This is a genomic window from Paenibacillus sp. B01, from assembly GCF_009649995.1.
In the GTDB taxonomy this organism is placed as follows: domain Bacteria; phylum Bacillota; class Bacilli; order Paenibacillales; family Paenibacillaceae; genus Paenibacillus_O; species Paenibacillus_O pasadenensis.
The window spans coordinates 1,376,265-1,491,607 of the sequence record NZ_CP045802.1 but is presented as its reverse complement, the minus strand read 5'-3'; the positions used below and the strand labels follow the sequence as shown (position 1 = coordinate 1,491,607).

General features: G+C 65.5%; 81 protein-coding genes (2 of these 81 cut by a window edge). 19 read left to right on the top strand and 62 right to left on the bottom strand.

Annotated elements, in window-relative coordinates:
• The 12 genes from GE073_RS06405 to GE073_RS06355 all read right to left on the bottom strand — a co-directional run.
• Positions 1-2,333, bottom strand: partial view of a beta-mannosidase gene (locus GE073_RS06405; RefSeq protein WP_153783080.1) — the 5' portion only. It extends 211 nt beyond the left edge of the window; 2,333 of the gene's 2,544 nt are visible here — the first part of the coding sequence; it begins with the start codon at positions 2,331-2,333; the stop codon falls past the left edge of the window.
• The gene (locus GE073_RS06400; protein WP_153783079.1) at positions 2,330-3,394 is read right to left on the bottom strand and encodes a glycosyl hydrolase; all 1,065 of its coding nucleotides are present in this window, start codon (positions 3,392-3,394) and stop codon (positions 2,330-2,332) included. Before GE073_RS06400 ends, GE073_RS06405 begins: the two co-directional genes overlap by 4 nt.
• A 58-nt stretch (positions 3,395-3,452) precedes the next feature.
• Positions 3,453-4,418 (bottom strand): carbohydrate ABC transporter permease, encoded by a 966-nt coding sequence (locus GE073_RS06395; RefSeq protein ID WP_153784686.1) that lies wholly within the window; start codon positions 4,416-4,418, stop codon positions 3,453-3,455.
• Between the two features lie 81 nt (positions 4,419-4,499).
• Complete coding sequence (locus tag GE073_RS06390; RefSeq protein ID WP_153783078.1) at positions 4,500-5,399, bottom strand: carbohydrate ABC transporter permease; 900 nt, start codon at positions 5,397-5,399, stop codon at positions 4,500-4,502.
• A complete protein-coding gene (locus GE073_RS06385; protein WP_228551328.1) occupies positions 5,396-7,978 on the bottom strand; it encodes a DUF5696 domain-containing protein in 2,583 nt (860 codons plus the stop codon). Before GE073_RS06385 ends, GE073_RS06390 begins: the two co-directional genes overlap by 4 nt.
• Before the next feature lie 12 nt (positions 7,979-7,990).
• Positions 7,991-8,611 (bottom strand): Yip1 family protein, encoded by a 621-nt coding sequence (locus tag GE073_RS06380; protein WP_028600427.1) that lies wholly within the window; start codon positions 8,609-8,611, stop codon positions 7,991-7,993.
• Positions 8,612-8,613: 2 nt separating this feature from the next.
• Entirely contained in the window at positions 8,614-10,104 is a 1,491-nt protein-coding gene (locus GE073_RS06375) for an NHL repeat-containing protein (protein ID WP_153783077.1), read from the bottom strand.
• Between the two features lie 11 nt (positions 10,105-10,115).
• Positions 10,116-10,982 (bottom strand): carbohydrate ABC transporter permease, encoded by an 867-nt coding sequence (locus GE073_RS06370; RefSeq protein WP_153783076.1) that lies wholly within the window; start codon positions 10,980-10,982, stop codon positions 10,116-10,118.
• Between the two features lie 4 nt (positions 10,983-10,986).
• Entirely contained in the window at positions 10,987-11,892 is a 906-nt protein-coding gene (locus tag GE073_RS06365) for a carbohydrate ABC transporter permease (protein WP_043111862.1), read from the bottom strand.
• A 15-nt stretch (positions 11,893-11,907) separates the two neighbouring features.
• Positions 11,908-13,065: an ABC transporter substrate-binding protein gene (locus GE073_RS25340; protein ID WP_267238424.1), complete on the bottom strand. Its 1,158-nt coding sequence runs from the start codon at positions 13,063-13,065 to the stop codon at positions 11,908-11,910.
• A 130-nt stretch (positions 13,066-13,195) separates the two neighbouring features.
• A complete protein-coding gene (locus GE073_RS25335) occupies positions 13,196-14,848 on the bottom strand; it encodes a carbohydrate-binding protein (RefSeq protein ID WP_228551326.1) in 1,653 nt (550 codons plus the stop codon).
• 64 nt (positions 14,849-14,912) lie between these two features.
• Positions 14,913-16,286: an ABC transporter substrate-binding protein gene (locus tag GE073_RS06355; protein ID WP_153783075.1), complete on the bottom strand. Its 1,374-nt coding sequence runs from the start codon at positions 16,284-16,286 to the stop codon at positions 14,913-14,915.
• A 360-nt stretch (positions 16,287-16,646) separates the two neighbouring features.
• Here GE073_RS06355 and GE073_RS06350 point away from each other — a divergent pair, with 360 nt between their 5' ends.
• The gene (locus GE073_RS06350) at positions 16,647-17,645 is read left to right on the top strand and encodes a LacI family DNA-binding transcriptional regulator (RefSeq protein WP_153783074.1); all 999 of its coding nucleotides are present in this window, start codon (positions 16,647-16,649) and stop codon (positions 17,643-17,645) included.
• Between the two features lie 168 nt (positions 17,646-17,813).
• Here the strand turns inward: GE073_RS06350 and GE073_RS06345 are convergent, their stop codons facing one another.
• The 5 genes from GE073_RS06345 to GE073_RS06325 form a co-directional block, all read right to left on the bottom strand.
• Entirely contained in the window at positions 17,814-19,394 is a 1,581-nt protein-coding gene (locus GE073_RS06345) for a response regulator transcription factor (protein WP_153783073.1), read from the bottom strand.
• An 86-nt stretch (positions 19,395-19,480) separates the two neighbouring features.
• Positions 19,481-20,641, bottom strand: a complete 1,161-nt coding sequence (locus GE073_RS06340) for a family 8 glycosyl hydrolase (RefSeq protein ID WP_153783072.1) — start codon at positions 20,639-20,641, stop codon at positions 19,481-19,483.
• A gap of 12 nt (positions 20,642-20,653) precedes the next feature.
• Positions 20,654-21,565 (bottom strand): Nif3-like dinuclear metal center hexameric protein, encoded by a 912-nt coding sequence (locus GE073_RS06335; protein ID WP_153783071.1) that lies wholly within the window; start codon positions 21,563-21,565, stop codon positions 20,654-20,656.
• Positions 21,566-21,709: 144 nt separating this feature from the next.
• Positions 21,710-23,677, bottom strand: a complete 1,968-nt coding sequence (locus GE073_RS06330) for an alpha-glucuronidase (RefSeq protein ID WP_228551325.1) — start codon at positions 23,675-23,677, stop codon at positions 21,710-21,712.
• Between the two features lie 72 nt (positions 23,678-23,749).
• Positions 23,750-25,906, bottom strand: a complete 2,157-nt coding sequence (locus GE073_RS06325) for a glycoside hydrolase family 52 protein (RefSeq protein ID WP_028600418.1) — start codon at positions 25,904-25,906, stop codon at positions 23,750-23,752.
• A 151-nt stretch (positions 25,907-26,057) separates the two neighbouring features.
• Here GE073_RS06325 and GE073_RS06320 point away from each other — a divergent pair, with 151 nt between their 5' ends.
• Genes GE073_RS06320 through GE073_RS06305 form a run of 4 tightly spaced genes read left to right on the top strand, consistent with a single transcriptional unit; the run spans position 26,058 to position 30,712 of the window.
• Complete coding sequence (locus tag GE073_RS06320; RefSeq protein WP_028600417.1) at positions 26,058-27,047, top strand: helix-turn-helix domain-containing protein; 990 nt, start codon at positions 26,058-26,060, stop codon at positions 27,045-27,047.
• 37 nt (positions 27,048-27,084) lie between these two features.
• On the top strand, positions 27,085-28,452 hold the full coding sequence (locus GE073_RS06315; RefSeq protein ID WP_052333579.1) for a spore germination protein: 1,368 nt from the start codon (positions 27,085-27,087) through the stop codon (positions 28,450-28,452).
• Complete coding sequence (locus tag GE073_RS06310; protein WP_028600416.1) at positions 28,449-29,546, top strand: GerAB/ArcD/ProY family transporter; 1,098 nt, start codon at positions 28,449-28,451, stop codon at positions 29,544-29,546. The genes GE073_RS06315 and GE073_RS06310 overlap by 4 nt, the downstream gene beginning before the upstream one ends.
• Positions 29,543-30,712 carry a Ger(x)C family spore germination protein gene (locus GE073_RS06305; RefSeq protein ID WP_101808698.1) on the top strand — a complete coding sequence of 390 codons (1,170 nt, stop codon included), beginning with the start codon at positions 29,543-29,545 and terminating at the stop codon, positions 30,710-30,712. The genes GE073_RS06310 and GE073_RS06305 overlap by 4 nt, the downstream gene beginning before the upstream one ends.
• Positions 30,713-30,733: 21 nt before the next feature.
• Here GE073_RS06305 and GE073_RS06300 read toward each other — a convergent pair whose 3' ends face one another.
• A complete protein-coding gene (locus GE073_RS06300; RefSeq protein WP_228551323.1) occupies positions 30,734-31,417 on the bottom strand; it encodes a L,D-transpeptidase family protein in 684 nt (227 codons plus the stop codon).
• A gap of 216 nt (positions 31,418-31,633) precedes the next feature.
• Here GE073_RS06300 and GE073_RS06295 point away from each other — a divergent pair, with 216 nt between their 5' ends.
• The 3 genes from GE073_RS06295 to GE073_RS06285 all read left to right on the top strand — a co-directional run bounded on the left by GE073_RS06295 (position 31,634) and on the right by GE073_RS06285 (position 36,944).
• Entirely contained in the window at positions 31,634-32,803 is a 1,170-nt protein-coding gene (locus tag GE073_RS06295; protein ID WP_153783069.1) for a MalY/PatB family protein, read from the top strand.
• 418 nt (positions 32,804-33,221) lie between these two features.
• A complete protein-coding gene (locus GE073_RS06290) occupies positions 33,222-34,667 on the top strand; it encodes an FAD-dependent oxidoreductase (RefSeq protein WP_153783068.1) in 1,446 nt (481 codons plus the stop codon).
• A gap of 498 nt (positions 34,668-35,165) precedes the next feature.
• Positions 35,166-36,944: an alpha-glycosidase gene (locus GE073_RS06285; RefSeq protein ID WP_153783067.1), complete on the top strand. Its 1,779-nt coding sequence runs from the start codon at positions 35,166-35,168 to the stop codon at positions 36,942-36,944.
• 428 nt (positions 36,945-37,372) lie between these two features.
• Here the strand turns inward: GE073_RS06285 and GE073_RS06280 are convergent, their stop codons facing one another.
• Positions 37,373-38,116, bottom strand: a complete 744-nt coding sequence (locus GE073_RS06280; RefSeq protein ID WP_153783066.1) for a DUF998 domain-containing protein — start codon at positions 38,114-38,116, stop codon at positions 37,373-37,375.
• A gap of 481 nt (positions 38,117-38,597) precedes the next feature.
• Here GE073_RS06280 and GE073_RS06275 point away from each other — a divergent pair, with 481 nt between their 5' ends.
• On the top strand, positions 38,598-39,620 hold the full coding sequence (locus tag GE073_RS06275) for a LacI family DNA-binding transcriptional regulator (RefSeq protein WP_153783065.1): 1,023 nt from the start codon (positions 38,598-38,600) through the stop codon (positions 39,618-39,620).
• 589 nt (positions 39,621-40,209) lie between these two features.
• Complete coding sequence (locus GE073_RS06270; protein ID WP_052333596.1) at positions 40,210-41,607, top strand: MATE family efflux transporter; 1,398 nt, start codon at positions 40,210-40,212, stop codon at positions 41,605-41,607.
• Between the two features lie 1,611 nt (positions 41,608-43,218).
• On the opposite strand, the gene cntE is transcribed toward GE073_RS06270, so the two are convergent.
• From cntE to GE073_RS06225, 9 genes are all read right to left on the bottom strand, one after another.
• Positions 43,219-44,598 carry a staphylopine family metallophore export MFS transporter CntE gene (cntE, locus tag GE073_RS06265; protein ID WP_228551321.1) on the bottom strand — a complete coding sequence of 460 codons (1,380 nt, stop codon included), beginning with the start codon at positions 44,596-44,598 and terminating at the stop codon, positions 43,219-43,221.
• Positions 44,595-45,392 (bottom strand): ABC transporter ATP-binding protein, encoded by a 798-nt coding sequence (locus tag GE073_RS06260; protein ID WP_153783063.1) that lies wholly within the window; start codon positions 45,390-45,392, stop codon positions 44,595-44,597. Before GE073_RS06260 ends, cntE begins: the two co-directional genes overlap by 4 nt.
• The gene (locus tag GE073_RS06255) at positions 45,376-46,209 is read right to left on the bottom strand and encodes an ABC transporter ATP-binding protein (protein WP_052333576.1); all 834 of its coding nucleotides are present in this window, start codon (positions 46,207-46,209) and stop codon (positions 45,376-45,378) included. The genes GE073_RS06260 and GE073_RS06255 overlap by 17 nt, the downstream gene beginning before the upstream one ends.
• A complete protein-coding gene (nikC, locus tag GE073_RS06250; RefSeq protein WP_084137557.1) occupies positions 46,121-47,071 on the bottom strand; it encodes a nickel transporter permease in 951 nt (316 codons plus the stop codon). The genes GE073_RS06255 and nikC overlap by 89 nt, the downstream gene beginning before the upstream one ends.
• Entirely contained in the window at positions 47,068-48,018 is a 951-nt protein-coding gene (nikB, locus tag GE073_RS06245; RefSeq protein WP_153783062.1) for a nickel ABC transporter permease, read from the bottom strand. The genes nikC and nikB overlap by 4 nt, the downstream gene beginning before the upstream one ends.
• A 1-nt stretch (position 48,019) precedes the next feature.
• Complete coding sequence (nikA, locus tag GE073_RS06240; protein ID WP_153783061.1) at positions 48,020-49,594, bottom strand: nickel ABC transporter substrate-binding protein; 1,575 nt, start codon at positions 49,592-49,594, stop codon at positions 48,020-48,022.
• Positions 49,595-49,703: 109 nt separating this feature from the next.
• Complete coding sequence (locus tag GE073_RS06235) at positions 49,704-51,407, bottom strand: hypothetical protein (protein WP_153783060.1); 1,704 nt, start codon at positions 51,405-51,407, stop codon at positions 49,704-49,706.
• A complete protein-coding gene (locus GE073_RS06230) occupies positions 51,404-52,213 on the bottom strand; it encodes an ABC transporter ATP-binding protein (RefSeq protein ID WP_052333595.1) in 810 nt (269 codons plus the stop codon). The genes GE073_RS06235 and GE073_RS06230 overlap by 4 nt, the downstream gene beginning before the upstream one ends.
• A 277-nt stretch (positions 52,214-52,490) precedes the next feature.
• On the bottom strand, positions 52,491-54,833 hold the full coding sequence (locus tag GE073_RS06225) for a peptidase G2 autoproteolytic cleavage domain-containing protein (RefSeq protein ID WP_153783059.1): 2,343 nt from the start codon (positions 54,831-54,833) through the stop codon (positions 52,491-52,493).
• A 1,144-nt stretch (positions 54,834-55,977) separates the two neighbouring features.
• On the opposite strand from GE073_RS06225, the gene GE073_RS06220 reads away from it, so the two are divergent.
• From GE073_RS06220 to GE073_RS06210, 4 genes are read left to right on the top strand one after another with little or no spacing between them, the layout of a single operon-like run.
• Positions 55,978-57,516 (top strand): spore germination protein, encoded by a 1,539-nt coding sequence (locus GE073_RS06220; protein ID WP_153783058.1) that lies wholly within the window; start codon positions 55,978-55,980, stop codon positions 57,514-57,516.
• A gap of 15 nt (positions 57,517-57,531) precedes the next feature.
• The gene (locus GE073_RS06215; protein WP_228551319.1) at positions 57,532-58,725 is read left to right on the top strand and encodes a Ger(x)C family spore germination protein; all 1,194 of its coding nucleotides are present in this window, start codon (positions 57,532-57,534) and stop codon (positions 58,723-58,725) included.
• A gap of 13 nt (positions 58,726-58,738) precedes the next feature.
• Positions 58,739-58,951, top strand: coding sequence for a hypothetical protein (locus GE073_RS24995; RefSeq protein ID WP_028600402.1), 213 nt, complete (start codon positions 58,739-58,741; stop codon positions 58,949-58,951).
• Positions 58,948-60,078 (top strand): GerAB/ArcD/ProY family transporter, encoded by a 1,131-nt coding sequence (locus GE073_RS06210; protein WP_194843289.1) that lies wholly within the window; start codon positions 58,948-58,950, stop codon positions 60,076-60,078. Before GE073_RS24995 ends, GE073_RS06210 begins: the two co-directional genes overlap by 4 nt.
• 1,001 nt (positions 60,079-61,079) lie before the next feature.
• Here GE073_RS06210 and GE073_RS06205 read toward each other — a convergent pair.
• From GE073_RS06205 to GE073_RS06175, 7 genes are all read right to left on the bottom strand, one after another.
• Positions 61,080-63,155, bottom strand: coding sequence for a beta-galactosidase (locus tag GE073_RS06205; RefSeq protein ID WP_101808687.1), 2,076 nt, complete (start codon positions 63,153-63,155; stop codon positions 61,080-61,082).
• A 188-nt stretch (positions 63,156-63,343) separates the two neighbouring features.
• A complete protein-coding gene (locus GE073_RS06200) occupies positions 63,344-64,924 on the bottom strand; it encodes a DUF3502 domain-containing protein (RefSeq protein ID WP_323744191.1) in 1,581 nt (526 codons plus the stop codon).
• A gap of 33 nt (positions 64,925-64,957) precedes the next feature.
• The gene (locus GE073_RS06195) at positions 64,958-65,824 is read right to left on the bottom strand and encodes a carbohydrate ABC transporter permease (protein WP_228551818.1); all 867 of its coding nucleotides are present in this window, start codon (positions 65,822-65,824) and stop codon (positions 64,958-64,960) included.
• Between the two features lie 84 nt (positions 65,825-65,908).
• Entirely contained in the window at positions 65,909-66,829 is a 921-nt protein-coding gene (locus GE073_RS06190) for an ABC transporter permease (protein WP_153783055.1), read from the bottom strand.
• 1,918 nt (positions 66,830-68,747) lie between these two features.
• Complete coding sequence (locus GE073_RS06185; RefSeq protein WP_153783054.1) at positions 68,748-70,007, bottom strand: IS256 family transposase; 1,260 nt, start codon at positions 70,005-70,007, stop codon at positions 68,748-68,750.
• Between the two features lie 622 nt (positions 70,008-70,629).
• Complete coding sequence (locus GE073_RS06180; RefSeq protein ID WP_228551317.1) at positions 70,630-72,204, bottom strand: response regulator; 1,575 nt, start codon at positions 72,202-72,204, stop codon at positions 70,630-70,632.
• Complete coding sequence (locus GE073_RS06175) at positions 72,201-74,039, bottom strand: sensor histidine kinase (protein WP_153783053.1); 1,839 nt, start codon at positions 74,037-74,039, stop codon at positions 72,201-72,203. Before GE073_RS06175 ends, GE073_RS06180 begins: the two co-directional genes overlap by 4 nt.
• 447 nt (positions 74,040-74,486) lie before the next feature.
• On the opposite strand from GE073_RS06175, the gene GE073_RS06170 reads away from it, so the two are divergent.
• A complete protein-coding gene (locus GE073_RS06170; protein ID WP_153784680.1) occupies positions 74,487-75,518 on the top strand; it encodes a glycosyl hydrolase 53 family protein in 1,032 nt (343 codons plus the stop codon).
• A gap of 375 nt (positions 75,519-75,893) precedes the next feature.
• Here the strand turns inward: GE073_RS06170 and GE073_RS06165 are convergent, their stop codons facing one another.
• From GE073_RS06165 to GE073_RS06140, 6 genes are all read right to left on the bottom strand, one after another.
• A complete protein-coding gene (locus GE073_RS06165; RefSeq protein ID WP_028597923.1) occupies positions 75,894-77,522 on the bottom strand; it encodes an ABC-F family ATP-binding cassette domain-containing protein in 1,629 nt (542 codons plus the stop codon).
• A 417-nt stretch (positions 77,523-77,939) separates the two neighbouring features.
• On the bottom strand, positions 77,940-78,344 hold the full coding sequence (locus GE073_RS06160) for a hypothetical protein (RefSeq protein WP_153783052.1): 405 nt from the start codon (positions 78,342-78,344) through the stop codon (positions 77,940-77,942).
• A gap of 512 nt (positions 78,345-78,856) precedes the next feature.
• Complete coding sequence (locus tag GE073_RS06155) at positions 78,857-79,675, bottom strand: SDR family NAD(P)-dependent oxidoreductase (protein WP_416362087.1); 819 nt, start codon at positions 79,673-79,675, stop codon at positions 78,857-78,859.
• The gene (locus GE073_RS26015) at positions 79,672-80,175 is read right to left on the bottom strand and encodes a Dabb family protein (RefSeq protein ID WP_416362086.1); all 504 of its coding nucleotides are present in this window, start codon (positions 80,173-80,175) and stop codon (positions 79,672-79,674) included. The genes GE073_RS06155 and GE073_RS26015 overlap by 4 nt, the downstream gene beginning before the upstream one ends.
• A gap of 271 nt (positions 80,176-80,446) precedes the next feature.
• Entirely contained in the window at positions 80,447-81,514 is a 1,068-nt protein-coding gene (locus tag GE073_RS06145) for a Gfo/Idh/MocA family protein (RefSeq protein WP_153783051.1), read from the bottom strand.
• 239 nt (positions 81,515-81,753) lie between these two features.
• Positions 81,754-82,869: an MBL fold metallo-hydrolase gene (locus GE073_RS06140; RefSeq protein WP_153783050.1), complete on the bottom strand. Its 1,116-nt coding sequence runs from the start codon at positions 82,867-82,869 to the stop codon at positions 81,754-81,756.
• Between the two features lie 326 nt (positions 82,870-83,195).
• Between GE073_RS06140 and GE073_RS06135 the strand changes: the two genes are divergently transcribed.
• The gene (locus GE073_RS06135) at positions 83,196-84,359 is read left to right on the top strand and encodes a virulence factor (RefSeq protein ID WP_153783049.1); all 1,164 of its coding nucleotides are present in this window, start codon (positions 83,196-83,198) and stop codon (positions 84,357-84,359) included.
• Positions 84,360-84,529: 170 nt separating this feature from the next.
• On the opposite strand, the gene GE073_RS06130 is transcribed toward GE073_RS06135, so the two are convergent.
• The 12 genes from GE073_RS06130 to GE073_RS06075 all read right to left on the bottom strand — a co-directional run bounded on the left by GE073_RS06130 (position 84,530) and on the right by GE073_RS06075 (position 97,387).
• On the bottom strand, positions 84,530-85,219 hold the full coding sequence (locus GE073_RS06130; RefSeq protein ID WP_153783048.1) for a transglutaminase domain-containing protein: 690 nt from the start codon (positions 85,217-85,219) through the stop codon (positions 84,530-84,532).
• Complete coding sequence (locus tag GE073_RS06125; protein ID WP_153783047.1) at positions 85,168-85,650, bottom strand: hypothetical protein; 483 nt, start codon at positions 85,648-85,650, stop codon at positions 85,168-85,170. The genes GE073_RS06130 and GE073_RS06125 overlap by 52 nt, the downstream gene beginning before the upstream one ends.
• A gap of 61 nt (positions 85,651-85,711) precedes the next feature.
• Entirely contained in the window at positions 85,712-87,205 is a 1,494-nt protein-coding gene (locus GE073_RS06120) for an MFS transporter (RefSeq protein WP_153783046.1), read from the bottom strand.
• Positions 87,206-87,263: 58 nt separating this feature from the next.
• Entirely contained in the window at positions 87,264-87,848 is a 585-nt protein-coding gene (locus GE073_RS06115; protein WP_127464574.1) for a TetR/AcrR family transcriptional regulator, read from the bottom strand.
• A 1,185-nt stretch (positions 87,849-89,033) separates the two neighbouring features.
• On the bottom strand, positions 89,034-89,858 hold the full coding sequence (locus GE073_RS06110; protein WP_101808683.1) for an RDD family protein: 825 nt from the start codon (positions 89,856-89,858) through the stop codon (positions 89,034-89,036).
• Positions 89,855-90,892 carry a stage II sporulation protein M gene (locus tag GE073_RS06105; RefSeq protein WP_084136750.1) on the bottom strand — a complete coding sequence of 346 codons (1,038 nt, stop codon included), beginning with the start codon at positions 90,890-90,892 and terminating at the stop codon, positions 89,855-89,857. The genes GE073_RS06110 and GE073_RS06105 overlap by 4 nt, the downstream gene beginning before the upstream one ends.
• Positions 90,893-90,920: 28 nt before the next feature.
• Positions 90,921-92,291, bottom strand: a complete 1,371-nt coding sequence (locus GE073_RS06100; RefSeq protein ID WP_101808682.1) for a DUF58 domain-containing protein — start codon at positions 92,289-92,291, stop codon at positions 90,921-90,923.
• A complete protein-coding gene (locus GE073_RS06095) occupies positions 92,242-93,162 on the bottom strand; it encodes an AAA family ATPase (protein WP_028597913.1) in 921 nt (306 codons plus the stop codon). The genes GE073_RS06100 and GE073_RS06095 overlap by 50 nt, the downstream gene beginning before the upstream one ends.
• The gene (locus GE073_RS06090) at positions 93,159-94,415 is read right to left on the bottom strand and encodes a DUF4350 domain-containing protein (RefSeq protein ID WP_153783045.1); all 1,257 of its coding nucleotides are present in this window, start codon (positions 94,413-94,415) and stop codon (positions 93,159-93,161) included. The genes GE073_RS06095 and GE073_RS06090 overlap by 4 nt, the downstream gene beginning before the upstream one ends.
• Positions 94,412-95,020, bottom strand: coding sequence for a DUF4129 domain-containing protein (locus GE073_RS06085; protein WP_028597911.1), 609 nt, complete (start codon positions 95,018-95,020; stop codon positions 94,412-94,414). Before GE073_RS06085 ends, GE073_RS06090 begins: the two co-directional genes overlap by 4 nt.
• Positions 95,017-96,066 (bottom strand): glycerophosphoryl diester phosphodiesterase membrane domain-containing protein, encoded by a 1,050-nt coding sequence (locus tag GE073_RS06080; RefSeq protein WP_153783044.1) that lies wholly within the window; start codon positions 96,064-96,066, stop codon positions 95,017-95,019. The genes GE073_RS06085 and GE073_RS06080 overlap by 4 nt, the downstream gene beginning before the upstream one ends.
• A gap of 211 nt (positions 96,067-96,277) precedes the next feature.
• Entirely contained in the window at positions 96,278-97,387 is a 1,110-nt protein-coding gene (locus GE073_RS06075; RefSeq protein WP_153783043.1) for a slipin family protein, read from the bottom strand.
• Between the two features lie 888 nt (positions 97,388-98,275).
• Here GE073_RS06075 and GE073_RS06070 point away from each other — a divergent pair.
• Both GE073_RS06070 and GE073_RS06065 read left to right on the top strand, forming a co-directional pair.
• Positions 98,276-99,586: a helix-turn-helix transcriptional regulator gene (locus tag GE073_RS06070; RefSeq protein WP_153783042.1), complete on the top strand. Its 1,311-nt coding sequence runs from the start codon at positions 98,276-98,278 to the stop codon at positions 99,584-99,586.
• Positions 99,552-100,433: a WYL domain-containing protein gene (locus GE073_RS06065; RefSeq protein ID WP_153783041.1), complete on the top strand. Its 882-nt coding sequence runs from the start codon at positions 99,552-99,554 to the stop codon at positions 100,431-100,433. The genes GE073_RS06070 and GE073_RS06065 overlap by 35 nt, the downstream gene beginning before the upstream one ends.
• A gap of 671 nt (positions 100,434-101,104) precedes the next feature.
• On the opposite strand, the gene GE073_RS06060 is transcribed toward GE073_RS06065, so the two are convergent.
• Together GE073_RS06060 and GE073_RS06055 are read right to left on the bottom strand one after the other, a co-directional pair.
• Complete coding sequence (locus GE073_RS06060; RefSeq protein WP_153783040.1) at positions 101,105-102,382, bottom strand: IS110 family RNA-guided transposase; 1,278 nt, start codon at positions 102,380-102,382, stop codon at positions 101,105-101,107.
• Positions 102,383-102,758: 376 nt separating this feature from the next.
• Positions 102,759-104,123, bottom strand: coding sequence for an ISNCY family transposase (locus GE073_RS06055; protein ID WP_153783039.1), 1,365 nt, complete (start codon positions 104,121-104,123; stop codon positions 102,759-102,761).
• A 235-nt stretch (positions 104,124-104,358) separates the two neighbouring features.
• Between GE073_RS06055 and GE073_RS06050 the strand changes: the two genes are divergently transcribed.
• Positions 104,359-105,543 carry an IS256 family transposase gene (locus tag GE073_RS06050; RefSeq protein ID WP_101807766.1) on the top strand — a complete coding sequence of 395 codons (1,185 nt, stop codon included), beginning with the start codon at positions 104,359-104,361 and terminating at the stop codon, positions 105,541-105,543.
• 196 nt (positions 105,544-105,739) lie between these two features.
• Here the strand turns inward: GE073_RS06050 and GE073_RS06045 are convergent, their stop codons facing one another.
• The 7 genes from GE073_RS06045 to GE073_RS06015 all read right to left on the bottom strand — a co-directional run.
• A complete protein-coding gene (locus GE073_RS06045; RefSeq protein WP_153783038.1) occupies positions 105,740-108,772 on the bottom strand; it encodes a glycoside hydrolase family 2 protein in 3,033 nt (1,010 codons plus the stop codon).
• A 193-nt stretch (positions 108,773-108,965) separates the two neighbouring features.
• Entirely contained in the window at positions 108,966-109,946 is a 981-nt protein-coding gene (locus GE073_RS06040; protein WP_153783037.1) for a glycoside hydrolase family 43 protein, read from the bottom strand.
• A 67-nt stretch (positions 109,947-110,013) separates the two neighbouring features.
• Entirely contained in the window at positions 110,014-110,895 is an 882-nt protein-coding gene (locus GE073_RS06035) for a carbohydrate ABC transporter permease (protein ID WP_028597903.1), read from the bottom strand.
• Between the two features lie 19 nt (positions 110,896-110,914).
• Positions 110,915-111,793 (bottom strand): carbohydrate ABC transporter permease, encoded by an 879-nt coding sequence (locus tag GE073_RS06030; protein WP_101808674.1) that lies wholly within the window; start codon positions 111,791-111,793, stop codon positions 110,915-110,917.
• A 113-nt stretch (positions 111,794-111,906) separates the two neighbouring features.
• Positions 111,907-113,265, bottom strand: coding sequence for an extracellular solute-binding protein (locus GE073_RS06025; protein WP_153783036.1), 1,359 nt, complete (start codon positions 113,263-113,265; stop codon positions 111,907-111,909).
• Positions 113,266-113,375: 110 nt separating this feature from the next.
• Complete coding sequence (locus tag GE073_RS06020; RefSeq protein ID WP_153783035.1) at positions 113,376-114,167, bottom strand: response regulator transcription factor; 792 nt, start codon at positions 114,165-114,167, stop codon at positions 113,376-113,378.
• Positions 114,164-115,343 carry the 3' portion of a cache domain-containing sensor histidine kinase gene (locus GE073_RS06015; RefSeq protein WP_153783034.1) on the bottom strand. Its footprint extends 575 nt past the window's final position, so only the last 1,180 of its 1,755 coding nucleotides appear in the window; the start codon falls outside the window, past its right edge — the gene reads right to left on this strand; the stop codon is at positions 114,164-114,166. The genes GE073_RS06020 and GE073_RS06015 overlap by 4 nt, the downstream gene beginning before the upstream one ends.

Sequence of the window (115,343 nt, the reverse complement as noted above, 5' to 3'; positions counted from 1 at the left end):
CTTCCGTCCTCCGCCTCGGTGACAGAGATGCGCGGCCGCTCCAGCCGCTGCTGCTTGAGCGGGACGAAATAATGCCACGCCTCCGCAAGCGGCGCCCCTCCGTCCTCTTCGAGGGCGGCGACGAGCACAGCGGAGTCCGCCGGCAGCCCGCCGAGCCAATCCTCGTCCCGAAAAGCCAGCAGGACGGAGGAGCCGGCCTCGTCCAGCCGCACCTCCATGGCCTCGCGGCGCCGCTCCGTGCCGTCGAACTCCAGCAGCCGCAGCGTCAGCCTTCCGCGGACGCCGCCGGGACGGTCGGTCACCGCATGCAGGGACCGCAGCCCTCCGCTCTCGCCGAACGAGAGGAGCGTCTCCCGGAAGCTGCGCTTCGCCTGATACTGGAGCGCTTTCCAATGGCCGAAATAATCGATGCCCGACCAGGAGGCCGCCGGCCAGCAGTCGTTCATCTGCCAGTACAGGCTGCCCATGCAATAAGGCTTGGCGCGCCGGTGGGCCTCCATCGCCTCCTTCATCGCCTCGGCCTGCAGCACCTGGCTCCGATACACGAACGACGGAAAGTCCTTGGGCTCGCTCATGTAAAGGTTCATGAAATGCCGGATCCGCTGGTTGCCGCCGCCATGCTTCTGATGCGCGAGCATCGGCCTCGACTCCAGCTCCAGCTCGCTCTCCTCCGCATAGGTTCGGATCGTCGACAGCTGCGGGAACGACTGGAAGCCGTATTCGCTCACGAACCGTCCGACGTTGCCGCGGAACGCCTCGAACGGCTCCATGCCGTGCCACACGCCCCAGTAATGGGCGTCGCCCTCGCCGGCATCGGCATGCCCGTGCTGGCCGGCGTCGCCGGACAGTCGGGCGAGCGGGGAGGACGGCCAGTACGGCACTCCCGGAGAGAATGCCTCGACCGCCCGGGGCAGCAGGACATGGAACAGCTTCTCGTAGCCGCTCCAGATCGCGCTCCGCTGCTCCGCCGAGAAGCGGCCCTTCCACCCCCAGCCTCCTTGCTCGTCGTACTGCGACCAGGCGGAGTCGATCTCGTTGTTGCCGCACCACAGCACAAGGCTGGGATGACGCCTCAGCCGCTTGAGGTTGTCCTCCGCCTCCACCGCCACGCTTGCGAGGAAGGCGTCGTCGGACGGATACATGCTGCAGGCGAACATGAAGTCCTGCCACACCATCAAGCCATGCTCGTCGCACAGGTCGTAAAACGCCGAGTCCTCGTACAGCCCGCCTCCCCATACCCGCAGCATGTTCATGCCGCATTCCGCGGCCGCCTCGACCTCGGCTCGGTACTTCTCCACCGGCACCTCGGACGGGAAGCTGTCATGCGGGATGTGGTTGGCCCCCTTGGCGAACACCGGCACGCCGTTCAGCTCCAGCACGAAGCGGCTTCCGCGCTCGTCCCGCTCCGTATTCAGACGGACCGTGCGCAGTCCCGTCACGACCGTCGCCTCGTCGATCGGCTCCCCGTCGTCCAGCCGGAGCAGCTCCGCCTTGAAGGCATAGCGTTCGGGCTTCCCGAGGCCGCGGCACCACCAGAGCCGCGGCTGCTCGAGCTCCAGCTCCACCGACAGGACGTCGGTCCCCGGCCGCAGCTCCACCTGCCGCTCCCAGCGGCGCCCGCCCTCGCTGATGCGCAGGACGGCGGCGCATGCGGCCAGCGTGCGCACCTCGACCTGCGCCGTCAGCCGGGCCGTCTGCGCCGTGATCTCGTCCTGGCGGATGAAGAAGTCGGCGATGCGGCTGCCTCTCCAGCCGGCCAGCCGCGCCTCTCGCCAGATTCCGCTCGTGACGAAGCGCGGTCCCCAGTCCCAGCCGTAGTGGTACGGCGCCTTGCGGGCGAACACGCTGATCTTGTCGTCGCCGAGGCCGCCGAGCTCCGACTGGTCGTTGGCCGCGGGCAGGGCGATGCCGAGCGCCCGGAGCTTCGGCAGGTCCTCGCGGACCGGCGAGCGGAAGACGACGCGGAGCACATTGTCCTTTTCCGCCGCGATGCCCTTGACGTCGGCGCTCCAGCGGCGGAACATGTTGTCCGCCGAGAGCACCGGCCTGCCGTTGAGGCTCACGTCCGCATACGTGTCCAGCCCGTCGAACTCCAGCTCGAGGCTCGGCAGCAGCAGCATCTCCGCCGGAACGTCGAACCTCGTCTCGTAGTCCCAGTCCAGCTTGTCGATCCACTGCAGCTCGCGCTCGTTGTCGGAGCCGAACGGATCGGCGATGACGCGGTTGCGCAGCAGGTCGGCATGCACGCAGCCGGGAACGACGGCCGGCATCCATTCGTCGCTGCCGCTCGACTTGAACATCCATTGGCGAAAACGGAGGACGGATGTCGTCATGCCCGCCCTCCCTCCGCCGCGCGGAGCTCGCCGGCGAGCGGATAGGAGGCCAGGTCGGGCAGCTGGTCGCGGGAGAGGGCGAGCGGATGGGCGTAAAAGGCCCGCAGGCGCTCCGCCTCGGTATGCTTGCCGGAGTAGGCGATACGGCCGTCCGCGCCGCCCCGCTCATAGACGTACTCCCCGTACCAGGTGCAGATCCACGCCCAGAGCGCGCCTTCGGCGGCCATCGCGTCGAGGTCCGGCAGCGCGCCATTTTCCGTCATCGCGACGATCTTGTCCTCCGCGGAGAACGACCGGGCGAGCCGGTACCGGCCCGCCTGCGACTCGTGGCTGCGCGCCGGCGGGTAGATGTCCTCGCCGATGATGTCCACCGTCTCGTCGCCCGGGTACCAGTCCGCATGCTGTCCGTTCCACACCCAGATCAGGTTGTGGAGGCCATGCAGGCCGGTCAGCCGCCGGAACATCAGGTTCCATAGGGCGATGCACGCCTCGGGACCGGACGCCCCCCACCAGAACCAGCCGCCGGACGCCTCGTGCAGCGGCCGCCACAGCACCGGCACGCCGGCCTCCTGCAGCCTCGCCAGCTGGGCCGCGATCTCGTCGATGTCCCGCAGGAGCAGCCGGTAGCCGTCGGAGTCCTCGTCGGCCAGCGCCCGCGCCAGATCGAACGTCGTCGCCTTCGTATAGAAGCCGCTGCTCCAGCTCTTGTCCGGCGGCTCGTCGATCAGATCCTGCGGCGCGTTCCAATGCCAGCAGAACGTGACGATGCCTCCGCTCCGCCACCAGTCGATGGCGAGCTCCGTGTCCTTGCCGGACGATCCGCGTTCCGTGCGGGACGGAGAATACTCCATGAAGTCGAACCCGCCGATCGCGGGATAATGCCCCGTCGTCTCGCGGATGAGGTCCAGCTCCGGCGTCGAGGCGACGCCGATCTGCTGGCCGGTCAAGCATCTGCGGCCGTACTGGTCCCTCAGGAAGGCCATGAGCCGCCTGGCGCCGTCGCCGGCGTCGCGATCGGCCATGCCCTGCCCGCCGAACCGGGAGTCGCGTAGCTGTTCCATCGTTCCTTCCTCCTTGCCAAATCTGGATTCGGCTGCCGCCGGCAAGCGCCGGGGCGGGTCAACCGATGATGCCGCTGCGCTCGACGCTCTCGACGAAATAGCGCTGCACGGCGAGATAAAGCAGCACGAGCGGAAGGATCGCGAGCAGGATGCCGGTGTCGATGATCATCGCCACATGGTTCGGATCGGCCTTGACCGCTCCCCCGCCGGCGGACGTGCCCAGCATGCCCGGGATCAGCATGTTCGCCTGCGCGGCGAGCGTGCTGATCTTGGTCGGCATCAGCTTCAGCTCGTTCATGAACAGCGAGGTGAAAAACGTGTCGTTGTACTGCCAGACGAAGCTGAACAGCACGACGGTAATGAGCGGCGGCACCGCGTTCGGCATCATGATGCTGGCGAACGTGCGCAGCCCGCCCGCGCCGTCGATGAGGGCGGCCTCCTCGATCTCCTTGGGCATGCCCTTGAAGAACTGGCGGAAGATGTAGATGAACAGCCCCGCCTTGAGTCCGATCGCCGTCGCCGAGGCGATCAGCGAGGGCCAGTACGTGTTGAGCAGGTTGAAGCCCGGCTTGCCCGTCAGCAGCTGGACGAGGCCGAGCGGGTCGAAGCTGCGGAAGTTCAGGTACATCGGCACCATCAGCGTGCCGGTCGGCACGAGGATCGTCAGGATGACCAGCCCGAACAGGATGCCGCTGCCCGGGAACGGGAAGCGGGCGAAGCCGTATCCGGCGAGGGCGCAGGAGGCCGCCGTCAGCGCCGTCGTCGCCGCGGCGAACAGCAGCGTATTCCCGAGCAGCGGCGCGTAGTCGAGGATCCGGGCCGCCATGCGGATGTTGTCGAGCGTGAAGTGCACGGGAATCATGTAGATCGTCGGGTTGTAGATGTCCGCCTTGTCCTTGAAGGCGATCGACACCTTCATGAGCAGCGGGTAGAGGATGATGAACGAGATTCCCGCAAGCAGCAGGTAGCGGAACAGGACGTACAGCATGTCGGCCGACTTCTTCCCCGCCTTCTGCAGCCGCATGTTCGGGCTCCGGGACGGTTCGGCCGCGGCGGGAGCGGCCTCGGGCATTGCCTGCATCGGTTTCCTCCTCCTTCTATTCGGTCAGTCGTAGTGGACCTTGCGGGACAGCGTCCAGCCGATGACGGCCAGGATGACGCCGACGATGACGGTGTAGATCCACGACATGGCCGCGCTCAAGCCGAAGTTCTGCGTCGTGAACGCCGTCTTGAAGATCGTGTCCGTGACGGCGCTGCCGCTGAAGGAATCGATGATCGTATAGATGACGTTCGTCAGGATGAGCGGGCTCACGAGCGGAAAGGTGATCTTCCAGAACGATTCGTACGCGGTCGCGCCTTCCATCTTGGCGACCTCGTACATCGCCGACGGCACCGACTGGAGCGCGGCGAGGAAGATCAGGATCTGCACGCCGGAGCTCGTGATGATGTCGTAGATGCGCAGGATGGCGCTGACGATATAGTCGGCGAAGGCGTCGGGCAGCCCCGCGTCGCCGAGCAGCATGACCATCGACATCGCGTTGTAGGACGAGCTGGACCCGGCCATCTCGTTCACGGCCGTCGCATCGCCGACGAGGTTGATCAGGCCGGACGCCTCCGCCGCGGAGATCGCGCTCGAGGCGAGGATGACGGGCAGGAAGAACACCGCCCTCGCCAGCGCCCGGCCCCGGAACCTCTGGTTCAGCAGCGTCGCGGAGAACAGGCTGAAGAACAGGATCATCGGCACGTTCAGCGCCATCTCGGCGACCGATTGCGTGAGGATCCGGTTGAACGAGGCGTCGACGAACAGCGCATTCCGGAAATTGTCCAGGCCGACCGACTGCAGCGCGTAGCCGCCCGGCTCGACCGTCAGCTTGCTGAGGCTGAAGCGGATCGACTGCAGCAGGGGAGCCGCGAACAGGAACGCGAAGCCGAGCAGCCAGGGCGCGATGAACGCGAGCCCGAGCAAGGAGCGCTTGCGGGCCAGCGACAGCGGTGCCATTCTCATGAGGCCTTCCCTCCGATCCAGTAGCTTTCGGGCGCGAGCGTCCGCCCGTTCACGGTCTGCGGCTGATCCGAATAGTTGATCAGGAACGTCGTGCCCTTGGCGTAACGCACCTCCACGACCCCGCCGGGATGGCGGACATGCTCGGCGATGACGTCGTTCTGCACCGGCGCGAGCGCCTTGTCGGCTTCGAGATAGAGCGCGGCGGCTTCCTTCAGCCAGAGGCCGCTCTCCGAGGAGAAGCGGGCGTCGAACGAGGTGAACTTCAGCTTGGACGACGGCTCATGCGACAAATAGAAGCGCGGAGCCGCTCCCAGCTCCAGCGAGCGCAGCAGCTGCTTGCGCATATCCTGCTCGTCGGCCAGGTTCCACGCCTGCCCGGCGTAAGGAATGGAGCCGTGGACGACCATCTGGTAGAACGGCACCTCCTCGTCGGTGAGGACGAAGCCGCTGGAGCCCGTCGGCACGTCGACGAGATGGTCGGCGTCCTTCCAGGCGTACGCGTTGCCGCCGACGAGCAGCGTCCGGCCGACGCTGCCGGAGATCTTGCCGAGCTCCCGCTCCACGATCGTCTTGGCCGCCTCCCGCTGCACGACCCGCCCCTCCCGGTAATCCGAGGCGAGCACGTCGCCCAGATCGCGCAAGGCGACTCCGGAGGCGGCGTCCTGCCGCTTGAAGCCGGCGAGGAAGGCGTCCACATAGGAAGGAAGCTTCGTCGGCGACAGCAGGTAGAAGGAGCCGAGCGTCATGTCCATCCGGCTCAGCGCACGGTTGTACGGATACAGCTCCGCCTGCTCGCGGGTGACGAAGCGCGCCGCGTCCGCGGAAGGCTTGAAGCCTCCGTCGTCCCGGTAGATCCGCTGGAAGGCCGTGTCCGGGAACAGCAGGCCGCCCTGGCTCTCCAGCTGCTGGCGCAGCGCCTTGAGGCCGCGCTCTCCCCCGAGGCCGCCCGCGGCCCGGAGCGAGTCCGGGGAGCCGTGCTCGGCGCCGCCGCTGGACCAGCCCTCGTAGCGCATCAGGACGCGGCTCGCGCCGAGCTGCTTCAGCTGCTCGGCGATGCTTCCCGCCTGCTCGAACGTCGTCATCGTCACGAGCGAGCGATACGGCACGCCGAGGAACGACTTCCGCTTGTCGACCGCGCCGAGAATGTCCAGGTAGAAGGGAAGGCTCCCTTGCTCCTGCAGCGGCTGCAGGACGCCGGACGCCTGCAGCTGCGAGCGGTACTCGGCCGCCATCCCGGAATAGCTGGCGGCGTCATGGTCGAGGAAGCCGTAGCGGACCGTGAGGTCTCCCCGATGAAGCCGGTCGTTCAGCAGCTGGATCTCCTGGACCTTGTTGCCGGTGTACAGCTCCAGCACGTCCTCGCCGCGGACGTGGAAGCGGCTGTGGACGAAGTTGTAGCTGTTCTTCTTGCCGCTGATGTCGGCCGCGACGCTCGCGAGCGCGTCGCCCTGCTCGATCGTCGCGAGCCACGCCGCGTTCCCCGCCTTCAGGCCGAACACAGGCATGCGCGCGCTCTGGCTCACCTGGCCGCGCCGCCAGCTGTTGTCGTTCGGGTCCATGCCGTAGATGCGCTGCACGTACTGCTCTTCCTTCACCTTGCCGTTGTTCAGATGGATGAGGCTGCCCGAGCCGTCGGGCACGAGCATGTAGCCCTGCTCCCCGCTGCCGGCCGCGCCGAAAAAAGGAAGCACGTCGAGGCTGCGGATCTGATAGCCGGCGCCCTCCTCCACCCGGCCCATCGGCACGGTCGCCCGCAGCGAGCCGCCGTCCAGGCGGTATTCCAGCGGCACGGTGAAGTTCGGCTTGGTCGAGGCGGCTCCGCCCTCAATGCCGGCGGCAGCGTTGTCGGCCGCGAGATCGTCCGGCGTGTAGCCGGCCTTCTCGAACGCCTCGGTCATCTTGCTCAGCACGAGCGGCTTGGAAACCTGGGCGTCGAGGCGCTCCAGCAGCTCGGGATCGGCCTCGGTCGGATAATAGCGCTTCTCGACGTACTTGGCGGAGGAGCTGTCGAGCTTGGAGAGCACCTTCTCCTCCAGCCGGGCCTTGGTGATGAGCCGAGGCAGCGCGTCGACGCCGAGCGACGTGTCGCCGATCGTATAGACGACCCGCAGGCCGCCCGGAATCGCTTCCGCCTTGAACTGCTTGGAGGAGATGCTCTGGGCGAAGTTCGTATAGGTTTCCAGCGTGCCGACGGAATCGCGGAACGAGACGGACAGCTGCGAGGAGAGCAGCTCCTTCTCGAAGCCCGAAGCCTTGGCGTCGGACTCGCGCTCGGGCGGATTGCTGTACCAGACGTCTCCTTGCCGCTTGTCCTTGACGGCGATCTCGGTCGTCTCCATGTCGTAGTACAAGGAGAGCCGGTCGGATTCGGCCGCCAGGATCATGCCGGGCACGCCGTCCGTGGCGTCGGGCAGAGCCTTCAGCTCCGCTCCCGCCTCCAGCGGCGCGGCGACGTCCGCGTAGGCCGAGGCCGGCACCGCCTTCGCCCCCCGGTCGCCTAGCAGCAGGACGGCGCAGGCGGCCGCGACGCAGACGGCGCCTCCGATCCAGGCCGCCGTTGTTCTCTTCGGTTTTTTCACAGCTGCGCCCCCTTAAGTGCGGAAAGACAATTCCCGGTAGATGTTGACGACGAACTCGATCATCTGCTGCGCCATGCTCGCGACCAGCGTGCCGAGGAAAACGATGATGCCCATGACGGCGACCGTCAGCGCCATCGTCACGATCGTCTTGAGCGCCGTGTATTGATGCACGGTCATCGTGCCGACGAACAGCAGCGCCACGAACCATAGGGAGGCGACGGACAGCATCAGGTAATAGAAGGCCGTCTCCTCCATCACCATGAAGCGGCTGGCGACGGTCATCGGCAGGTAGATCAGCGCCATCGGCACGAGCGCGTAGCCCGTCGCCATGACGATCTCCTTGAATTTCCCTTCCCCGTCCAGAAGCGTCGTGATCGACCAGTTGGAGACGCACCAGAGGAAAAAGGGCACGACGATCGTCAGCAGCTGGACGATGCTGTTGAGCTGCCGGGGATCGTTGTAGTTGACCAGGAATCCGGCATACTGACTCTGCACGATCGTGGAGACGACGACGAGGCCGAGCACGATCAGCGCGATCCGGACGCGGCCGCGGCCGTCATATTTGAGATCCCAATAGCCGTCGAACGGATGCACGATGAGATGCAGCGGAAAAGACAGGTCGCTTCGCTTCATGCTCAGCCCTCCTTCGCTTTCGATGAAGTCCATGGCGGCGGCGGTCCGGCGGACCGTCCGCCGCGCAGCAGCCTGCGCCCGGCCAGCCGCCAGAGCGCGTACGCGGCGACGGCGGCGAGCAGGATCGTCAGCGCCGTGCCGAAGTGCTCCTTCATCACCTCGCGCCGATATCGCTTGAAGGCGACCGAGTAGGAGTCGCGGTCCATGCCGAGCTTGAAGTACGTCATCGCTTCCTTGTTCTTGCGCTCCATCAGCAGCGACTTGCCGATGCCGATGTAGGCGAGGTCGAAGTTGGCGTTCAGCTTCAGCACTTCCTTCCAGGCGGGCACCGCCTGCAGCTCGTCGCCGGTGTAGTGCAGCCCGGCCGCCTTGTTGACGGCGCTGCCGTACCTCGTCGGGGCATACACCTCGATGCTCGCCCGGCCGCGGTCCAGCACGAGCTGCCGGTCGCCGAGCTGCTCGATCGCCGCCGGCGTCTTGACCGTGCCGCGCTGGCTGCCCTTGCCGCCGTAGATGTAGAGCAGATTGCCTTCATGATCGTAGGTGAACACCTTGCCCTGGCTGGAGTCCAGCACGCTGTAGAGGCCGCTCTCGCGCACGTTCACGTCGATCATCCGCGACGGCCCCACCGCCGAGCGATACCGGACGTCCCCGGCTACGTCGAAATAGCCGAAGCGCTTGAGCACGTCATCCCCGGACGGGTTGAGCCGCTTGATCGGCTCGCGCGAGCCGGGGTCGATGTTCGTCGCGAACAGGAAGCCTTTGCCGTCCATGTCGAGATTGGAGAATTCCGTCGGGACGAACAGCACCATCTGGGCTTTCTGCGCCTTGGTCGAGAGCATCCTCCAGAAATATTCCGCATAGTCCGGAGACACCTTGTTCGTGCCGACATAGCCGATGAACGCTCCGCTGCCGTCGAACTGCATGATGCCCTCGAAAATGCCCTTGGCGACGACATAGACGCGTCCGGCCTTGTCGACGGCCACCTTCAGCGGCGTGAAGGCGAATCCGTCGGGCAGGATGTCGGAGCTCGGCTTCTCGATCGTCCGGATGAAGGCTCCGTCGGCGCCGAGCACCACGATCCGGGAATGGCCGGAATCCGCGACATAGAGCTGCTCGGCCTCGTCCACGTACAGGCCCGTCGGATTGTCGAAGCCGTCCGGCTGTCCGTCCCGCTCGAAGCGGTCGATGACGGACTTCACCCGCCAGTCCCCGTCCACGACGACGATCCGGGCGTTCCCGCTGTCGACGATGTAGAGCAGGCCGCGTGCGGATACGGCGATGTCGCTCGGCTCGACGAAGTCGCCGACGCCGAGGTCGGAGCCGCTCACGCTCTTCTCCGGCAAGTAGGCGGCCGGAGCCGGCACCGCGTCGCTCCAGGAGTCGTAATTGTAGCTCTCGTACGGCGCCGACTCGGCGAAGGCCGGGCCGGGAAGGCCGAGCGCCAGCAGCGCCGCCGCCGACAGCGAGAGCAGGCACGCATGGAGTTTCATGGACTTCCCTCCTAATCCTTCATTCCCGAGGTGGCCATCGTCTCGATGATCCGGCTCTGGGAGAAGATGAACATCGTGATCGGCACGCTCATGAGGATGAGCGCGACCGCGGCCGCCGCTCCGGCGCGCGCGATGCCGCCGGCGACGATCTGGCCCGCCGCGAAATGCAGCGACTTGAGCTGCTCGCTGTAGATGAAGCCGTTGCCGTCCGTCCCCCACAAAATCTGGAACTGGAGGATGACGAGCGTCAGCCAGGCCGGCTTGACGTTCGGCATGACGATCGTCCAGAAGATGCGGTATTCGCTCGCGCCGTCGATCTTGGCGGCCTCCAGCAGCGAATCCGGGATCTGCTCCATGAACTGCTTCATCAGGTACAGGCCGAGCGAGTAGGCGAACGCCGGCACGATGACGGCCCAGTACGTGTCGATCAGGCCCAGCCACGACAGGATCATGTAGTTGGGGATGGCCGTTACGGCAGGCGTGAACATCAGGGACAGGACGACGATGCCGAACATCGCCTTCTTGCCGGGAAACTGATGCTTGGCGAGCGGGTACGCCGCCGCCGAGGCGAGCACGACATGGCCGAGGATGCCCGCGCCGGTGATGAAGACGGTGTTGAAGATGTAGCGCGAGAACGGCACCCACGAGTTGCCCATCAGGGCGAACAGGTCGACGAAATTGTTGAGCGTCGGGTTGCGGACGAACAGCGTCGGCGGGAACAGGAAAATCTCGTCCAGCGGCTTGAAGGCGTTGTTGACGGCATAGACGAGCGGCAGGATCATGAAGCAGCCGAACAGCACGAGCAGCGCGAACAGCGAGATCGTGCCTCCGAGCGAGCGGTTCACCCGCTTGCGGCGAAGCGGCAACGAGAAGTTCACGGCCTCACTCACCTACCTTGCGCAGCAGTTTTTGGACGAGCAGGTTGGCTCCCACCATGATCAGGAACAGCACGGTCGCGATGGAGGACGCATAGCCCATCTCGTATCTCGTCGTGCCGAAGTCCATCAGATGCGTGACGATCGTCGCGGCCGCGTTGTTGACGCTCGGGAATCCGGCCAGCGCGATCGAGACGTCCGCCACGGCGAACGCCGTCGTGATCTGGATGACCGCTCCGAACATCAGCTGCGGCCGCATCGACGGCAGCGTGATGAACCACAGCTCCTGCCAGCGGTTGCGGATGCCGTCGACCGCCCCGGCCTCGTACAGCGTGCGGTCGACCGTCTGGAGGCCGGCGATGAACGCGAGGAAGCCGGTGCCGAGGCTCAGCCACAGCTGCACGAGGATGATGATCGGCAGGATGTAGGCTTCCGTCTTGAGCCATTGGATCGGCTCCAGCAGGATGCCGAGCTTCATGAGCATCCCGTTCATGATGCCGTAGCGGTCCCCGGAGAAGATCATCAGCCAGATGAAGAAGACGTTGCCGGATATCGACGGGGCGTAGAAGACGAGCGTCATGAACGCCCGCAGCTTCGGCGACAGCTCGTTGATGATCCAGGCGAATACGAAGCAGGCCATGTAGCTGACCGGGCCCGTGATGACGGCGAACAGCAGCGTGTTTTTCATCGCGATCAGGAAGACGTCGTCCTCAAGGAAGAGGCGCGTATAGTTCTGCCAGCCGATGAACTTGGGAAATTCCAGCATGTTGAAATAGGTGAAGCTGAGTACGATGGATATGAGCACCGGAAGCACGGTGAACACCGAAAAGAGGATCATGTACGGAGCCAGCATCGCATAGGACTGCCGGCTCGTCTTGACTTCCTTCCATTTCATGCTCCACCAGGTCTGCATGATCGCTTCCCTCCTCTAGCGAGGCAATCCGAATTCGCTGCGCTTCGTCCGGATCTCGTCTTGAATGTATTGGACGTAGTCCATGATCGATTCCCGCGCTTCCACGCCGCCGTTCACGGTCTTGTAGAAGGCGTTGAACAGATGGCGTCCGGTGAAGTAGCCGCCCGGAACCTCGGGAACTCCCTTCACCCACTCGAACTGCCGCTTCAGGCTGGCGTAGTCCTCCGCCGGCCAGGGCAGGCTGTCGAGCGCGGCGATGTTGGCGGTCGGATAGCGGGCGGCGGCTCCCATCAGCCCTTCCATCTCGCGGCCGAACTTCGTCTGCGTCTGTTCGCTCGTCCACCACTTCATGAACGTCCACGCCGCGTCCTTGTCCTGCGCCTTGCTCAGCAGGACGACGCCGCTGCCGCCGCTCGGGACGGAGCGGTCGAGCGATCCGCCGGCTCCGGGCGTGCCGGGGATCGGGGCGAAGCCCCACATGCCGCGGATCTCGGGCGCGAAGACGGACAGCTGGTTGTAGGTCGTATAGTCGGCGATGCCGACGGGCATCTGTCCGGTGCGGAACCGGTTGGCGAAGTCGAATTCCTTCTCCAGCTTGTAGTCGGTGTAGAACTCCGTCCACGCCTTGAACGTCTCGATGCCGGTGCGCGAGTCCAGATCGGACTCCCGGCCGCCGTTCCGATAGAACTGGCCGCCGTTCTGATAGAGCAGCGCGGCGTACAGCGAGTTCGGCGGCACGTTCTCCCCCTGCACCGTCCCCTGGACGACGGGCGGCAGGCCGAACTGCATATGGTTCTTGCTCAGCACCGCCAGCATCTCCGAGACGTCCTCCCAGCTCTGCGGCACGCGGAGGCCAAGCTCCTGCAGCACGTCCTTGCGGTAGAAGAGCATGTTGAACGTCTGCGTCTCCGGCAAGGCGTACACCCCGTCGCCATAGCTGTAGGGCACCATCGCGCTCGGGCGGAACCGATCCCGCACGTCCTCGAAGTCGGGGAAGCGGGTCAGATCCTCGGCCGCGTTGCGCATGGCGAAGTTGACGGGCAGGTCGTTGCCGATCTGCATCGCGACGTCCGGACCTTGGCCGGCCAGCGTCGCCGGCAGCAGCGTGCCCATGTTCACCAGCTTCAGGTTCACCCCGATGCCGGTCTCTGCCGTGAACGTCTCGTCGATCATCGCCTTGATCGTATTGGCCTGGTCGCGGCCGCTCCCGATCCATACCGTGACGCTGCGCTGCTCGTCGTCCTTCGATACGTTGCCGATCTGGTTGTAATCGGTGAAGAACGAGCTCAGGAACGTCAGCGCCTCATGCTTCAGCTTCGCGCCGAAGCCCATTCCTTTGCGGGGAAGCTCGACGTCCGCGGAAGCGACGTACAGCTCGTCGATCTGCAGCGGCTGCTCGCGCGCCTTCTGCACCCAGGTGCCGAGACCGCCGGTATTGGTCTTGTAGGCGGCCAGCCGCTTCGGAATCGTATCGGGCTCGTCGATCATCGACTCGAGCTGCTCCGCCATCGTATCCAGCAGCGCCTCCTGGTCGCCCGAGCCTCCCGACAGCTCGACGATGCGGGCGGAGACGGCCTGCAGCCGGTCGCGCTCGGCCTGCAGCGACTCCATCAAGCCGGGAATCTTGCGGTCGACCTGATAGTCGCGGAACGGGTCCGGCGTATTGCCCGTGATCATCAGAATGCTGCGGTACGCCGCGTTGAGGTTGAACAGGCTGTCCTCGACCTCGCGGATGAGCGGAGCGAACTCGCCGAGCGAGGCGGTCAGCCTCAGCGTGCGCGTTCCCTTCTCCAGGTAGAACAGATACGGCTCCTCGCCGCCCGAGCACGTCGATGCGGTAGCCGCTCTTGTAGCGGAACGCCACGTTCTCCATCTCGCGGAACGGCACGACGCCGTCGATGGTCAGCCTGCGGGTCGAGTAGATGCCGCGGACGAAGTTCTGCTTGGACTTGAAGGCGATCCGGTACAGGCCCGTTTCCGGGACGTCGATCTCCCATTCGAGCCATTGATTCGGGATGCGCCAGTTGTAGCCGCCGATCGCGTTGATGCGGATCTTGGAGCTGCTGTACGGCGTGACCGCGGCGCTCGCCCGCTCGCTGACGGGATACAGCGTCGGGGACGACTTCGCGGATGCGGCCTCTCCCTGCACCGTGACCAGCCGGCCGGACGTCGCCGCCCGTCCCGAGCTCTCCTGCTCGGCGATCCACTCGGAATAGGTCGGCGGGGACGGCAGCTGATGCAGCCTGAGCTGGCGGATCACCATCGGCTCGCGCGTCGACTCCAGCCGCAGCGTGTGCGTCCCGGCGGAAAAATAAAACTGGAACGGCTCGTTCTCGTAGCCGTCGGAGTCGGCGAACGGCGCCTCGCTCCACCTAGGCGCCTCGCCCTGGTTCGGCCTCAGGTCGTTGTCCTGGTTGTCCCGCTGCACCTGATCCTGCACATTGTCCCAGATCCGGTCGAACTGCAGGAAGCCCGCCTCCCGGAACGGACGCTCCCCGTCGATGGACAAGGCGCGCTCGATCGCCGAGCTTTTGCCCTCGATCGGGTAGTAGAGCAGGCTGATGCGGTACAAGCCTTCCTCCTTGACGTCGAAGGTCCATTCGGCCGCCCCGGACTCGCCGGTCAGCAGCGAGACGCCGTCCATCCCCTCGTAGTCCTGCAGCTGCCGAAAGCCCTCTCCCTCCCAGCGGCTCGCCTGGGCGGCCTGCAGGACGATCTCTCCGCCCGGCGCCTTGGCTTCCTCGTGCTCCGCCAAATAAGCCGCGTAATGACGCTCGCGCATCGCGGCCGCGCCGTGCTCCGCGGACGGCTCGGCCGCGGCGCTCGTGGCGTCAGGCGGCTGCGCCTGCTCCGCCCGGACAGGGGGCAGGCCGAGCGGCAGCAGCAGCGCCAGGCTCAGCGCCGCCGCGGCCAAGCGGACCGGGGCGTTCTTTTTTCGACGATGGCTGATGTTCACCCGAATCCTCCCTTCACGAAAAAAGGGGAGCGCAAGCTCCCCCGTTGCTGGCCGTTCGATGCGGTCAATTGCCGAGCTTGCCGATGGAAGCCTCGGCCTCCGGCTTGTATTTCTGCGCCGAAGCGGTCACCGATTGGCTGTTCACCAGGATGTCCGTCAGGAACTTGCCGGTCGGGTAGTCCGGATACGCGTCCTCGAGCACGATCTGCCCCTTGCCGTTGATGTTGTCCTTCATCATCATGATGTCTTCCTCATGGTTGTACTGGCCTTCCAGCCATTCCTGCCCCGGGAAGTCCTCGGTCTGGGCGATGTCGAACGTCTCTTCGTAGATCTTGTAGACGAGCTGGGGATCCTTGACCCCTTTCGGAATGAACTTGGCCGCGCTGCCGCTGTCCGCGAAGGTGAACTTGTCGCTGCCGTGAGGGCCGACCGGGAACGGCACGACGCCGAAGTCGAATGGCAGCTCGCTGCTCACCGCCCAGATCGGCGCCGGGAACATCGCGACGTCGCCGTCCTTGAACGTGTTGAACTCCTCGTAGTTCATCCGGTCGCCCGTCTTGTTCTTGACGACGTTCTCGACGTTGTAGAGCTTGTTGACGAATTCGACGGCCTCGATCGTGTTCGGATTCGTGAAGCCCTCCGCTTTGTTCTCGGGGTCGACGAAGGCCCCGCCGTTGGCGGCGACGAAGTTGCGGGCGATGTCGATCGACCAGCCCGAGAAGCCGTACGTGTCGGTCTTGCCGTCGTTGTCCGTGTCCTTGGTCGCCTGCTTGGCGATCTCCAGGAATTTGTCCCAGTTCCACTGTCCGCCGGCGTACAGCTCCTGCAGGTCCGGCAGGCCCAGCTTCTTGAACAGGTCGCGGTTGTAGTGGATGCCGGAGCCGGCCATGCCCGGATTATCGAAGCCGTACTCCTGTCCGGCGATCGCCGGCGTCCGCACCATCAGCTTCTTTTCCTGGTTGATGTCGTCCTCGGGAGAGGTGAACTCGTCGACCTTCAGCAGCTGGCCCTTGAGCGCCGCCGGCAGCGCCGACTTGTATTCCATCTGCATGATGTCGGCGAACGGCTCGCCGGTCAGCACCGTCGCCGTGAACTTCGGCATGTACTCCTCGAACGGAACGTTGACGAACTCGATCTTGACGTTGTATTTCTTCTCGACTTCCGCGATCTTCGCCAGCCGCTCCTTCTCCGAGGCCGTGTTGCCGGCCGGCTTGAGATCCCACCAGGCGGCGAACTTGAGGACGCGTCCGCCCAGGTCAGGCGGAGCCGCCTCCGGCGCCGCCGTCTCAGCCGGAGCCGCGCTGGCGGCCGGCTCGCTGCCCGGCGTCGCGGCCGCTCCGTTCGTCGCCGCTCCGCCTCCGTTGTTGCCGCTGCATGCGGACAGCAGCAGCGTGAGGCTCATCCCCAGCACCAGGCCCATCTTCGGTCTTCTCTTCATCCCGAACCCTCCCAAAATGATTGATGAATGCACGCCATCCTTTTTGAAGCGCTTGCAAACCTCCTGGGACAAAAACGCCTTGTCGGCCCTTTTGTTATCATCCCCTTAGGCTTTGTTATTTTTATTTTCATAACGGATCATAATTCTTAAATTTGGAAAGGTCAAGATAAATTTTGAAAACGCTTTATATGGGTCTGGATTCCGAGTTTTAGACCGTCTGGCCCCCTTGAGGGCAGGAAGCTTTTAGGTTGCGCGAATGCCCTGGCAATGGTATGTTGTTAACATAACAAAATGTTATTTAATCTCGTTTTTATTAGGAGACGGGAGAAGCAGAAGCTGGATAAGGATGAGGATGATACGATGCGGGGCAAAGTGACCATTCAAGAAATCGCAGATCAGACCGGCCTATCGAAATATGCCGTATCGCGGGCGTTGTCGGGCAAGCCGGGCGTCAGCACGCAGACGAGGGAAATGATCTTAAAGACAGCGGGAACGATGGGATATTTCAAGGAGCCGGTCGCCGTTTTCAACGAGCTGGTCGACCTCGACGTGCGGACCTGGTCCGGAACGATCCTGGTGCTGTTCCCCAACGTCCGCCACCAGAACCGCGAATCCTCCTACTGGGGGCCGATCTTCGAAGGCATCTCCGCGAGCCTGAGCAAGAAAAAAATCAATATCCTGACGCTGACGGAGCCGCAGGACGAGTCCATGTTCTCCTTGCTCAATCCGGAAGGAATCATGGGCATCCTGACGATCGGCAACGTCTCGACGTCGACGCTGTTCGACATCCGCAAGCTGAACATTCCGATCGTCATGGTCGATCATCTCGATCCGAGCTTCAACTGCGACACGGTGTTCACCGACAACTTCGCCGGCATGCGGGAGATGATGAACGCGATGATCCATCGCGGGTACCGGAAGTTCCAGTTCATCGGCAACATCAAGGATGCCCACAGCTATCGGGAGCGCTGGCTGGAATTCAACGCCTCCCTGGCCGAAAGCGGCATTCCGCAGGAGCAGCTGCCCGCCCTGCTCGACCACCGGCTGGATGAGTTCTACGCGACGCTCGAGGAGACGTTCGCCTCGCGCGAGCTGCCGGAAGTGTTCGTATGCGCCAACGATTTCTACGTCAACTACACGATCGAGTCGTTCGAGCGGATCGGGATTCCGATCGACGGCAAGGTCGTCTTTACTGGATTCGACAACGTCAGCCCGCCCCCGGCCTGCAAGGCGACCATCAGCGTGAACGAGGAGCTGCTGGGCAAGCGGGCGGTCGACCAGCTGCTGTGGCGGATTCTGAATCCGAGCTCCAGCTATGAACGGAAGCTGCTGCGGGGAGATCTGGTGCTGAAGGACTGACCGGCAGCTGCCGCCGCAGAGCTCCCCAAGCCGAGGAAAGCCAAACAAGGACCGGCCGCCTGTTCGTTCCAGGCTTCCGGTCCTTGCTCTGTCTTCTTTCTTCCGCCCCTCAGGGGCTATCCTGGCCCGATTGTTTCCGGCTTTGTCCTTTTGCGTTGACGCGATCCTTCACCCCGTCTTCAGCTCGTTGCGGTAGGCGGTCGGAGACTTGCCCTCGACCTTTTCGAACTTGCAGATGAAGTAGTCCGGATTGTCGAAGCCGACGCAGCGGGCGATCTCGTACACCCGCTTCTCCGTCTGCCGCAGCAGCAGCTTCGCCTGCTGGATGCGCAGCTGGAGCAGATAGTCGTTGAAGTAGACGCCGTAGCTCTTCTTGAACAGCTGGCCGAGATAGACCGGGTTCAGGTAAAAGCGGGCGGCGATGCTCTTCAGGCTGATCTCCTCGTGGAACCGGCTGTCGATGTACTGCTTGATGCGGGCGATGTCTCCCTTGGCGCCGCTGCTGCGCAGCCGGCTGGTCAGCTCCCGGCTCTCCTCGACGAACGCGGCGAACCGCTCCCGCAAGCCGTCCGGCGACAGCGGCCGGTCGCGCCAGGCGAGCAGCGGCTCGAGCGAGCGCAGCTCCTTCTCGTCGCCGCCGAGCGAGCGGATGGCGGCGATGGCGCCGAAGGCGAAGCGGCTGATCGCGTGATGGACCGCATCGGGCGCGAAGCGCTGCTCCCGGAAGCGCTCGAAGATGCGCCGCACCGCCTCCTGCCGAAGCAGCGGGTCGCCGTCCTCGAGCCGCTCGTTCAGCGCGGCATGCTCGCTCGGATCGAACTCCATCCGCCGCAGCTCCTCGCCCCGCAGCGCGCTGCGGCACAGCGCGCGCCGCTCCGGATAGGCGAACCGGTACTGCATCGCCTCCATCGCCTCCTGGCGAGAGACGCGGAGACCGGCGGCCGACGCGGCCTGGCCGCCCGCATAGACGGTGAACGGCCGCCCGAGCCGGCTGCCGAGCCGGGCGGCCAGCCGCTCGGCCAGCCCTTCGAGCGTCGTGCCGGCATCGGCCGGAGCGAGATGCACGGCGAGGCCGTACAGCCCCGGCCGCGGCCGGTCGACGCAGCTCGGATCATGCTTCAGGCCGAGCGAGGCCGCTGCCGCGGAAATGGCCGCGCCGAGGCTGTCCTCCGCCTCGGCGTCCTCCTCAGCCGGCTCGGCGCTCATGGCCGGGCAGTGCGCCTCGACGAGCAGATAGCCGCAGGCAGCGGACTGCGACACGCCGAGCAGGCGGGCGTACTCCGCTCCCGCCTCCGCCGGCGCGTCGCCGCGCAGCAGCTTGTCGAGCGCGGCGCGGACCGGCGGGACGGCCGCGCCGGGATCGCGGGATTCCTTTTCGATCTGTCCGGCCAGCTCCCGCAGCGCTCCCGTCACCTCGCCGTCGTCGACCGGCTTCAGGATGAAGTCGCGGACGCCGAACTTGATCGCCTGCTGGGCGTAGGCGAAGTCGCCGTAGCCGCTGACGATGATGAACTTGACGCTGTCGTTGCCCTGCTCGCGCACCGAGCGGATCAGCTCCAGCCCGCTCACCTCCGGCATGCGGATGTCGGTGATGACCAGATCCGGCGACAGCTCGCCGATCAGGCGCAGCGCCTCCTCGCCGTCCTCCGCCTCCCCGCATACCTCGAAGCCGCAGTCCTCCCAGTCGATCATCGTCCTCAGTCCTTGCCGCGCATACCCCTCGTCGTCGACCAGCATGACCTTGTGCATGGCAATACCTCCTCCGTAGGAATGGGAATGGGATCCGCCCGGCGGCCTCCCGCCCGAGCTCGGCCGTCGTCTGCCGGCGCGGCCGCTTATGCGCGCTCCGGCATCCAGATCCGGTAGCGCCCGCTCAGCGCCAGCATGGCGAACAGGTACAGGCAGTTGTCGTAATAGCGGCGCTCCCCGGTACGCACCGGCGTCTCCCAGAAGCGGCGCGCCGTCTCCAGCGCCAGCTTTCCTTCCGCGGCCAGCGAGGCGGCGGCGTTGGTCGCGAGCAGGCCGACCGGATGAAGCGATTTTTCCTCGAGCGGCGTGCCGTCGATATGATAGCGCCGGTAGTCTTCCGGCTCCTTGTCCGCGAAGAACGACTGGATGCGGCCGGCAATCGCCGGCTGCTCGGGATCGGCGCGGAACCATTCCCAGTCGAGGCCGATGTTGGCCGCGACGCGGTAGGCGTCGCTGAAAAACTTGCCGTAGCCGCGCTCGTCGTTGGGCGTGCCGTCGTAATGGGCGTATTCCGGCGCCAGCCCCGTCTCGGGATGGCAGGAGAGGCGGATGTACGCCCGGCTCGCCGCCGCGGCCTCCTGCCAGAACGGCCGGTCGGCCGGGTCGGCCCACAGCGCGAACAGCTCGTAGAAATGCGGCAGGTGGTAGGACGGGTCGCTGAACTCGCAGTTCGGAACGAACTTGATCAGCTTGTTGTCCGGGTTCCACATCGGGTCGCCGACGCCGTCCTCGCCTTTGTGGATGCAGACGCTCAGCAGCTCCCGCGCCTTGACGCCGTAGTCGAGCGGATGCTCGCCGTCGCCCCAGCGATGCGAGGCGAACAGCAGCGCGAGCGCATAGTACTCCTCGCCGTCGGGAGCGGGCCCGTTCGAGTTGCGCGTGCCGTCCGGCAGGCAGGACCAGGCGAAGTAGCCGGCTCCCGGTCCTTCTTTCAGATGCATGTACTGCCAGCTCCAGCGCCAGATGCGGTCGAACACATCCTTATGGCCGAGCTGCACGGCCATCATCATGCCGTACGACATGCCCTCGGTGCGCACGTCGAGATTGCCCGTATCGAGCAGGTAGCCCATCCCGTCGTCCGTCTCGTAGTAGATGCGCGTCTCGTCGCCGTCCTCGAACAGCTCTCGCCACGTCTGCGCAAGCCGCGCGGCGATCTCTTCCTCTCCGTAGCCCGCCTCGCGGAATACGCTGCGGTACGTTCCGGTGTGGAACGCTCCAGCCTTCGTGCCCGTGCCCGCTTCCGTCATGTCGATTCCCCCTCAGATGATCTGGATTCCGTCCCGCTCGCTTAAAAAATGGACCGGCACGCCCGGCAGCAGCCTGCCGATCCGCTCCGCCGCCAGCTCCATGCCCGGCTGCTCGCTCGCGGCGTGCCCGACGTACAGCAGCGCGATCCGGCGCCCGAGCCGGACCGCGTCCCGCACGTACTCCGGCGCCTCCCACTCCGGGCCTTCGCCCGCGAGCAGCAGCTCCGCTCCATGCTCCTCGTACAGCCGTGCGGCCAGCTCGCCGCCGCCGCGATAGCCGACCGTGACCGCAACCGTCCGGCACGGATGCGCCAGGTCGCCCGCCGCGCGCACGCCGCTTGCGCCGAGCCGGCGCTTGGCAAGCTCCGCCGCCGCGGCCGCGCTCAGCGGCTCCGGCAGCCGGATGATCGTCGCCTCCGGCAGCGTCCGGATGACGGCGTCCTCCCAGCCGAGCCGGCGCACGAGCCCTGCCGTGATGACGTCCGGCCGCAGCCGGTGCGGGCCGTCATGCCAGCGGCAGACGGCGATGCCGCTCGCCTCGATCCGGCGGCGCTTCGCCTGCGCGGCCTCGCTGGCCGCCGTCCATGCGGCATCCGCTTGGTGGCTGAAGTAGAGCCCTTCATGGGCGACGAGCAGGTTCGCGCCGACGTCCCCGGCCCGCTCCAGCGCGTCCAGCGATGCGGCGAACGAGACGGCGACGCCAGTCAGCGTCCGCTGCGGATCGCCGGCCAGCAGGCCGTCCGCGCCGGCGGACAGAGGCGCGCTGCCGGCTCCGGCGGCCGAGCCGCCTGCTGCCGGATGACCGAGATTGCCCAGGCTGTCGGACCCGGCGGCCGAGCCGCCTGCTGCCGGCTCGCCGAGCCGGGCTTCGTCCAGCTCTAGTTGCAGCAGCCGGCGCACGGCCTCGCCGATCGTCCATGTCATGGGCGGTCCCTCCTTGTGCTCATCTTCACCGCTCGACTTTCGCCGTCGCGGCGCTGCTCAGTGCCGTTTTTACCACCGAGGAGCGCGCTCGCTGCGAAGGTCCAGTCCGTAAATTCAGTCCGTAAATTCAGTCCGTAAATCCAGTCAGTAGATCCTGCGGCCCCGTTCGTCCGGAATGCCGCTCTTGCGCCAGAAGTAGGTGTTGAGTACGTCGCGCCACTCGCGCGCATGCTCCGCCTGGTGGCGGAACCGCTCCAGCGTCTCGCTGTACGCCGGCTCCGGCACATGGCCGCGCAGCGACTCCCAGTCCGCGAGCAGCCCCTGCGCGCGCTCCGCTCCCTCGAAGCGGGAGTCGTAGATATGCTGGATGACCGTCTTGCCCGAGCGCAGCCGATGCGTGTACGGCACATGGTGGAAAAACAGCAGCAGCTCGTCGGGCGTCGTCTCCGGCGACTCGTACAGGCGGGCGACCGGCTCGGCATACTGCGCCGCGTAGCCGGTGCCGCTCGCGGAGCTGCGGTCGACGCCGATGCCGTCGCGGTCGGCGAAGTGGTACGTGCCCCACATCGAATACTCGTAGCCGTCGACGTCCGGGCCGTAATGATGGTTCGGCTTGACCATCCAGCCGACGCCGAGCGGAGCCGTGTACGACTCGTAAATGCTCCAGGACCGCGCCAGCATGCCGCAGACGACGTCGGCCGCCTGCGGGCGGTCGCCGAGCGTCAGCTCCGCCCACTCGCGCGCGATCTGCTCCGCGGACAGCTCCGGCTGCCAGGCGAGGCGCCCGAAGCCGTACAGGTTCGCCTGCGCGAGCAGATGCCCGGTCCAGTTGGCGTCGTCCCCGATGTTGGAGACGGCGGCGAGGCCTCCCGCCGGACGGCCGTGCAGCTCGCCGCTCGCGATCCGCTTCACGGTCGAGCCCTCGCCCTTCAGCCGGGTGTCGAAGTCGAGCGCTTCCTTCCACTGCGGCACGAGGTAGCACAGATGGCGCTGCTGGCCCGTGTACTCCTGCGCGATCTGGAATTCCACCAGCAGGTTCGTGCGCGGCACCGCCCCGATGAGCGGCGACACCGGCTCGCGGACCTGGAAGTCCATCGGGCCGTTCTTCACCTGCAGGAACACGTTGTCCTTGAAACGGCCGTCCAGCGGCTTGAAATGGTCGTACGCCGCGCGCGCCCGATCGGTGCCGCGATCGCGCCAGTCCTGGCGGCAGTCGTAGACGAAGCAGCGCCAGATGATACGGCCGCCATGCGGCGCGAGCGCGTCCGCCAGCATGTTGGCGCCGTCCGCATGGTCGCGGCCGTAGGTGAACGGACCCGGCCGGAACTCGGAGTCGGCCTTGACGAGAAAGCCGCCGAAGTCCGGGATGTGCCGGTAGATGCGGTCCGCCGCCTCGCGCCACCAGCTCCGCACGCCCTCGTCGAGCGGATCGGCCGTGTCCAGGCCGCCGCCCTCGACCGGCGCGGCATAGTTGACGCTCAAGTACAGGGAGATGCCCCAGCCGCGCAGGATGCCGGCCACGGCCGCGACGCTCGGCAGATCCTCCTCGCCGATGAAGCGCGTCTCGCGGGCATGCACGTTGACGTTGTTGATCGAGAGCCCGTTGATTCCGGCCGAGGCGAGCAGGCGGGCGTAGTCGCGGATGCGCGTGCGGTCCGGCACGAACTCCCCGTCCAGGTAAAAGATCGAGCGGCCTGCATAGCCGCGCTCGACGCTGCCGTCGGCGTTGTCCCACTGGTTGACCATGCGCAGCGCGTTGGCCGGCCGCTCGGCGACGTCGAGCCCGGCGAGCGGCGCGCCGGAGCGCAGCAGGCGGCGCAGGTGGAACGCGCCGTACAGCACGCCGGCCGGGCCGGAGCCGGCGACGACGAGCAGGCCGCCGCGCTCGACGAGCCGGTAGCTCTCGCCTGCCGGATCATCCGGCAGGCCGTCCGCGGCATCGGCCGCCTCGGCGCAGCCCGCCGGCGTGCCGAGCACGATGCCGCGTCCGTCCTCGGGCGGCAGGCCCGGCTGCGGCTCCCGGCCGGTCAGGCCGATCGCCGCGGCGCGCAGCTCCGCCAGCGCGGCGGCGATCGGCGCCGCCGGCTCGGGGCGTGGAGGAATTCCATCCACGCCCGAGCCTGCCGCCGGGCGTCGCCGCTCGCCGGCGGCGCTCCAAGCCAGGCGTCGTAGCCGCTGCCCGGCTCAGCCTGCGCGGCTTGCCGCATCGCGCTCGCCTCCTTCCGCCGCGAGCGCGCGGCTGCCGCTCTCGCGCAGCCACAGGATCGCGGTCACGCCGCGCGGATAATATTTGCTGCCGATGATCTCGCCGGCGAGAATCTGGTCGCTCCACGCCCAGTACGACAGCTCCGGATGCTTGAGCCAGGCGGCGTGGGCCGCGTCGGCCGCCGCCCCCTGCTCCTCCCACGGGAGGCCGAGAATCTCGCGGGCGATGAACTGGCAGAGGTAGATCTTGCTCAGCCAGGAGTTGTCGCTCGTCGATGACAGCTTCCAGCCGCCGTCCGGGAACAGGCAGGTCCCTTCCTGCAGCACCGTCGCCAGATGCGTCCGAAGCGCCGCCAGGTAGACGGAGAAGCGTCCGTTCGGATCGAGCGCGTCCCGCGCTCCCGTGAAGTACGGGAACACCAATCCCTCGATCGCCGGGATGATGCGCGAATCGTTGTTCTCGCCGATGACGGCGGGGATGTAGCCGCGATCGTTCAGCTGCGCCGCGATCGTCGCCGCCGCGCGATCCGCCTGGGCGCCCGCCTCGGCCGCGAGGCCGGCGAGCCCTTCGGCGGCGAGGCGCTTCTCGAGCGCGACGTACACCGCCCAGCATTTGCCCGCCATATAGATGTTGTTGCGCGACTGGCCGAGCGACACGTCGAGGCTGTCGTAGGTCGTAATCTCCGCTCCGCCGTCGGTGCGCGAGCTGTCGAGGCCCATCAGCCCGTTCCGCAGCGACGGGTCCGGATGGTCGCGGCGCAGCATGCTTTCGAGCCCGTCCTGCAGCACCGGCAGCGCGCGCTCCAGGAACTCGCGGTCGCCTGTCTGCTCCAGGTAGACGAGGGCGCAGCAGAGCCAGTTGACGAGCTCCTCGTGGCTCATGTAGGAGAAGCAGCCGTCGATGCCCGCCAGCTCGTAGGCCGAGCGGCCCGGCGGCGAGAAGACGTTGGCGACGCCCATGTCATGGGTGAAGGCGATGCCGCCCGGATGCTCCTCGGCGTCGCCGGGGAAGCGCACCGTATCCCGGTAGCTGTAGCGCTTGACGAACCAGTCGAGCTCGTTGCGCACCGTCCACGGGTTCAGCTCCAGCTCGAAGAACAGCTGGTCCGCCGTCAGGTCGAGCGTGTTCATCATCCGGTACTCGCCCTCGTTGACGATCCACATCGGCTCGCCGTCCACGTCCAGCAGCTGCGTGCTGCCGTAGTAGCTGTGGATCGCGTGGTCCAGCATGAACCGCTGGTCGGCCGACAAGCCGTCCCCGCTCCAGCGCGCCTCGGCGGCGCGGCAGGAGGCGGCGAGCTCCTCGTAATGCTCCAGCGCATAAGCCGCGACGTCCTCGATGCGGCCGAACCAGCGCGTATACAAATAGGAAGCGTCCAGTCCCGACGTCGCGATGCCGCCGCGGTAGAAGCAGACCGCGAAGCGGAACGTGCGCCGCTCGCCCGCCGGCGTGTCGAGCAGCAGCGCGCCCGTGCCGCCGAGCCCGAACGTCAGATGCTGCTCGTGGCGCGCGGTCAGGATGCTCTCCATCGAGAAGCCGAAGCCGGTGCGCACGCCCGGAGCATGCGGCGCCGCGATGGCCGTGATGCGTCCTTGGCCGACGCCGGAGAAGCCGTCTCCCTCGACAGGGCGCATCGCGCTGTACGGATCGTTGCCCTCGTAGCCGAAAAACGCCCGGCGCGGGATGCGGCCCGCCGTATTGTCGACCGTCAGCTCCGCGAACACGGCCGGCACGAGCGCCGCCTTCAGCTCCTCCTCCGAGGCCGCCGCCGGGTCCGGCACCGGACGGACCGGCGACAGGATGCGGAACGTCAGATCGCCCGCCTCCCAGACGTCTTCCCCGGCGGACAGGCTGCGGCCGATCTCGGCGAAGGCGAACGGCTGCAGCAGGGACGGGCCGCCTGCGCCTTTCTTCTCGACGTCGTAGCGCGCGGCCTCGTCGCCGAGCGCGCCGTAGAACGGCAGCGCCTCATAACGCGAGCCGTCGCGCGACTGGAGGCCGATGTAGACGTTCTGGTCGGCCGGCCGGCCGAGCTCGAGGCCGAGTCCTCCTTTGGCGCCGGGATAGCCGAGCGTGAAGCTGGCGAAAGCTCCGATCGGAGCGTGATGAGCATTGTAGAACCGGTTGTCGGACAAGCGGGACAGCCCCTTCCTTGAAAGCGATTACGTTTATCCTAACACGGCATGGATAGGGCGGAAATGGTCAAATCCGGCGACTATTTACCCAAATCAAGCCAAGCCGTATACTGAAAAAAAGGGCCGCGGCCCAAGGAAGGAAGAATCGCCAATGGCTGACGCCGCTGCGGCTCCTGGCGGAGGAGCCGTCCTGTCCGAGACGATGTTCGCGGATGTGAAGACGACGCTGAACCTGTTCGGCATCCACCGGCGCGAAGTGCGCGGGGACTGGTCCTATCCGCCGCATCAGCATCCCCAGTACGAGATCAACTTCCTGCTCGCGGGCAGCCAGATCATGACGGTCGGCGGGCGCGAGCTCGTCCAATCGCCCGGCGACCTGCTGCTCATCCGTCCGGGCGAGCTGCACAGCAGCCGCAGCGGCGACGGCCTGCCGTTCGACTACTTCTGCCTGCACTTCGACCTCGACGACCGGCTGTTCCTGCCGCTGCTCGGACGGCTCGACCAGACGCTGTTCCGCGCGGAGAGCGAGCTGGCCCGCAAGGCGAGCCCGGTGCTGCGCAAGATGCTCGAGCCCGGCCAGGGCGGCGGCCCCAGCTCGGTCGCCGCGCGGATGCGGCTGCAGGCGGCCGCGTTCGAGCTGTTCGCGATGCTGTGGGACGCGATCACGGCCGAATCGCTGCTGCTCCCCCGCGCCTCGTACGCCAAGGAGGAGCTGGCGCAGGAGATCGCCTCCCGGCTGCAGGGCGCGGCGAGCCTGAACTTCCGGCATGCCCGCGGACCGGGGGCGGGCGGCGCGAGCGCGGCCAAGGGCGGCGAGGGCGAGGAGGATGAGGCCGAGGGCGACGGACCGGGCGGCCTGCGGCGGATCGCCGCCGAGCTCGGCATCAGCGCCTCGCATTGCGGACGCGTGTTCCGCGAGGTGTACGGCCAATCGCCGCGGGCGTACTGGTCCTCGCTCGTGCTGCATGAATCCAAGCAGCTGCTCGCGGATTCCCGGCATTCGATCCAGATGATCTCCTCGGTGCTGGGCTATCGCGACATCGCCCATTTCAGCCGCCAGTTCAAGCGCTGGACCGGCCTCTCCCCGTCCGCCTATCGCCGGCTTCATCTGCATAGTTCCGACAGCGGCGGCACAGACTAACTCCCGAATAGCACTTTCTGCCAAGGGAGGTTCTGCCATGCCGGCATTGCTCGCCAGCCTTCATAAGTGGACCGTCGACGAGCCGGCTCGCTCCTTGAACAAGGAGCTGGCGCTCCTGTTCGCCGATGCCCACGACTATATATGCGTCAAGATCGGCGAGGACGGCGGCCGGGAAGTATGCCTGTGCTACCTGTCCACGCTCGCCTCGCCCGCCAAGCTCCGCTTCGTCGTCTCCGAGGAGGCGGGCACGCTGGAATCGCGGCTCAGCCAATACGAAGGCACCGCGCTCCAGGAAGCCCAGGCGGACAGCGCCGAGCACGCCATCTGCCTCGGCATGGCGGTGCTCTGCATGGAGGGCTCCTCGCACGGCCTCGTGCTCAACCTGCATAAGGTGCAGCAGCGCAGCCTCAGCTCGCCGTTCACCGAGAACGTGCTGCAAGGCCCGCTGTATGCGTTCAACGAGAACCTGGAGGTCAATACGGCGCTCGTGCGCCAGCGATTCCGCAGCTCGAAGCTCAAGTGCCTGGTCTCGGATATCGGCACGGCCACCCGCACCAAGGCGGCCGTCATGTATGCCGAGGACAAGGTCGATCCGGACTGCCTGCAGCGCGTCCAGGACGCGCTGGACGGACTGGACGTGCAGAGCGTGCAGGACACCGGAGAGCTGCTCCGGCTGATCGACACGAAGCGCTGGGCAAGGCTGTTTCCGAAGGCGGTCTTGACCGAGCGGCCCGACCGCGTCAGCAGCGACCTGCTCCGCGGCAAGATCGCGATCCTGCTTGACGGCACGCCTTTCGCGCTGCTGCTGCCTGCGGTCTACACCGATTTCTGGCATTCGCCCGAGGACAGCTATGTCAATCCGTTCGTCTCGGTGTTCCTCAACGCGCTGCGCTTCCTGGCGATGTTCTGCAACCTGACGCTGCCCGCGCTCTACATCGCCCTCACCTCGATCAACGTCGACGTGAACCGGCTGGAGATCAGCCTCGCCGCGGCCGCCAGCCGGGAGGGCGTCCCGTATCCGGTGTTCATCGAGACGATGCTCATGCTCATCATCATCGACTTCATCACGGAGGCGGGCACCCGGCTGCCTCAGGCGATCAGCGCCACCGTCACGATGGTCGGCGGCGTCGTGCTCGGCCAGGCGATCATCCAGGCCAATATCGTGAGCAACCTGCTCGTCATCATCGTGGCGGCGACCGCAATCACGAACTTCATCGTCATCGACTATCAGATGGGGCTCGTGCAGCGCATCCTGAAGTACTTCGTCTGCATCGGCGCCGCTGTCGCCGGCCTGCTCGGCATCGTCTTCTGCCTCATCTGCCTCGTCTTCTACCTCAGCTGCCTGGAATCGTTCGGCACGCCTTATTTGACGACGATGCTGAAGAAGAAAGGCGGGGGAGCATGACGAAGCAGCCTAAACGGTCCGCTTACGCCTACTTCTGCCTGTTCAGCCTCTATTTCGGAGCGGCGGGCGGCTTCCTGTATCCGAGCCTGGTCATCAACAGCACCGATGGAGCGCTGTGGCTCCCGATTCTGCTGTGGGCTGGCGCATCCGCCGCCAGCTGCCTGCTCTACGTCCGTCTGCTCCGCGGGCTGAAGGGCCAGCCGCTCTTGCCGTACGCGCGCGGCCTGCTCGGACCCGCAGCCGCGTGGCTGCTCACGTTTCCCTTGCTTCTGTTCGCTTTCGGAGCCGTCATCGTCATGCTCCGCTCGTTTTCCGAGCTGGTCACGATGACGCTGCTGCCGACGACGCCGATCTCCTTTCTCGACGGCATGATCGTGCCGGCGGCGCTGCTGGCCGCAGCCGGCCTGCCGCCGATCTTCCGCGCGGCGAGGCTGCTGTTCCTGCTCGCCTTCACCATCCTGCTGTTCCTGCTGCTCGTCGGCTTCATCAACACGCATCTGTACTACGGCGGGCCTTGGCTGAGGCCGGAACCGGCCTTTCTGCTGAGCGGGGACTTCTACGGCGGCTCCTTTCTGTGGATGGGCTTCGCGTTCGTCGCGCTTTGCGGCAGCTACGACGCCGAAGAAAGCCGGGCGTACCGAAAGGGCTATCTGCTGGCGCTCGGCGTAGGCACGGCGCTCGTACTCTCGTTCGTCTACTTGCCCGTCCTGACCTTCGGGCGGGAGCTGAGCTCGAACCTGACGTTTCCGTTCGTGACCAAGATGGACTCCGTCTATCAGTATTGGATCGTTTTCGAAAATCTGACGTCGATCTTCCTGTCGGCGACGATGTTCTGCCTCCTGGTCGTCATGGCGCTCAAGCTGCGGACGATCGGCAGCGTCGCTCACGGGCTGTGGCCGAAGCTCCCCGTGAGCAAGCTCGTCCTGACGGCAAGCGCGGTCGTCTTCGCCGTGGCGACGTGGATTCCGGAATGGCGCATCATCGAGAGCTGGTTGTTCAACAGCCTGGTCATCCGGATGTATGTGATGTTCGCCTTTCCGCTGCTGCTGCTTGCCGCAGGCAAAAGGAAGACTGCGAAGGAGGAGTCCAAATGAAGCCGATAAACCCGACCGCCTCGCCGGCGTCGGAACGGCGCCGGGAGCAGGCGCAAGGACGGAAGGAGCAGGGAAGGGCGAAGGCGCTGGCGCGGCTGCGGACGGCATGGAGCGGGACAGCGGCGCTGCTGCTCCTGCTGGCGGCCGGCGGCTGCTGGGACTCCAAGGATGTCGACAACCGCTTCCTCGTCGGGGCGATGGGGCTGGACGCGAAGTCGCCCGAGCGGCTGGAGGTGTGGTTCCGAGTCCCGGTGACGAGCCCTATGGGCGGCGGCCACAAGAGCTCCTTCTTTGCCGTCAGCCAGGAAGGGAGCACCGTCATGGACGCGGTCAACAGGGTGCAGTATAAGCTGCCCAAGGCGATCGACGTCTCCTCGACGCGCGCCCTGTTTCTGGACGAGCAAAGCGCCCAGTACGGCCTGCTCCCTTACCTCGAGTTCGCGGTGAGGGAGCGCACGGTGCCGCTCGATGCCGTCGTGGCCGTCGTCGAGGGCGGCATGAAGCGCATCTTCGAAAGTCCGAATCCGGCAGGCGAGCTGGCCGGCATCTACACGAAGCTTTATTTCGAGCCGTATGCCGGAGGCATCCCGCGCAAGAACAAGACGATGCTGTGGGAGGTGTACGCGAAGCTGCACAACCCGATGCACGCCAATCTCATCCCGGTGCTCCGCCAGGAGAAGAAGGATTTCATCCAGACCGGCAACGCCTTTTTCCGGAGCGACCATATGGCAGGCAGGCTGACGATGGACGAGTCGCTGCTGTACGAGATGATGACCAAGCGTCTGACCGACTCCGAGATCGTGCTCATGAGCCGCTCCGACCTCAACATCGTCCATAACAAGACCCGTGTCCGGAGCCGGCTCGTAGGCGGCAAGCCCCGCGTCGAAGCGGAGATCTCGCTGTCGGTCTCCCTGCTCGACAAATCGCATTCCAAGCGGCGCAGCGAGGACGAGATCAAGGAGGAGCTCGCCGAGCAGCTCGATCAGCTGAGCAAAGGCTTGATCGCCAAAACCCAGAAGGCGGGGTCCGACATCTTCGGCTTCGGCAACCGGTTCCGCGACCGCATCAAGCCGGATCAGTGGCCGGATCTGTACCGGCAGGGCGACATCCGCTGCACGTTCAAGATCGAGATGCGCAATACGGGACTGGAGTTTCTGCGGGCCTGACGCTTCGCCCCGGGCTGGGGCTCATTCGATAAAGATCACGGGCTTGCGCGCAGCGTCCAGGCGGGCCAGCAGCTTGAGCAGGGCGCTTTCCGACAGCGCGACGCAGCCTGCGGTCGGCTGGTCCGCTCCACGCCACAGATGGAGAAAAATCGCGCTGCCCTTGCCGGGCACGACCGGCTGCTCGTTGTAGCCGATGACGACCGCGTAGCGGTACAGCGGCTGACGCAGCCGCTCGAACGAGGCCCATTCCGCCTTCGGCCCCGTTTCCGAGCGGATCCAGCGGTTGTAGTCGGGCGAGGCCGGGTCGTCGACCCAGAAGTCCGAGCCGTCCGTCTTTGTGTAGGGGAGGCGCAGCCCGGGCGGCTTGCCGGCGGAGCCGAACGCTTTTCCGAGCGGATAGAGGCCGGACGGCGTGCGGTCGTCTCCTTCCTTCATCTTGCCGATGCCGCTTCTCCCGACGACCGCCGGCGCCTTGCCGAGCGTGCGGAGCCACTTGCCGTCCTGCCTTTCATAAAAGGAGAAGGAGGCCCGGAACGAGTCCGGCCCCGCCGCGTCGATGACGACGACCTGGCTGGAGCCCTGCTTCTCGGCCTGCGCCTTCCACCCTGCGGACGCCGCCGCTTGCGCCGTCCCTCCGCCCGCCAGCAGCCCGGCCAGCATGATCGCCAGCGCGCGTCCGGCTCCGCCGTTTCCTGTTCGCTTCATGCGCCTCGCTCCTCTGCTCCTCTTTTCCTCTTCGTACCCGGATCCAAAGGTTCCCCAAACGCGGCCGCGCCATCCCTCGGCAGCCGTCGGAGCCTTTGCGGCAGCATAATCGGGAGGGATGGCGCGGGCTTTTTTTTCGCCGGACATTCCGATAGACTGATCGAGATGGCCTTGCAGCGAAGCCTGCGCAGGTCGAAGCCAGAGAGGAGCCTTTCGATGACTACGTTCGACAACCCGCCTTCTTTCGAGGGCATCGCTTCCGAAAAATGGGATCTCCACAAAGGCAAGGACATCCTGCCGATGTGGGTCGCCGACATGGACTACGCCGCGCCGCCGAGCGTGCTGGACGCGCTCGCGCAAAGGATCGGCCGAGGCGTGCTCGGCTATACGAACCTCTCGCCCGAGTACAAGCAGGCTGTCGCCGGCTGGATGTCCCGCCGCCACGGCTGGCAGGCGCAGCCGGAGTGGGTGCGCTTCTGCCCCGGCGTCGTCGTCTCGCTGTCCGTCATCGTCCGCGCCTGCACGCAGCCCGGGGATGCCGTCGTCATCCAGCCTCCCGTCTACCCGCCGTTCCGCTCCGTCGTCGAGGACAACGGGCGCGAGCTCGTGCTCAATCCGCTGCTGCGCGGGGAAGACGGGCGCTACGAGGTGAACTTCGCCGAGCTGGAGAAGCGGCTCGCCGAGGAGCGCGTCAAGCTGCTGATCCTGTGCTCCCCGCATAATCCCGTAGGGCGCGTCTGGTCGCGCGAGGAGCTGCTGCGGCTCGCCGAGCTGTGCGCGCGCCACGGCGTGCTCGTCGCATCCGACGAGATCCATGCGGACCTCGCGTACGAGCGGTTCGTGCCGTTCGCCTCGATCTCGGAGGAGGCGGCCGCGCTGGCGCTCATCTGCACGTCGCCGAGCAAGACGTTCAACATCGCGGGCATGAATACGTCCAACATGATCATTCCGAATCCGCAGCTGCGCGCGGCCGTCACCGCCGAGCTGAAGCGCGGCGCGCTCGCCTCGCTGTCCGCGCTCGGACACGCGGCGGTCCTCGGAGCCTACAACGGCGGCGAGGAGTGGCTCGAGGAGGCGCTCGCGTACATCCGCGGCAACCAGCAGTACCTCGCCCAGGAGCTTCGCCGCTCCGCGCCCGAGATTTCCGCCTCCGTGCCGGAGGGGACGTACCTGCTCTGGCTCGACTGCCGCGGCCTCGGCCTCGCGGAGCCGGAGCTGCACCGCTTCTTCCTCGAAAAGGCCCGGATCCAGCTCAGCCCCGGCTCCTCGTTCGGCGAGGGCGGCTCCGGCTTCATGCGGCTCAACGCCGCCTGCAGCCGGGCGACGGCCGAGGAGGCGGCGCGCCGCATCGCCGCTGCCGTGCAGGAGCTGCGCGCCTCGCGCTAGCGGAGGGGCCAGGCGGCGGAGCGCTCTGGAGGCGGTCCGCCGGCCGCCGCTTGAATACGGGAGCCGAGCGCCCGAAAACGACTTGGCGGCGACTGTCACAGCCTCGCCATAATCCGGCGAGAATGCCCCTTGCGTCCCCTGATGCCGGATGGTAAGATAAAGCCATCAAGACATTGTGATTAATTTCACAACATCTCTGACACCGACGATTCTGCTTCTTCCGCTCTTCGGTCCGTCCCGACGCGAAGGCTCTCCCTCTCTCAAGAGTCCCAGGGAAGCAGGATCGTCTCCCTTTCGCCCAACATTGTGATTAATTTCACATGATGAGCGAAGCGCAGCTCCTGCAAGCAGCGGCGGCAGCAAGCCGCAAAAAGCAAGCCACGCGATCGACCTACATCCCTCAAGGAGGAATACCTTTATGAAAATCGCCGTCATCGGATGCACGCACGCCGGAACCGCCGCCGTCAAAGCCATCGCGGCCGAGCATCCCGAAGCCCGCATCACCGTCTATGAGCGCAACGACAACATCTCGTTCCTGTCGTGCGGCATCGCCCTGCATGTCGGCGGCGTCGTCAAGGACCCCGAGGGACTGTTCTACAGCAGCCCCGAGCAGCTCGCCCGCCTCGGCGTCGACACGCGGATGCGCCATGAGGTGCTGCGGATCGATACGGCCGCCAAGACGCTTCGCGTCCGCAGCCTGGAGTCGGACGAGGAGTTCGAGGACAGCTACGACAAGCTCGTCGTGACGACCGGCTCGTGGCCCGTCGTTCCGGACATGGAAGGCATCCGGCTGGACAACGTGCAGCTGTGCAAAAACTTTTTCCACGCCAAAGAGATCATCGCCCGCGCCGGAGCGGCCCGCAAGGTCGCCGTCATCGGCGCCGGCTACATCGGCATCGAGCTGGCGGAGGCGTTCAGCGATCTCGGCAAGGAGGTGACGCTGCTCGACAACATGGACCGCGTCATGGCCAAGTACCTGGACGCCGAGTTCACCGACGCCGCCGAGGAAGCGCTCGCCGGCCGCGGCATCCGCACGGCGCTCGGCGAGAGGGTGAGCCGCTTCGAGGGCCGGGACGGCCGCGTCGCCAAGGTCGTCACCGACAAGGGCGAGCACGAAGCCGATCTCGTCGTGCTGTGCATCGGCTTCCGCCCCGGCACCGAGCTGGTGAAGGGCCAGCTCGACATGCTGGACAACGGAGCGCTGCTCGTCGACGAGTACATGCGCACGAGCGATCCCGACGTGCTCGCCGCCGGCGACAGCTGCGCGGTGCGCTACAACCCGACCGGCCAGCAGGCGTACATCCCGCTCGCGACGAATGCCGTGCGCATGGGCACGCTCGCCGGACGGAACCTCGTCGAGCCGAAGGTCAAGTACCGCGGCACGCAGGGCACGTCGGCGATCAAGCTGTTCGACCTGAACATCGCCTCGACCGGCATGACCGAGGCCGCGGCCGAGGCGGCCGGCCTCGACGCCGCAGCCGTGACGCTGCGCGAGTCGCATCGCCCGGACTTCATGCCGGATGCCGAGGAGGCGCTGCTCAAGCTCGTGTACGAGCGGGGGACGGGACGCCTGCTCGGCGCCCAGATCCTGTCGAAGGCCGATCTGACCCAGGCCGCCAACACGCTGTCGGTATGCATCCACAACCGCATGACGACCGAGGATCTGGCCTATGTGGACTTCTTCTTCCAGCCGCACTACAACCACCCGTGGAACCTGCTCAACCAGGCCGGCCTCGCGGCCGAACAGCAGCGCGCCGAGGCGCTCAGCCGGCAAGCGGCGGAGGAGCCGGCCGGGGCGGAGCCGGCCGCAGCGAAGGAGCAGGCTGCAGCGGAGCCGAAGCCGGAGCGCCGCGCGAGCGCCTGACGGGCTTGCGGCGCTTCATTCCTCGCCGCTGTGCTCCGGGCGTGGACCGGATGCCGTAAAATCGATCTCCTTCCAGCCGAGCGCCAGCGCCGGCGAGCCCGCAGCGGCCCCGGAGGATGCCGGACTTGCCGTGCTCCAGCGAGAATTGCCGTCTCTTCCGCCTCCCTGCGGATCGGGCGCCAGCCCTTCGCCATCCGCTTCAAGCTTTCATTAAAGGACGCATTCCGATGCGTCCTTTTTTGCTCGCCGGCGGCGGCGGTCCAAATCGAAACGCCCTGCTTGGACCCAGGATCGGAAAGAGCGGAAAGGCAAGTTGTGCAAACGCTTGCCAAAGTGCGGGACTTGCCTTTATAATGATCCCAGAAGTCAAAGGCAATGCTACCCCAGCCATCCGGGTACAACCTCGCGCGGCCGCCGCCTGGTTGTGCCTTTTCTATTTCCGACGCGCTCTCCGCGCGGCTGCCGCGCCGACTCCATATCCGATGAGGAGGAACTACCATGAATCTCGAAGCGATCTACCACCGCCCGCGCGGCAACTGGGCCTACGCCTACGACAAGGCGACGCTGCACATCCGGCTGCGCACCAAGAAGGACGACCTGGACGAGGTCGTCCTCATCCACGGCGACAAGTACGCCTGGGAGCGCACGCTCGAAAAGACGTTCATGGCCAAGCTGCCCTCCGACGAGCGGTTCGACTACTGGCAGGCGGCCGTGCAGCCTTCGCTGCGCCGCATGAAGTACGGGTTCGAGCTGCGCTCCGCGGGAGAGACGCTTTATTTCGAGGAGAAGGGCTTCCGCGAGGACGAGCCGGCCGATCCGGACAAGATGTTCGACTTCCCGTACTTGAACGGCGCTGACGTCTTCTCCCCGCCGGACTGGGTCAAGGAAGCGGTGTTCTACCAGATCTTCCCGGAGCGCTTCGCGAACGGCGATCCGTCCAACGATCCCGAGGGCGTGGAGCCTTGGGGCGGCAAGCCGACTCCGAAAAACTTCTTCGGCGGCGACCTGCAGGGCGTCATCGACCATCTCGACCATCTGCAGGAGCTCGGCGTGAACGCGATCTATTTCAACCCGCTGTTCCAGGCGACGACCAACCACAAGTACGACACGTCCGACTACATGAAGGTCGACGCCCACTTCGGCGACAACGCGCTGCTGAAGCGTCTCGTCGACGCCTGCCACGAGCGCGGCATCCGGGTCATGCTCGACGCCGTGTTCAACCATAGCGGCAAGGAGTTCGAGCCGTTCCGCGACGTGCGCGAAAAAGGGCAGGACTCCAAGTACGCCGACTGGTTCCATGTGATGGAATGGCCGATCCAGGTGAAGGACGGGCGGCCGACGTACGAGACGTTCGCCTTCGAGCCGCTCATGCCGAAGCTCAATACGGAGCATCCGGAGGTCAAGGACTACCTGCTCGGCGTCGCCCGCTACTGGATCGAGGAAATGGGCATCGACGGCTGGCGCCTGGACGTCGCCAACGAGGTCGACATGGCGTTCTGGCGGGAGTTCCGCCAGACGGTCAAGGACGTCAACCCTGACGCCTACATCCTCGGCGAGATGTTCCATGACGCGCTGCCGTGGCTCGGCGGCGACCAGTTCGACGCGGTCATGAACTATCCGTTCACCCATCTGGTCATCGACTACGCGGGCAAAGGCATCATCGGCGCCGACCGCTTCGCGGACAAGATCGGCGAGCTGATGGCGAGCTATCCCGACTCGGCCAACGAGGTCGCCTTCAACCTGCTCGGCAGCCACGACACCGAGCGCCTGCTGACGCTGTGCGGCGGCGACAAGGAGCGCATGAAGCTGGCGACGCTGCTGCAGTTCGTCTTCCCCGGCGCGCCATGCGTCTATTATGGAGACGAGATCGGCCTTGACGGCGCGGGCGACCCGGACTGCCGCAAGTGCATGGAGTGGGACGAGAGCAAGCAGGACCGGGAGCTGCTGGGCTTCTTCCAGCGGGTCATCTCCCTCCGCAAGGAGCATCGGGCGCTGCGCACCGGCAAGCTCGGCTTCCTGCACGCGGCCGAGGGCGGGAGCCTGCTCGTACTCGAGCGCAAGGACGAGCAGGAGCATTTCCTGATCGCGGTCAATCCGGGCGCGAAAGCGGCTTCCGTGCAGCTCGACGTCCATCAGGCGGCGTGGAGCGATCTGCTCGGCGGCGGCGAGCTGCGGGCGAAAGGCGGCAAGCTGAGCGTCGAGCTGGCGCCAGGCGGCTTCCTGCTGCTGCGCGCGGCTTCCGCGATCAGCGCCGGCGGCTTCCCTTCCGGCCGCTAGAGCGGGGACAGCCGGGACGGCTGTGCCGGCGGCCGGCTCGCGGGCCCCGGGTCCGCGAAGCGCGGGCTTGAGGGCGCCGGGTTCGGGTCGGCCTCGGGCTCGCGGGCGCAGGTTCGGGTCGGCCTCGGGCTCGCGGGCGCAGGTTCGGGTCGGCCTCGGGCTCGCGGGCGCAGGTGCGGGTCGGCCTCGGGCTCGCGGGCGCAGGTGCGGGTCGGACACGGGCTCGCGGACCGCAGGTTCGGGTCGGCCCGGAGCCCGCGCGCGCAGGTTCGGGTCGGCCCGGAGCCCGCGCGCGCAGGTTCGGGTCGGCCCGGAGCCCGCGCGCGCAGGTTCGGGTCGGCCCGGAGCCCGCGGGCGAAAGGCCGCTGCCCGATGCTTGAAGCATCGGCGCAGCGGCCTTCTTTTCGTCTCGAACGGCCGGCGGCCGATCAAGCCGAATGGCGGTCTGCGCGCAAGCGCAGCGACAGCAGCGACAGCCAGCCGAATGCGAGCAGGCCGGCCGCCCCCATGGCGACGCCGATCCAGCTGCCCGGGCTGGAGCCGGCGGCGATCAGGATCGGAGCGAGGAGTCCTGTCGCGATGCTGTACGCTTTCCAGCCGCGCTCTCCAGTCCGCCCGAAGCGGCGGGCCAGCAAGAAGCACGCCGCGACGAGCGCCAGGAAGGCCGCGAAGAAGGCGCCGGAATGGACGGCGGCGGAAACGCTCATCGTCGCCGGCATGCCTGCCGGAGCGCCGGGAGGGAAGCTCATGCCCGGGTCGGGCCGGAACAGCCCCGCGCAGGCCATGCCGATGCCGTAGACGGCGATGAGCAGCGGGCCTGCCACGCTTCCCTCGCCGCCGCGCAGCGCCTGGCGCATGCCGATGGAGCCGAGCAGCGCCAAGCATCCGGCCGCGACGAAGACGGCGCTCTGGATCCATCCGAGCTCCCCCAGCGTCAGCGTGCTGATGGCGTGCTTGCGGATGTCGAATCCTTCCCGGACGAGCATCAGGACGATCGCCACGGCGAAAAACAGCGGCGCGGACATCGCGCCGGCGAGCAGCAGCCCCCCTCCTTTCGGGGCGGCTTCCAAGCTTCGGCTGAGGCCGGGCTCCAGGCGGTTTTCCCGGCTTCCTCCAAAGGTATTCGTCGATCCGGCTTCCACGCTTGCTTTCCGTCTATCGATTCGTTGCATGCTCCTTCATCCTCTCTCGGTCTGTTTTGGCTTCCTGTCTGGACGACGAAGGAGCGAGGAAGAAATCGACACCCGGCCAAAAAAGAGATTCGGCTTGCTCCGAATCGGCGTGACGAAATCGCGGGTGCAGGCGTGCCTGGTTCCGTCTGTTAGGGCCGCCTGCAAGGACCGCCTGCAAGGCCGACTGCAAGGCCTCCTGCAAGGCCGACTGCAAGGCCGACTGCAAGGCCTCCTGCAAGGCCTCCTGCAAGGCCTCCTGCAAGAATTGCGTCCGCAGGACCCGCTTCACTGGTCCGTTTGAGCAGAGCTATCCTGTGGAAGCGGTTTCCACACCTGGTCCCCGGCCCCGACAGCAGTCCTTCGCAGACCGCCCGGGAGCCGCGCCGCCGTCTTGCTTTTGTTTGCAGCGAAGCTTACAATTTTCATAGTTTCCATCAGGCGCCCCCAGCCTGCCATCCGCATAAGCAGAGGACTGTAACCGATGAACGTAACGATAATCGATGTCGCCAAAAAAGCCGGCGTCTCTCCCTCGACCGTCTCGCGCGTCATCTCCGGCAGCACGCGTATCAGCGCCGCTACGACGGAGAAGGTGAAGGCCGTCATGGAAGAGCTCGGCTATCATCCGAACTTGATGGCCAAAAACCTCGTTTCACGCACGACGATGACGATCGGCCTGCTGCTGCCGCGCAACGCCGACGAGGCCTTTCTCGATATTTTCTTCTCCGACGTCACCCGCGGCATCCTGAGCCAGGCGACACGGGCCGGCTACGACCTTCTGCTGAAGACGGGCCGTTCCGAGCAGGAAGAGCTGGAAGCGGTAACACGTCTGGCTAAGGGCCGGCGGGTAGACGGCATCATCCTGCTTCAGTCTCGGCGCGACGATACGGTCATCCGCTATTTGCAGCAGGAGAAGTTTCCGTTCGTGCTCATCGGGCGCGACCCGGAGCGGCCGGACATCCTGACCGTCGACAACGACAACGTGCAGGGCGCCTACGACGTGACGCGCCATCTGCTGGAGCTGGGGCATCGCCGCATCGGCTACGCCAGCGGCCCGCTCGACCTCGTCGTCTCGGCCGACCGCTACGAGGGCTACCGCAAGGCGCTGGACGAGTCGGGTATCCAGCCCGATCCGAGCTGGCTCGTCAGCGCCGATCGGATCCGCGCCGACAGCACGGCCGCCGTGCGGGCGCTGATGGAGCGGTCGGAGCGGCCGACCGCGCTCGTCGTCATGGACGACCTGCTCGCGTTCACCTTGCTCGGCACGCTCTCCGAGCTCGGCTACAGCGTGCCGGGCGACATGGCCGTCTTCGGCTTCAACGACAATCCGATGTCTCCGGTCAGCACGCCGCCGATCAGCTCCGTCGACATCGGCATCTACCAGCTCGGCCTGCAGGCGGCCGGACTGCTGCTGAAGTCGATCAAAGGCGAGGCGATCGAGCAGCGGCGGGTCATCGTGCCGCATCGGCTCATCCCGCGCGAGTCCTCGCAGCCTTCGCGGAGCTGAGCGGAGCGCATCGGCTGCGGGCGGAGCGGCAGCGGATCGCCAGCGCCAGCGGGCGAAGCAAAGCGGTTCGGCGGCGCCAGCGGGCCGAGCGGAGCCGTCGACAGCGGCTGCGGGCGGAGTTGAGCGAATCGCTAGTGGCGGAGCAAGGATGAGCGAATCGCCAGCGCCAGCGAGGCGAAGCAAAGCGGTTCGGCGGCGCCAGCGGGCGGAGCGGAGCACCAACGGCAGCGCCAGCGGCGGCGGGCGGAGTTGAGCGAATCGCTAGTGGCGGAGCAAAGATGAGCGGATCGCCAGCGCCAGCGAGGCGAAGCAAAGCGGTTCGGCGGCGCCAGCGGGCGGAGCGGAGCACCAACGGCAGCGCCAGCGGGCGAGCGGATCGCGTTCGAGCGCCGCGTTCCTTTTTGGAAGCGCGGCACTAGGCCTGGAGGCTTTTGTCCCCTGCTCCTGCTTGACGGAATATGATACACTAGACTGATCTGTCCCCTGGCGGGGCAGGTCTTCTTTTATTTCTTGGAGCGAGACACTTCCCCGGCTTCCCACGATCCGAAAGCCCGCTGGAAAAACGATGCTCGGCTGGAGGGTATTCATCATGCTTCGCCACGAACCCGCGCTGCGCGGGAAGCTGCTGCTGTTCCTTACGATTCTCGGTCCGATCGTCATCACCCAGGTGAGCTACACCGCGATGAGCGTGCTCGACACGATGATGTCCGGACGCGCCGGCACGAACGACCTCGCCGGAGTCGCCGTCGGCTCTAGCCTGTTCATGCCGATCATGACGGGGATGAACGCCATCCTGCTGGCGGTGACGCCGATCATCGGCCAGATGATCGGCCGCGGCGAGAAGGACGGGATCTCCCGTCCGGTCGTCCAGGCGCTTTACTTGTCGCTGCTCATGTCGCTGATCATCCTGATCGGCGGCTCGCTGGCCGTCGAGCCCGCGCTGTCGCTGATGGGGCTCGACGACGAGGTGCACCGCATCGCCAAGCAGTATTTAGGCGGCCTCGCCATCGGCTTCATTCCTCTCTTCGGCAGCTATGTGCTGCGGTATTTCTGGGAAGCCCAGGGCTATACCCGCATGACGATGGCGCTGCTGCTCGCGTCGCTGCCGCTGAACGCCCTGCTCAACTACGGCCTCATCTTCGGCGAGCTCGGCATGCCGCGCCTCGGCGGCGTCGGCTCCGGATACGCGACCGGCATTACGTACTGGTTCATCTTCGGCGTCTCGGTCTGGCTGACGTTCCGCACGGAGGCGCTGCGCCCCCACCGGCTGTTCCGGCGCTGGTACGCGCCGTCCTGGCGCAGCTGGAAGGAGCTGCTCGGCATCGGCGTGCCGATGGGGCTGTCGACGTTTTTCGAGGCGAGCATCTTCGCCGTCGTGACGCTGCTCATGGGCGGAATGTTCAGCACGACGTATATCGCCGCCCACCAGGCGACGCTCAACTTCTCGTCGCTGCTGTTCATGGTGCCGCTGAGCATCAGCATGGCGCTGACGATCCTCGTCGCCTACGAGGCCGGCGCGGGACGCGCTCGCCATGCGCGGCAGTACGCCCTGCTCGGCGTGACGACGGCGGTCGGACTGATGGTGACGGCGGCCGCAGCCCTCTACTTCATCCGCCCGGCCATCGCCTCGTTCTATACGAACGACCCCGAGGTCGCCTCGCTGATGGTGACGTTCCTGCTGTTCGCGCTCGTCTTCCAGCTGTCCGACTCCTCGCAGGCGGCGCTGCAAGGAGCGCTGCGCGGCTACAAGGACGTCAAGGTGCCGTTCATCGTCGCCTTCGTCTCCTACTGGCTGATCGGCATCCCGCTCGGCTATGCGCTTGCCGCCTGGACCGGCCTCGGTCCCTACGGCTTCTGGGTCGGCATCACCGCCGGCCTGACGTTCGCGACGATCGGCTTCGCGATCCGGCTGTGGATCGTGCAGCGCCCGATGGCGCTGCGGCCAGCCGGGGCAGCCGCAGGCGATTCCGCAGAAAAAGAAAGCTGACGCGAGGAGGCTGGCCGGCCGGGCTGCACCGCAGACGGGCCGGCGGGCCGGATCCAAGGCATATTTCTGCCTTGGTTGGCCCGGCTCCCGGCCGGCCCGCCGGATCCAAGGCACATTTCTGCCTTGGTTCGCCCGGCTCCCGGCCGGCGGGCCGGATCCAAGGCACAATTCTGCCTTGGTTGGCCCGGTTCCCGGCCGGCATGCCGGATCCAAGGCACATTTCTGCCTTGGTTCGCCCGGCTCCCGGCCGACGGGCCGGATCCAAGGCATATTTCTGCCTTGGTTCGCCCGGTTCCCGGCCGGCAAGCCGGATCCAAGGCACATTTCTGCCTTGGTTCGCCCGGCTCCCGGCCGACGGGCCGGATCCAAGGCATATTTCTGCCTTGGTTCGCCCGGTTCCCGGCCTGCGGGCCGGATCCAAGGCACATTTCTGCCTTGGTTGGCCCGGTTCCCGGCCGGCCCGCCGGATCCAAGGCATATTTCTGCCTTGGTTCGCCCGGCTCCCGGCCGGCGGGCCGGATCCAAGGCATATTTCTGCCTTGGTTGGCCCGGTTCCCGGCCGGCAAGCCGGATCCAAGGCATATTTCTGCCTTGGTTCGCCCGGTTCCCGGCCGGCGGGCCGGATCCAAGGCATATTTCTGCCTTGGTTGGCCCGGCTCCCGGCCTGCGGGCCGGATCCAAGGCATATTTCTGCCTTGGTTGGCCCGGCCGGCAAGCCGGATCCAAGGCACATTTCTGCCTTGGTTGGCCCGGCTCCCGGCCGGCGGGCCGGATCCAAGGCATATTTCTGCCTTGGTTGGCCCGGCTCCCGGCCGGCCCGCCGGATCCAAGGCACATTTCTGCCTTGGTTCGCCCGGCTCCCGGCCGGCGGGCCGGATCCAAGGCACAATTCTGCCTTGGTTGGCCCGGTTCCCGGCCGGCATGCCGGATCCAAGGCACATTTCTGCCTTGGTTCGCCCGGCTCCCGGCCGACGGGCCGGATCCAAGGCATATTTCTGCCTTGGTTGGCCCGGCTCCCGGCCGGCATGCCGGATCCAAGGCACATTTCTGCCTTGGTTCGCCCGGCTCCCGGCCGGCGGGCCGGATCCAAGGCACATTTCTGCCTTGGTTCGCCCGGTTCCCGGTCGACGGACCGGATCCAAGGCATATTTCTGCCTTGGTTGGCCCGGTTCCCGGCCGGCGGGCCGGATCCAAGGCATATTTCTGCCTTGGTTGGCCCTGTTCCCGGCCGGCATGCCGAATCCAAGGCATATTTCTGCCTTGGTTGGCCCGGTTCTCGGCCGGCGTCTACTCCTCCCGGTAGATCGCCAAGGCGGTTCGCTAGAACATCCTATTCATGCAGCTGTCTCGGCAAAATCTTGTCGCTCATGCGGTCCACAGCCGCATTCACGACACAAACGAGACGGCTTTCGGGGATGTCCTCGGACAAATCCATGGGCAGGGCAAGCGGGTCCATGGTATGTTGGATGCACACAAAGATCTTCCATTCTGGCCGATGTCGGGGTGGTACCTGCATCTTATCAGAGGTGTTTAACCCATTTAAAAGAGGGTGTCCCTAAGCCAAGGCTTTCGGGACACCCTCTTTTTCGTTCAGGCCAAGCTCCCTCCCGCTCACCGGACAGGCGGATGCCCGTCGCCGGAAGCCGCTGCGTCCGCGGCAGCGCCTCTCTCGCCCGCGGACCCGTCTGCGCCTCTCTCCGGCGCAGACGCGGCAACGCCTCTCTCGGACGCGCCCGAGCCCGCAGACCCATCAACGCCTCTCTCGGGCGCGGACCCGGCAGCGCCTCTCTCGCCCGCGGACCCGACGGCGCCTCTCTTGCGCGCGCCGCCATGCCGAAGCGCGGCGGCGCAGCCGACGAGCGAGATCAGCGCGCATGCCGCATACATCGTCGAGTAGGAAGAAGCCTGCACGAGCCATCCCATCCCGAGGCCGCCGAGCGAGAAGCCGAGGTCGTAGGAGCTGAGGAACAGGCCCATAAGCACGTACTTGGACGGACCGGGCAGCGCGAACGAGAGATAGGTGACGAGCGTCGGGTACAGGAGGGCCATGGCCAGCCCGCCGAACAGGGCGGAGACATAGACCCAGCCGCCGAGCGAGCCGGACAGCGCCAGCATCGCGAAGCCTGCGGCCGCGCACAGCATGAGCCCCGAGACGAGCGGCCCGCTCCAGCTTCCGTCGGACGGAATGCGCTTGCGCAGCACGAAGCGGCAAGCGACGACGACCGCCCCCTGCAGCATCAGATACAGTCCGGCGTGCCCGCTGCCGTCTTTCATCATCGACAGCGGCAGGAACGTCGCCGTCGCTCCGAATCCAAAGGACGCGCACAGCATGACCGCCATGCTGGCCTGCAGCGGCCGGCTGCCGCGGACCTGCCGGAGCGAGCGCCCGAGGTCGAGCAGCGTATACGACCGGTCCGCCGCTCCGCGGCGCGCCAGCGGCGCTCCGAGTCCGAGCAGCAGCGGCAGCAGGGCGAGCGCCAGCAGGACGGCCGCGAGCAGCAGCCGGTCCCCGTTCTGCCACAGCTCCACGGCCACGATCGGCCCGATGAGCGAGGGCACCATCGTGGACAGCGTATACAGGGACAGTCCCTGCGCCCGGTCGCGCTCCTCGAGTCCTTCGACGATGCCGGTCTGCATCGTCATCGAGAAGAAAGCCGTCACCGCGCCCTGGACGATCCGCAGCCCTGTGAACTGCTCCGCGCCGGCGACCGCGTATAGGGCCAGCGATACGGCATGGGCCGCCAGCAGCCAGCGCATGACCGCAAGCGGGCCATGCCGGCCGATCAGCTGTCCGGCCAGCGGCCGCAGCAGCATGCACGTCAGCATGTAGCTCCCCATCATGAGCCCGATCTCCGCCTCGCCGAAGCCTTCCTGGGAGCTGAGCAGCGGCAGCATCACCGTCAGCACCGAGTTGGCGGAGAAGAACAGGAACGCGAGCCCGTACAGGCGCAGGAAGCCCGGCGATGAAGGATGAAGGCGGCCCGAGCTCACGTAAACGCCTCCTCGCCGTGGACCGCCGATACGAGCTGCCTCGTGTAGGGATGGCGGCCCGCGAGACGGATGTCCCGCACCGGGAACTCGTCGACGGCCAGGCCGTCCTTCATGACGAGCAGCCGGTCGCTGATCGAAGCGGCCGCGGCAATGTCATGGGAGATGAACAGGATCGACATCCCGAGCTCCCGCTGCAGCTGCTTCAGCAGCCGCAGCACCTTCTTCTGCAGCGTCACGTCCAGGCTGGACGTCGGCTCGTCGCAGACGAGCAGCGATGGACCGATAGCGATGCCGCGCGCTATCGCCGCCCGCTGCCGCTGCCCCCCGCTCAGCTCCTGCGGATAGCGGTCCGCATAGCCGGAATCGAGGCCGGCCTGCTCCAGCAGCAGCGCCGCCAGCTCTTTGCGCGAGTCCGCCCGGTCCGCGCCGAACGGCGGCTCCGCATCCGGAAAGCAGTCGAGCGGCTCGACGACCGAGCGCCAGATCGGCAGCCTTTCGTTGAAGGCGGAGGCCGGGTCCTGGAAGACAGCCTGGACATGCCGGCGCATCTGGCGCAGCTTTTCCCCCTTCAGTCCCGTGAGCGGAACGCCGTTCAGCACGATCTCGCCGCTGTCGGGCTTGTCCAAGGCGAGCAGCAGGCGCGCGACCGTGCTTTTGCCGCTGCCGCTCTCCCCGACGACGCCGAGGCATTCGCCCGGCGCGATCGACAAGGATACGCCTCGCAGCGCCTGCACGGAGCTGCGGCCCGAGCGGTACGTCTTGACCAGCGAAGCCGCTTCAACAATGGGCTTCATGGACATGGCCTCCTTCGTGGCGGTGCAGCGCGTCATCGAGCGACGGACAAGCCGCCAGCAGCTCCTGCGTATAGGGATGGCTCGCGGAAGTCCGGAGGACGTCGCACGGCCCCTCCTCCACGAGCCGCCCCTTCCTCATGACCGCAGCCCGGTCGGCCCAGTCGAGCACCAGGTTCAGATCATGGGAAATGAGCAGGATGCCGCATCCGGTCTGGCGCTGGATGTCAAGCATCAGCTGCATGACGCTGCGGCCCGACACGATGTCGAGCGCCGTCGTCGGCTCGTCCGCGATCAGCAGCTCCGGCCGCAGCAGCAGCACGCACGCGAGCGCGGCGCGCTGCAGCTGGCCCCCGCTCAGCTGGAACGAATAGCTGGCATAGGCGCGCTCGGCGGGCAGGCCGACCTGCTCCAGGCTATCCAGCGCCATTTGCTTCGCTTCCTTCCTCTTCATCGGGCGGGCGGTCCGCAGCGCCTCGGCCAGCTGGCTGCCGACCGTATGGTACGGCGAGAAGCTGCCGCGGTAATCCTGGAACACGCAGCCGATCCGGGCTCCCAGCCCTTTTCTCCTCTCCTTGCGGGACAGCCCGGCGAGATCCGTTCCTTGGAAGCGGACAGTGCCGGCCGTCACGCGCAGCGGAGCCGGGAGCAGGCCGAGGATCGCGCTCGCCGTCAGGCTCTTGCCGCTGCCGCTTTCGCCGACAAGGGCAAGCCGTTCTCCGGGAGCGATCTCAAGATCGATTCCCTTCACGAGGTTTTCCCGTCCGTCGCCGATGCATAGTCCGGCCAGCGAGACGATTGGAGCCGCTGCTTCCGTCATCGAAGGACCTCCTTTCCGAATATCGTTGGTCCAGCCTGGACCGCAGTCCCTCGCCCATCAGATTGAAGGCGATGACGACCAGCATGATTGCCAGCCCCGGATAGACCATCAGCTGCGGAGCCGTCTGGAAATACGCCCGGCCGTCGTTCAGCATCGCTCCCCACTCCGGGGAGGGCGGCTGCGCGCCGAGGCCGAGAAACGACAGCGAGGAGACGACCAGAATCGTCTTGCCGATGTCGAGCGCGGCGTAGACGAGCACCGGCGACAGCACGGACGGCAGCAGATGGCGCCGCAGCAGCGCCGCCGGCTTGCAGCCGGAGACGATTGCCGCCGCGACGTAGTCCTTTTCCCGCTCGGACAGCACGACGCCCCGGACGATCCGCGCGTAGCCGATCCAGTTGATGGCGACGATCGCCACGATCAGATGGACCTGGCTCGGCCCCAGGAAGCCGGAGATCGCGATGACGAGCAGGAAATCCGGCAGCGTGCTCAGTCCGTCCACGATGCGCATGAGGAAGGCGTCGACGCGCCCGCCGGCATAGCCGGCGAGCAGGCCGAGCGGCACGCCGATGAGGAGGACTGCGACGATGACCAGTCCCGCCAGTCCGAGCGTCGTCTGCGCGCCGACGAGCAGCCGCGACAGCAGGCAGCGCCCCAGGGCGTCCGTGCCGAGCGGATAGGTCCAGCTGGACGGCAGCAGCCGCAGGTCCATGCGGACGGTCAGCGGGTCGTGAGGGGCGAGAGCCGATCCGAAAAAGGCCAGGACGGCCAGCACCGCCCCGACCGCCAGTCCCGCGATCCCCCATGGACGGCTGGCCAGCCTGCGGAGCGCGGCCGCTCCGATGCTTATGACCGCTTTCATCGCCGTCCCCCCTTGCCGCTCAGCCGCACCCGCGGATCGATCCAGCCGTACAGCAGGTCGACCGCCAGATTCACGAGCACGATCAGCGCGCCCGACAGGAACAGGAAGCCCTGCACGAGCGGATAGTCGCGCTGAAAGATCGCCTCCACGGCCATCAGCCCGATGCCGGGCCAGGAGAACAGCGTCTCGACGACGACGGATCCCGCGAGCAGGCTGCCCAGCGTCATCCCGAATACGGTGAGCACCGGAGCAATCGCGCCGCGAAGCGCATACTTGCCATAAATGGTGCTCTCCCGGATGCCGCGCGCACGGGCGGCGCGGATGTACGGCTGGGAGAGGCTGGCGAGCATGCCGCTCCGCAGCAGGCTCGCATGGACGGCCGACAGGCCGAAGCCGAGCGTGACGGAGGGCAGGATCAGCTGCCGCCAGTCCTCTCCTCTTCCCATGAAGGGCAGCCATTGGAGCCGGTAGGCGAACAGATAGATGAGCAGCAGCCCGATCCAGAAGACCGGAATCGACGCGCCGAGCAGCGAGAACGCCCGTCCGGCATGATCCGGCAGCCTTCCTGGAAAGCGGGCGGCGAGCAGGCCGGCCGGCACGGCCAGGGCGAGCATGAACGCCATGCCTCCGAGAGCCAGCTCGACCGTCGCCGGCAGCTTTTCCACATACAGCTCCAGCACCGGCCGCTGGCGCATGAGGGAGTCTCCGAAATCCAGCCGGGCCACGCGGGCCAGCCACTGCCCGTACTGGACGAGCATCGGCTTGTCCAGCCCGAGGGACTCGCGCAGCGCCTGCTCGTCCGCCATCGTCGTCTTGACCTCATCCGCCTTCAGCAGCGCGAATACCGGATCGCCGGGCGCCAGCTTCATCAGGCCGAAGATGAGGATGGACATGAAGAACAGGACGAGGAGCAGCTGCAGCAGCCTGGCCCGTACCAGAGCCAGCATTTCAGCTCACGTCCAGTTCGTTCGTCAGGATCGTATATTCGGACGGGTCGGTGCGCCAGCCGGCGATGCGCTCGTTCAGGCCGACGATCAGGTTCGGATAGACGGCATAGGCGTGCGGCGTCCGGCTCATGGCGATGTCGACCGCCTCGCGGGTCAGGGCGATGCGCCGTTCGGCCTCGCTCGTCGCGTTCAGTGTCTTCATGACGTCCGTCAGCTCGTCAATCCGGATGTCCGCCGCATTCAGAGAGCCTCCCGGCATCAGCGCCGAGTTCAGGAAAAAGCCGCCGTCTCCGCGCGGAGCGGACAGATTGCTGTAGGTGACCAGATCCCAGTCGCGATTTTGGCGGATTGTGTCGTCGATGTTCTCCACGGTCCGGATGTCGATCGCGATGCCGATCTTGGCCGCGTCCGATTGGAGCAGCTGCGCGATCAGCGGCAGCTCCGGGCGCGCCTTGTAGGTCAGCAGCTTGAGCGTAAGCTTCTTGCCGTCCTTGACGAGGCTGCCGCCCGCATCCGGCGCGTATCCGGCCTGCTCCAGCAGCTGCTTCGCCTTGTCGAGGTCCTGCTCCGCCGCCGCCGCGGCTCTCCCGAACGGCAGCCGGTCGTTGAACGGGCCGTTCGCAGGAGCGGCATGTCCGAGCATGATGTCCTCGACGATGCTGCGGCGATCGAGCAGGACGTCGAACGCCTGCCGCACGCGCAGGTCGCCGGTCGCTTCCCCTTGCGGATTGAACAGCAGGAAGTGCACGCGCAGCCCGGGCTCCGACTCCACCTTGAGCTTAGGGTTCAGCCGGATCGCCTCGACCGATTCCGCCGGCAGCTGCGTCGCGATATCCGCCTCGCCGGACTGGAGAGCCAGCGCCCGCACGTTGCCGTCCTCGTTGAACCGGAAGGACACCTGCTCCAGCTTGGCGGCGCCGTCCCAATAGCCGTCATGCCGCTCCAGCTCGATGCGGGCGTCCTGCGCGAAGCTCGCGACGCGGAACGGGCCTGTGCCGACCGGAGCCGAGGCGATGGAAGCCTCCTCCTTCACCTGGATGATCGCCGTATGGGGATTCAGCAGCTCCGACGCGAGCGCAGGATGCGGCTCGAGCGTCTCCACCGCAAGCTTCTGGCCGTCCGCCGTCATCGAGCGGATCTTCAGGGCGAGCTTCATCGACTCGTTGCGGGCCATCGTCCTTTCCAGCGAAGCCTTGACCGCCTCCGCGGTCAGCGGAGAGCCGTCCTGGAACGTCACGTTGTCGCGAATGAGGAACTCCCAGCGCGACGCGTCGACGGCGGTCCAGCTGGCCGCGAGCCATGGCTTGACGCCGAGATCCGCATCCAGCCGCGTGAGCGTTTCCGCGATTCCCGCTTTGACCGTGATGATGTTGTCGGCGGGGTCCAGCGTGCTGCTCTTGACGTGAAAGAGCACGACGGCCCGTTTCGACGCCGCGGCTTCGGCCGCCGTCCGATCCTGATCGCCCGCGTTCGGCTCGGACGCGCCTCCGGAGCAGCCCGCCGACACGATCATGCTTGCCGAGATCGCCGTTGCCAGCGCGTATTTCTTCCATTTCTTCCATGCTGTAAGCGCCATGATGAATTCACCTTATCCATTTCTGATAGTAATAATTACTGAATAAAACTATCATGAGGAATTCGATCGGTCAATCCTATCGGATGAAAAAAGAAAAAAGACCTTCCGCTTATGCGCGGAAGGTCGGATTTCCATTGGCGGGAGCTTTCTTTACCGCCGCTCCTTCCCGGAAGCCGTATTTCCAGCTGAAATGCTGTCCCGCCAGCAGCAGGACGGCGTAGAGCCATAAGCCGACCGGACCCGCAAGATTGGCGATCAGCACATGGAGCAGGCTTAGGCCGAGCAGCAGGAACATCAGCAGGAACGTGTACCCCGCCCCGCCGACGTTGTTGCCGGTCGGAAAGGGCTCGGCGAACGGCAGCCGCCGCGGAATGACGCGGTAGCCGATGACGGCGAAGATCGACAGCGCCGGAATCAGTCCGGCCAGATGCGGCAGGATCGCCGTGCCGAAGAAGGCCAGAAACAGCAGCGTCGGCACGGCGAGCGCAGGCAGCCCAAGCCTCAGCAGCACGGCGGCGGCCGCGGCCCGGTGCACCTGCCCTTCGCGCAAGCCCGGAGCGGCGTGGAAGATCCATGCCGCCAGCGGCCGGCTCGAAAAGCGGAGCATCAAGAGCAGCATCGGCACCGCCAAGCCGGTGCCGTACAGCGCCAGGCTCCAATTCGGACTCAGCTCGTCCGTGCGGAATTCGTTGCCGGACAGCGTCGGCAGCACGAACAGGACCGGGATGAGGACGGCGTAACCTAGGCTCGGGTACACCTTGAGCTTGAAGTCCCGCTCCCGCGACAGCGACGCCAGAGAGAAGTCGAGCAGCGCCCGCTCGCGCGGGTCCCGCAGCAGCAGGCGGCCGAGCCGCGATGCCATCGGCATGCGGCGCCGGCGCTGCCGCGGACGGTCCGGGGCGTCCTTGGACGCCAGCTTGTGCAGGCTGCGCTCGAACGACGGCAGCAGCCGGAGGTAGAGCAGCAGGCCGAGCAGCGGCGCGGCCACGGACAGGACGGTACAGGCGATCAGCCAGCCGCCTCCCTGCCCGTCGATCAGCCCGTGCGGAGCGGCGAACCAGAGCGGCGGCACGAGCGTCCACCACCACTGCGCCTGCAGCGCCTGCTCGGCCAGGCTGAAGTTGAACAGCCGGACGGCGAGCTGGCTGCCGCCGAGCACGACGGCCGCGAGGAAAATCTGCACGTAGTTGATCATGTCTTTCAGCCGCTCGCCGTCCCACAGCCTCAGCACTCCGTAGTAGACGGCTGCCGTCAGGCTCATCAGCAGCGCCGCCTGCAGCGCCGCGTGGACCGCATAGACGGCCGCGGATGCCGGGCCGTGCGCCAGCAGCACCGCCAGCAGCGGCAGCGCCGTCAGCGCCGAGACCGTCCAGCCCAGATAGACGACGGCGTGGAGCAGCCGCGCCATGCCCGCCGTCTTGGGCGAGACCGGCCGTACGCCGAGGATCGTCCGGTCCCGCGTGTCGAGCAGCGTGGTGGAGAAGTCGGACAGCAGCAGCGACGAGAGCAGCAGCATCTGGACCGCGGACAGCATTCCCATGCGCAGGATCGGCTGCTCGAGGAAAACCGCCATCGGGACGAGGAACAGGCTGATGCCGACGTAGATCCAGAGCGAGGAGAAGAACGAGTTCTGCAGCTCGTCTCCCTCTGTCCTCCTGGTCCCGCCGAACGCGTTCATCAGGCCGGTCGGCCGCCGCCGGCCCATCGTCAGCTTGGCCTGCAGAATGACGCGCAGCGCCGGGAAGTCATAGCCCGCGCGGGTGAAAGCGCCGCGGAAGCGGTCGAGCAGGCGGATCGAGAGGAACTCCTTCATGGCCGCTTCGTCTCCTCGGACGCTTCTGCGGCGAGCTGCTCCGGCGTCATCGCGATCGTGCTGCAGAACTGCTCGGCGATCGCCTCCTGCTCGTCGAAGCCCGTCATCCGGTTGAAGATCCGCTCGAGGCTGCCCTCCTCGCTGCGCGCCTGCAGCTCGGCGAAGCTGCCGTCCGCCGCCACCTGGCCGTCGTGGAGCAGGACGATGCGGCTGCTGATCTTCTCGACGACGTCCATGATGTGCGACGAGTAGAAGATCGCCTTGCCCCGCGCGGCCAGCCGCGTGAGGATTTCCTTGACGACGGCGACGCTGCCGGCGTCGAGGCCGCTGAGCGGCTCGTCCAGGAAGATGACGTCGGGATCGTGGAGGACGGCGGCGGACAGCATGACTTTTTGGCGCATGCCTTTGGAAAAGGAGTCGATCCGGCGGTCGACCATCTCCTCCAGCCCGAACAGCGCGAGCAGCCGCTCGCCCTTGCGCTCGGCCGCCTCGCGCGGCAAGCCGTACAGCTGGCCGCTGAACGCGAGATACTCGCGGGCGGTCAGCATGTCGTAGATCTCGGCCGTCTCCGGCACGTAGCCGATGCGGGACTTGTACTCGTAGCTGCCGTACGAGATGTCCTGGCCGAGCACCTCGATATAGCCGTCATAGCCTTGCTCGAGCCCGAGCAGCAGCTTCTGGGTCGTGCTTTTGCCCGCTCCGTTCGGCCCGATGTAGCCGATGATCTGGCCGGGGTACGCCTCCAGGTCGATGCCCTTCAGCACCTGCTTGCTGCCGTACCATTTGCGCAGGTTCCGCACGCGGATGACCGGCTGCGCGGAGCCGTCGGGAGGCTGAGAGCGGTTTTGCCGGCCGTCCTGGACGGAGGATGAGTTCGTAGGATGAGTGTCGAAGGAAGACAAGCGGTTACCACCTTTCGGATAAATGCATATCCCTCATTCTACCAGATTAGGCGATGTCCGGGGGATAGAAGTTGGAGCTGCATCGCGGGAAGCAGGGCTGCGCGCGAAAAAAACGCCTCCCGCGAAGCCGCTCGTCAGCATGACGAGCCGCATCGCGGGCGAGGCGCCGGAGGCGGAGCCGCTATTTCATCTGGATGCGGATCTGGTTCGGGCCGGTGCGGCTCAGCACGCGGTAGCCGTTCGCGGCGGTCGTGGCGACGCCTCCGCTGCCCGGCAGGCAGTAGCCGTTCGGCGCGCAGCTGCCGTCGTCGCGCACGAGCAGCTTGCCGATCAGGCCGACCGGCGCCCAGCCCGGCAGCAGGCGCCGGGGCACGAACGGAACGGTCGGATCGTAAGCCGGGTCGACGACCGGCTGCTCGACCGCATAGGCCGGCGCGATGACGGTGCCGTCCGGAGCGAGTTCGGCCGGAATCGTCACCGTCTCCAGCACGATCCGCCCCCACTCGTCGCGCAGGTAGGCATCCGGGCTGCGCAGCTCGGCGGCGTCGCCGACGAGCGTCGGCACGGCGCTCGTGACGCCGAGCACGTAGCCGTCGGCCGCCTCGGCCGGACGGATCTGCTCGCCCTCCAGCGTGACGAAATAGCCCGGCTCGAGCGGGGCTCCATCGACCGTCTCGTACAGCTCCGCATAGTCGGCCCCGCCGCTGAAATAAGAGCCGTCGATGTACATGTTGCCCGTCGAGCCCTGCAGGACGGCCGCGAGGCCGGGATTGGCCGCCGACGTGCCGTTGGCGACATGCCAGGAGTACGGATAGAGCGTCGTGCCGTAGCGGCCCATGATGTGGGAGCCGGCCTGGTCGGCCGTCGTCTGCAAGCCTTCGGCATGCGTATAGTTGCCGCTGGCGGTCGTATTGCCGCCCTCGGCATGGGCGCGGCTGCCGGAAGCGACCGTCGAAACGCCTTCGGCGTGGGAGCCGTAGCCCGAGGCTTCCGTCGTCAGTCCTTCGGCATGGGCGTAGCTGGCCGTGGCGGAGGAGCCGCTGCCTTCCGCGTGGGAGGCATAGCCGGATGCGGTCGTCTGATAGCCCTCCGCATGCGTGTTGAACGCGCTCGCCACCGTCAGCGAGCCTTCCGCATGCGCGTAGTTGTCCAGCGCCTGCGTCTGGTAGCCTTCCGCATGCGAGAAGTTGCCGGATGCGGTCGTGAGCGATCCTTCCGAGTGGGCGGATGTGCCGGAGGCGATCGTATCCGCGCCTTCCGCATGCGAATTGTCGCCGCTCGCCTCCCCGTTGAAGCCTTCCGCATGCGAGTTGATGCCGAGCGCCCGCCCCGTCGAGCCTTCGGCATGGGAATTGGTGCCTTGGGCAAGCGTCGCGTTGCCTTCCGCATGCGAGTTGCCGCCGGAGGCGACGGTCGTGTTGCCCTCCGCGTGGGCGGCGAAGGCGCTGGCCGTCGTCGTGGCGCCTTCCGCATGCGAGTCGTTGCCGGAAGCGATCGTCGCGTTGCCCTCCGCATGGGCGGCGTAGCCGGACGCCTGTGTCTCGTAGCCCTCCGCGTGGGAGTTGAAGGCGGTCGCCGCCGTCAGCGAGCCCTCCGCATGGGCGTACGTGCCGGACGCGGTCGTCTGATAGCCTTCGGCGTGGGAGAAATTGCCCGAGGCGACCGTATTCGAGCCTTCCGCATGCGCCGTCGTGCCGCTGGCGAGCGTGGCCGCGCCTTCCGCATGCGAGCTTTCGCCGCTCGCCTCTGTGCTGGCTCCTTCCGCATGCGCGTAAGGGCCGAACGCGTCCGTCGACCGTCCCTCGGCGTGCGAGGCAAGGCCGGATGCTTCCGTGCCAAGGCCTTCCGAATGGGCTTGGTCGCCGGCTGCCCTCGTGCCGGAGCCTTCGGCGTGCGAGGCGGCGCCGATCGACCGCGTGCCGGTGCCTTCGGCATGCGACGATTCGCCTTCCGCCGAGCTCGATTCCCCCTCGGCATGAGCGGCCGGGCCGCTCGCCGTCGTGCCGGAGCCCTCCGCGTGCGCCGCATCCAGAGAGGCCGCCGTCCGGTAGCCTTCCGCATGCGAGGCGGAGCCCGACGCCGTCGTTCCCGAGCCTTCCGCGTGCGAGCTGTCTGCGGCGGCCGTCGTCTGGTAGCCCTCCGCGTGCGCCGCCGTCCCGAGCGCTTCCGTACCGCTCCCCTCCGCATGGGACACGTCGCCCGCCGCCAGCGTGCGCGAGCCCTCCGCGTGCGAGGCTTCGCCGGATGCGGTCGCATAGCTGCCCTCCGCATGGGCGGCGTCCGACAGCGCTTCGGTCGTGAATCCTTCCGCATGCGAGGCGGAGCCGGCTGCGACCGTCGTCGAGCCTTCGGCGTGGGAGCTGTCTCCGGCCGCATTTGTCCGGTACCCCTCCGCATGCGCCGCGCTTCCGGAAGCGACCGTCTCGCTTCCCTCCGCGTGCGCCGCCGGTCCGCTCGCCGTCGTGTCCGCTCCGCCAGCATCCGAGCACGGTCCTATTGCCTGGCGGTTGCATTGCCCGTCCATATTCGTCTCCATCCTTCCTCAGCGTGTAGCCGCAAGTGAATTGTTGCATCTTATGCGAGTCAGCGTCCGAGGGGAAAAAAATGACGTAAAAAGGAAGCGATGCCGCAGCACGCTCCCTCGCTTGCGCCCGAATGAATGCAGTCCTCGCTCCGCTCCGCGCCTCCAGGCGACTGCAACCCGATTTTTTCGGGCTGCAGCTTCTGCTTCGCGCCTCCAGGCGGCTGCAACCCGATTTCTTCGGGCTGCAGCTTCTGCTTCGCGCCTCCAGGCGACTGCAACCCGATTTCTTCGGGCTGCAGCTTCTGCTTCGCGCCTCCAGGCGACTGCAACCCGATTTCTTCGGGCTGCAGCTTCTGCTTCGCGCCTCCAGGCGGCTGCAACCCGATTTTTTCGGGCTGCAGCTTCTGCTTCGCGCCTCCAGGCGGCTGCAACCCGATTTCTTCAGGCTGCAGCGCATCCCTTATTGCCTACTGGTAGCCCTCCTTGAACCCCAGTTACTCGGTTTTTCGGCGTATCTCCCCCGCCGGGGCGCTCCTCGAACCCCAGTTACTCGGTTTTTCCGCGTATCTCCCCCGCCGAGGCCCTCCTCGAACCCCAGTTACTCGGTTTTTCCGCGTATCTCCCCCTCCGGGGCCCTCCTCGAACCCCAGTTACTCGGTTTTTCCGCGCATTTCCCCCGCCGGGGCCCTCCTCGAACCCCAGTTGCTCGGTTTTTCCGCGCATCTCCCCCGCCGAGGCCCTCCTCGAACCCCAGTTACTCGGTTTTTCCGCGCATCTCCCTCGCCGGGGCCCTCCTCGAACCCCAGTTACTCGGTTTTTCCGCGCATCTCCCCCGCCGGGACGCTCCTCGAACCCCAGTTACTCGGTTTTTCCGCGCATCTCCCCCGCCGGGACGCTCGTCCGAGCCCCGCTGCTGAGCCGCCCGCCCCGGTGGAGGCGAACTAGGGCCCTGGAAGCCCCGAAACGCCTCGCCGCAACGCGCCTAGTCAGACACGGCCGCTCCCAGCATCCCTTTTGGCGGCGGCTCGAACGGTCCGGGCCGCTGCCGGATTTTGGATAATGGCCCTCGCGGCTGGGCACACTTCTCACAGACCAGGCCGCAACGCTGCCTGGACGGAAACGCGTAAAAAGGCGGCGGTCATGGATGAAACCGACATTCAGCTGGGAAGGCACGGAGCCGGGCATGCTGCAGCCGCTGCCGCTCGATCCCGATGCCGGCCGGCTGCTCGAGACGATCCGCCAGGACATGGGCGGGAGCGGCGATCTCGTCATCCGACGGTTCGGCGATCCCGCCGCTCCGTCGCCTCCCGCCGCGCTCGTCTACATCGACGGCATATCCGATGAGGAGACGGCCGACCGCTACATCTCCGACGTGCTGCAGGCGGCCGGAGCGGAGGAGGACGGGCTCGCCCCTCCGGCAGCGGCCGTCGCTTCCGCCGCGCTGCGGCTGCTCGGCACGATCGGCAGCGGCGATCCGGTCCCCGACATGGCGGCGCTTTATGAGCGGCTGCTGAGCGGCAGCGCGATTCTCGTGCTGGACGGCAGCGAGCTCGCCTTTGCGGCTTCCAATGCGAAGTGGAAGAGCCGCGAAATCGCCGAGTCGCCCAACCAGACCGCGATCCGCGGTCCGCGGGAGAGCTTCACGGAGACGATGCGGGTCAACACGGCGCTGCTGCGGCGCAAGATCAAGGACCCTCGCCTGTGGATGGAGTCGATGCAGCTCGGGCGCATGACCAAGACCGAGGTATGCCTCATCTACATCCAGGGGCTGGCCAAGCCTTCGGTCGTGGAAGAGGCCCGCTCCCGGCTGCAGGCGATCGATATCGACGGCGTGCTGGACAGCGGCTACGTGGAAGAGCTGATCGCGGACGACCGGCGCTCTTTTTTTCCTACGATAAAAAACACCGAGCTCCCCGACAGCGTCGCGGGCGAGCTGATGGAAGGCAAGATCGCCATCCTCGTGGACGGCTCGCCGGACGCGTTGATCGCGCCGGCCCCGTTCTTCACGTTCATGCAGTCGGCGGAGGACTACTATCAGGCCGCGCTTTACTCCAGCCTGCTGCGGATGCTGCGCCTGCTCGGCCTGTTCATCGCGCTGCTGCTGCCGTCGATCTACATCGCGATTACGACGTTCCACCGCGACATGCTGCCGTTCACGCTGCTGTTCAGCCTGATGGCGCAGCGCGAGGGCGTTCCTTTTCCCGCCTTCGTCGAGGCGCTCGTCATGGAGATCACGTTCGAGATCCTGCGCGAGGCGGGGCTGCGCATGCCGCGGCCGATCGGCCAGGCCGTGTCGGTCGTCGGCACGCTTGTCATCGGGCAGGCGGCGGTCGATGCGGGCATCGTCTCGGCCGCGATGGTCATCGTCGTCTCGGTGACGGCGATCGCGACCTTCACGCTTCCCTCGTACAGCATCTCGATCCCGATCCGCATGCTGCGCTTCGCGTTCATGGCCGTCGCCGCGTCGTTCGGGCTGTACGGCATCATCCTGGCGCTGCTGCTGCTGCTTCATCTCTCCTCGCTGAAGACGTTCGGCGAAAGCTACATGTCCCCGATCGCGCCGTTGCGCACGCGCGGGCTGGCCGATACGCTGGCGCGGGCGCCGCGCTGGACGGGCTTCCTGCAGCCGATGCTGTCCCGCCGCGCCGGCGCGAGGCGGTACCGGGACCGCCGCCACGATTAAGGAGCGTGATTTTCCGTGCGGAAACGAATGCGAATCTGCCTCGTGCTGTCCTGCCTGCTGCTGCTGAGCGGCTGCTGGAGCCGGCGCGAGCTCAACGACCTGCTCGTCGTGCTGGGCATGGGCATCGATTGGGTTGACGGGCAATACCTCGTGTCGTTCCAGGTCGTCAATCCGAGCGAGATCTCTTCCAAAACCAAAGGCGCGAGCCGGGCTCCCGGCACGCTGTACCAGGGGCGCGGCAATACGATCTTCGAGGCAGCGCGCTCCTTGACGACGCAAGCGCCCCGCCTCATGTACCTCGGCCATCTGCAGCTGTTCGTGCTGAGCGAGGAGATCGCGCGCCGCGGCGTCGCCAGCGTCATCGACAGCCCTTTGCGGGACAACGAGGCGCGCATGGACTACAACGTCGTCATCGCGCGCGGCGCTACGGCCGCGGAAATCCTCGACCTGTATACGCCGCTCGAGCGGCTGCCTACTTACAGCATGCAGCAGTCGCTGCGCACGTCGGAGCGCTCCTGGGCGCCTACGGTGGCGGTCACGATGAGCGACATGATCAACAAGCTGTCGGACGACGGCCAGCAGCTCGTGCTGACCGGCATCGAGATCGAGGGCAGCCGCAAGCAGGCAGGCAGGCCCTCCAACCTGACCGGATTCCGGCCGGCCGCCTCCTACAACTACCGCGGCATCGGCGCCTTCAAGGGCGACAAGCTGATCGGCTGGCTGAACGAAAAGGAGAGCAAGGGCTTCACCGATCTGACCGACAACCTGGACAGCACCTCGATCGAGCTGCCCTGCTCGCCGACCGGCTATACCGGCATCGAGGTGACGTCGTCCGTCACGCGCCTCATGCCGCGATTGCGGGACGGCAAGCCCGAGTTCCTCGTCAAGATCTGGGCGCAGGGCGACGTCGTCGAAAATGCCTGCTCGATGGTGGACTTCAACCGCGACGCGACGTTCGTCGATTTGGAAAAGCGGTCGGAGAACATCGTGCGCAGCAATGCGGAAGCCGCGATCCGCTGGGCCAAGAGGCACGAGACGGACGTGCTCGGCTTCGGCAGCGCGCTCGCCAAGAAGCATCCGGCTTACTGGGAGCGGGCGAGGGACGATTGGAACAGCAGCGGCTTCTCCCAGGCCGCCATTGTCTTCGATATCGACGTCGTCATCCGCAAGACCGGCACGATCGGCAATTCCGTGAAGCCGAAAGAATAGGAGGAACGCGAATATGTACGCCCTGCTGACCGGATGCTTTTGGCTTGCAGCCGCCGCGGCCCTGGACCGGCGCGAGCTGCTGCGGCGCGGCCGCAAAAAGGAGCTCGTCCTGGCCGCGGCCATCGGCCTCGCCGGACTGCTGCTTTTCGCGGCGCACGGCCTGCACGTTCCGCTTCCCAATCCGCTCGATCTGACAAGCCTGTTCCGCGGGGGGAAGACCGGATGAAGCCGATCGGCAACGGACGCATCTCCGCGCGCCAGTTCAAGATCATGATCGTGTTCAGCCTGATCGGCGACTCGATCCTCATCCTGCCCAACCTGATGGGCAACATCTCCCATCAGGACGCCTGGCTGTCTCAGCTGGCGGCAATCGCATGCGGCATGGCGCTCGCCTGGGCGTATGCCGCCCTGCTCGGCCGTCTCGGCCGCCTCAGCTTCGTCGGAGCCTGGACGGCGCTGCTCGGACGCATCGCGGGCAGCGCGCTCGGACTCGTCTATGCGTATGGGTTTTACGCCATGGTGCTGGCGCTGCTGGCCGAGATCAGCCTGTTCATGCGCGCGCAGATGATGCGCGAGACGCCGGCAGAGGCGATCATGCTCGCTTTCCTGATCGTCATCGCAGCGGGCCTGCGGTACGGCATCGAGACGTTCGCGCGGACGAGCGAGCTGCTGTACCCGATCTTCATCGCCATGTTCCTGTTCCTGTCGTTGTGCCTGCTGCCGCAGATCAAGGCGGATCAGCTGCTGCCGATCGCCGGAGCGGGCATGCCGCAGATCGCCGAGGGCTCTTTTCTCTCCTTCGCCTACGGCTTCCTGGAGTCGGCGGTGCTGCTCATGCTGACGCCTTACCTGGAGGATGACCGGAAAGCGGCGCGCTCCGCCATATTCAATGGCTTCCTGACAGGCGGGCTCATGCTGTTCCTCATCCTGCTGCTCTGCGTGCTGGTGCTCGGGCCGAGCATGATGGAGCTCAAGCATTATCCGACGTTCCAGCTCGCCCAGCGCATCGAGATCGGTCGGTTCCTCGAACGGCTGGAAGCCCTCCTGACCTTTCTCTGGATCGTCACCGTGTTCTACAAGGCGCTGCTCTACAGCTTTTCGCTGCAAAAAACGATAAGCGAGATCGCGCAGCTGCAGGACGACCGCATCCTCGCCATGCCGCTCTGCCTGCTGATGCTGGCGGGAGGCATGATCAGCGTGCCGAACATCGCCGCCTATAACGAGCTGATCAAGGCGCAGTTTCCGTACTACGACCTCATCCTCTACCTCGGCGGGCCGCTGCTGCTCCTGCTGCTGCTCGCCTTCCCGGCGGCGCGGCGGCGATTGGAAGCCCGGCAGCCGAGGGCGGGGTGAGTCTGGGGCAGGGTGAGTCGGGTAAGCGCGGCGGGAACGGGCGGGCGAGGGAATGAGCGCACAGGCAGCGAGGCGGGGCAGGAGCGGGGTGAGACGGGGTCCAGGGGCGGAGGCGCCCCCTTTGCCAGCCATGCGGACTCGCACGACAGCCAGACCGTCAGCACGAAGAGCCGCCGCGCAAGCATACCTCGCGCTGGCCTCGACTCGAACGTTGGGCTGGCGCTAACTCGATAAAATCGACTTAACCCGCTCCGAATCGGGCGTGCGGCTGCATTAGCTCGATAAAATCGACTTAACGGGACTGGGCTCGGATCGGAGGGAGCAGAAAACGAAAAAAAGCGTTCCAATCCACATGCAACGTGGATTGGAGCGCTTCTTTAGTTTGACTGCTGACGGGATGCGCCAATTCGAGGGTCTGACTCATTCTAACGACGGCTGAGACGCTTAGAAGGCATGATTGAGCCTGTTCGAAAATTTAACGACGAATCAGACGCTAAGAACTGCGAAATCCTCGGTTCACAGCTTATTCAGGGGCCATTTTCTTCGCTAAGCGCTTCACGCGTCGCTAGATTTTAGAGGGGGATGAAATCTGCGCTTTAACAAGCTGATTCGTCGTTAGCCAGCCGTGAGGTCGCGGGGCTCCGCAGCAGAAGCGGAATACGCCTGGTCTGCTAACTCTAACCCCGGCTGGCCACCTCGCTCGCATGCCGCTCGCCCAGCTCGTCTACGCACCGGCTCCGCAGCCACCGCCTGCCTGTGCTCCGCCGTTCGCCGCCTGCTCCGCCCGCCTACCCACCAGCTCTGCCCGCCTGCCTCCGCACCTGCCTCCGCACCAGCTCCGCCCGCCTGCCTGCGCTCCGCCGCCTGCTCCGCTCGCCGCTGCTCCCGCCTGCCTCCGCACCGCTTCGCACCTCCGGCTCCGCGCACACCGCGCCGCGCCCGCCTCCACGCCAGCTCCGCGCGCCCCCGCCTGCCCGCGCTCTGCGCCCGGCTCCGCGGCGCTAGCGGCGCGCGGCGCGCTTCAGCAGCGCCGCGCCATGCGCCGGCAGCGCCAGCTCGGCGCCGGCCGGCTCGCCGGACTCGAAGCGGACGAGTCCGCTCTCGCCGAGCCGAACCTGCGCCGCCGCGCCGGAGAAGTTAAGCACGAACACGTAGTCGTGCTCCCCGTCGCTGCGCAGCTGCGCGGTCACGCCCGGCGGCAGCTCCGCCTCCAGCGCGCGCGCCACGCCCGCCTCGCGGACGAGCGCGCCGTACCACGCCCCGTAGAACGCCTCATCGGCCACGCGCGCGGCCAAGTAGTGCACCCGGCCCTCGCCGAAGGCGTGGACCGTCAGCGCCGGCCGCCCGGCGTAGAAGTCTTCGCCGTACTCGCCGACGACGTCCGCGCCTTCGGCGTGGATCAGCTCGCAGATCTCGTGGATCCGCCAGCTGCCACTCAGGCCGAGCGGATTGCCCTCGCGCAGCACGAGGCGGTTCTCCTCGCCGTCGTGCAAGCCCTCGATCTCCTCGGCCCAGACGCCCGCCGCCTTCCGCAGCGGTCCGGGGAAGCCGTCCAGCCGGCACAGGTCATGCTCGTCGACGACGCCGCTCCAGTACGTCATCGCGACCGTGCCGCCGCCGCGCACGAACGCCTCGATGCGCTCGCCGGCGTCCTGCCGCAGCAGGTACGTCATCGGCAGGATCAACAGCTTGTAGCCGTCCAGCGGATCGGCGGAGCCGATGACGTCGACCGGCACGCCCATTTCCCACAGCGCCTTGTAATGCTGCACGACCGTCTGCTCGTAGCGCAGGCCGCCGTTGCGCGGTCCCTGCGCGTCGTTCACCGCCCAGCGGTTGTCCCAGTCGAAGACGATCGCCGTCTCCGCCGGCACGCCCGTGCCGACGAGCTCCGTCAGCCCGGCCAGCTCGCGGCCGAGCTCGGCCACGTCCTGGAACACGCGCGTATGCTCATGCCCGACATGGTCGACGACCGCGCCGTGGAACTTCTCGCTCGAGCCGCGGCTCTTGCGCCACTGGAAATACTGCACCGAGTCGGAGCCGTGCGCCACCGCCTGCAGCGAGCTGAGGCGATGCATGCCCGGACGCTTGAGCTTGCTGACCGGCTGCCAGTTCGTCAGGCTCGGCGTGCTTTCCATGAGCAGGAACGGCTGCTGCTTGAGCGAGCGGAACAGGTCGTGGTTGAACGCGAACCAGGCGGCCGTGCCGGCGTCGCTCGCCTGCGAATGCCACATCGGGTAGGCGTCCCAGCTGACGACGTCGATGACCTTGGCGAGCTCGCGGTAGTCGAGGTCGTAGAACAGGTCCATCAGGTTCGTCGTCGCCGGCAGCTCCGGATTGGCCGCCTTCAGCGGCGCGATCTCGGCGCGGCAGAAGTCCGCCGTCTGATGCGTCACGAAGCGGCGCCAGTCGAGGTTGTGGCCATGCACCATCGTCTCGCCGTGCGGCGCCGGGGACTCGACCTGCTCCCACGACGTGTACGTATGGCTCCAGAACGTCGCCCACCAGGCGGCGTTCAGCGCGTCCAGCGAGCCGTAGCGCTCCTTGAGCCACGCCCGGAACGCGTCCTGGCAATAGCCGCAGTGGCATTCGCCGCCGTACTCGTTGGAGATATGCCAGCCGAGCACCGCCGGATGATGCGCGTAGCGCTCCGCCAGCTTGGCGTTCATGAGGCGCGTCTTCTCGCGGTACGCCGGCGACGTGTAGCAGTGGTTGTGGCGCATGCCGTGCAGGTTGCGCACACGGTTCGCCCCGACGCGCAGCACCTCGGGGTACTTCTCCGACATCCAGGCCGGACGCGCGCCGCTCGGCGTCGCCAGCCAGGCGTAGATGCCGTTTTCGGCGAACGTGTCCAGCAGCCGGTCCATCCAGCCGAACTCGAAGCGCCCTTCCTCCGGCTCCAGCGCCGCCCAGGCGAAGATGCCGACGGACATGACGTTGCAGCCGGCGAGCTTCATGAGGCGGATGTCCTCCTCCAGGACGGCGGGATCATGCTGCCACTGGTCTGGGTTGTAATCCGCTCCGTGCATCATGACGGGCAGCTTCGGGCTGACCGGGGGGAATTTGAGTTTTTTTGCCATAGTAGCCTCTCCTCTCGGTTGAAAAGCCGCGAGCCGCCCCCGCGAGGGGACGGCTGCAGCTGGACGGACGACGGTCGCGGGCTCCTGCAGCCCTGCCGATGAATGAAATCGCGGGACGGCGCTGTGGCCTAGCTCTGTCGCCTTTCCTCAAGGCCAGGAGCCGGGCGGCATGGCCGCCGCTCGTTTCCTTACTTCTGCGCTGCGAGGAACGCGTCCACCTGCGCCTGCATCTCGGCCTGCACCTTGTCGATGCCGGCGGCCTTAAGCTGCTTGATCAGGTCGGCGTGGCCTTTGTCGATGTCCTTGATGAGGCCGTATTCCAGCGGAATCGCGTAGCGCGTCATGACGTTGCCGATGTTGGCGACCTCCGCCTTGACCTTCTCGCCGTTGAACACGAACGTCTCCAGCGGGAAGTGGTAGATCTTGGACTGCCAGCTGTTGAAGATGTCGTCCGCTTCCTTCGGATAGGACGCGTCCTTGCGGTTGAGCGGCGAGTTCCAGCCCCAGTTGGAGAAGCCGGTGTAGTTGCCTGCGGCCGGTCCGGCCGTATACTTGTCGTCGCCCTCCGGCACGTAGTTCTCGCCGGAAATGCCGTACATCGTCAGGTCGTGGATCTCCTTGTCGTTCTGAAGCAGGTCGATCAGCATGAGCGAGCGCTCCGGATTTTTGCTCGTCGCGTGGACCGCCATGCCGTTCTGGGTGGAGATGGCGGCGATCTTCTTGCCGTCCGGCGTGATGTCGGCGATGGCGACCTCGAGCGACGGGTTGTCGCGGCGCATCTCGGCCAGGTTGGAGCCGGCGGTGCCGAGGTTCTGGGCGGCATAGGAAGCGACCTTGCCGGCCTTGATGTCCTGCCAGACGTCGTTTTTGTTGCTGACGACGTTTTTGCTCCAGACGCCGCTGTCCGCCAGATCCTTGTAGTACACGAGCAGATCCTTGAACTCCTGGGTGTCGTAGATGTTGAAGATCTGGCCCGTGGCATCGTCCATCTTGTAGGCGAGCGGCAGCGTCGTGTCGACGAGGTTCCAGTCGTTGTGCTGCTCCAGCGTCGCCTGGTCCATCTCATGCCATTTCCAGCCGTCGCCGGCCTTCGCGCCGTAAGGGATGATGCCCTTCTCGTTCGCCGCAATCGCTTTCAAATACTGGGCGTACGTGTCGAGGCTGTTGATCTCCGGCAGGTTGTGCTTCTTGCGCAGGTCCTCGCGGTACAGGACGACCTTGTCGTTGACCTCGACGTTGTTGTTCGGCACCATGTACAGCTTGCCGTCCACCTTGGCCTGGTCCCACGATACGGCCGGCATGCTCTCCATCGTCTGCGGCGCGTACTTCTTCAGCATGTCCTCCGTCAGCTCCAGGAAGCCGCCCTTCAGCGCCTGGTCGTTGTAGTACGCCCAGTTCGCCGTGTACACGAGGTCGAAGTCCTCGTTCGCCGCGAACTTGAGCGGGTACTTCTGGTTCCAGTCGGACCAGTCGAGGAACTCGACGTCGACCGTCGCGTTGATCTTCTCCTTGAGCTTGGCGTTCAGCTCGCCGAACACCTTGTCGTAGTCGACCGGCTTGCCGCCGACGAGGATCATCTTGAGCTTGACCTCCTGCGACGTGTCGACCGCGCCGGACGATTCGCCTGCCGCTGCGGACGGAGCCGGCGAGGCGGTCGGAGCCGCGGACGGCTCGGCATTGCCGCCGCCGCTGCAGGCGGAGAGGACGGCGGTCAGCGACAGCGCGGCTGCCAGCGGAAGCAGGGTTGCTTTTTTCGTTTTCATTTTCATGGAATGTTCCCCCTATATGAGTATAAGAAAGGACTAGCCCTTCACGGACCCGATCGTCAGGCCTTGCACGAAGTAGCGCTGGATGAACGGATAGGCCAGCAGGATCGGCCCGATCGCGGTGACGGTCATCGCCATCTTGAGGCTCTCCGTCGGGATGCTGAGGTTGACGACCGCGCCGGAGCTGATGAGCGCCTTGCGCATGCCGTCCATGTTGCCGAGCATCTTGTACAGGTAGTACTGGAGCGGCATCAGGTTGTCGTTCGAGACGAACAGCAGCGCGTTGTACCAGTCGTTCCAGTAGCCGAGCGCCAGGAACAGTCCGATCGTGGCGAGCGCCGGCTTGGCGAGCGGCAGGATGAGCTGCCAGTAGATCCGGAAGTCGTCCGCGCCGTCCATCTTGGCCGACTCGACGATCGCCTCCGGGATGCCGCTCATGAACGACTTCATGACGATGATGTAGAACACGTTGAGCAGCATCGGCAGCACGAGCACGATGAACGTGTCCTTGAGCTGCAGGTAGTTGACGATGAGCAGGTACCACGGGACGAGCCCGCCGCTGAACAGCGTCGTGAAGAAGAAGAAGAACGAGAACGAGTTGCGCCAGCGGAAGTCCTTGCGGGACAGCACGTACGCCGTCATCGACGTCAGGAACAGTCCGGCGAAGGTGCCGAGCGCCGTCACGCCGATCGTGACGCCGTAAGCCCTCAGGATCTGCTCCGGGTACTGGAACAGCAGCGAGTACGCTTCGGTGGAGAACTCCGTCGGCAGCAGCTGGAAGCCGTTCTCGATGATCGAGCTCTCGCTCGTCAGCGAGGAGGACAGCACGAGCAGGAACGGCACGAAGCAGAACAGCGCGAGCAGCGCCAGCACGGCGTAGCCGATGATGCGGAACAGCAGCATGTCCCGGCGGACCGCCTTGCTGCGGACCGCATCGGATGCGGCCGCGATCGCAGCTTGGTTTTTCATGTCGGATGGACCTCCTTTCTAGAACAGCGCCCGGTCCTTGTCGTAGCGGCGGACCGCCCAGTTGGCGACGAGGATCGTGACGAAGCCGAGGATCGACTGGTAGAAGCCGGCCGCGGCCGACATGCCGATGTCGTTGTTCGCCGTCAGCGCGCGGAACACGTACGTGTCGATGACGTCGGTCGTCGAGAACAGGATGCCGTTGTTGCCGACCATGTTGTAGAACATCCCGAAGTCGCCGCGGAAGATGTTGCCGATCGCCAGCAGCACGAGGATGATGAGCGTCGGCATCAGGTTCGGGATCGTGATGTGGATGATGCGCTGGAAAATGTTCGCGCCGTCGATCTCCGCCGCCTCGTACATCTCGCGGTCAAGGCCGGTGATCGCGGCCAGGTACATGACCGTGCCGTAGCCGAGCGCTTTCCACGCCGAGATGAGGACCAGCAGCAGCGGCCAGTAGGCGGCCGTGTTGTACACGTCGATCGGCTCCATCCCGAGCCAGCCGAGCACGGAGTTCAGCATGCCGTAGTCGTAGTTGAACAGGTTGTAGGCGATCGCCCCGACGACGACCCACGAGATGAAGTACGGCAGGAACAGCATCGTTTGGAAAATCTTGCGGAAGAACGGCCGCGCCGCCTCGAACAGCAGGATCGCCGCCGCGATCTGCAGCACGTTGTTCACGATGATGAACGCGATATTGTACAGCGCCGTGTTGCGGGTGACCCGCCAGGCGTCCCCGGATTCAAAGAAGAACCGGAAGTTGTCGAGTCCGTTCCACGGACTGCCGAAAATGCCTCCGTTGTAATTGAACTGCTTGAACGCGAGCACGATCCCGGCCATCGGGATGTAGGCGAACAGCAGGAAGAACAGAACGGCCGGCAGCAGCATGAGCAGGAGGACGCGGTACTTGCTGACGTCCGACCAAAAGCCGCCTCGGTTCATGAGCCCCTCTCCTCTCGGTGTTGCGGTCTAGTCTGGCTTACGGTCCCATTATAGGTCCGCAGGCCCGCTTTTCGACATTGGGAGGAGCAACAATAACCGATACTTTTTCAACGGGAGGGGGAAAGGGACGGGAGCGGGCGAGCGGCAGCGCGGGCGGTGCGGGCAGCGGGGCAGCGCGGGCGGAGCGGCAGAGCGGGCAGCGCGGCAGTGCGGGCAGCGCGGCAGTGCGGGCAGCGCGGTGGAGCGGGAAGCGCGGCAGAGCGGGCAGCGCGGCAGTGCGGGCAGCGCGGCAGAGCGGTGGAGCGGGCAGCGCGGTGGAGCGGGCAGCGCGGGCAGCGGGGCAGCGCGGGCAGCGCGGCAGAGCGGTGGAGCGGGCAGCGCGGTGGAGCGGGCAGCGCGGGCAGCGGGGCAGCGCGGGCAGCGCGGCAGTGCGGGCATAGAAACCGGTATCCGCTTCGCGGAGCGGGGACTCGTTCCGATCTCCCTGGAGCCCAGATTCCTTTGATTATATTCTCCCAGAAAGGAAGGAATCCGGCCTCCAAGGGAACCGCTGCCGCTTCTCCACGAGCCCCCGTCCGCTTCGCTCTCTGGTTTCGACGATAGGTTCGCTGCCTTCGCTCATCACCGACTAGCCCTATCACCGATACAATCGGTTAGACGCTAATGCCGCCCCCGCTCCGCTTCGTAGAGACTCGCTCCGATCTCCATGTAACCAGGATTTCTTGATCGCATTCTCCGGAACCCTCGAAAGCTTCTATAACGAACTGAACCCCCGGGAAAATTGGGTTCTAGCTGCCCGCAAGCTCGTCTCTCTGCCCTAACCCGAATAAATCGGCTTACAGCGGCTCACCAGCTCGGCTTTCAGGCTCCAACCCGAATAAATCGGCTTACAGCGGCTCGCCAGCCCGGCTTTCAGGCTCTAACCCGAATAAATCGGGTTGCAGCAGCTCACTAGCCCGGCTTTCAGGCTCTAACCCGAATAAATCGGCTTACAGCGGCTCGCCAGCCCGGCTTTCGGGCTCTAACCCGAATAAATCGGGTTGCAGCAGCTCACTAGCCCGGCTTTCAGGCTCCAACCCGAATAAATCGGCTTACAGCGGCTCACTAGCCCGGCTTTCAGGCTCTAACCCGAATAAATCGGCTTACAGCGGCTCACTAGCCCGTCTTTTAAGCTCCAACCCGAATAAATCGGGTTGCAGCAGCTCACTAGCCCGGCTTTCAGGCTCCAACCCGAATAAATCGGGTTGCAGCGGCTCGCCAGCCCGGCTTTCAGGCTCCAACCCGAATAATTCGGGTTGCAGCGGCTCGCCAGCCCGGCTTTCGGGCTCTAACCCGAATAAATCGGGTTGCAGCAGCTCACTAGCCCGGCTTTCAGGCTCCAACCCGAATAAATCGGCTTACAGCGGCTCGCCAGCCCGGCTTTCGGGCTCTAACCCGAATAAATCGGGTTGCAGCGGCTCACTAGCCCGGCTTTCAGGCTCCAACCCGAATAAATCGGCTTACAGCGGCTCGCCAGCCCGGCATTCAGGCTCCAACCCGAATAAATCGGGTTGCAGCGGCTCACTAGCCCGGCTTTCAGGCTCTAACCGACACGCCTGCCTACCGGAGTTACTTGATTTGACCTCGCATCTCCGACCAGTTCGGCCCCTGCTTGCCCGAGTTACTCGGTTTTTCCGCGCATCTCCATCCGGTTCGGCCTCCGCTTGCCCGAGTTACTCGGTTTTTCCGCGCATCTCCGACCGTTCGGACCTCCGTTTGCCCGAGTTACTCGGTTTTTCCGCGCATCTCCGAACGTTCGGACCTCCGTTTGCCCGAGTTACTCGGTTTTTCCGCGCATCTCCGACCGTTCGGACCTCCGCTTGCGGTCAAGTCCATAATTGTGTGTAAAAACACTTCTCGGTAAAAAATGGAATCGGGTTTAAAGGCTGTCCGTCGCTTCCGTCATGGTGGTGCTGGTTTCCTGCTCCTCCGAGCCGGCGCCCTGAGTGGCTTTCTGCTTCTTCCACGCCTTGAAGTCCGTCATGTCCATGTACGGCTTCTTCGTCATCCAGTACTCGTTCTCTTCCATGAGCATGGCTCCGATGAGGCGAAGGACGGAAGCGCGATTGGGAAAGATGCGGATGACCGTCTCGCGCCTGCGGATCTCCCCGTTCAGGCGTTCCATGCCGTTGGAGGTGCGCAGCCGCACGCGGTAGGCCTCCGGGAAGGCCAGCACCGCGACGGCGTCCTCGAACCCGTCCTCCAGTATTTTCATCGCTTTGGGTGCTGTCTCGGCATACGCCTCAAGCGTCTGTTCGAGATAGGAACGAGCCGTCTTCATGTCGGGCGCATCGAAGATCGATCGGACGCGACTCTTGATTTCGCTTTGGAGCGCTTTGGGCGCTGCGTTCAGCACGTTCTTGATGAAGTGCGTCTGGCACCGCTGCCACGAGACCCCTTGAAACTCCTTCTCGATGGCCTTGACCAGCCCGCCATGGTAGTCGCTCGTGACGAGCTCTACGCCGTGCAGGCAGCGCTCCTTCAGCCAGCGGAAGTAGGCGCCCCAGCTCTCCTCCGACTCGGTGTCGTCAACGCGCAGGCCCAGAATCTCACGCCGGCCTTGCTCGTTCACGCCGTAGCCTACCAGAACGCCTCGAGAACAGATACGGCCTTCTTCACGCACCTTCACGTAGATCGCATCGATGGTGATGAAGGGGAAGGCGTGGTCGGCCAGAGAGCGGTTGTTCCAGTCGTGGACAGCCGGGTCCAGCTGCTTGCACAGGTGGCTGACCGTTGACTTGGAGAACTCGGTTCCGCACAGCTCCTCGGTGATTTTAGTCACCTTGCGCGTCGACACGCCGTTGATGACCATTTCCATGAGCGAGAGCACCAGCGCTTGCTCGCTGCGCTGATACCGGGCGAAAAGCTCGGTAGAAAAGGAGCCGTCCCGAAACCGGAGGACGCGCAAGGTGACGCTGCCAGCGCGGGTAATGACGTCGCGCTCGTAGCTGCCGTTGCGATAGCCCTTGCGCTCGCTGGTGCGCTCGTATGTCTGCGCCGCCAGCTGATCCGTCGCCTGGGCTGTCAGCACCTGATTCAGCACCGTCTCCAGCAAGCGGGCCACTCCCGCGTCCCGATCGGTTCCGATAAACAGCTGGTGCAAAATGTCCTGATCTACGGTAATCTGGTATTGAGTCATGTGTAGGCACTCTCCTTGGAATGTTGGTCTCGACAACTTCCATTCTAACCGAGAGTCCTACCATGGCTTTTCTTTTTATGGTCAGGAGCATTTTACACAATTATATGGACTTAACTTCCGCTTGCCCGAGTTACTCGGTTTTTCCGCGCATCTCCGAACGTTCGGACCTCCGTTTGCCCGAGTTACTCGGTTTTTCCGCGCATCTCCGACCGTTCGGACCTCCGTTTGCCCGAGTTACTCGGTTTTCCGCGCAACTCCGACCGGTTCGGCCGCGTGCCGAGCGAGCTGCCGTCCCCCAGGTATGCGGGGGACGGCCCACTCTCCCAAAAAATGGGGGAGTGGGCGACGCAGGGACAAGGCAAGCGAAGCGAGACGATGCCTTTCGGAGAAGCGGCAGCGGTCCTCTTGGAAGACGGATGGCCTCCGAATAGGAGGTCGGGCAATCAGGGCATCCGGCTTCCAGTGGAATCGGAGAAAGGCTCGGCTCGCGCAGCGGGCTTCTTGTCCATCAGAGTGGCTCGGCTCGCGCAGCGGGCTTCCTGTCCACCGGTTTGGCTCGGCTCGCGCAGCGGACCTCCTGACCTCCTGTCCCCGGAGACAAAATCAACGCCGAAAAAGCGGGCTATATGCCCGCCTTCTTGCGGTATTCGCCCGGCGACATGCCGGTCGCCTGCTTGAACTGGCGGTTGAAGTAGACGATGTTCTTGTAGCCCATCCGGTCGGCGATCTCGTAGATCTTGAGCGTCGGCTCCTCAAGCAGGGCGCAGGTGAGCTTCAGCTTGCGCTCGAGCAGATAGTCGCTGAAATGCTGGCCGGTCTCCTCCTTGAACAGATGTCCAAGGTAGTTCGGCGTGAAGCTGAACTGGGCGGCCGTCTCCTTGAGCGTCACCTTCTGCTCCAGCCGCTCCTCGACATAGGCCTTGATCTCGTCGATCAGCTTGCGGCTGTGGCGGCGGCTCTTGATGAGCAGCAGCTCCGACAGCTCGAACAGCCGCTTGCGCAGCCAAGAGAGCAGGTCGTTCATCGTCTCGAACTGGAACATGACGCCGGGTTCATGCGTGTCCCACTTGAGCAGCTCGTACAGGTTCTCGTCCATCGCCTGCAGGTCGGCATGCAGCTTGGACGTCAGGCGCAGCACGAGCGGGTACGCCTCGCTGCGGCGGAGCCGGCCGGAGCCGCCGAACAGCTCCAGCAGGCAGTCGTCGATCTCGACGAGATCGTACTGCAGGATGGCGGCGAGCATCCGGTCGATGACCGCCTCCTGGGCGGCGGAGGGACCTTCGTCGCCGAGCGGCTCGGGACTCTCGCGCAGGACGCGGTTTTTGCCGAGCAGCCATTTGGCGCTCAGCGCCGCCTGCGCCTCGCGGTACGACTCCGGCAGCTCCTGCCAGCGCCCCGCCGGACGGCCGACGCCGATCGTGACCGTCAGCGGGAAGCGGCGCGCGAGCTCGGCGACGAGCTCCTCGAGCCGCGGGTCCGCGCCCGCCCGCGCGATCAGCACGGCCCGCGCGCCCGGCAGGCCGGCGAGCATGAGCCCGAGCTGCCGGCGTTCCGCGAAGTCATGCAGGAACGCGCCCATCGCGGCGATATGGCGGTCGCGCTCCGCCTCGCCCAGCGACGCGGCCTTCCACTCCAGATCGTCGATCTCGATCAGCGCGCAGCTGGCGCCGTGCTCGGCGGCCGGCAGCAGGTAGGGCTGCAGATGCTCCTCCAGCAGCGGCGAGCGGTCCCCGCCGAGCCAGCGCAGCAGCAGCTCCCGCGCCGCCAGCGACAGCGCCTCCGAGACGCTGCGGCTCGCCCGCTTCTCCTGCTCGACGTCGCGGCAAAGCGTGCCGAGCATCGCCAGCAGCTCCTCGTCGTCGACCGGCTTGAGCAGATAGCCGGACGCGCTCAGCCGCAGCGCCTCCTTGGCATAGTGGAAGTCCTCATGGCCGCTGATGAATACGATCTTCACATGCGGGCGGGCTTCCTTCGCGCGGCGGGCGAACTCGATGCCGCTCATGATCGGCATGCGGATGTCCGTCAGGATGACGTCCACCTGCTCGCGCTGCAGCAGGTCGAGCGCGGCGAAGCCGCTGCTCGCCGTGCCCGCCACCTGAACCGGCAGGCCGCTGCCCGCGACGCGCCGGCGCAGCCATTCCAGATCGACGGCCTCGTCGTCGACGAGCAGCACCCGAATCGGCATTGCTTCGTTCATCGGCCTTCCTCCTTTTCTTCCCGGACGATGCCGTCCTCCCACTCGCCCTCCGCGGGGAGCAGGATGCGCACCGTCGTGCCGCCGCCAAAGACGCTGCCGACCTCAATGCCGTAGCGCTCCCCGTAGCGCAGCCGGATGCGCTCGTCGACGTTGCGGATGCCGTAGCTGCCGCCTGCGCCGGCGGAGCCGGACGCCCGGACAGCTGCCGCCGGAGCGAATTCGGACGGCTCGCCCGCGAGGCCGGATGCGGCAGGCGCGGCTGCGGAGCCGGCCGTGCCGGAGCGCAGCCGCTCCAGCGCCTCGGCGTTCATGCCGACGCCGTTGTCGATCACCTTGAGCTCCAGATCGGCGCCGAGCCGGCGGGCCGTGATGCGGATGGCGATGCTCTCGCCGTACCAGGCATGCTTGAACACATTTTCCACGAACGGCTGGAGGATCAGCTTCATCACCCGCAGCTCGCCGATGTCCGGCTCGGCGTCCAGATGCACCGTGAAGGCGTCGGCATACTTCACCCGCTGGATGTCGAGATACGTCTGCACCTGCTCCAGCTCCTGGCCGAGCGGGATGAGCACGCGCCCCTCGTTGAGCGACAGCCGGTAGAAGCGCGACAGCCCCTTGACCATCTCCGTCACCTGGCGCGTCTCGCCCATGTTGGCGAGGCTGCTGATCGTGGACAGCGTGTTGTACAGGAAATGCGGGTTGATCTGCGCCTGCAGCGCCTCGAGCTCCGCCTGCTTGCGCTTCTGCCCTTGCGCGAACACGCTGCTGATCAGCTCCTTGACATGCTCGGCCATCGTGTTGAACGCATCGGCGATCTGCACGAACTCGTCCTTGCCGGAGAAACGGATCCGCTTCTCGAGGCTGCCGTCCTGGAACGACTGCACGAGCGTCACGATCTTGCGCATCTTGCGCCCGGACAGCCGCGCCACCATGAAGCCGATGAGCGCCATCACGGCGAAGCTGACCGAGCAGACGCCGACGATGACGAGGCCGAGCCGGCGCGCGTCCTCCTGCAGATAGCGTTGCGATACGACCGCCTGGATGACGTAGCCGCTGCCCGGCACCGCCTCGCTCAGCGTCAGATGGCCGGGCGCGTCCGCCTCGTGGGCGTCGCCCTTTTCATACAGCGTCCGTCCGCTCGGCTGGTCGAGCAGGCGCAGCGTCATGCCCTTCTCCACGGGGAACGCGTCGAACCGTCCGAGCAGGTCGTCGAGCCGCGCCGTGATGCGGATGTAGCCGATCGCCGTCTGATAGTCGCTGTAGGAAAGGAGACGCGTCAAATGCGACAGCTGCCGATGCTCCGCGTCGCTCTCCACCTGCATCCAGCGGCTGCCGTCGCCGGCTCCGGCCTGCTCGGCCCAGGCGCTCCCGCGCAGCCTGTCCGCCGACAGCACATAGTAGTCGCTGCGCTCGATCTTCGTCGACGGATCGTCGCCCTCGATCTCGTACAGATCGGGATTCGTCGTGTACAGCTCGATGCGCAGCGGGTTGCCGAACAGCTGCAGCGGCTCCTGCAGCTTGGGCACGATCTCGTCGAGCATCGTGAGATACGCCTGCAGCTCGTCGCCGCGCTTCTGCAGCGCGCGCTGAAACGGAACGCTGCCGAACAGCGTGTCGGAGATGCGCTTGATCTCCTCCATCTGGTAATGCATGTTCGTGCGCGTCTGCTGCATCGCCGCCTGGATGTTCGTGCGCGCGATCTCCGTCCGCGACTCGACGAGCATCCGGTACGAGATCGTGCCGATCAGGGCGTCGGTGACGAGCACGAGCAGCAGGTACGGAATCATCATTTTATAGGAATAAGGGATATAGGACTTTCTCTTCGCTCCTGACATCGCTGCCGCCTCCACCCGGTAGGAGTTTTGAGAACTAATACCCCATTGTACCTTTACCGCCCGCCGGATGCCTACTGCGCGGGGCAACGCTTTTTTATATGTTTTCCACGATGGCGGAAGCGGATACCGCGATTGCTGCGGTCCCCGCCAGAGCCGCTGCCGCCGCCGGTCCCCTTCGTCGTTGAATGTGGATAAGAAATCATGGCTGCGCTCACTGTCGGGAAATCTTGGTAAGCGCTTACGATACAGAGGAATCCACTTCGGCAAGGAGGAAGATGAGGAATGAATCGATTGGGACAATCCGGACAAAAGCAGGAAGAAGCGCATGAGACGCCGCTAGGCGGACAGCTGCAGGAAACCCCGGCTCGACTTGGCGAAAAGCATGAGCGGCCTGGCAGCGGACGGCAAGCCTGGCAGCGCAGATGGAAGCAGACGGCCGCCATCCTGATGGCGGCGCTGCTCCTGCTGCTCGCTCCGGCATGGGAGGGCGCCGGCGGCGCCGGAGTCGGCGGCAAGGCGGCGGCAGCGCCGGCCTTCGCCAAAGGAGCCGACATCAGCTGGGTGGCGGCCATGGAGGCGCAGGGCTACAAGTGGAAGGATAAAAACGGCGTCACGCGGGACATCTTCAACATTCTCAAAAACGACTACGGACTGAACTCCGCCCGCATCCGCGTGTGGGTCAATCCGAATATGAGCGACTACGGCAACGGCTACCTGAACGCCGACAAGGCGGCCGCGCTGGCGGCGCGGGCGAAGGCGCAGGGCATGAGCGTCATGCTGTCGCTTCATTACAGCGACTCGTGGGCCGATCCCGGCAAGCAGACGAAGCCCTATGCGTGGACCGGCTTCACCTTCAACCAGCTGATGGACGCCGTCTGGTCGCATACCGTCTACGTCATGAACACGATGAAGGCGAAGGGCGTCACGCCGGACTGGGTGCAGATCGGCAACGAGACGAACGACGGCATGCTGTGGCAGGACGGCCGCGCTTCCGTCAACATGAAAAACTACGCCTGGCTCGTCAATACGGGCAACAACGCGGTCAAGAGCATCTTCCCGTCGACCAAGACGATCGTGCATCTGGCCAACGGCTACGACAACGCACTGTTCGTCTGGAACATTGGCGGGCTGATCGCGAACGGCGCGACATTCGACTACATCGGCATGTCGCTCTATCCTTCCGTCTCCGACTGGCAGACGAAAGTGACGCAGACCGTCGCCAACGCCAACGACATGATCGCCCGCTACGGCAAAAGCGTCATGATCTGCGAGATCGGCCTCGATTACAATCAGCCGGCCGCGTCGAAGAGCTTCATCGCCGACATCAAGACGAAGATCCGGAACATCTCTGGCGGCAAAGGCCTCGGCGTGTTCTACTGGGAGCCGCAGTCGACGCCGGGTTACAACGGCGGCTACAACAAAGGCGCCTGGCAGGCCGACGGCAAGCCGACGATCGCGCTCGACGGCTTCTTGAACTAGCCGGCGGCAGGGCGCGGCGCGAGCTGCGGAGAGGCAGGGCGGCGGGCTCGTGGCCGCGGAGAGGCAGGGCGCGGAGAGGCAGGGCGCGGCCTCGTGGCCGAGAATTCGGCCGCACGCTTATGGCGGGCTCGCTGGGGGCGCTGCACCCGATATAATCCGGCTGCACGGCTCCCGCGAGCCCTTCACGTCTCTGCAACCCGATATAATCCGGCTGCACGGCTCCCGCGAGCCCATCACGTTTCTGCAACCCGATATAATCCGGTTGCCCCCCGCCATCCGGCGCAGCAGCTTCGCCGCTGTGCGTTCCGGCAAGCCTTCCACGCAAAAACCGCCGCTTCCCGAATCGGGAGGCGGCGGTTCTTTTCGATATAAGCTCTAGCTCGGCTGACCGGCGTAAAGGCGGTCGCGCATCGCCTTTACATCGTCGCTCTCGAGGTACTCCTCGTAGGTCATGAGGCGGTCGATGACGCCTCCTGGCGTGATCTCGATGATGCGGTTGGCGATCGTCTGCACGAACTGATGGTCATGCGACGTGAACAGCACGGTGCAGTCCGTGTCGATCAGGCCGTTGTTGAGCGCGGTGATGGACTCGAGGTCCAAGTGGTTGGTCGGTTCGTCCATGACGAGCACGTTCGCGCCGGACAGCATGATCTTGGACAGCATGCAGCGGACCTTCTCGCCGCCGGAGAGCACGCTCGCCTTCTTGAGCGCCTCGTCGCCGGAGAACAGCATCCGTCCGAGGAAGCCGCGGATGAACGACTCATCCTGATCCTTGGAGTACTGCCGCAGCCAGTCGACGAGGTTCATCTCCACGCCGTCGAAGTACTTGGAGTTGTCCTTGGGGAAGTAGCCCTGGATCGTCGTAATGCCCCATTGGTACGTGCCGGCATCGGCTTCGGACTCGCCCGTGATGATCTGGAACAGCGCCGTTTTCGGCAGCGTGTTCGGTCCGACGAAGGCGATCTTGTCACCCTTGTTGACCGTAAGCGTGAAGTTGCTCAGCAGCTGCTCGCCGTCGACGTTTTTGGAGATGCCCTCGATCAGCAGGATCTGCTTGCCCGCCTCGCGCTCGCCCTTGAAGTTGATGAACGGATACTTGCGGCTCGAAGGACGGATGTCGTCGAGCGTGATCTTGTCGAGCATCTTTTTGCGGCTCGTCGCCTGCTTGGACTTGGACTTGTTGGCGCTGAAGCGCTGGATGAACGCCTGCAGCTCCTTGACCTTGTCTTCTTTTTTCTTGTTGGCGTCGCGCTGCAGCGCGAGCGCCAGCTGGCTGGACTCGTACCAGAAGTCGTAGTTGCCGACGTACATCTGGACCTTGCCGAAGTCGATGTCCGCGATATGCGTACACACCTGGTTCAGGAAGTGGCGATCATGGCTGACGACCACGACGGTGCCTTCATAGGTGGAAAGGAACTTCTCGAGCCATTCGATCGACTGCATATCCAAGTGGTTGGTAGGCTCGTCGAGCAGCAGGATGTTCGGCGTGCCGAACAGCGCTTGCGCCAGCAGGACGCGGATCTTCGCGTTGCCGTCAAGCTCCTTCATGAGCTTGTCGTGCAGGTCCGGCGTGATGCCGAGGCCGTTCAGCATCTCGGCTGCCTCGGACTCCGCTTCCCAGCCGTTCATGTCGGCGAACTCGGCCTCGAGCTCGCCCGCGCGCATGCCGTCCTCGTCCGTGAAGTCGGACTTGGCGTACAGCGCGTTCTTTTCGTTCATGACGTCATAGAGCTTCTTGTGGCCCATGATGACGGTCATGAGGACCGGAACCTCGTCGTATTCGAAATGGTTCTGCTTGAGCACGGCCATCCGCTCGCCCGGCGTGATGTGGACCTCGCCCGTGTTGGGCTCGATCTCGCCGGAGAGGATCTTCAGGAACGTCGACTTGCCCGCTCCGTTCGCCCCGATCAGGCCGTAGCAGTTGCCGGGGGTGAACTTGATGTTGACGTCTTCGAAAAGCGCCCGCTTGCCGTAGCGAAGCGAAATGCCGCTAGTGCTGATCATATGTGGAAATCCCGTCCTTCATCTATGGATTAGGCGGATGTCCGCCTTGCCTCATCGTCTCGGGCAGGGACCGGATCGGCCGCAGCCCCGCTTTCCCTGCAAAAAAACAGACTTCCTTCAGTATAGCATAAGATTCGGGATCGTGGGAAACGAGGGAGGGCTTATAGCTCCTGACAAATCAAAGCCCAGCCTTTATCTGTTATGCGATAAGCATGATGGCGACTGCTTCCTCCTCCAACTGTGGCCAGCCAGCCGCCGGCTACCATCTCCCGCAGTATTTTTCGTACGGCCTCATGCTTCAAGCCAAGCCAGGACTGCGCTTGCGACTGAAGGAACAGGTTTCCGTCTGCGGCTCGCCGCAGCAGTTCCCTTTCCTCAAGTCGAACTATTCCCATCCCTGCCGATGATGCGCCGTATCTACCAGCTAGCTCGTAAATCGCTCGACGGCAAAGATCGCTTTTTTTTGTCCAGCTCATCGTAACTGAATGGCAGATAGCGATAACCGCCAAGCGATATCGCCCTTGACCGCTGCCGTTCCCAAGCAAAGCGTTCTCGAGTCATAAGCTCCGCATGGGGAACAAAGCCGTCGCATTCAAAAATGGCGTGAAGTGGCTTATAGTAGACATCCGCGTAGTAGTTATATCCATAAGAGCTTTTGAATTCAAATTCCAAGCTGAACCCGTCCAAAGAATTGAATACGGGAAGAATTGCTTTCTCAAGCAATTTCAACGTGCCATGCAAGTCCCGCTCGAGCATTTCCAATCTCTGTCCCTTTGCTGAAGCTCTTTCGTTAGCTACGAACTCTTCGATTTCGGAAATCATTTGGATTCCTCCTTTTATGAATAAAAAAACGCCGCATGCCCTGGACGGGCATACGGCGTGTGCTTCACGCTGAGTTCCAATAGGTTAACTTTACACGCTCTCTGTAGATATAAGCAAGATTTTTCCCGAGCAACTCCCCTGCTGGATCAGCCGTTCGAGCCGAGTTGCTCGGTTTTTCCGCGCAACTCCCCTGCCGGACCAGTCGTTCGAGCCCATTTACTCGGTTTTTCCGCGCAACTCCCCTGCCGGACCAGTCGTTCGAGCCCATTTACTCGGTTTTTCCGCGCAACTCCCCTGCCGGACCAGTCGTTCGAGCCCATTTACTCGGTTTTTCCGCGCAACTCCCCTGCCGGACCAGTCGTTCGAGCTGAGTTACTCGGTTTTTCCGCGCAACTCCCCTGCTGGACCAGTCGTTCGAGCTCAGCTGCTCGGTTTTTCCGCGCAACTCGTTCGCAAAGGCACTCGTTCAAGCCGCACTAGTCGGTTATTGCAAACCTGACGTTCCAGACCCGCTAGATCGCCGGCATCACGTTGCCGCCGTTCACAGGCAGGTAGGCGCCGGTGATGAACGAAGCGAGATCCGAGGCGAGGAAAGCGACCGCGTTGGCGATCTCCTGGTCCGTGCCGCGGCGGCGCAGAGGGACGGAGCTTTCGTAGCCTTCGCTGCGCTCGGTGCCGTTCTCGCGATCGCGCTCGCTGATCGTCCAGCCGGGCGCGATCTGGTTGACCGTGATCCCGTCCGCTCCGACTTCCTTGGCGAGTACGCGGTAGACGCCGTCCATGCCGCGCTTGCCCGCCGTGTAGGCCGATTGCGTCGGAAAATTCTGCATCGCGCACTCCGTGTTGATGCCGATCATCCTGCCCCAGCCGCCTTGCTGCATAGCCGGGACGAAGGCTTTGGCCAGATGGACGCTCTGCAGCACGCAGGACTCGAACTGGCTGACATAGTCCTCCACCGGCTGCTCCAGCACGGACGTCCAGCTGTACTGGACGACCGCGTTGGCGACGACGATGTCGACCGGCTTCATCCCGGAAGCCGCGGCCGCGTCGCGCATCGCGAGCACGGAGTCCAGCCGCGTGACATCCGCCTGGGCGATCATGACGCTGCGCCCGAGAGCGGCCAGCTCGGCGTGAAGCTCTCTTGCCTTGGCCTCGTTGCCGTGATAGTGCAGCACGATGTCGGCTCCCGCCTGCGCCAGCGTGCGCGCGATGACGCGGCCGAGCTGTCCCGTCGATCCGGTGACGAGCGCGACATGGCCCGACAAGTCGAGCCGGATGCCGCCCGCTCCGTCAGCGCCGATTTCCGTCTGCGGCTGGCGTTCGGCGCTCATCGTCCCGCCTCTTCCCGCTTGCCGTCAGGACGGGCGGATTGATCCCTTGCCGCGCCAGCTGCAGCGGATCGATCCGTTGCCTCGCCAACTGCAAGGGAAGCCTCGTCCGCTCCCGCCGAAAAGCTCCCTTCCGCTTCGACCGAGCGGTCCGAGCGGAGAACGGCTGATTCATCAGCCGCTCCCGCAGCGCCGTCCAGATCGAAGTCGATCTCCAGGAAGCGGCTCACTTCCGCCTGCCAACGCTCCTCCACGAACGACACATGCGCCGGATGGGCATTGTACGCATCGTAGTCGGCCTGGCTGTCGAATTCCATGCTGAAGCCGAACCGATAGTCGTTCTTGGCGGATGTCTGGCGGAACGCCCCGAATGCCCGAACGACCGGGATCGAGGTCAGAATTCGCATCCCGTCTTCCAGAAACCGCGCTTCTTCCGCCGAGCCCTCCTCATGCCTTAAATCGAAGATCACCATATGCCGAATCCGTCCCTGCCGCTGCTCCATTGCCCGGTCTCCTCTCCATGAGTCAGATCAATGATACGGTTGAAAAAGAAAAAGGCGACGGCTCTAAGCCGCCGCCAATCCGGACGCGCCGAGCCTCGCCGCTCGGCATCGCGTCCAAAACTCGCCTGCATCCGAAACCGGCTTCCCGGTTTCCCGGCTCATCGCGTCCGCGCTCGCTTCCCGTCCGCGCTGCGGCCAAGCAGCGCACGGCGTCTGTTCCAGCTTGCCGTCCGTCCCTTGCCGCTTGCACGCTGCCCGGGTCGCTCGCGCGTCAGTTCCAGCTCAGCTTGACTTCGCTGCCCGTGCGGGACGATTCGTAGATCGCGTCAAGGACGCGGTTGACGGTGAAGCCGGTCAAGGCCGAGCTGATCGGCTCGCGGCCGGTTTGCACGCACTCGATGAAATGGCGGAACATGAGCACGCGGTCCTCCTCGCCCTCGAGCGGAACGATGTCCTGCTCGACTACGCCTTGCTCGTCATGCGTGACGTAGGTGCCCGCGCTGCCGGAGTAGCTGGCTCCGCCCTCGGTGCCCATGAGGTGGATGAACGGATTCTCGCCGAGTCCGGCGGCATGCGCCGCCCAGCTCACTTCGAGCGTCAGCGTCGCGCCGTTGTCCATCTTGATCAGAGCCGTCGCCAGATCCTCGACATCATAGTAGCCGTCCCAGTTGGGCGTGCCCCAGTCGCCGACGCCTTTGCGCTGCGGGCCGAACTCGGCGTAGGTCGTGCCGAAGACGCTGACCGGGCGCGGGTTGCCCATCATGTACAGCGACAGATCGAGCATATGGACGCCGATGTCGATGAGCGGGCCGCCGCCGGCCATGTCCTTGCGCGTGAACCAGGAGCCCCAGCCGGGGATGCCCTTCTTGCGCCACCAGCCGGCCTTGGCGTTGTAAATGCGGCCGAGCTTGCCGTCGTCGATCATCTCCTTGATCGCGCGGCTGAGGCCGAGGAAGCGCATCTGATGCGCGACCATGAGCGTCTTGCCCGATGCGAGCTTCGCATCGAGAATCGCGCGCGCGTCCGAGAGGTTGATCGCCATCGGCTTTTCGAGCAGCACATGCTTGCCCTGCTTGAGCGCCTCGATCGCCAGCGAAGCGTGGAACTGGTTCGGCACGCAGACGACGACGGCGTCGATGCTGGCGTCCTCGAGCAGATGCTGCGGGCTCTCATGCACGGTGGCGATGCCGTGCTCTTGGGCGCGCTGCTGCGCCAGCGGCAGGAAAGCGTCGGTTACGGCCGCGATTTCCGCTTCCGGGATTTTTTTGATCGTATCCATATGCACGTTGCCGATCGCGCCAGCGCCGATGATGCCGATACGGAGCGGGGAATGGGTCATAGTAGCTGAGTCCTCCTGTCAATTGAACAAGTCGACTTCAGTATACCACTGGGCACGAAAGCAATCGAGGACGAGTTGTGGCGCGTCCTTGTGCGATCTTGGCGTCGCAGGGCGGCCGGCCGCCGCGCTTCGGGCTCGGCTTTTCGCCGGCGCAGCGGCCATTCTTCGCCGGGAACGGATCGTTCACGCTTCGCCGTGCGCGCCTCGGGCGAGATCTCCGCGCTCGGCCGCGAGTCCGCTCAGCCGTTCATGCGCCACGTCTCCCCATGCGGCAGCAGCACGAGCCGGCCGGCCTCGAGCCCCGCCTGCCGGCGCGCGTTCTCCAGCCGCTCCAGCGCCTCCTGCGGCGTGTCGTCGGCGAGCTTGAAAGCGCCGTAGTGCATCGGCACGAACAGCCGCGCCCGCGTGTCGAGGAACGCCTGCAGCGCCTGCTCCGGCGTCGTATGCTGCGGTCCCATGAACTCCTCCGGATCGTACGCTCCGATCGGCAGCATCGCCACGTCGATGCGGAACTTGCGGCCGATGTCCGCGAAGCCGCGGAAATAGCCGCTGTCTCCGGCGAAATAGACCGTCGGATACAGTCCGGCGCGAGGCCGTTCGGCGTCCGGATGGAACGGATCGAACGGCCCGGCGTCCGCGGCGGAAGCGCCTTTTTCCGCTGCTGCTCCTTCCTTCAAGCCGCCGGGCCCGCCTGCCTCATCCGGACGCGGCGGATGGGAGCGGACGCCGCCCAGCGTGCCCTCGCCCGGCTCGTGGTCCAGCCCGTGCTCGGGCTGGATGACCCAGCCGCCCCAGTGAGAGGCGTTCATGTCCCACGGATTGCGGCGCGTCCAGTGCTGGCTCGGCACGAACGTCAGCTTGAGGCCGCGGAAGTGATAGCTTTCCCACCAATGCAGCTCATGCACGCGCGGGAAGCCCTTCGCCTTGAGCTTCGCCCCGAGACCGGCCGGCACGAGGATCGTCTTGGAGCCGCCGAGACGGCGCAGCGACGCCATATGCAGATGGTCGTAATGCGAATGCGAGACGAGCACCAGATCGACCGGCGGCATCGACTCGAGCGGCACGCCCGGCGGCGTCAGCCTGCGCTGGAACGCCATCTTGCCCGCCCAGACGGGGTCGGTGACGATGTTGACGCCGGCCAGCTGCAGCAGGAACGTCGAGTGGCCGATCCACGTCATGGACGGCTTGCTCCGGTTATGATGAAGGAACTCCAGATCCGGCGGGCTGTTCGGGACGCAGAACGAGTAGTCCTTGCCTTGTCGGTTCCAGATCTTTTCCTGCCTCCAGCGCTTGAAGTGCTTGGACGTCTTTTGCGTCGAGACAGGATCCATGTTGCCGAATTTGGACTTGGCCATGTTGGTCACCCTTTCGCCGGCTGCGGAAAATCGGTCGGTCGAGCTTCTGTTCCCTAACGATACAATTCGAGCCTGGTGAATGCAATGCTCAGGAGCGATGCGAAGCAACGCTCGGGAGCGATGTAAGGCAACGCTCGGGAGCGATGCAAGGCAACGCTTGGGAGCTTTGCGCCCCCAACGCTTGGGAGCTTTGCCATACTACGCTCAGGAGCTTTGCGCCCCCAGCCCTCGGGAGCTTTGCGCCGGTTCGCATCGCCCAGGCGAATGCGCTACACTAGAAGGACAGAGCTTGCTGAATACTTACCCTGAGGCGGGAGGAACGAAAAATGAACTTGATCTCCATCGAACCGACTCCGAGTCCGAACTCGATGAAGCTGAACGTCGACGAGACGCTGCCCCGCGGGCATCGCCATACGTATGTGCCGGCCGAGCCGGACGCCGCGCCGGAGCCGCTGCGCAGCCTGCTCGCCATACCGGGCGTGCGCAGCCTGTTCCGCACGGCGGACTTCATCGCGCTCGACCGCAAGCCGAGCGCCGACTGGGCCGCGATTCTCGCGGAGGCCCGCCGCATCCTGCAGGCGGAGGACGGCGGCGCGGCCGCGGCGTCGGATCCGGCCAGCGGCTTCGGCGAGGCGCATGTGCTCGTCCAGATGTTCCGCGGCATCCCGATCCAGGTGCGGGTGCGCCTGGGCGACGGCGAGACGCGCGCCGCGATGCCGGCGGCGTTCACGGATGCGGTCAGCCGCGCCGCCGGCTCGACGATGATCCGCGAGCGGAGGCTGGAGGAGTTCGGCGTCCGCTACGGCGATCCCGAGGAGATTGCCGCCGAAATCGTGCGCGAGCTCGAGGCCTCTTACACGCCGGAGCGGCTCGAAGCGCTCATCGAGGCGTCGCTGGCGGCCGGTCCCGGCGAGCAGGCCGCTGCGGCTCCGACCGTCAGGCCCGCGCCGCTGACGGCCGCGGAGGCCGGGCCGCTGCTGGCCGCGGAGGACTGGCAGAGCCGCTACGCCGCGCTCGACCGGCTGGCGGTCGACGAAGCCGCGCTGCCGCTGCTGGAGCGGGCGCTCGCCGACGACAACGCCAGCATCCGCAGGCTCGCCGTCGTTTATCTCGGCGACCTGCGGGAGCATCCGCAGGCGCTGCCGCTGCTCATCCAGGCGCTCGCCGACAAGTCGGCCTCGGTGCGCCGCACGGCCGGCGACACGCTGTCCGATCTCGGCGATCCCGCCGCGACCGGCGCGATGGTCGCCGCGCTCGGCGACCGCAACAAGCTCGTCCGCTGGCGGGCGGCGCGCTTCCTGTACGAGGTCGGCGACGACAGCGCGCTGGAGGCGCTGCAGCAGGCGGCCGAGGACAGCGAGTTCGAGATCCGGCTGCAGGCGCAGATGGCGCTCGAGCGCATCCAGCGCGGCGAGGAAGCCGCCGGCTCCGTCTGGCAGCAGATGACGGCGGCGCGCCGCCGGGAGACCGGCGAGGCCGAGCCGGGCTGAAAACGCCTTTGATCCGGAGCGCGATTGCCGCAACGCCGAAGCAACGGCAAAAAAGGGGAGGAAGCGAGCAGCTGCTCGGCTTCCTCCCCTTTTTGCGCTGCCGCTTGCGGAGCCGGGCAGCTACCGCATTTCAGGCGATGCTCCCCTGGACGGCAGCCGGCGGATAGCCTCTAGCGCTTCCGCACTGCCGGAAGGCTCTCCGGCGCTTCCGGGTAAGGCTTCGTCCACTCGTGGTCCTGGCGCATCTCCTCGTCCGACAGCAGATAGTACCGGCGGCTGACCTCGTCGCCGCGGTCCGGCAGCGGATCGTCCCAGGTCGTGTCCATATGATGCCAGCTGCCGTCGATGCGCACCAAATTCCAGGCGTGGTCGCCGGTGTCGACCGTGCCTTCGGCGATGCGGGCCTCGAGCCCTGCGTCGGTGAGCATGCGGTAGGCAAGCAGCGCGTAACCCTGGCATACCGCCGAGCGCAGCTCGAGCGCCTCGTAGGCGGTATACCGCGTGAGCGACTCATCATACCGCACATGGCGCACGATCCAGTCGTGGATCGCGCCCGCCTTCTGCTCCTCGCTCATGCCCGGGCGGACCAGCGAGGCGACGATCTCCTTGGAGCGGCGGGCGACCTCGGCGGTCTGCTCCGGCGTCTCGCGGTACTTGGCCGTCATCGTGATCGTCGACGTGCCGGCCGCCGAGCGGATCTTGTAGGCGTACGATTGGAGCACATAGGCCGTGTAGTCGTCCTGGTAAAGGCCCTGCTGCACCAACTCCGGCATCAGCTCGACGAGCTGCTCGTGGCCGCCCTTGAAGGTCAGCCTGAACTCGGGGCTGCGGCTGCGAAAGCCTTCGGCCAGGCCGTCCACCAGCCTGGCGCGGGCTTCATCCGCCGCGGACGATTGCCCGGCTGCGCTCGCCTGCGCCTCGGCGGCCGGAGCCGTCGTCCCGGCAGCGGCTGAGGCGCCCGCGGCCGAGATATCCGATCGCGGCTGGGCGGAGGCTTCGCCGGGCTGGCCGGGGTTCCCGCCGCCGCCGAGCCGGCACTCGGCTCGGCGCCTTGGCCCGGGCCGCTTTCGGAGACGGATTCAGCTCCAGCGCCGGCCGGACCGCCGCTAGGCTCGGCTGCATCCGCCTGACTTTTCCCGAATCCAACCGCGCCGCTCCCCGGCTCTACCGTCGCCGCATCCGTGCTCGCCAGGCCGTCCGCCTGCGCCGGACTGCCGACTCTCGCCTCCACCACGTAGATCGATACTGCCAGCGACAGCGCCAGCAGCAGGTTCGCGATCCGGTGCCTCATCGTCCATCGCCTCCCGGTTGTACGTCCGCATCATGTAACTATATGTGGACGAACCGGCGATTCATGAATCAATGGACTCGCGAAGCGGCATCGTCTCCCTGCCGCTCTGGCCGCTCCGGCTGAAGCGGTAGCGAAACGTCAGCGCAAGCAAGCCGACAACGACGAACAGCCCCGCATAAATGAGGCCGAACACCGGAAAAGCGCCAACGCCCGTTCCGCCGCCGAAGCTGTCCAGCAGACGGCTGAACGCCGCTCCCGCCGCGGCTCCGGTCAGGAAGTTGAGCAGCGAGACGAGCCCCATCCCGGCGCCCGCCTGATCGGTCGGCAGCGTGCGGGAGACGGAGTTCATGAGGGAGATCTGCAGCATCGTCTGGCCGAGCTGGCCAAGCACGAGCGCCCCTCCGGCGATCCAAGGCGATGCTCCGGCGAGCAGCGCCATCAGGCCGAAGAAGGTCAGCAGCAGACTGGCGGCGACGTAGAAGACGTACGCGTTGCCTTTGCGGTCCGCGAGCCGCCCGGCGGCGCGGCCGAGCAGCGCCGCGAGTCCGGCCGCCGGCACCATCGCGAAGCCGATGACGCCGGGACTGAGCTCGTGCACGGAGGAGAGCAGCTGCGGCGTCAGGAAAGGCAGCGCGTAGCCCGAGACCATCGCCAGCATCATGAGCAGCAGCCCTTGGCGATAGGCAGGGATGCGGAACAGCGCCGGCCGCAGGAACGGCTCCCGCGCCGTGCGCAGCCGCAGCGCCAGCAGCAGGGCGAGGACGAGGCCGGCCGCGGCGTACCAGAGGCTCCATTCCGTCAGCGCGAGCAGCAGCGAGGCGCTCGAGCCGGCCAGCAGCAGGCCGCCGGCGAGATCGAGCGAGCCGCCTTTGGCCGGCTCGTCGACGAGATAGCGGCGGAACAGCGGAAGCGTGAGCAGCACGAGCAGCGGCGCGCAGAACAGCCAGCGCCAGTGCAGCGTGCTGACGACGAGCGCGGCGAAGATCGGTCCGATCGCGTTGCCGAGCGCGAGCGCGGAGGCGGTCATCCCGAGCGCGCGGCCGCGGACGGCCGGCGGGAAGTAGCGGATCGGGATGATCATCGCGGCGGCGGGCACGACGGCCGCGCCCGCCGACTGGATGAGGCGGCCGGCCAGCACCGCCCCGTAAGAGCTGGAGACGAGGCCGATGAAGGAGCCGATGATGAACAGCGAGAGGCCGAACGTGAGCAGGTTCTTGAGGCTGAACAGATCCGCCAGCTTGCCGTAGATGGCTGATCCGATCGCGTAGATCAGCATGTAGCCGGTCATCATCCAGCTGACCTGGGACAGCGACAGGCCGAATTCGGCCTTCATCTCGGGCAGCACGATCGTGAACATCATCGCGCTCATCGACGAGATCGCCATCGTGAACGCGAGCACGCCGATCAGCCGCTCGGCGCCTGGCCGGGGCTCGGTTTCGGCAGACGTTGGCGGGACGGACGGAGCGGCGGGCCTTTCGGTGGCGGCTGAGGCGGACGCAGCGGCGGCGGCACGTTCGTCGGCGGAGCGCTCGTCAGCCGGACGTTTATCGGACATAATCCATCATCCTTTCGTTGTAAGCAAGCGCACGCTTGCATTAAGGGCGAATAAAAGGCTAGAGCTTGAGCGCTCTAGCATACAGCTCGACCGAATGGCGGATCACCTCGCGGGATTCCGCGTCCGGCTCGGCCAGGTCGGAGTGAAGGCGGCTGATGAAGCAGCCGTAATTGACGTACATGAACGACAGCGCGAGCGTATCGGGCGGCTCGGCGCGAATGAGGCCGCGACGCTGCTGGTCGGTGAAATAGTCCCGCAGCAGCTCGCGCAGCTTTTCCCGATGGCGCGTGTGGGCATGCTCGCCGATCGGAAGCGATGCACCTTCCTTGTGCACGATCCGAATCAGCTTCTTGTTGCGGAACATCGCTTGCTGATACGTCTGGGCGATGAGGTGCAGGTCGCGCTCCAGCTCTCCCGTCAGCCGCGTCGCGAACAGCTCCGTCATGATGTCCGCATAATGATAGCGGTCGAGCGCCGCCTCCAGCAGGTTCGACTTGCAGCCGAAATGCCGGAACAGCGTCACCTCGTTGACGCCTGCGGCTGCGGCGATTTCCTTCGTCGAGGCGCCGAGATAGCCTTTTTCCGCCATCACCTCGATCGCCGCCAGCAGCAGCTTCTCCGCCGTCGATCTGTTCGTCTCCACTTCCCGCATGCCTCCCTTCCCTTGTGGTCGCTGTAAATGATGCTGGCTAGCACTCGTCGATTGCATCGTGATTGGGTGTGACTATGCTCATGTGAACGCTCGTTTTACTCTCGATGCTCGTGTGGCGTTCACGATCAATCATTTCGATGCTGCGCGCCCGATGCAAGTGTTTACTTGCATCTAATGGAGCTAGTATATGCCTTCCCCATTCATCCAGTCAACGATTGAATAGCAGGCTGTTGCTTCGTGTGGCCGAGGGAGAGCCTTCCCTCGTTTTCACGCTGCTCGCCTGCCAAAACCGATCCGCTCCACCCCAACTGGCTCCCCTGTGGCGGCTTTGCTCGGAAAAACCGAGCAACTCTGCTCGAACAGCGGCTCCAGCGGGGGCGTTGCTCGGATAAACCGAGCAACTCTGCTCGAATGGCGGCTCCAGCAGGGGCGTTGCTCGGATAAACCGAGTAACTCTGCTCGAACGGCGGGTCCAGCAGGGGAGTTGCGCGGAAAAACCGAGTAACTCTGCTCGAACGGCGGGTCCAGCAGGAGCATTGCTCGGATAAACCGAGTAACTGGGCTCGAACGGCGGGTCCAGCAGGAGCATTGCTCGGATAAACCGAGTAACTCTGCTCGAATGGCGGGTCCAGCGGGGGCGTTGCTCGGAAAAACCGAGTAACTGGGCTCGAACGGCGGGTCCACTGGGGAGTTGCTCGGAAAAACCGAGTAATGCTGATCTACCTGCCATGTCCCGGTCGGCATTAAGTCGATAAAATCGAGTCAATCGCTCCGACGGCGGCATTCGGTCGGCATTAAGTCGATAAAATCGAGTTAGTACGGTTCGAAGCGCGTGGACAGGCGGCTTTAACTCGATAAAATCGAGTTAATGTGCTCCGGCGGGGGCTTCTGCTCGGCGGTAAGTCGAAAAATTCGAGTTAGCAGAGTTCCAAGCGCGTGGACAGACGGCATTAACTCGATAAAATCGAGTTAATGTGCTCTGGCGGGGGCTTCCGGTCGGCATTAAGTCGAAAAATTCGACTTAACAGCCTCCACTCCGCTCCCCCCGCCCATCCGGGCTTGGCGCCGGGCGATGCGCCGTCCCAGGCCGGCCCCGGCCGCAAGCCCGCAACGCAAAGAAGCGCCCGCACGGCCTGATGCCGGGCGGACGCTTCTTTGAGCAACAGGAGAACTGGCCTACAGCTCCCAATCCTCGCGAACGGCGAGGTAGAGCGCGGCCAGATAGGGCCGCGAGTCGGGGTAGGCCGCCCGGCTATGGCCGAGCTTCTCGGTGAAATGCAGCCAGATGCGCTGCTCCAGCCCCTGCGCGCCGACCGGCGGCTTGGGATCAAGCCGCTCGGCCCAGCCGGACAGCAGCTGCCAGTCCCGCTCGTCGAGCAGCGCGCGCTCCGCCGCGCCAAGCTCGCTGGCGAGCTCCGGCAGCAGCAGTCCCTTGGCCTGCAGGCGGGCGATCCGCTTGTCGATGCGCGCGCGGCGCTTCCGCTGCTCCGCCGTCGCCTCCGCGACGACGATCGTGCCGGCGACCATGTCGCCGAAGCGCTTGTCGGCGCGGCTGAAGAAGATCGCCGTGCTGCCGGCGAAGTAGCCCATCGGCAGGAAATCGAGCAGCCGGAACAGGTTGCGGATGACGACCGGCAGGATCGTCGCCGACTGGCCGCTCGCCTGGAGCACGCGGAGGCCCATCGCTTTTTTGCCGAACGTCTGCCCGCCGCGGTACGCCTCCATCACGATGAAGTAGCCGACGTTCATGACGATCAGCAGCAGGAACATGCCGGCGAACAGGTAGTCGTAGCCGTCGTTCGGGAACCAGGACGAGGACAGCAGGTAGATCGAGCCGGCAGTCCCGAACACGACCAGCGCCGACGCTGCGAGCAGCAGCAGCGCGTCGATCAGATGGGCGATCGCCCGGCTGCCGAGGCCGGCGGTCCGCAGCTGCAGCCGCACCTGCTCCGGCGTGACGAATGTCGTCTGTCTTTCAGAATAAGGATCTCTCATCGTCATGATCGGCCTTCCTTTCGAAATCGGGAGGCAGGCAGGCTCAGCGATCCGCGCGCGTCCCCGCCTCCGCTCCCCCCGCCCTGCTCGCGCTCGCCGCGCTTCGCGCCGTAGACGCAGTAGGCCGCGAAGGCGGCCAGCGTCAGGCCGGCGACGCCGTACTTGAGCTCAAGCGGCAGCGAAGCGGGCGTAATGTAGCCTTCGATGAGGCCGGCGATGACGAACAGCGGGATCGTGCCGAGCAGCAGCAGCGCGGATTCCTTGGCGGCCTGCACGAACACGATGCCGCGCGGCAGCTCGCCGGGCACGAAGAACTTGTAGCCCATGTAGAAGCCCGAGCCGCCCGCGATGAAGATCGCCGCCAGCTCGATGACGCCGTGCGGCAGGATGTACGCCCAGAACGTGTAGCTGTACCCGGCCTGCGCGAACACGGCGGCGAGTCCGCCGACGAGCATGCCGTTGAAGGCCATCAGGTAGATCGTGAACAAGCCGAGCGTGACTCCGCTCAAAAACGCCAGCACGGCCACGCGGATGTTGTTGGTCATGATCTCGGCCGAGACGATCGCGCTGTTGATGTCGCCGCGGTCGTCGGCTGTGCGCGCCGGATCGATGCGGTCGGCCATGCCGGCAGGCAGCAGCGAATGAATTGCCGCCGGATTGTCGCGCACGGCCATGTAGCCGAGCAGCTCGCCGAGCAGCAGCAGCGCCCCCGCCAGCGCGATGAACGGCAGCCGCCGCTTCAGCAGCAGCGGGAAGCCCCAGAGCAGGAATTCGAGCGGCTTGCTGCGTCCGGCCGCGCCGCCCGCATACAGCTGGTTGTGCGCCCGCGACACGAGGTCGCCGAGCAGCAGCGCCGCCTCGCTCGCGGGCGCATGCGTCTGCAGGTAGGCCAGATTCGCCGAGGCGCTCCGGTACAGCTCCGCGAACCGGTCGAGCTGAGCGGCGTCCGGCCGCGCCTTGCGCCGCCCGAGCTGGGCGAGCAGGCCCTCGAGCTCCGCCCAGGCCGGCTTGTGCCGCCGGATGAATGTCGTCGTGTCCATGTTGGCTCCTCTCCTGACCTTTGCCGGATCAGATCTTGTCGCGGATGTCGAGATAGGCGCTCACCGCGCTGGTCGCCAGCTGGTCCGGAGAAGCGTCGAGCATCGGCACGCCGCCGCTGCCGAGCCGCCGCACGAGCAGCTGCCGCTCCAGCGCGTAAGACGCCGCCATGCTCCGCACGTAGGCGTCGCCGGCCGTCTCGGGAGGCCGCTCCTCGAGCTCGCGCAGCGCCGGATTTTGCAGCGACATCAGCACGAGATGATGCTGCTTGCGCAGCTTGGCCGCGTACGGCAGCAGCTCGGCGTCATGCAGGTAATGGTCCATGTCGGAAAAGAGCACCGCGAACGAGCGCCGCCGCACGCGCTGCAGCAGGAAGCCGAGCCCTACGGCGGCCCCCGCCTCGGCGTAGTCCGGCGCGATGTCGCTCGCCGCGCGGGTCAGCGTCTGCAGCTGCTCGAGGCCGCGGCCGGGCGGGACGAACAGCTTGACGCGGCTCGAATAAGCGATCAGCGCGACGAGATCGCCCTGCCGGAGCGCGGCGGCGGCCAGCGTCAGCGCCGCCTCCAGCGTCCGGTCGAGCTTGACCCGGCCGTCCAGCTCGACGCCCATCTGGCGGCCGCAGTCGAGCAGCAGCACGAGCGTCTTGCCCTTTTCGGGCCGATACAGGTTCGTCAGCAGCCGTCCGGAGCGCGCCGTCGCACGCCAGTTGACCTCGCGGATGTCGTCGCCGGCCGCATACTCGCGGATCGCGTCGAACTCCGTGCCGCCGCGCTGGCGGCGGTGGATCCGCTTGCCGTCGACGAGCAGCGAGTCCTGCGCCGAGGCGAGCACGCCGCGCACGCCCGACAGGTCGGGATCGATGCGGATGCCGTCCTCGACGGCGAGCTGCGCCTGCTTGCGCCACAGGCCGAGGCCGCCGCTCCAGCGCAGGTCCACCTCGCGGAAACGAAACCGCCCGCGCTCCAGCGCGCGGAGGCGGTACGACGCCTGCAGCCGGCCGCGCTCCAGCGTGCCGGCCGCGCTCCGCCCGTCCGGACGGTCGAAGCGGTCCGGGATGTCGTCGGCAAGCTCCACGCGCAGCGGCAGCGCCGTGCGGCAGGTCAGCTCCAGCCGGACCGCGAACTCGCGGCCGATCTCGGCGCTCTCCGGCAGCTCGCGGCGCGCCGACCAGGCGGACGCACGCGGCAGCCGCGCCAGATCGGCGGCCGACAGCGCGGCGAGCGCGGCCAGCCAAAGCGCGGCGGCCTCCAGCTCGCGGCCGGCCGCTCCGGCAAGCGCGGCCGCAGCCCCGCCGCCGGCCGTCCACCAGGCGAGCCGCGGCGTCGGCAGAGGCGCGCGCCGCAGCAGCCGGTCAGCGAGGGACCGGAACCGATGCCAGCGTTTGCCGGATGATGCTTTCACCGGTCATCCCCTCCAGTTCCGCCTGCGGCGTCAGCAGCAGCCGGTGGCGAAGCACCGGAAGCGCCATTTCCTTGATGTCGTCCGGCGTCATGTAGTCGCGTCCTTCGAGCAGCGCCCAGGCGGACGCCGCCCGCAGCAGCGCGATGCCCGCGCGCGGACTCGCGCCGAGCTGCACGCCGTCGGCGTCGCGCGTGGCGCGCACGAGCGCGGCGACGTAGCCGTAGATGGCGTCCTCGACGACGACGTCCTCGACCCGGCGCTGCAGCTCCAGCAGCTCCTCCGGCGAGACGGCCGGCTCCGGCGCCGCTTCGCGGATGCTGCCGGCCCGCCGATGCGAGCGCAGGATGCCGATCTCCGCCTGCTCGCCCGGATAGTCCAGCACGAGCTTGAACAGGAACCGGTCGAGCTGCGCCTCCGGCAGCGGATACGTGCCGTCGTACTCGACCGGATTTTGCGTCGCGACGACGAAGAACGGCTCCGGCAGCGCGTAGGTCGTGCCCTGGATCGTCGTCTGCCGCTCCTCCATCGCCTCCAGCAGGGCGGCTTGCGTCTTCGGCCCGGAGCGGTTGATCTCGTCGGCGAGCAGCACGTTCGTGAACACCGGCCCTTTGACGACGGAGAAGCTCTGCTCCTGCATGCTGTAGGTCACGCTGCCCGTAATGTCGCCCGGCAGCAGGTCCGGCGTGAACTGGATGCGCCGCCAGCCGCAGCCCGACAGCGCCGCCAGCTCGCGCGCCAGGCTCGTCTTGCCGAGTCCCGGCACTCCCTCCAGCAGCACATGCCCGCCCGCGACGAGCGCGGTGACGAGCAGACGGACGTTGCGGCTCTGACCATGGATCCGCCGCTCCAGCGATTCGACCAAGTGATTCATCTTCTATGTCCCCTTCCCGGCTCGGCGCCGCCTCGCAGCAGCGCCGCCAGCTCGCTTGCTTCCTTGGATCTTGCCGTAAACTCGCGCCGCGCCGCCTTGCGGCCGGCGGCCTGCAGCGGCCGCTCCTCGAGCGCCCGCCGCAGGCGCAGCGCGTCCTCCTCGCTCCAGCGGCTGCGGGCGGCCGCGGCCGCCTGCTCCGGCGACGCCGCCGCAGGCAGCCCCCAGCGCTGCGCCAGCTGCTGCCGCAGCCGCCGCCGCTGCCGCTCCAGCGCCTCGTCCATGAGGCCGAAGCGCTCGTACCAGGCGGCCAGCGCCCGCACCGTCTCGTCGCCGCGCCGCACCGTCCACTCCCGCGGCACGCGCGTCGGACCGAAGCGCTTGCCGGCGCTCCAGAGCGCGAGCAGCAGCGCCAGCAGCAGCAGCGCGCTCGCCAGCAGCAGCGGACGCGGCAGAACGGCGAACGCCCCCGGCGCGGACGTATAGCCGTGATGCTGCTCGTCGAACAGGATCTCCGTCCAGCTGCCTGCGAGCAGCGCGGCCATCAGCTCGGCATGCGAGCCGCTGAGCGCCGTGCCGTTCTGCATCCAGCGCGGCTCGACGGCGAGCGTCGCGGAGCCGGAGCCGACGCTCTGGCGCGCCGCCAGCGTGCCGCGCTCGTCGGTCACGAGCGCTTCGCCCTCGCCGTCCGGAACGGCGATCCGCGGCGACGCCTCGGCCTGCGCCTCATAGGCGCCCGGGCCGAGCAGCGCCGACGCGTCCACGGCGGAGAGGGGAGCCTCTTCGTCCGTCCCGGCCTTCTGGTCTCCGCTTGCCTTTTCGTCCGACTCAGCCTGTTCATCGGATCCGGTTGCCTCGGACGGCTCGCCTTCATCCGGCGCTGGGCTCCAGCCTTCCGTCAGCTCCCAGAACGGCTGATCCGGCAGATCGCCGAGCAGCAGCACGGAATTCCCCGTCTTCAGCCACTCGTGCAGCGCCTGCCATTCGACCCCGCTGACGCCGGCCGGCTCCGCGGCGATCAGCAGCCGGCCCGAGCCGGCCGGCAGCTCGTCCCAGCGCTGCCGCCACTCGCCGACGAGCGGATGCCGCTCCTGCAGCAGCTCGCGCCATGCCTTGAGCCCGTCCGTATCCGACGAGAAGCTCAGGTTCGGCGGCTCGTCCCGCAGCTGCGGCCGGCCCAGCAGCAGGCCGAGCAGCAGGAACAGCGCCGCAAAAAGAGCCAGCAGCCAGACGCTGCGCTTGCTCCCCATCCTCATTGCGGCACCTCCTTGCCTTCGGCCTCAGCCAGCAGCGCCTTCAGCTCGTCGTACTGAGCCTGCGACGCTTCCAGCCGGCCGTACCAGACGCGCTCGAACAGCACCATCGCTCCGCGCAGGGCAGGCGCATGCGCAGAGCCGGCCGCAGCCAGCTCCTCCAGGTACTCGCGGTTCGTCTTCCACGCCTCGACCCTCAGCTCTCCGCGCTCCTCCAGCCGGAACAGGAAAGCGAGAAAGACGGCGCGCACGCCGTCCCTCCACTGTCCGCGCTCGGCGAAGCCTTCGCCGAGCCGGGCGTAATGCCGCCAGGAGCGGCTGTCGTCGCCCGCCTCCATCCAGACGCCGGAGCGCAGCCGGCCCGCCGGCCCGAAGCGGCGCAGCAGCAGCCAGCCCATCCAGCCGAGGAAGGCGGCGAGCGCGACGACGATCAGGATGGACAGCAGGCTGATCGTGCCCGGTCCGGGCTTCAGGTCGGGGAAGATCGCGGCGAGCAGCCGTCCGAGCTGCTCCACGATCCAGTCCCACAAGGAAAAGCCCGGCTCCTTGCGGTAGGCGGTATATTCCTCGCGGGAGAGGATCTCCTCCAGCTGCCCCCTTTCCGTCATGGACGAGGGCCGTCCCCGGAGCTGCCGCTCTCATCGGAGCGGTCTGTACGGTCCGGCGCGCCGTAGCCGCCGCCCCAGCTCGCTGGAGGAGGAGGCGGAGTCTGTCCGCCGTACGGCTGCGCTCCGTCGAGCAGCGTCTCCAGTCCCCAGCCCTCGCGGCGCACGCGCAGGTCGAAGAACGCGATCGCATACGGCAGGACCCACAGCGATCCGATCAGGATCGAGACGAGCGAGTCGACGAGCGAGTTCAGCACGCCTCCGCCGAAGATCGCGGCCGAGCCGAGGCTCAGCACGCCGGTGAAGATGGCGAGCAGGATCCAGAGCACGAGGTAGAGCAGCAGCAGCCGCCAGAAGCTGCCTTTGGTCAGGCGCCAGCTCGCGCCGACGCCCGTGCCGCTCTCGTTCAGCGCGACGAACGGCAGATAGAACGCCCAGCGGACCGCGAAGAACGTGATCAGCAGCAGGACGCCGATGACTGCGGGAACAAGCAGCAGCATGGCCGGCCCTGCCCCCGCGTCCGTGCCGGACAGCGCCGCGGCGAACAAGATTCCAACCGCGAAAGCGAACGCGACGACAACGAGCAGATACAGCCCGAGCATGATGATGCCGTACAGCAGCGTGCTGCCGGTCAGCGGCCAGAGGCGGCGGAAGCCTTTTTTGAGCAGCTCGCCCGCGCTCGGAATTTCCTCGCCGCGCAGATGCGCCTGCACGAGATGCACGATCGCCGCGACCGAGACCGGTCCGAGCAGCAGCATGAGCACGAAGCCGAGCAGCATCGCCAGCACGGCGCCTCCGCTCAGTCCGGCTCCTTCGCCTGATTCGATCGACTGCAGGTAGCCGTCGATGCCGCCATTCCGGATGGTATCCATGAGTCCGGAGGTCGTGTTGGACGAATCGGTGGCGAGCGCCATCGAGACGATCGCCATCGGGCCGTACAGCGCCAGCATGATAATCGCCAGCGTCGTGAAGTGGGTGCGGTACAGCTGGAAGCTGCGGTCGAGAATGCGGCCGATCCCCATCGGCCTCAGTTGTTGCGGTTGCTGCATGAATGTCCACCCTCCCTATGTATGAAGCCATGCCAAGTGCTGCCCGCCTGCAGGCGCACCACGATTATTATACTACGGATCGCAGGCCCGAGACGGTTCCTTTTTCCTTATGCTCCCAAAAGAATAAAAATTCGGGCGGTCCGCAAGGAACCGCCCGCCAGAGGGGCTTTCGCGCGCCGGCCCGTGCCGCCGGCAAGCCCGTCGAATGGCTTCAGCGCCGGCCCGTGCCGCCGGCAAGCCGGGCGAGCTGCTCCAGCACCGGGCTGCCGGAGTCGAGCGTGATGCGGTCCATGCGCTCGGCGAGCCGCTCCAGCATCTCCAGCTCCTTGAGCCGGTAAAGCGTCTCGTTCTCCTCCATCAGCTTGGCCGTGTTCAGCAGGCTGCGCGTCGAAGCCGTCTCCTCGCGACGGGTGATGAGGTTCGCCTGCGCCTTCTTTTCCGCCAGCAGCACGGTATTGAGAATGTCGCGCATCTCGCCCGGCAGAATGACGTCCTTGATGCCCGCGCCAAGGAATTCGACGCCGCTCGCGGCCCCTGCCGCCCGCAGCCGCTCCAGCGCCTCGGACGCCGCCTCGTCGCGCGCGGCGAGCAGGCGGTCGAGCGTCCTGCCGGCGACGATGTCGCGCAGGATCAGCTGCAGCGAGGCGTGCAGATGCTCGGACAGCGAGCGGATCTCGAGCGTGCGGCGCGGGTCGCTGACGCGGTATGCGCTGACGAAGTTGAGCCGCAGCGTCACCTTGTCGGCGGTCATCATCTCCTGGCCGTGCAGCTCGAGCTGCTGGCGGCGCAGGTCGACCTTTTGGACCGACGCCTTGACCGGACCGCGCCAGAACCGGTGGCGGCCGGGACCGAGCTCGCGCTGCAGCTCATGGTCGTAGAAAAGGAAGCCGCGCTCCCAGCTCTCCACCTCCAGCGTCTGCGCATATGGCCCGATCCGCTCCGCGAGCTCCGGCTCGAGCGCCGCCGAAACGTCCGGCTCGCGCATATCGATGCGCTGGAACTCGTGGCGGCCGCCCGCTTTCCAAAAAGCATGCAGGCCCGGCGGCAGCAGCCGTTCGAAGCGTCCGTCGATGCGGTGAGCGGCGTATTCGCCGTCGCCGACCTCTACGACGTCGAGCTCCGCGGCGAGCCTCGCATCCTGCAGGTAGACGGCCAGCGGACCGTCCGGCGGCAGGAACGGCTCGTCGACGCGGCAGGCGACCGCGGTCTCGCAGCGCAGCCGGATCAGCCGCTTCGTTCCAGGCAGGAGCAGTCCTGCATAGCTTCCTCTCCGGTACAGCAAACCGCGCTCGGTCGGCTTGATCGTGACGATTTCGAACATATCGATCATCTCCTTGTATGAGGGCGTGTTTGCATCCTTCGAAGGAAGCCGAATATGGCCGAATTTTTGATTCCTGCGAGGAACGTAGGCGAAAGCGTACCGGGGGTACGTCGAGCCTGCGTGACGAAGCAGGGGGCAAAAAGGCGGTGATAGACGCTCCTGAGCGGGGTTGCAAACACGCCCTAAGTAAGCCGCGAGCCGCCTGCGGCGTCGCGCCGCTCGGCAGGCTGCTTCGGCTCGGAATGGCCGGGGTCGGGCGGCATCCGTCCGCTCGCCCGCGCCCCGGAAGCGTCGGCGGAGCGCCTGCGGGCAGGCGGCCTCCAGACAATTTCCCGCTGCCGTCCCTTCGCGCTTCCCTCCTTGCGCCATGGCGCAAGGAGAGTCGCGAGCGGGCGATCGCTGCGGGGGGAATCGTCCTTCTTGCCGCCGCCGGCGCATGGCGCTGCATGGCCTGCTTCCGGCACCGCCCTTGGAGGCGCGGCCGGCGCGGATCGGCGGGATCGGATGCCGGTCCCTCGGGTACTGCGCTCGTAGGCTCTTCGCCGTTTTGAATTCATCAACCATGAACGCCCCTGATAGAGCGTCCGGGATTCGAACCCGGTGAATGAACGAGGAGAAAGGACGGCCGTAGCATGCCTGTCGGATCAGCGTCCCGGCACTGCGGAACAGGGCCTGCGGCCGAAGTTCCCGCCTGTCGCCTGACCTTTCCGCTTCATCATAGCCTCCTGCGGACGGGCGGAACAGGGCGGAAGTATGGCGAAGGCGTCCGCTTGGCGGAAAAAAGCGGCAATCCGGCGCGGAGCCGCCCGGGCAGGAAATCAGGCGTGCCGTCCCGAATAAAGCAGGTTCGACAAAAAAGGCTGGATCGAGCGGGAGGAGGAAGCGAGGATGGCGAGAGAAAGCTTCGACAAGGAGATCGAGCTGCTGCGGCTGCTCGTGCTGACGGGCGGCGCGTTCAGCCGCAAGGAGTCGGCGGAGCGGCTCGGCATCTCGGTGCATACGCTCGACAAGGCGCTGCGAAGGCTGCGCGAGGCCGCTTCGGCCGCTGGCGCGGACGGCGAGCTTGGGCTCGGCCGGCTGCTGCAGGCGAGGCGCGAGCGGGGCGGCGACCCGCTGCTGCTGTTCCTTTTCCGCTCCCGCTCGCTTAAGGAATCGGAAATCGCACGGCTCTCGCTGTTGCAGGGTGAGCTTGGGAAAGGCGGCCGAACGGCCGCGGAGCTGCTCGACGCCTGCTGCGGCGGCTGGCCGGAGGCGTCGCCGTGGCCGGACGAAAAGACGATCCGCTCCGACCTCGCCTACCTCGAAAAAGCCGGCATCGTCGCGCGCGCAGGCGGCCGTCCGGTGCGCTACCGGCTGCGCGACGAGCTGTGGGCGGCGCTGGAGCCCGAGGAGCTGCGGCGGCTCGAGCTGTTCGTGCATGCGATGGCCCACACGCGGGTGCCGTCGGTGCACGGGTTCCTGCTGCAGGACAGCCTGCGCCGCCTGCTCGGTCGGGACGGCGCGCTCAGCGCCGGCGTCGGCTTCGCCTACCGCTACGACTGCCGCATCCTCGACGAGGCGTACCTGCATCCGCTGCTGGCGGCGATCGAGGAGCGGCGCACGGCGAGCTTCGAGTACTTGACGCCGAAGTCGGAGCATCGCTACGCCGCGCGCGGCACCAATCCGCTGCATGCGCGGACCAGCCCGGCGCGGCAGATCGCGATGCTTCCGCTCAAGGCGGTCTACGACCACCAGTACGGCCGCTGGTACGCGCTCGGCTTCACGCGCGTCCACGGGCTGAGCGCCTGGCGGATGGAAGGAATGAGCGGCCTGGCGATCGGCGGGGCCGCCGATCCCGAGCTGTTCGCCCGCAAGCGGGAGCAGCTGGACGCGCGGCTGCGCACGAGCTGGCTCGTCGATCTGGGCGAGCCGACGCGCGTTTCCGTGCGGTTTTTCCGTCCCGAGGGGGCGGAGTACGACTTCGTCCGCGAACGGGTGCTGCTGCAAGGGCAATGGGGCGAGACGACGGAGGAAGGACCGGATTCGTTCCGGTACGACATCGAGGTGAACGGGACGAGGGAGATCCGCCCGTGGCTGCGCAGCTTCGGCTCCAGCTGCGAGGTGCTGGAGCCGGAGGAGCTGCGGCAGGACATGATCGAGGAGTGGAAGGAGCTGGCGGAGACGTATGGAGCTGCTGTTCGACAAGGCGCACAATCATGAGCTGAGCCGCCGCATGGCGGAGGCGGGCGCCGTCGCCGTGACCGGGCGCGAGCGCGCCTGGCTGAAGCTCATGCTGGAGCATCCCGCCGCAGAAGGCTTCCTCGGCTCGGCGGCGCGCGCCAAGCTCGCGGAGCTGCTGGCCGAGGAGCCGCCGCTGCCGCTGGGACATCTGGACGAGAAGGCGCGCAGCCGGGAGCGGCGGCTGTATTCGCCGCTGCTGCCAGAGCTGGCGGCGATCATTGCGGGCCGCAGCGGCATGCGGCTCGCCTACAGCGCCAAGGGCGGCGGCGAGCTGCGCCATGCCGAGGGCTACCCGTACCGGCTCGACTACGCGATGTCGACCAAGCAGTGGTACCTGCTCTGGCACCGGAGCCAGGGACGGCCGCTCATGCGCACGCGGCTCACCCATGCGCATGGCGTGGAGGAGCGGCCGCTGCCGCCGGGCGAGGCGGATCGGCTGGACGCGGCGATCGCGCGGCTGACGGCGCGCTCGCAGGAGGAGGTCGAGCTGGAGCTCCTCCCCCGCTACAACCGCGAGCTGTCGCGCATCCTGTACGCGCTCTCCTGCTTCCGCCAGGAGGTGCGCTTCGACGCCGCCGAGGGCGTCTACCGCATCGCGCTCCGCTATCCGCGGGACGAGCGCGGCTTCCTGCTGCAGAAGCTGCGCTTCCTCGGCAAGCGGGTGCGCGTCGCCGATGGCGCTGCTAGCGCTGCTCTGCAGGAGCAGATGAGTGCCAGTGCGGTGAAGGCGCTGGCCCGGTACGGGATTCGGCTGGAGGCCGTTGCCGAGGCGAAGGCGGAGGTTGAGGCGGGCGAGGCGGAGGCTGGGGCTGACGCGGAGGCTTAGACGGCAGCCCAACGCATCCAAGGCACTTTTATGCCTTGGTCGGGCTGGTTCGGCGGGTTTTGAATGCATCCAAGGCACTTTTATGCCTTGGTTGGGCCGGTTCGGCGGGTTTTGGAACGCATCCAAGGCACTTTTATGCCTTGGTTGGGCCGGTTCGGCGGGTTTTGAACGCATCCAAGGCACTTCTATGCCTTGGTTGGGCCGGTTCGGCGGGTTTTGAACGCATCCAAGGCACTTTTATGCCTCCCTCATAATTAAGAGGTTTTCTCACGAATGCTCACTCGTTCGCAGGATTTCACACGATTCTCTTTCGAGACGGTAGGCTTGAAACCGAAGAAGATGGACCGAGAGACGGTTGTGGGCCGCTTTTAGGGCAGGCGGGAACAGAAGTCCGTGAATCACGAACCTCGGCAGGAGCGGTTTTGTCGCACCCTCTTCCACTTGTCCTTTGGCGGTTCACCCTCCCAGATCTCTACGGGTCTATGCCCTCACATTCCTTCGTTTCACCTGGCCAAAGCGTGGAGGCCGATTCGTTTTGGATAACGGGTCTGGGCCCTATTGCATAAAAAACTCGGTTCTCTCGGTGCGTTTCCGTGTAAAATCCCGCGAACGGGTCAGCATTCGTAAATGACAATGGTGTGGCGTGTGGAGGAGCTCGCCTGCTGGTTCGACTAGGCTGCGTTCGACTCTAGGTTGGGGCGGTATCGTTCCCCTTTATTTGCCATTGCGACGAGCATTCGAGCCAGTTTGCCGATCAGACAAATAATGGATTTCTTTCTGGCCATTCCTTGAGCCTGGTTTCGTTCATGGCAGGTTTTGAATTCCGGATGGTCTTTCACCAGACAGAGCACGGCTAGAAACAGGACTTTTCGCAGTAGGCTGTCGCCTCGTTTGGTCAGCTTGACTTGTCCCTTGTACGTGCCGGAACGTTGCGTCGCCAAACTAAGACCAGCGCGGTTCAACAGCTGATTGCCGTGGCGGTAGGAGCTCAAGTCGCCCGCGAGCCCAAGTAGGGCTGCTTGAACCGTTGGTCCCATGCCGCTGCCCAGACTGGCCAGCTGCTCGGCCTGCGGCAGGTCGCGCAGCAGCTCTTCCAGACGCTGGTCGACGGCTTCGATCTGGCGCTTGCCCAGCTCGTACATCTCCAGCAAGTGGCTCAGCGTCAAGATGGCCTCCTCCGGCGCTCGACAGTCGCCAATGCTGCCAGAGGCCGCTTGAATCAGCTCTGCTGCCCGTTTTCGCCCGCTGACGCCCCCAGGCCGCTGCAAGCCTTGCTCGCCCCAATGCCGGATGAAATCGTCCACGCTCCATCGGCGAAGTTCTTTCGGCAGCTGGAGCGACTTGAGCGTAGCTAGAGAACGCACGCCGTCCCAGTTCTTGAACACCGTCGAGTATTCAGGAAAGTACAGGTCGATCCAGCGCACGATCCGGTTTCCCGTCTGCGTCTGATTCCGAACCAGCATGTCACGATGAAGAACGGCGCTTTTCAACCGACCAAACCTCTCGTCCTGCGGCGTATACTCGGTGTAGTACCCTCGTGTTACGACATCCGCGATGACGAGCGCATCTTTCGGGTCGTTCTTGGCGGGACTGTTGTCGCGGTCTTCCTTGTGCCGACGGGTGAGGGCGGGATTGACCAGAACGACCTTGATTCCGCGCTCCAGCAGCCAATGAGCCAGATTGAACCAGTAGTGTCCCGTGGGCTCCATGCCGACGATTGCGGTGGAGAGGCAGTGCTTCTGCATTGCTTGATTCAACCATTGCAGCAGCTGCTCGAATCCGTGGGCGTCATTGGTGAAAGCGTAATGGCGTGGTGTCAAGGTCCGACCACGGAAATTGGTCATCCGGGCGGCATGCTTGTCCTTCGCGATGTCAATGCCGACGATAACATGCTTTTCGGTCATTTGATCCAAACGTTGATCAACCGAGTGCTTTCGAGTAAACTTCATAGTGGAACGTCTCCTTTAGATGAGTTATTAGGGCTCTGACCCGTCGCAACCTCATCTTATAGGAGCGTTCCTTTTTGTGTCCAAGCTCATTTCTTAGCTTATACAGGAATGTTTGGTTGAATCGGTTCGGCGGGTTTGAACGCAACCAAGGCACTTTTATGCCTTGGTTGGGCCGGTTCGGCGGGTTTTGAATGCAACCAAGGCACTTCTATGCCTTGGTTGGGCAGGTTCGGCGGGTTTTGAGGTGACGTACAATAAGTTGTGTACCAACATTTGGAGCCTAGCTAGTTACCCCTGAAAAAGTCCGATTCTGAAAGAGGGACTCTGGTGACTTTTGTTTTGGAGGGGAGATTTCACCCCGTACCCCTCGTTCATCTTAGTTTTGGAGCATTTTTGCCGCTCTTTGCAGGTTGTGGGTTAGAATTCCGAAGCCGACCCAGCTTTTTGAGCCAGCAAAGCCCCGGTATCTGCTGCGGTTCAAACCGTACTTGCGCTTGAGAAGACTAATCTTTGCTTCTCCAGCTGCACGGTAACGCTGCAAGTCCTTAAACCACTTTTCTTTTTCATACTCCGTACGTGCGATGCCTTTCTTGCCCTTTCGCGGCAAGCTGGCTCGTTTCACACCGAGTTCAGTAATGGCTGTTTCATTCTTCTTGCTTGAGAAGCCGCGGTCGGTGGCTACGGCCTGCGGCGCCTTGCCGAACTGCTTGATGTGTGCTTCTATAGCGGGAACAAGCAATTCGTCATCAGAGGGATTTCCCTCGTAGACGGCGTAACCGGTGACGAAGCCGCTTTCCGTCTCATCTATTCGCACCTTGTAACCGAATTCCGTGCCTTTGGCTAACTTCCCCTTCTTAATCGGCCTGGCTTCGGGGTCAAAGAAACTGACGATACGATCGGCGATGATGCGTTTGCCGGAAACGACCTGTCTGGCTTGTTCCAGCAGCTTCCCAGTAAGTTCAACCGCGGCCGACAGTTTCGCTTTGCTTTGCTGAACGGTTGTTTTGCTTTTGTCTTGCAGTTTTTCAATGACGGTTTGTGCGTGGTTCACGACGCTTTCGGTTACTTCGATTACGCTTTGCGTAATCTTGTCGACTTCTTCCCACGATTCCCGTGTGCGACGGCGCAGAACTTTGGCGATGGACAGAATCTTTTCTTTAACTTCAGCCGTCCGATCCTCAAAGCCTTGAGCAGCGTGGGAGGCGATTTTGCGTATCTTTTGAATCGTTCGGGTGATGACCTTCACGCCGTCTTGAAGCAACGTGGCGTCTGTCGGGTGATGGATATCGGATTCTACAACGGTCGTGTCCGTACGCAATTTACGTGTTTTGAGAATTGCTTTTTCTTCACACTGTTTCACTAGCGCGGCGTTGATGTCTTCGACGATTTTATCGCCGTAGCGTTTGCGGGCATAGATCAGTGTGGAAGGGTCCGGCATCGGTTCATCGATCGCGATTCGGCAGAACAGGCGCCAAGTGATGCTGTCGCCGACTTCCTTAACCAGTGATTCGTAGCCTAAATTATATTTGTGTTTGAGTACCATGAGTCGAATGTATTTTTCAATCGCAAATGTAGGACGGCCGCTCTTTTTACCCTTCGGGTGCAGTTCGGTGAAAGGTTGAAGAAACCGCTCATCGTCTAGAAGCTCATCGATGATCGCAAGCTCAACTGGCAGAGCTCGAACTGCACCAGGCAAAATGGCGTCCCACATCGTTAATTGCTCGTCACGAAGTTTCAACATTTTCTTCACCTCTTGGAAGGATTCCCGAGGCGCTGTGTTGAACTCCTTAGACAAAGGAATTCTTCCCTCGGGTTGCGGAATATTGTTATCTGGACAATAACAATTTCCATTTTGAGGTTGTGAATTCCTTTTTGTTTTGTCAAAAAAGCCCGACTTTTTCAGGGGTAACTAGCTAGGCACAAAAAAAGTAGGGTATTCTCGGGGTTACGACGCCACCAAGAAAGGACCCTACTTCATGACTAGTATAACCGAAAACCACCTGAACCATCTCTTTGAAAATTCTGTCATCCCCTTCGTAAAGGAGCGGATCGAGTTTCTCATCCGTACGGAGATTCAGCACCACATGGCCGAGGCTGCGGCAGCGGGTATCCGCAACAGCCGAAACGGCTACTACTACCGGGATCTGCACACCCGCTACGGCCTGATCGAGGATCTGGAGATGCCCCGAGACCGAAACGGCGACTTCCAAACGCAGCTGTTCGAGCCCTATCAGCGGCGCGACGGCTGGCTGGAGGAGGCCGTCATTCAGATGTACAAAGGCGGCATGCCGACCCGCGACATCGCTCGGTTCATTGAAGGCATGTTCGGTCAAGCGTACTCGCCGACCACGATTAGCAACATCACTTCGACGGTTCTGGAAGACGTGGAGCGCTGGCAGACAAGGCCGCTCGGCAAGCGCTACTCCGTCATTTACCTCGACGGCATGTACGTCAAGCTCAAGCGCAGCACGGTCAGCGGCGAAGTCGTTTGTTTTGCGATGGGCATCGACGAAGACGGGTACCGATCCATCCTCGGCTTCTACGTCGGGGGAAAAGAGAGTGCCAACGTATGGCGCGACGTGCTGAAAGACTTGCAGCAGCGCGGCGTGGAGGAAGTTCTGCTTGGCGTATTCGATGGGCTGCCTGGGCTGGATACGGCCTTCCGGGAAGCCTTTCCCAAAGCCGACGTCCAGCACTGTGTCGTCCACAAAGTGCGCTCGACCTTTCCCAAGATCCGCATGCAGGACAAGACGGACTTCGTTGCCGATCTCAAAACCGTCTACAACGCCCTAGACCGGGACTTGGCTCTGGCTGCTTTTGACCGGCTTAAGGACAAATGGCAGAAGCGCTATCCCAAAGAAATTCAGTCCTGGGAAAACCAGCTCGACACGCTGCTTACGTTCTACTCGTATCCCGCCGAAATGAAGCTGGCCATCTACACGTCCAACCCGATTGAACGCATGAACAAGGAATTCCGCAAACGACTTAAGCCCATGAACAGCCTGACCAACATGGAGGCGGTCGAGAAAATCCTTTACCTGACGGCTAGCGAGTACAACGAGTATTATGGCAAGAAAGTCATTCGCGGCTTCGGCGACCCGTCGGTAAAACGTAGGTTGAAGCAGATGTTTGAGAAACGCTACCCCCACCACCAAGAGTGACGTCAACCCATTTTGACTGGGAATATCTTGCTGCTTACACATACTTCTTGACGCTACCGGTTTTGAACGCAACCAAGGCACTTCTATGCCTTGGTTGGGCAGGTTCGGCGGGCTCGCGCGATACTACAGCATATAAAGAAGGGGCAGATCAAGGCCGATCCGCTCGGCCTTGATCTGCCCCTATCTATTGCTGCCCTCACACCGGCAGCGGCTGGTTGAACGCACGGAAGACGACCGTCGGCTCCGTCGGCACGTCGCCGGCACGAGTCGCCGCATCCGTGCCGACACTCTCCACATCCGCGGCACGTCCCGCCTCAGCCGTGCCAACTCTCCTCGCATCCGTGCCGACACTCTCCGCATCCGCGCCGCGAATCGCCGCATCCGTGCCGACTCTTCCCGCGTCCGAGGCGCGGATCGCCGCTCCGGCGCCGAACAGCTCGCCGCGGCGAGGCGCGCAGGAGAGCTCCACCCGGCGCGACTCTCCCGGCAGCAGCGTGAAGTACGCCTCGCTCGCCTCCATCCACCAGCCGTCGGTCATCTCCTCGGGCCGCACATGCAGCGCGGCTTCCGTGCCGTCGTTGGCGATGACATAGGCGCGACGCAGGCGCGGACTGGCTGCCGGTCCGCCCGCTTCGGGCGGCGCCTGCTCCCAACCGCCCAGCGGCTCGGCCCGCAGCGCGGCGGCCATCGGCTTCAGCGCGGCAGCATATACCTCCGGCGACCGCGTGGAGAAGAAGTAGTCGACGGGAGGAGGCGCATCCATCCCCTCGATGCGGAGACGGACGAGCAGCAGGCCGTTGTAGGTGTCCTGCACGACCCAGTCCAGCGTTCCGAGTCGGAGCGAGCCGCTTCCCGCGCCCGTTTCCCCGCCGGCCGGCGCATCGAACGTCTGCTCATGCAGCAGCGCTCCGCGCAAGTCCCTCACTTCGGCGCGTACGCGGAGAAGCGGCGTCACATTCGCCTCGAGTCCCTCATCCATCACCTGGCTCGACTGGCCCGCATCCAGCTCGCGCCCCTCGCCGCTCGCCCTTCCCGCCTGGCTCGCCTCTCTCTCGTCCATCTGCGGATTCGACTGGCCCGATGCCAACCCGCCTCCTTCGCCCGTCGCCTGGCTCGCGCCTCTCTCCATCATCGCCGTACCCGCCAGGCCCGTATCCAACCCGCGCGCCTCGCCCGCCGCCTCGCCCGCCGCCTGCAAGCCTCCTTCGCCCGCCACCGCTCCCGGCCTGCGATGCAGATGCACCGCCGCCTGCAGCCGGCTGCCCGCCGGCGCGTCCAGCGAGCGGTAGTCGAGCGATGCATGCGTGCCCTCGAAGGCCGAGCGGGTCCAGTAGTAGGCCATTTTCGGCTCCATGTAGTAGTCGACGAGATTCGTGCAGCTGGCGTTCGGCCACGGCTCGTTGAGCTGCCAGATGATGCTGCCGCTCTGCCGGCCCTGGCGGCGACGGTTGGCCTCGAGGATGAAGCGCAGCCCTTCCGCCTGGATCCACTGGCTCGCGTCGGAGAACGCCTGCAGGTCGGCGAAGCCGCCGAACAGCTCCGTATCGCGGCCAAACGTGTCCCACCATTCGCCATGGTGGCGCCAGACGAAGCTCTCCTCCATCGACACCGGCTTCCGATGCGGCTCCGACAGGAACTTGCGAAGGCTTTTCACGCTGCTGACGCCGTCGACGCCGAACTCACTGTGGAACAGATGGTCCGCCTCGGCGTACAGCGGGTAATGGCCCGGATTGCCCATGTACTTCCAGTGGCCGTGGACGTCGTGGCTGACGCCCTTCTCGCTCGTGATGTACTGCCTCGGACCGGACGCCGACGTCGGCAGGAACAGCCGCTGCGGATCATGCTCGGCGACGAGCGCCCGCAAATAGGCGAGATTGGCGTCCTCATAGGTCGAAGGCCGGTCGGGCGCGCTCATCAGCTCGTTGCCGCCGCTCCACACCGCCAGCGACACATGGTTGCGCCGCGTCTTGAGCGCCTGCACGGCGCTGCGGCCGAGCAGCTCGAGGAAGCGCGGCTTTTGGGACGGCTCGTTGTCGATGCCGGAGCTGGACTGGATGAACTCCTGCCAGACGAGGATGCCGAGACGGTCGCACAGGTCGTACAGCTCTTCCTTTTCGATAAGGCCGCCGCCCCACACCCGCAGCAGGTTGAGATTCGCCCGCCGGGCGAGACGCGCGAGCCAGCCGTAGCGCTCCGCTCCGACGTTGCCGTACAGATGGTCGAGCGGCGTCAGGTTCGCGCCTTGAATGTAGATCGGCTGTCCGTTGACGACAAACGTGTACGGCAGCGCGTCGTCCGGTCCGCCCGGGTTGCGCCGGTACTCGATGCGGCGGATGCCGGTCCGCCGAGTCGTCTCCTCCGTCAGCCGGCCTTCCGCGAACAGGCGCAGCCTCAGCTCGTAGAGCGGCTGCTCGCCGTATCCGTTCGGATGCCACAGACGCGGCTCCGGCACCTCCAGCTCGGCCCGGACCGCTCCGTCCACGACCGGACCGCTCCAGCGGGCGGCCGTCCGGCCGTCCGGATCGAGCAGCTCCAGCTCCGCCGCGGCCTCGTCCGTCCCTTTCTCCACGCGCGCGAGGGCCGCCACCGACACGACTCCCGTACCGTCCTCGCGCACATCCGCATGCAGCGCCAGCTCGTCCAGCGAGACGGCGCGGCGGACGCGCAGCGAGACGGTGTCCCAGATGCCGACGTTGACGAGCCGGGTCGAGAAGTCCCACTTGTAGTTGAAGCGGCTCTTCTGCGTGAACGTCTCGCTCGTCTTGCCGATCTGGCCCATCTCGTCCGGCGCCTGCTTGAGGATGATCTGCAGCTCCGCCGTCTCGCGCTCGCCGAGCAGATCGGTCACGTCGTAGACGGCCGGCTCGTACATGCCTTCATGCTCGCCGAGGCGGCGGCCGTTCAGCGAGACGATCGCCTCGTAGTCGAGTCCGGCCAGCACGAGCTCGGCCCGGCAGCCCGGCTCAAGCTCCGGCGGCGCGAAGCGGCCGCGATACACCCACCAGCGGTTCTCCACCCATTCGACTGCCAAGCTGTTCGTATCGACATACGGATCGGGGATGAGCCCCGCCCGGTACAGATCCTCATGCACGCCGCCCGGCACCGTCGCCGGAATCCACTCCGTCACGCCGAGCAGCTCATTGCCGATCTCCATGCTCGTGCCCTTCAGCGGCACCCACGGCCAGAATCCCTTTACTTCCCATGCCGCATCCAGCTTCCGCATCTCCATGTCGCACCCAACCTTCCCTTATTCGAAAGCAAAAGCAAACCTGTTCCTCCATCGTATCAACGCCTTCAAATTAATTCAACTGTTTCGTTTTGTTAAATCCGAATTCGGATCGACGCAAAATCCGATGGCAAAGGAAAAGGGCCGCCCCGCTCGTCGATGGCTCGACGTGCGGGACAGCCCTATTGGATTGCCGTCATTCATATGGCCGGATGGTGCGGATCCGGCCGTCCTCTTCATAAAACAGCTCCGTGAACTTGACGCAGCGCTTGTTGTCGGCGCCGCCGGAGAGCGAGCTGTCGTGGTAGAACAGATACCACTTGCCGTCCCACTCCACGATCGAGTGGTGGGTCGTCCAGCCGACGACCGGCTCGAGGATCGTCCCCTGGTAGACGAACGGGCCGAGCGGATCGTCGCTCGTCGCGTACACGATCTTGTGCGTCGTGCCGGTCGAGTACGACAGGTAGTAGCGCCCCTGATGCTTGTGCATCCACGGTCCCTCGAAATAGCGGCGCTCCTCGTCGCCGGCCGCGATCGGCCGGCCGTCTGCGTCCACGATTGACAGCTCCGCAGGTGCGCTCCTCAGCGACAGCATGTCGTCCGCCAGCTCGGCGGCGCGAGGTCCGAGCGCCGGCTCGTCCCCGGTCGGCCCTGCGGCGTCCGGATCGAACGCACCGGCCTGCCATTTTTCCAGCTGTCCGCCCCACAGGCCGCCGAAGATCAAATAGGCGCGGCCGTCGTCGTCGACGAACGCCGCCGGGTCGATGCTGAACGTGCCGTCGATCCAGCTCGGCTCGGCCCGGAACGGACCCTCCGGCCGCTCGCCGACGGCGGCGCCGATGCGGAAGATGCCGTCCTCGTCCCGCGCCGGGAAGAACAGATAATACTTGCCGTCCTTGCAGGCGGCGTCCGGCGCCCACATCTGGCGGGACGCCCACGGCACGTCGCGCACATGCAGCGCTTGGCCGTGGTCGACGCAAGGCGCGTCCGCGGCGTCCATCGACAGCACATGGTAGTCCTCCATGTCGTACTGGTCGCCGTTGTCGTTGGACACGCGCTCGTGGTCGAGGTCATGGGACGGATAGACGTACAGCTTGCCTTCGAACACATGGGCCGACGGATCGGCGGTGTAGATATGGGTGACGAGCGGCTGGTTGAAGCTCGGTTTGGCGGTCATCGTACCATCCTTTCTGGAGTCGCAAGTCGCAGGGGCAGGGGCAGGCTCAGGTGCGGGCTCATGCGGATCAACCCTTCACCGAGCCCGCCGTCATGCCCTCGACGATCTGGTTGCTGAGCGCGAAGAAGGCGATCAGGATCGGCAGGATGCTGATCATGAGCGTGGCGCCGATCGCGCCCCAGTCGGCCGAGTACTGGCCGATGAAGTTCTGGATGCCGACGGTCAGCGTCTTGAGCGTGTCGCTGCTGATGAACGTGTTGACGAAGACGAACTCGTTCCAGTTGTAGATCATGTTGATGATGACCGTCGTCGCCAGCACGGATGCCGTCATCGGCAGCACGATCTGGAAGAAGATGCGGTTGACGGAGCAGCCGTCCATGACGGCCGCCTCCTCGACCTCGCGCGGCAGCGTCTCGTAGAAGCCGAGCAGGATCATGATCGTCAGCGGCAGGTTGAACGCGGTGTACGCCAGGATGATCGAGAGCGGATGGTCGGTCAGGCCCGCCTTCATGAACATCTGAAACAGCGGGATGAGCGTCGAGTGGATCGGAATCATGATGCCGACCATGAACAGACCGAGCACGGGCTTTTTCCAGCCCCACTTCATGCGCGTCAGCGCGAATGTGACGAGGCTCGCGAGCAGCACGGTCGCGGCGACGGCGGCGACGGTATACCAGACGCTGTTGAAGAAGTACTGGCCGATGTTGCCCTCGGTCCATACCTTCTCGTAGTTCTCCCACTTGGGGCTGGCCGGCAGCGAGAGCGGAGACTTCGTGAAGATCTCCTGCGTGTCCTTGAGGGAAAAGACGGCGAGCCAGAGCAGCGGGAACACCTGCGCGACGGCGATGAGGGCCAATGCGGCGTACAGGAGCGTCTTCAGGACCGGGCTGGCGGCAGAGCGCCCGGCAGGACCGGCTTCTGCGCGAGCCGCGGCGAGTCGTTGCGACATGTCGGTTGGCTCCTTTCGCTTACGAGTATTGGACCTCTTCGGACGAGGTGAGCTTGCGGATCAGCCAGGTGACGACGAGGCAGATGAGCAGCAGGAAAAATCCGATCGCGCTTCCGTAGCCGAAGTCGTAGCTGCTGAACGCCTGCTTGTACATGTAGGACGCCATGACCTCGCTCGCTCCGTTCGGCCCGCCCCCGGTCATGACGTAGATCAGGTCGAAGTACTTGAGCGAGCCGACGACCGCCAGCACGACGGTCATCTTGGCGACGCCGGCGATGAGCGGCAGCTTGACGCGCAGCGCGATCTGCAGCGGGCTCGCGCCGTCGATCCGCGCCGCCTCGACGAGCGAGGACGGGATGTTCTTGAGCGCCGCGTAGTAGATCAGGATGTAGAAGCCGGCGTACTGCCAGATGATCGGGATGAAGATCGACAGCAGCACGAGGCTCGTGTCGGACAGCCACTCGACCGTGTCGGGCAGGCCGACCGCGCCGAGCAGCGTGTTGAGGATGCCGTTCGTCGGGTGATAGATCTTGGCCCACAGCTGGGCGATCGCGACCGAGCTCAGCAGCATCGGGATCAGGTACAGCTTGCGCAGCAGGTTCGCGCCCTTGATCTCGCCGGCGAGCACGAGCGCCACCGCCAGATAGCCGAGCAGGCTGAGCGCGGAGAACGCCGCCAGCAGCAGCGAGTGGCCGGCGCTGTCCCAGAACGCCGCGTCGCGGACGAGCTTCGCGTACTGGTCGAGCCCGGTGAACGCCATCTCGCCGATGCCGTCCCATTTCATCAAGCCGTAGTAGCCGGTGAGCACGATCGGCACGTAGATCAGGACGAGCACGAGCAGCAGCGCCGGCAGTACGTAGAGGGCAATCATCTTCTTGTTGGACATCACTTTATCCATGCTTGTTCACGCTCCTTCGCAGGTTCGGGCAGGCGGTGCGGCGGCAAGCGAAGAGGAGGACCTGCGCCCGCCTCGCGGGACAGGTCCTCCTCGGAGGCCGCGCGGCTGCGGAATCAGCCTGCGTCCTGCTTCAGCGCCTCTTCATGCTGCTTGGCGAAGTCCTCCGGCGTCACTTCCTTGCCGAACAGCGCCTGGATCATGTTCAGGTGGACCTGCGCGACGGCCGGGCTCATCTGCACGTCCGCGAACAGCGTGATGTTGCTGGCTTTGCCGAGCTCGTTCAGGATGTCGATATACATCTGCGGCAGATCGACCTTGGACGTGTCGACCTTGGTCGCCGGGATGACGCCCGCCTTGGTGACCGACTGCTCGCCCCATTTCTCGACGAAGAACTTGACGAACTTCTTGGACTCTTCCTTGACCTTGGAGTTCTCGGCGACGAACAGCCCTACGCCCGGTCCGCCGACCCAGCTGTCGATGTCGCCCTTGCCGCCCTCGATCGTTGGGAACTTGAAGAAGCCGACCTGGTCGCGGAACTCCTGCGGGATGGACTCGTTCGTCGTGAAGTTCGGCAGCTCCCAGGTGCCCATCAGGTACATGGCCGCCTTGCCGCTCAGGAACTCGGCCTTGCCCTCGTCGTTGGACAGGCCGTTGAAGCCCTTGTTGAAGGCGTTGCCGTCGACGAGCTTGCGCACCTCGTCCGCCGCCTGCACGAGGCTCGGATCCTCGAACGAGCCGGAGCGGTCGATCGCCTTCTTGAGCGTCTCCGCCCCGCCGAGCCGGTCGGCCAGGTACATGTACCAGAGCGAGCCGGTCCAGCGGTCCTTGTTGCCGAGCGCGATCGGCGCGACGCCGTTCTGCTGCAGCGTGTCGACCGCCTTCTGGAAGTCGGCGTACGTCTGCGGCACTTCGAGGTTGTATTTGCTGAAGATCGCCTTGTTGTAGTAGACCGGCGTGATGTTCAGCTCAAGCGGCAGCGCGTACGTCTTGCCGTCCACCGCGTACGCCTCGGTCGTGCCGGAGACGAACGAGTCCTTCAGGCCGCCGGCCAGCGTGTCGTCGAGCGGCGCGAACAGATTGCCTTTGACATAAGGAGTCAGGAACCCCGCCGCCCACGTCATGCCGACATCCGGCAGGTCGTTGGAGGCCGACAGCACCTTGAGCTTGTTCTTGTACTGCTCGTTCTCCAGAATCTCCTGCTTGATCGTCACGTTCGGGTTGTCGGCCTGATATTGGGAAATGATGTCGTTCACGATCATGTTCTGCTGCTTGGAGCTGCCGGCCGGCCACAGATGCATCATCTTGATCGTGATCTTCTCGGCCGAGCCCGAGCCTGCTCCGGCGTTCGCGGCTTCGCCGCCAGCCGAGTTGCCGCCGTTGCCGCCGCTGCCGCCGTTGCCGCCGCAGGCGGTCAGCGCCAGCAGGGACGCCAGCGCGGCCGCGCCCAGCACGGAGGTCGATTTTTTTGCCATGGTGGTGGTTCCTCCCCTTCATCGCTCTTGGATAGCGGTTACATTTCCAATGATAGCGGTTTACCCGGTTTGAAATAAGGTAACGGCGATTAGGGAAAAGTCCGATATTTTCAGGTCTCCTTGCTGTCGGAGAGGCTGCGGCGGTACTGGCTCGGCGTCATGCCCTCGTAATCCTTGAACAGGGTGATGAAATACTTGGCCGTCTGGTAGCCGACCTGCTCGGCGATCTCTCCGACCGGCAGGCCGGTCGAGTAGAGCAGCTTCTTGGCCGCCTGCAGCTTGCTGCGGGCGACGAACTGGCTGAACGTCATGCCGGTCTTGTCCTTAAACAGCGAGCTGAAGTAGCTCGGGTTCAGATGCACATGCTCGGCGACCTCGCGCAAGGTGAGCGGCGTCCGCACGTTGTCCTCGATGAAGCGGATCGCGTCCTGCACCGGCTGCGGCACGAGCCGGTCCTCCTCCTTCAGCTCCGCGAGGCCGAGGTCGACGATCCGCTCCATCGCGCCGAGCCGGCGGCGCTCGAGCGCGATCTCGAGCGCCTGCTCGGCCGCCTCCAGCAGCTTCGCGCGCGTCACCGGCTTGAGCAGATAGTTGACGACGCCGAGCCGGATGCCCTCCTGCGCGTAGTCGAACTCGGAATACCCCGACAGCAGCACCGATACCGGATCGCTGCCCCGCTCCTTGATCGCGCGGATCAGCTCGAGCCCGTTCATCTCCGGCATCCGGATGTCGGTCAGCAGCAGATGGATCGGCCGCTCCGCCGCCAGCTCCAGCGCCTCGTCCCCGTTCTCGGCGGAGAGGATGTCGAAGCGCCCCTCCGCCCAGCCCTCCAGCGTCTTGGCCAGTCCTTGCCTCGTTCTCGGCTCATCGTCGACGATGAGCACGGTCAGCCGGTTTTTCATGCAGTCCCTCCCGGTATGTCGAATCCGACCGTCGTGCCTTCGCCGGGCCTGCTCTCGATGCGCAGTCCGCCCGCCGGCCGATCCTTGTAATAAAGCTGCAGCCGCTTGCTCACGTTGGCGAGCGCCATGCCGCTGCCCTTGCCCTTGCCTTTTCCGGCTCCGTCCGCCGGGCCGCCTGCGCCGAGCGAGTCGCTCAGCGCCTGGACGAGCTCCGCGTCCATGCCCGGACCGTCGTCCTCGACGGCGACCGACCACAGGTCCGGCTCGCCCGCCGGCTCGACCCGCAGCGAGACGGAGCCCGGCCCTTTTTTGGCGCCGACGCCGTGCAGGATCGCGTTCTCGACGAGCGGCTGCAGCAGCAGCTTCGGCATGCGCAGCTCGAGGCTGTCCGGCGGCGCCGAAAGGCTCCACTCGAGGCGGTCGCCGAACCGCAGCTTCATCAGCTGCATGTAGCGCTCCGCATGGTCAAGCTCCTCGCGCAGCGTCACCCACTCGCTGCCGTGCTCGCTGCCGATCGTGTAGCGGAACAGGTCCGACATGGCGACGACGAGATTGGCGAGCTCCTCCTCTTCCTTGTCCTGCAGCGCCCAGAACAGCGCCTCGAGCGTGTTGTACAGGAAGTGGGGATCGATCTGCGCCTGCAGCGCCTTGAGCTCGGTGCGGCTGCGGATGAGCTCCTTCTCGTAGATGACCTGGATCAGGTCGTTCATATGCCCGACGAGCTGGTTGTACGTCTTGGTCAGCTCGTTGATCTCGACGGTCGAGTGGACTTCCGGGCTCGGCCGCAGCTCTCCGAGGCGCGCTCCGCGCATCGTCTTGATGAGCCGCAGGATCGGCCTCGTGATCATCGCGCTCAGGAAAAAGGAGCAGACGAGGCAGATGAGGAAGCCGACCGCGCCCGCCGCGACGATGGCGGTTCGCAGCGCTCCGATGCCTTCCGTGAGGCTTTTCACCGGCGCCAGGATGACGAGCTTCCAGCCCGTCAGCTGGGACGTCTGGCGCACCTGCAGATAGGGCTCCCCGCCGATGTCCAGATTATGGTCGGCCGAGTCCGGCAGCGCCTCCGCCGAGCCGCCGTAATCGGATGTGATGACGCGGCCTTCGCCGTCGAGCAGCGTCATGAACTCGCGGCGCTCCTGCGCCTCGTCGGCGCCGAGGTCGAAGGTGCTGCGCTCG

Coding starts and splice junctions, on each gene's coding strand:
- GE073_RS06400 (WP_153783079.1), bottom strand. CDS start 3,394: ATGGAACAGCTACGCGACTCCCGGTTCGGCGGGCAGGGCATGGCCGAT.
- GE073_RS06395 (WP_153784686.1), bottom strand. CDS start 4,418: ATGCGGCTGCAGAAGGCGGGGAAGAAGTCGGCCGACATGCTGTACGTC.
- GE073_RS06390 (WP_153783078.1), bottom strand. CDS start 5,399: ATGAGAATGGCACCGCTGTCGCTGGCCCGCAAGCGCTCCTTGCTCGGG.
- GE073_RS06380 (WP_028600427.1), bottom strand. CDS start 8,611: ATGAAGCGAAGCGACCTGTCTTTTCCGCTGCATCTCATCGTGCATCCG.
- GE073_RS06375 (WP_153783077.1), bottom strand. CDS start 10,104: ATGAAACTCCATGCGTGCCTGCTCTCGCTGTCGGCGGCGGCGCTGCTG.
- GE073_RS06365 (WP_043111862.1), bottom strand. CDS start 11,892: ATGCAGACCTGGTGGAGCATGAAATGGAAGGAAGTCAAGACGAGCCGG.
- GE073_RS25340 (WP_267238424.1), bottom strand. CDS start 13,065: ATGATCGACGAGACGTTCACGGCAGAGACCGGCATCGGGGTGAACCTG.
- GE073_RS06355 (WP_153783075.1), bottom strand. CDS start 16,286: ATGAAGAGAAGACCGAAGATGGGCCTGGTGCTGGGGATGAGCCTCACG.
- GE073_RS06350 (WP_153783074.1), top strand. CDS start 16,647: ATGCGGGGCAAAGTGACCATTCAAGAAATCGCAGATCAGACCGGCCTA.
- GE073_RS06345 (WP_153783073.1), bottom strand. CDS start 19,394: ATGCACAAGGTCATGCTGGTCGACGACGAGGGGTATGCGCGGCAAGGA.
- GE073_RS06340 (WP_153783072.1), bottom strand. CDS start 20,641: ATGACGGAAGCGGGCACGGGCACGAAGGCTGGAGCGTTCCACACCGGA.
- GE073_RS06335 (WP_153783071.1), bottom strand. CDS start 21,565: ATGACATGGACGATCGGCGAGGCCGTGCGCCGGCTGCTGCAACTAGAG.
- GE073_RS06320 (WP_028600417.1), top strand. CDS start 26,058: ATGGCTGACGCCGCTGCGGCTCCTGGCGGAGGAGCCGTCCTGTCCGAG.
- GE073_RS06315 (WP_052333579.1), top strand. CDS start 27,085: ATGCCGGCATTGCTCGCCAGCCTTCATAAGTGGACCGTCGACGAGCCG.
- GE073_RS06310 (WP_028600416.1), top strand. CDS start 28,449: ATGACGAAGCAGCCTAAACGGTCCGCTTACGCCTACTTCTGCCTGTTC.
- GE073_RS06305 (WP_101808698.1), top strand. CDS start 29,543: ATGAAGCCGATAAACCCGACCGCCTCGCCGGCGTCGGAACGGCGCCGG.
- GE073_RS06300 (WP_228551323.1), bottom strand. CDS start 31,417: ATGAAGCGAACAGGAAACGGCGGAGCCGGACGCGCGCTGGCGATCATG.
- GE073_RS06295 (WP_153783069.1), top strand. CDS start 31,634: ATGACTACGTTCGACAACCCGCCTTCTTTCGAGGGCATCGCTTCCGAA.
- GE073_RS06290 (WP_153783068.1), top strand. CDS start 33,222: ATGAAAATCGCCGTCATCGGATGCACGCACGCCGGAACCGCCGCCGTC.
- GE073_RS06285 (WP_153783067.1), top strand. CDS start 35,166: ATGAATCTCGAAGCGATCTACCACCGCCCGCGCGGCAACTGGGCCTAC.
- GE073_RS06280 (WP_153783066.1), bottom strand. CDS start 38,116: ATGCAACGAATCGATAGACGGAAAGCAAGCGTGGAAGCCGGATCGACG.
- GE073_RS06275 (WP_153783065.1), top strand. CDS start 38,598: ATGAACGTAACGATAATCGATGTCGCCAAAAAAGCCGGCGTCTCTCCC.
- GE073_RS06270 (WP_052333596.1), top strand. CDS start 40,210: ATGCTTCGCCACGAACCCGCGCTGCGCGGGAAGCTGCTGCTGTTCCTT.
- GE073_RS06260 (WP_153783063.1), bottom strand. CDS start 45,392: ATGAAGCCCATTGTTGAAGCGGCTTCGCTGGTCAAGACGTACCGCTCG.
- GE073_RS06255 (WP_052333576.1), bottom strand. CDS start 46,209: ATGACGGAAGCAGCGGCTCCAATCGTCTCGCTGGCCGGACTATGCATC.
- nikC (WP_084137557.1), bottom strand. CDS start 47,071: ATGAAAGCGGTCATAAGCATCGGAGCGGCCGCGCTCCGCAGGCTGGCC.
- nikB (WP_153783062.1), bottom strand. CDS start 48,018: ATGCTGGCTCTGGTACGGGCCAGGCTGCTGCAGCTGCTCCTCGTCCTG.
- nikA (WP_153783061.1), bottom strand. CDS start 49,594: ATGGCGCTTACAGCATGGAAGAAATGGAAGAAATACGCGCTGGCAACG.
- GE073_RS06235 (WP_153783060.1), bottom strand. CDS start 51,407: ATGAAGGAGTTCCTCTCGATCCGCCTGCTCGACCGCTTCCGCGGCGCT.
- GE073_RS06225 (WP_153783059.1), bottom strand. CDS start 54,833: ATGGACGGGCAATGCAACCGCCAGGCAATAGGACCGTGCTCGGATGCT.
- GE073_RS06220 (WP_153783058.1), top strand. CDS start 55,978: ATGAAACCGACATTCAGCTGGGAAGGCACGGAGCCGGGCATGCTGCAG.
- GE073_RS24995 (WP_028600402.1), top strand. CDS start 58,739: ATGTACGCCCTGCTGACCGGATGCTTTTGGCTTGCAGCCGCCGCGGCC.
- GE073_RS06210 (WP_194843289.1), top strand. CDS start 58,948: ATGAAGCCGATCGGCAACGGACGCATCTCCGCGCGCCAGTTCAAGATC.
- GE073_RS06205 (WP_101808687.1), bottom strand. CDS start 63,155: ATGGCAAAAAAACTCAAATTCCCCCCGGTCAGCCCGAAGCTGCCCGTC.
- GE073_RS06200 (WP_323744191.1), bottom strand. CDS start 64,924: ATGAAAATGAAAACGAAAAAAGCAACCCTGCTTCCGCTGGCAGCCGCG.
- GE073_RS06195 (WP_228551818.1), bottom strand. CDS start 65,824: ATGCTGCTGTTCCGCATCATCGGCTACGCCGTGCTGGCGCTGCTCGCG.
- GE073_RS06190 (WP_153783055.1), bottom strand. CDS start 66,829: ATGAACCGAGGCGGCTTTTGGTCGGACGTCAGCAAGTACCGCGTCCTC.
- GE073_RS06185 (WP_153783054.1), bottom strand. CDS start 70,007: ATGACTCAATACCAGATTACCGTAGATCAGGACATTTTGCACCAGCTG.
- GE073_RS06180 (WP_228551317.1), bottom strand. CDS start 72,204: ATGAACGAAGCAATGCCGATTCGGGTGCTGCTCGTCGACGACGAGGCC.
- GE073_RS06175 (WP_153783053.1), bottom strand. CDS start 74,039: ATGTCAGGAGCGAAGAGAAAGTCCTATATCCCTTATTCCTATAAAATG.
- GE073_RS06170 (WP_153784680.1), top strand. CDS start 74,487: ATGGCGGCGCTGCTCCTGCTGCTCGCTCCGGCATGGGAGGGCGCCGGC.
- GE073_RS06165 (WP_028597923.1), bottom strand. CDS start 77,522: ATGATCAGCACTAGCGGCATTTCGCTTCGCTACGGCAAGCGGGCGCTT.
- GE073_RS06160 (WP_153783052.1), bottom strand. CDS start 78,344: ATGATTTCCGAAATCGAAGAGTTCGTAGCTAACGAAAGAGCTTCAGCA.
- GE073_RS06155 (WP_416362087.1), bottom strand. CDS start 79,675: ATGAGCGCCGAACGCCAGCCGCAGACGGAAATCGGCGCTGACGGAGCG.
- GE073_RS26015 (WP_416362086.1), bottom strand. CDS start 80,175: ATGGAGCAGCGGCAGGGACGGATTCGGCATATGGTGATCTTCGATTTA.
- GE073_RS06145 (WP_153783051.1), bottom strand. CDS start 81,514: ATGACCCATTCCCCGCTCCGTATCGGCATCATCGGCGCTGGCGCGATC.
- GE073_RS06140 (WP_153783050.1), bottom strand. CDS start 82,869: ATGGCCAAGTCCAAATTCGGCAACATGGATCCTGTCTCGACGCAAAAG.
- GE073_RS06135 (WP_153783049.1), top strand. CDS start 83,196: ATGAACTTGATCTCCATCGAACCGACTCCGAGTCCGAACTCGATGAAG.
- GE073_RS06125 (WP_153783047.1), bottom strand. CDS start 85,650: ATGAGGCACCGGATCGCGAACCTGCTGCTGGCGCTGTCGCTGGCAGTA.
- GE073_RS06120 (WP_153783046.1), bottom strand. CDS start 87,205: ATGTCCGATAAACGTCCGGCTGACGAGCGCTCCGCCGACGAACGTGCC.
- GE073_RS06110 (WP_101808683.1), bottom strand. CDS start 89,858: ATGACGATGAGAGATCCTTATTCTGAAAGACAGACGACATTCGTCACG.
- GE073_RS06105 (WP_084136750.1), bottom strand. CDS start 90,892: ATGGACACGACGACATTCATCCGGCGGCACAAGCCGGCCTGGGCGGAG.
- GE073_RS06095 (WP_028597913.1), bottom strand. CDS start 93,162: ATGAATCACTTGGTCGAATCGCTGGAGCGGCGGATCCATGGTCAGAGC.
- GE073_RS06090 (WP_153783045.1), bottom strand. CDS start 94,415: ATGAGGATGGGGAGCAAGCGCAGCGTCTGGCTGCTGGCTCTTTTTGCG.
- GE073_RS06085 (WP_028597911.1), bottom strand. CDS start 95,020: ATGACGGAAAGGGGGCAGCTGGAGGAGATCCTCTCCCGCGAGGAATAT.
- GE073_RS06080 (WP_153783044.1), bottom strand. CDS start 96,066: ATGCAGCAACCGCAACAACTGAGGCCGATGGGGATCGGCCGCATTCTC.
- GE073_RS06075 (WP_153783043.1), bottom strand. CDS start 97,387: ATGTTCGAAATCGTCACGATCAAGCCGACCGAGCGCGGTTTGCTGTAC.
- GE073_RS06070 (WP_153783042.1), top strand. CDS start 98,276: ATGGCGAGAGAAAGCTTCGACAAGGAGATCGAGCTGCTGCGGCTGCTC.
- GE073_RS06065 (WP_153783041.1), top strand. CDS start 99,552: ATGGAGCTGCTGTTCGACAAGGCGCACAATCATGAGCTGAGCCGCCGC.
- GE073_RS06060 (WP_153783040.1), bottom strand. CDS start 102,382: ATGAAGTTTACTCGAAAGCACTCGGTTGATCAACGTTTGGATCAAATG.
- GE073_RS06055 (WP_153783039.1), bottom strand. CDS start 104,123: ATGTTGAAACTTCGTGACGAGCAATTAACGATGTGGGACGCCATTTTG.
- GE073_RS06050 (WP_101807766.1), top strand. CDS start 104,359: ATGACTAGTATAACCGAAAACCACCTGAACCATCTCTTTGAAAATTCT.
- GE073_RS06045 (WP_153783038.1), bottom strand. CDS start 108,772: ATGGAGATGCGGAAGCTGGATGCGGCATGGGAAGTAAAGGGATTCTGG.
- GE073_RS06040 (WP_153783037.1), bottom strand. CDS start 109,946: ATGACCGCCAAACCGAGCTTCAACCAGCCGCTCGTCACCCATATCTAC.
- GE073_RS06035 (WP_028597903.1), bottom strand. CDS start 110,895: ATGTCGCAACGACTCGCCGCGGCTCGCGCAGAAGCCGGTCCTGCCGGG.
- GE073_RS06030 (WP_101808674.1), bottom strand. CDS start 111,793: ATGGATAAAGTGATGTCCAACAAGAAGATGATTGCCCTCTACGTACTG.
- GE073_RS06025 (WP_153783036.1), bottom strand. CDS start 113,265: ATGGCAAAAAAATCGACCTCCGTGCTGGGCGCGGCCGCGCTGGCGTCC.
- GE073_RS06020 (WP_153783035.1), bottom strand. CDS start 114,167: ATGAAAAACCGGCTGACCGTGCTCATCGTCGACGATGAGCCGAGAACG.